This window comes from Prauserella endophytica (assembly GCF_005146945.1).
Classification (GTDB): domain Bacteria; phylum Actinomycetota; class Actinomycetes; order Mycobacteriales; family Pseudonocardiaceae; genus Prauserella_A; species Prauserella_A endophytica.
In genome coordinates, this window is record NZ_SWMS01000008.1 from 57672 (window position 1) to 168857 (window position 111186).

The following is a 111186-nucleotide window of genomic DNA, read 5'->3' on the forward strand; positions in this document are numbered from 1 at the left end:
GCCGATGAAGCGGCTGCGGGGCCTGCACGACGGCTCCGCGGCCGCCACCGGCGAGGTCAAGGTCGACGCCGACGCCGCCCCCGAGGTGCGCGTCGAGACCGTCGCCCGCGACGACGAGCGCCTCGGCGAGGCAGGCGTGCCCAGCGACCGCATCGCGGCGCAGGCGTACTCGGAGTTCGAGTCCGCCACGCTCGTGACGGTGCCGAAGGAGACGGTGGCCTCCAAGCCGAGCCTGATCCGGCTGACCGGTCCCGGCGATGGCAAGACCGCCTACGGCCACGTCCAGGTGCGGGCGGAGGCGTTCGCGCAGGCCACGATCGTGCTCGACCACGTCGGCTCCGGCACCTACGCCGACAACGTGGAGTTCGTGATCGGCGACGGTGCGCAGCTCACCGTGCTGAGCGTGCAGGACTGGGCCGACGACGCGGTGCACGTCTCCGAGCAGCACCTGCGGCTCGGCCGGGACGCGCGGCTCAAGCACGTCGTGGTGACGCTGGGCGGCGACCTGGTGCGCGTGAGCCCCACGGCCACGTTCGCGGGTCCCGGCGGCGACGTCGAGATGCTCGGCTTGCACTTCGCCGACGCGGGCCAGCACCAGGAGCACCGGCTCTTCGTGGACCACGCGGTGCCGCACTGCAAGTCGAACGTGCTCTACAAGGGCGCACTGCAGGGCGACGACGCACACACCGTGTGGATCGGCGACGTGCTCATCCGCGCGGCCGCCGAGGGCACAGAGACGTTCGAGCTGAACCGCAACCTGGTGCTCACCCAGGGCGCGCGCGCCGACTCGGTGCCGAACCTGGAGATCGAGACCGGCGAGATCGCCGGTGCCGGTCACGCGAGCGCGACGGGAAGGTTCGACGACGAGCAGTTGTTCTACCTGCAGTCGCGGGGCATCGCGGAGGAGCAGGCGCGCAGGCTGGTCGTGCGCGGGTTCTTCCACGAGATCCTGATGAAGATCGACGTTCCCGAGGTGCGCGAGCGCCTCGAGGCCGCGATCGAGGCCGAGCTGCAGGCCGTCGGCGCTTGACCCACCCCCGAACTGACGAGAGAAAACGAGAAGCATGAGCTCACTGGAGATCAAGGATCTGCACGCCGAGGTCGTGACCGACGAGGGCAACAAGGAGATCCTCAAGGGCGTCAACCTGACGATCCGCTCGGGCGAGACCCACGCGATCATGGGCCCGAACGGTTCCGGCAAGTCGACCCTGTCGTACGCGATCGCCGGCCACCCGAAGTACGAGGTGACCTCCGGCGAGGTGCTGCTGGACGGCGAGAACGTGCTCGACATGAGCGTCGACGAGCGCGCCCGCGCCGGCCTCTTTCTTGCGATGCAGTACCCGGTGGAGGTGCCCGGCGTCTCGATGTCGAACTTCCTCCGCTCCGCCGCGACCGCGGTGCGCGGCGAGGCCCCGAAGCTGCGGCACTGGGTCAAGGAGGTCAAGGAGGAGATGGGCAAGCTCGACATCTCTTCCGAGTTCGCCGAGCGCAGCGTCAACGAGGGCTTTTCCGGCGGTGAGAAGAAGCGTCACGAGATCCTGCAGCTGGCGCTGCTCAAGCCGAAGATCGCCATCCTCGACGAGACCGACTCCGGCCTCGACGTCGACGCGCTGCGCGTGGTGTCCGACGCGGTCAACGAGTACAAGGCCAACAACGAGGTCGGCGTCATGCTGATCACTCACTACACCCGGATCCTCAAGCACATCCACCCGGACTTCGTGCACGTGTTCGCCGGTGGCCGGATCGTCGAGTCGGGCGGCAAGGAGCTCGCCGACGCGCTGGAGGAGAGCGGCTACGTGAAGTACATCGGCAAGGCCGAGCCCGCCAAGGTGTGATCCTCACGTTCCCGACTGGCCCCAGAGAGGAGTTGGCGCGATGACCACCACCACGGCCAACACCACGCCTTTGGACGTCGCCGCCGTGCGCGCCGACTTCCCGATCCTGTCCCGCACGGTTCGTGACGGGAAACCGTTGGTGTACCTGGACTCCGGGGCCACGTCGCAGCGGCCGGTGCAGGTGCTCGACGCGGAGCGGCGGTTCCTGGAGACGTGCAACGCCGCCGTTCACCGTGGCGCGCACCAGCTCGCGGAGGAGGCGACCGACGCCTACGAGGGCGCCCGCGCGAAGATCGCCGACTTCGTCGGCGCGACGCCGGGCGAGCTCGTGTTCACCAAGAACGCCACCGAGGGCATCAATCTGGTCGCCTACGCGATGAGCAACGCCGCGACGGCGGATGACGGGGCCGAACGGTTCGTCGTCGGTCCGGGTGACGAGATCGTGGTCACCGAGATGGAGCACCACGCGAACCTCGTGCCGTGGCAGCAGCTGTGCCAGCGCACCGGGGCGACGTTGCGCTGGTTCCCCGTCACGGCGGAGGGCAGGCTCGACCTCTCGGGCATCGACGAGCTGATCACCGAGCGCACGAAGGTCGTCGCCTTCGCGCATCAGTCCAATGTGCTCGGCACGGTCAACCCGGTGGACGCGCTGGTGCGCAAGGCCCGCGAGGTCGGTGCGCTGGTGCTGCTGGACGCCTGCCAGTCCGTGCCGCACTTCCCGGTGAACTTCCGAGAGCTGGACGTCGACTTCGCGGTGTTCTCCGGGCACAAGATGCTGGCGCCGTCGGGCATCGGCGTGCTCTACGGGCGCCGGGAGCTGCTCGAGGCGATGCCGCCGTTCCTCACGGGCGGGTCGATGATCGAGCTGGTGCGCATGGAGGGCTCCACGTTCGCGCCGCCGCCGCAGAAGTTCGAGGCGGGCGTGCCGATGACCTCTCAGGCGGTGGGGCTCGGCGCGGCGGTCGACTACCTGAACGCGATCGGCATGGACCGGGTCGCCGCGCACGAGCACCAGCTCGTCGAGCGGGCGCTGAACGGGCTCAAGGAGATCCCCGGCGTGCGGATCATCGGCCCACCGGACACGGTGGACCGGGGCGCGACGGTGGCGTTCGTGGTCGACGGCGTGCACCCGCACGACGCCGGCCAGGTGCTCGACAGCCTGGGCATCGCGGTGCGGGTGGGGCACCACTGCGCGTGGCCGCTACACCGCTCGTGCGGCATCCCCGCCACGGTCCGCGCCACGTTCTACCTCTACAACGAACTGTCCGAAGTGGATGCCCTGGTGAACGGTGTCCGTGAGGCGCAGCGTTTCTTCGGGGTGGCGTAAGTGAACCTTGAGGGCATGTACCAGGAGATCATCCTGGACCACTACAAGAACCCGCACGGCCGCGGCCTGCGGGAGCCGTACGACGCCGAGTCGTTCCAGGTCAACCCGACCTGCGGCGACGAGGTGACGTTGCGGCTCAAGGTGACCGACGGCAAGGTCGCCGACGTCTCCTACGAGGGGCAGGGCTGTTCCATCAGCCAGGCGTCGACGTCGGTGCTCACCGATCTGGTCACCGGCCACACGATCGACGAGGCTCTGTCCACGATGGACGCTTTCGTCGAACTGATGCAGGGGCGTGGCAGTGTCGAGCCGGACGAGGACGTGCTCGAGGACGGCGTCGCGTTCGCCGGTGTCGCGAAGTACCCTGCGAGAGTGAAGTGCGCGTTGCTCGGCTGGATGGCGTTCAAGGACGCACTGGCCCGGACGTCGAACGAGGTGGAAGCATGACCGAGACGCCCGAACACCGCGAGGGCCGGACCGCTGCGGATCTGCCGGAGCAGACCCAGCCTTCTGCCGCCGAGGTGGCCAGGATCGAGGACATCGAGGAGGCCATGCGCGACGTGGTCGACCCCGAGCTCGGCATCAACGTCGTCGACCTGGGCCTCGTCTACGACATCCGCGTGGAGCCGGACAACACGGCCACCATCGACATGACGCTGACCTCCGCGGCGTGCCCGCTGACCGACGTGATCGAGGACCAGACCGCGTCCGTGCTCACCGGTCCCAGCCTGGTGAAGGACTTCCGGATCAACTGGGTCTGGATGCCGCCGTGGGGCCCGGAGAAGATCACCGAGGACGGCCGCGAGCAACTGCGAGCCCTGGGCTTCACGGTCTGACCGACCGCGAGTCCCCCGCTCCTGACCGCGAGTTCCGCGCTCGGGACCGCGAGTTCCGCGTTCGGGACCGCCCGAGCGGGCAACTCGCGAGCTGGAGCGGGGGACTCGCGAGCTGGAGCGGGGGACTCGCGAGCCGGAACGCGCAACTCGGCCTCGGGAACGCGCAACTCGGCGTCCTGGGCGGGGGACTCGCGGTCGGGAGTGCACGACTCGCGTGTTACGGCACGCTCGCCACCGGCTCCGGTTTCGGTTCCGGCTCTCGGGCGGGGAGTCTCGCCGACAGGGCCCAGCCGGTGCCCTCGGGTCCCACGCGCAGCGTTCCGCCGAGCAGCTCGACGCGTTCACGCATGCCGATCAGACCGTGGCCCGAGTGCTGGGCGGAGACGGTGCCGGATGGGCCACCCTCGCCGTCGTCGGCGATGTCCAGCCGCACGCCGTCGCGGGCGAGCTCGGCGGTCAGCCACACCCGGGCGGAGGAGCCAGCGTGCTTGGCGACGTTGGCCAGCCCTTCCTGCACCAGGCGCAGCACCGCGAGCGCCTTCACGGCGTCGAGCCCCGCGAGCGCGGGGTCCACCGTGGCGTCGATGCGCAGTCCCACCTGACGGCACCGGTCGATCACCGCGGCGACGGCGGCGGGCAGCTCCGCGGGATCCACGAGGTCTCCGCCCGCCGTGTCCGTCGCCTCGGGGTCACGCAGGACCGCGACGAGCCGCCGCAGATCCGTGAGCGCGCCGGAGCCGGTGGCGTGGACGTCGTCGAGGACCTGCCGCATCTGCTCGTCGCTCTCACCGAGCAGATGCCGCGCGACCCCTGTCCGCAGCACGATCGACGCCACGTGGTGGGCGACGAGGTCGTGCAGCTCGCGGGCGATCGCGGTCCGCTCGGCGACGCGCACCATCTGCGACTCCGTGCGGCGCAGGCGTTCCTGCTCCGCCGCACGCTCCTCAGCGTGCCTCGCGCGCGCGTTCATCCCGCCGATGTAGGCGCCCAGCACGAGCGGCCCCACCACCACGACGGCCGTCTGGAACACGATCTCGGCCGGGGAGCGCAGCGGGTTGGTCAGCCCGATGAGGAAGTACACGGCCGACAGCACCGTGGCCCCGGCCGGCAGCACCCAGCCGGTCCGCCGCATGGCCAGCTCCAGCAGGGCGAAGCTCGCCAGCACCTTGAGGGGAATCATGTTGTCGATGCCGAGGAGCTCGCCGGTGGCGAGCATGGCCGCCTGCGCGAGCGCGCTGGCCAGCGGGCTGCGCGGCGAGAACCAGGCCGCGGCGAGGGCACCGGACAGCAGCGCCCAGCCGGAGGGGTCCGGCAGTTTGTCGGGCGGGGCGAGCAGCAGCAGGTACCCCACGGCGATCGCGGCCAGCAGCGAGACCCGCACCGGGGTGAGCTTGCGGTCGAAGAGTCGTTCGATGAGCGAGGCGAGCATCGGCGGGTCCCGGTTTTCTCGTTGGGCGGCGCACACAGGCTAACCGTGAGGGCCGCCTTGTGGATCTCCCGCTGAGGAGGGAGGCGCGTTCTCTCAGCTTTTGCGAGGATCGCCTGGTGATACGGCGGATCCTCGGCCCGGTGACGAGCCGCTCGACGTACCGCCGGTGGGTGTTCCTGGTCCTCGGCGGGGCGTTGTCGGCCCCGTACGTGCTGTTCGGCGCGGTGGTGGTGCCCTCGGTCCTGCCGCTGTCGACCGACGACCTGGCGAGCGCGTTCCTCCTCGGCGGGGCCGGGGCGCTGGTGGTGCTCGCCGCGACGTCGCTGCTGCCGCCGGTGCGCGCGCTGGAACTGGCCGCCATCCGTGAGCTGCTGGACGATCCGGTGCCCGAGGCGGCCTCCGGACCCGTGAGCGGGCGAGCCCGCGTGCGAGCGGGTGCGATGTTCGTGGCGCACGTGCTGGTGGGCGCGCTGATCAGCCTGGCGAGCCTGATGCTGCCCGCGTTCCTCGGGCTCGCGTTCGCCGCGCCGTTCACCGGGAGCTTCGGTGCTGGCACCGACGGGCCGCTGCTGGTGCCCCGCGGCTGGGCGAGCGCGTGGCTGCCGGCGGCCTTCCTGCTCGCGATGCTGCTGCTCTTCCACGCCGTCGCGGGCGCGGGCGCGCTGCTCACCCGCGCGGCCGTGGCCTGGCTCGGGCCGTCCGCCGCCGAGCGCGTGGCCCTGCTCGAACGACGCACCGAGCGGCTGGCCGAGCGCAACCGGCTCGCCCGCGAACTGCACGACTCCGTCGGGCACGCCCTCAGCGTCGTGTCGCTGCAGGCGGGGGCAGCGCGGCGCACGCTGCGCCGCGACCCGGACACGGCGGAGCGGGCGCTCGAGGCGATCGAGGAGTCCGCCCGCGCCGCGCTCGACGACCTCGACCACGTGCTCGGCCTCCTACGGGAGGAGCGGGCGGGACGGGCGCCGCAGGCCGGGCTCGCCGAGCTGCCCGCCCTGCTGTCGGCGACGAGGGCGGCGGGGGTCGAGGTGGACAGCGAGGTGCGCGCCGAGGCCGCCGCGGTCGCGCCGGTGGTGTCGCGCGAGGCGTACCGGATCCTGCAGGAGTGCCTTACGAACGTTCTGCGGCACGCGGGCAAGGTGCCGGTCACACTCAGGGTGGCCGAGGCCGACGGCGGGCTCGAGCTCACCGTGCGCAACCCCGTCGGCGCCGCGCGCGACTCGGCGCGCAACGGTGGCGGCAGCGGGCTGCGCGGCATCGCGGAGCGGGTCGACGTGCTCGGCGGGCGGTTGCGCGCTGGGAGACAGGGACGAGACTGGGAGGTCGCCGTGTGGCTGCCTGCCGGGGGACGAGGGGGCGAGTGAGTGGACGACAACCGCATCGGGGTGCTGCTCGTGGACGACGAGCAGCTCGTTCGCACGGGACTGCGGGCCATCCTGGAGTCCGAGCCGGACCTGGCGGTGGTCGGCGAGGCCGCCGACGGCGCGGAGGTGCCCGGGCTGGTGGCGCGGCACCGGCCGGACGTGGTGCTGATGGACGTGCGGATGCCGTCGGTGGACGGGATCAGGGCGACCGAGCACCTGCTGTCCACAGCGGACCGTCCGCCGAAGATCGTGGTGGTGACGACGTTCGAGAACGACGACTACGTCTACGACGCGCTGCGGGCGGGCGCGAGCGGTTTCCTGCTCAAGCGCGCGCGGCCGGAGGAGATCCTGTCGGCGGTGCGCACCGTAGTCGCCGGTGACTCGCTGCTGTTCCCGGCAGCGATCCGCAGGCTCGCGGCCAGGAACGCGCGGGGTGCGGGGCGGGACGGTCTGCGCGGGGCGAACCTCACCGAACGTGAGTCCGAGGTGCTGCGCCTCATGGCGTCCGGTTTGTCCAATGTGGAGATCGCGGAGCGGTTGTTCCTCGGGTTGCAGACCGTGAAGACCCACGTCGGCAACGTGCTCGCCAAGCTCGGCGCCCGCGACCGCACCCAGGCCGTGATCGAGGCCTACGAGTCCGGGTTCGTCTCGCCGAGCGACGGCGTCCGCCGGTCTTGATCGCTCCCGTACGGTTATGCGCATGGAAGCAGAGCCGGACCCCCGGGCACGGCGCCGGGACGAGCCCGCCGAGGCAGGCGGGTTCGCCGACCTGATCAGCAGCCCGTTCCGGCTCGACCGGGACCGGATCGCCGCGTCGCCGTTCTTCGCCCGCCTCGGCGGCGTCACGCAGGTCGTGAGCGCGGGCGGGTCGGGCCTGCTGCACAACCGGCTCACCCACAGCCTCAAGGTCGCGCAGGTCGCGAGGGCGATCGCCGAGCGCATCACCGCGCACGGTGACACGGGCGGGATCGTCGCCAAGCTGGGCGGCTGCGACCCCGATGTCGCCGAGGCCGCCGCGCTGGGCCACGACCTCGGGCACCCGCCGTTCGGCCACCTCGGGGAGCAGGTGCTCGACCGCATCGCGCGGCACCGCTACGGCCTGCCCGACGGGTTCGAGGGCAACGCGCAGACGTTCCGGATCGTCACCAAGACCGAGGTGGGCGGGCCAACGCCGCAGGGGCTGAACCTGACGGCCGCGGTGCGGGCCGCGCTGCTGAAGTACCCGTGGGCGCGCCTGCACTACCCGGACCCGCACCCCGCCGACCTGAGCACCCCGCCGAGGGGAGCCGCGGAGCCGGACGACGCGCCGGGCACGGGCTCGGCGAAGTTCTCCGCGTACTCCACCGAGCTGGACGACCTCGAGCACTCGCGCACGCCGTTCTCGGGGCGCGTGGAGCGCTGGCAGCAGACGGTGGAGGCCTCGGTGATGGACCTCGCCGATGACATCGCCTACGCCATCCACGACATCCAGGACTTCCACCGCATCGGGGTGCTCCAGCACGCCGCCGTCGCCACCGAGCTGGGCCAGTGGCTCTCGCGCGCGGGCGAGCTGGCCGAGCTGCCCTCGGCCGCGCTGCGCGACGAGCACCGCAACCCCGGCCGGTCACTGGAGTACGTGCGGCGCCGGATGCACGCCAAGGACGCGTGGGTGGTGGACGACGACGCGTTCGCGCACGCCGTGGCGCGGGTGCGGGCCGAGCTGGTTGACGACCTGCTCGCGATCCCGTTCGACGGCTCGATCGAGGCCGAGCAGGCGATGGCGACGTTCTCCGCGCGCTGGACGGCCCGGCTCGTGGAGGGCGTGCTCGTCACCCCGTCGCCGCCCACCCGCACGGGGCACGTGACCCTGCGGCCAGCACAGTGGCACGAGGTGCAGGTGCTGAAGTTCGTGCACCGGCGGTTCGTGCTGCAACGGCCCGATCTCGCCCTGCACCAGCGCGGGCAGGCCAGCATGCTCACCAACCTGGTCGACGCGCTCGACGCGTGGCTCACCGACCGCGACGAGGCGCGCCGCCTGCCGCGCAGGCTGCACGACCTGGTCGCGCTCGCGCACCTGGAGTACACGGCGCTGGCCGAGCGGTCACCGGAGCTGCTCGTGGGCGCGACGGGCGAGCCCGTGCGCGGCAGCGACGCCGTGCGGGCCCTCGCGCGCGGGCGTGCTGTGGTGGACTTCGTGGCGTCGCTGACCGACCGGCAGGCGGCGAGCATGCTCGACGCGATCTCGGGGCACGCCACGCAGCCGTGGTCGGAGTCGTTCGTCCTGTGAGCGCGCGGCAGGTGCGGGGCGGCGGCAGGGCCGTCGAGGTGGAGCCCGCGCGGCTCGCCGGGTGGTTCGAGCGCTTCGCCGCCCGCAACGACGGCGTCGTGAGCACCCGGCTCGGCTCCGGCGAGGTGGTGGTGACCGGCGGCAACGGCACCACCGCGACCGTGGCGGTGCCGTTCCCGCCGCTTCCGGCCGAGGGCGAGCGGGAGGGGCTCGCGGTGGGGCCGCTCGTCGACCACGTGCGCGCGCCCCGGCGGCTCGGGCTGCTGCTCGTGCGGCTCGGAGGGCACAGCGTGGGCGTCGCCGAGCAGGGCAAGGTGCTCGTGTCGCGCACCGACCGGCATCTCGTGCACGGCCGCAGCGCCGCGGGCGGCTGGTCGCAGCAGCGGTTCGCCCGCCGTCGCGAGGGGCAGGCGCGGCAGGCGTTGCGTTCGGCCGCCGACGACGCCGGGGCGGTGCTGCTGCCGAGGTTGTCCGAACTGGACGCGGTGGTGCTCGGCGGGGACCGCAGGGCGCTGGACGAGCTGCGGGCCGATCGCCGGCTCGAGCCGCTGTTCGCGCTGGCCGTCCCCCGGGTGCTCGACATCGGCGAGCCGCGCCGCTCGGTGCTTGACGACGCGGCCGTGCGTGCGCTCGCGGTGGAGATCGTCCTGCGGTGAGGCCGGTCACCGCCGGGGAAAATCGCTCGACCCCGGCCCGTACACTGGCAGTCGTGGTCGTTCGCCTGGAGTAGCCGTCCCGCCCTGCGCGGGTATCGCACGCTGTCCAGTTCCGCTTCCAGGTCACGGAGATTCCCTTGATCACGGCCACCGGCCTCGAACTGCGCGCGGGTTCGCGCGTGCTCCTCGCCGACACCACCCTGCGTATCCAGCCCGGCGACCGCATCGGTCTCGTCGGCCGCAACGGCGCGGGCAAGACCACGACCCTCAAGGTTCTCGCCGGTGAGGGCGAGCCCTACTCGGGCATCGTCCAGCACGGCGCCGAGCTCGGCTACCTGCCGCAGGACCCGCGCGAGGGCGATCTGTCGGTCACCGCGAAGGACCGCGTGCTCTCCGCGCGTGGCCTCGACACGCTCGTGCGCGACATGGAGAAGGCGCAGACCGCCATGTCGGAGCTGGTCGACGACAACGAGCGCGACAGGGCGGTGCGCCGCTACGGCAGGCTCGAGGAGCGGTTCGCCGCGCTGGGCGGGTACGCGGCCGAGAGCGAGGCCGCGCGGATCTGCGCGAACCTCGGCCTGGAGGAGCGGGTCCTGGGGCAGCCGCTGCGGACGCTGTCCGGTGGCCAGCGCAGGCGCGTGGAGCTGTCCCGCATCCTGTTCGCGGCCTCCGAGGCGGGCGCCGGGGGCAAATCGGGCACGATCCTGTTGCTCGACGAGCCGACCAACCACCTCGACGCCGACTCGATCAGCTGGCTGCGCGGCTTCCTCAAGTCCCACGACGGCGGTCTCGTGGTGATCAGCCACGACGTCGAGCTGCTCGACGAGGTCGTCAACAAGGTCTGGTTCCTCGACGCGACGCGCGGGGAGCTGGACAACTACAACATGAACTGGAAGCGGTACCTCGAGGCGCGGGCCACCGACGAGAAGCGCCGCCGCCGCGAGCGGGCCAACGCCGAGAAGAAGGCGGCCGCGCTGCAACAGCAGGCCGCCAAGCTGGGCGCCAAGGCCACCAAGGCCGTGGCGGCGAAGAACATGGCGCGCCGGGCTGAGCAGATGCTCGCGAACCTGGACGACGAGCGCCAGGCCGACAAGGTCGCGCGTATCAAGTTCCCCGCACCGGCCCCGTGCGGGAAGACCCCGCTCACGGCGGAGGACCTTTCGAAGTCGTACGGCTCGCTGGAGATCTTCACCGGCGTGGACCTCGCGATCGACCGCGGCTCGAAGGTGGTCGTGCTCGGGCTCAACGGCGCGGGCAAGACCACGCTGCTGCGCCTGCTCGGCGGCATGGAGACGCCTGACACCGGCCGTGTCGTCGCGGGCCACGGGCTGCGGCTCGGCTACTACGCGCAGGAGCACGAGACGCTCGACCACGACGCGACCGTGTGGGAGAACACCCGGCACCTCGCGCCCGACACGGGTGCACAGGAGCTGCGGAACCTGCTCGGCTCGTTTCTGTTCTCCGGTGAGCAGCTCGACCAGCCCGCGGGCACGCTGTCGGGTGGCGAGAAGACCCGGCTGGCGCTGGCCGGGCTGGTGTCGAGCGCGGCGAACGTGCTGCTGCTCGACGAGCCCACCAACAACCTGGACCCGGCGAGCCGCGAGCAGGTGCTCGACGCGCTGCGCAGCTACACCGGTGCGGTGGTGCTCGTGACCCACGACCCGGGCGCCGTGGAGGCGCTGGAACCCGAACGCGTGATCCTGTTGCCGGATGGCACGGAGGATCATTGGTCGGCCGATTATCTCGAACTCGTGCAGCTCGCCTGAGTTGACTCGACGCCAAATACGCGGCCAAGTCGTTAGTTGATGTTCGACAAACACTGAATCGGCCCAATATCTTCGCGGTTTCGGAAGGTTTTTGGCCCGTCGTCTGGCATTCCGCCGCTCAGTGTTCGATCATTGCGGCGGCAGGGGTCGAATGTGGCCCGAAACACCATACGGGTGGAAGGTGGATCGACGTGGCAGACCTGAAGAAGGGTGCGCGCATCACCGGAAACACACGCGACAAGTTGGCCGCTGACCTGAAGAAGAAATACGAGAAGGGGGCGAGCATTCGCTCGCTGGCGGAGTCAACCGGACGTTCCTACGGTTTCGTGCACCGGGTCCTCTCGGAATCCGGCGTGCAGCTCCGCGGCCGCGGCGGCGCCACTCGCGTCAAGAAGAAGTAAGGGGAGCCGACTCCGGCGTGGTGCCTGAGCCCGGCGTCGCGGCGACGCGGGAGGCCGACCCCTGGCTCGGGAAGCACAACATCGCGCCAAGCAGGACAACCGGATACACCAGATAACCGAATCGGGTGGCCGGCGTGAGCATCGTGAAGGTGCCCAGGCCGACCGCGATGCGAAGCAGTGCATCCGCACCGGCGACGGGCGGTCGCCGGATGAGCCACCACATGATCGCCAGTGCCGCGGCAGCCAGCAGCACGAACGCGAGCACCTTGCCGACCGGGCCGGTTCCGGCGATGAGGTGCCCCGGCAGCGGGCTCGCGGCTGGTGAGGTGACCGCTCCGAGCCCGGCCGGGAACCGGATCACGTGCTCGGCGAACGCGTCCGGATGCACGAGGTACACCGGCACGTTCACCACCGCGCACACGGCGAGCAGCACCAGCACGAAGCGGGCCAGCGCGCGACGGCCGAGCCGCGCGAGCACGAGCACCCCCAGCACGACCGCGGCGGGCAGCACGATGAGCTTCGCGCTCGTGACGAGCGCCAGCACGGTGCCCGACAGTGCGGGCCGGTCCGTCGCGGCCAGCGCGGCACCCAGCACGAGCAGTCCGACGATCGCGAGGTCGGGGCCTGCCGTGGCGAAGGTCAGCGCGGTGAGCGGGAACACCGCGACGAGCTGCGCCGCGCGGACCGGGATCCCCGGCCTGCCCAGCAGGCGCCACGCACCCCACGCGCAGAGCACCGCCGTGAGGGCGAAGTACAGGCGCGCGTCCGTGAGCACGTCGGTGACCGGCGTGCCTCCCGCGAGCGCCCTCGGCAGGCCGAACACCGTCATCACCGGGCCGTACGGCGTGTAGTCGTTCACCGCGGGCGGGCGGCCGAGCGCGGTGACGTCGGTGTAGGGCGTGCCGCCCGCGAGGAGCAGGCTCGCCGACCGTTCGATGACCCACACCTCGGGCTGCGCGCTCCACGACCACGGGGTGTCGAGCCAGTCGACACCGGTGAGTCTGCGCACGAGCAGGAACACCAGCGGCGCGAGCATGCCCACCACCGCGACAGCGCCGACGCCGACCCAGCGCGACCGCCAGCGGCCGCCCTGGCGGCCAGGAGTGAGGCGCAGCCAGCACGTGTGCGCGAGCGCGAGCGCGTAGCCGGCGATGGCGAAGTTCGCCCAGATCCGGAAGCCGTAGTGCTTGTCGGCCAGTGCGAGCGCGACGGCGTAGCCCGCGGCGACGAGGTAGAGGACGAGGTCCAGTCCCAGCGGCCGCTCTTCCCAGCTCCGCCGCAGCCACTGCTGAACCCGGTGACTCCCCATGGCAGCAGGTTAGGCGATGCGCGGAGACTGTCGGACCTCACGGGCAGAATTGGTGCGCGGGATCGGGAAGGATCGCGTGGTACCTGGTGTTGTCCAGGACATATCGGAAGTGGATCTCGAGTAATGTCGAGGTATTGCGCGCTCAGGGGCGAGCGGGGAGGGGCCGGTGGGACATGGACAACACGTGGACGTTGCTGAGCGGCGCGATGAGATCGGCGGACGCGCCGAGCGGTCTGCGCAGGGGGACGGTACGGAGGGTCGCGCGCTTCGCCCGCCCGCACTGGGCACGCCTGGGGGTCTTCCTCGCCCTGACCGTGGTCTCCGCGGTGCTCGCGGTGAGCACACCACTGCTCGCGGGCCGTGTCGTCGACGCGATCGTCGGCGGGGGAGCGGCCGCCACGGTGATCTGGCTGGCCGTCGCGATCGCCGGACTCGCCATCGCCGACGCCGGGCTCGGGCTCGCCGAGCGCTGGCAGTCGGCGCGCATCGGTGAGGGACTGATCTTCGACCTGCGCCGGGCCGTGTTCGAGCACGTCCAGCGCATGCCGATCGCGTTCTTCACCCGCACCCGCACCGGCGCGCTGGTGAGCAGGCTGAACAACGACGTCATCGGGGCGCAGCGCACCTTCACGGCGACACTGTCCGGCCTGGTCACCAACGTGATCCAGCTCCTGTTGTCACTGGCCGTGATGGTCACGCTGTCCTGGCAGGTCACGTTGCTGGCGCTGGTGCTCCTGCCGGTGTTCGTGCTGCCCGCGCGGCGCATCGGCAGGCGGATGGCCGACCTGCAGCGCGAGTCGTCCGAGCTCAACGCGTCCATGACCACGCAGATGACGGAGCGGTTCTCGGCGCCGGGGGCCACGCTCGTGAAGCTGTTCGGCAGGCCGCACGCCGAGGCCGCCGAGTTCGGTTCCCGTGCGGGCCGTGTCCGCGACATCGGTGTGCGGACGGCGATGCTCACGCGCTGGTTCATGACGAGCCTTACGCTGGTCTCGGCGCTGGCGCAGGCGCTGGTCTACGGCCTCGGCGGCTGGCTCGCGCTGCGCGGCGACCTCGCGCCAGGCACCGTCGTCGCGCTGGCCCTGCTGCTGACTAGGCTGTACTCGCCGCTGACCGCGCTCGCCAACGTGCGGGTGGACGTGATGACCGCCCTCGTGTCGTTCGAGCGGGTCTTCGAGGTGCTCGACCTCGACCCGATGATCAAGGAGAAGCCGGACGCGCGGGCCGTTCCGCCCGGGGGCGTCTCGGTGGAGCTCGACGAGGTGCGCTTCGCCTACCCCTCCGCCGACCGCTACTCGCTGGCCTCGCTGGAGGAGGTGTCCACACTGGACAACCGTGGTGGCGAGGAGGTGCTGCACGGCGTGAGCCTGAGGGCGGAGCCGGGCCAGATGGTGGCCCTCGTGGGCTCCTCCGGCGCGGGCAAGTCCACCATCGCGTCGCTGGTGCCGCGGCTCTATGACGCCGACTCCGGTTCGGTGCGGCTGTCCGGTGTGGACGTGCGCGACCTCACGTTCGCGTCGCTGCGCGAGACGGTGGGCGTGGTGACGCAGGACGGCCACCTGTTCCACGACACCATCCGCGCCAACCTCGCCTACGCGGCCCCGGACGCCTCGGACGCCGAGATCTGGCACGCACTCGACCGCGCGCGGCTGGCCGATCTGGTGCGCTCGCTGCCGGACGGGCTCGACACGATCATCGGCGAGCGCGGCTACCGGCTCTCCGGAGGGGAGCGCCAGCGGCTCACCATCGCGCGGCTGCTGCTCGCGCAGCCGAGGGTCGTGGTGCTCGACGAGGCGACCGCGCATCTCGACTCGGAGTCAGAGGCGGCGGTCGGCGAGGCGCTCACCGACGCGCTCGACGGGCGCACCGCGATCGTGATCGCCCACCGGCTGTCCACCATCCGGGCCGCCGACCGCATCATGGTGGTGGAGGCGGGCCGGGTCGTCGAGCAGGGCACCCACGAGCAGCTGCTCGCCGCCGGAGGACGCTACGCGGAGCTGTACCACACGCAGTTCCGGCAGGAGACGCCCACAGCGGCGTGAGGAGGTCGTGGGTGATCGACGACGAACCGGCGATGGCCGTCCGGCGCTCGCCGGTTCCCGCCCGCGCGGTGGCGCTCGTGCTGCACGGTGGGGCCGAGCACGGCGCCGGCGCCGTGCGGCCGTGGGGGCTCGCCTACCTGCGGATGGTGCCCTTCGCCCGCGCGCTGCGCGCGGCGGGCGCGCGGCACGGGCTGGAGGTGCGGCTGCTGCGCAACCGCCTGCGTGGGTGGAACGAGCCCGCGCTCGACCCGGTGCGCGACGCCCGCTGGGCGCTGGAGCGCGTCCACGCCGAGAGCCCCGGCCTGCCGGTGGTGCTGGTGGGCCACTCGATGGGCGGCCGGGTGGCCCTGCGCGTCGCCGACGACCCGGCCGTGACCGGGGTGTGCGCGCTCGCGCCGTGGACCCCGCAGGACGAGCCCGTGGAGTCCGTGCGTGATCGCACGGTCGTGCTCGCGCACGGCACGCGCGACGCCGTGACCAGCCCGGAGGCCTCGCACACCTACGCCAGGCGGGCCCAGGCGACCGCGCGCAGCCTCGCGCGCTTCGAGGTGGCGGAGGAGGGGCACGCGATGGTGCGAAGGCCGGCGTTGTGGCAGCGGCTCGTGGTGGGTTTCACCGCCGACGTGCTGGGATTCCCGGCGGGGGACGGCCTGCCCGCCTCTGCCTGGGACCGGCCCGTGGACGCGCGCCTGCGTATACCCCTCTAGCGGCCGTCCGCGGCGTGTCGCGCACAACCCGTCCGGGGGACCATGCGTCCATGGATCGGGGGAATGAGGTTTAGTAGGGCCCGCACGGACGCGGCACGACACCGATCGGGAGACGGCGATGACGTACGGCGGACACTACGGCGGACAGCAGCCACCCGGCGGCAACCGCCGGCCGCCCCGCGGTCCCAGGGAGCACCAGAGCGCCCAGATGCTGCCCGTGCCGGGCAGCGACCGGGCCCGTCAGGGGCCGCCGCCCCGCCCTCGGCACCAGCCGACGCGCGTGGCGCCGGTGCCCGGCCACCAGCCGCCGCACCAGCCGCCCCCGGGCGGCGAACGGCCGAGGCCGCCGCGTCCGCCGCGGCGCAGGCGCTGGACGTTCGGCCGGGTGCTGATGGCGCTGGTGCTGGTGTTCGTGCTGTTCATCGGCGCCGTGTGGCTCTACCTCGAGTTCTCCATCAACCGCATCGACGCCCTGCCCGACTACGAGGGCAGGCCGGCCGCGGCGTCGGGCACGAACTGGCTCATCGTCGGCTCCGACTCGCGGGCGGGCCTCGATGCCGACCAGCAGGCGCAGCTCGTCACCGGTGACACCGGCGGTCAGCGCACCGACACGATCATGATCGCCCACATCCCGGACAACGACACCGCGCCGACGCTGCTGAGCCTGCCGCGCGACTCGCAGGTCGAGATCCCCGGCCACGGCACCAACAAGATCAACGCGGCGTTCTCGTTCGGTGGTGCGCCACTGCTCGCGCAGACGGTCGAGCAGGCCACCGGGCTGCGAATCGACCACTACGCCGAGATCGGCTTCGGTGGGTTCGCCAACCTCGTCGACGCCATGGGCGGGGTCGAGATGGACATCCCCGCGGAGATGCGCGACACCAAGACCGGCATCGTCATCCCCGCGGGCAAGCAGACCCTCGACGGCGCGCAGGCGCTTGGCTTCGTGCGCATGCGGTACAGCTCGGCGACGCCGAGGTCGGACCTCGACCGCGTGGCCAACCAGCGGCAGTTCATCGGCGCGATGGCGAGCCAGATGGCGAGCCCGTCGACACTGCTGAACCCGTTCGACGTGTTCCCGCTGCTCGCGGAGGCGCCGGACGCGCTGACCATGGACACCGGCGACCATCTGCACAACCTGCTCGGCCTGGCGTGGGCGATGCGCGGGATCTCCGGCGGCGGCGTGGTGACCACCACCATGCCCACCACGGACAGCTCGGCGCAGTACTGGGACGAGGAGAAGTCGCAGGTTCTCTTCGACGCGTTCCGCAACGACACCCCGGTCCCAGACAGCGTGATCGTCAACTAGCCGCTTGATCGGCCCCCAAGGCCACCTTTGTTGCGTTGAACGCAACAAAGGTGGCCTTGGGGGCCGTCGGTGATCGAGGTCGAGCTCGGCGGCTGAGGGAGACCCACGTCACGTCCGGCGACGTCACAGGAGAGCCGGGCTACCTCGTCTCGGGGGTTGTAGCCAACGACGACCCTGGAGGAACACCATGGACGCGCGACTGAACTTCTTCACCAGCCCCACCGCGGGCAAGGTCCTCAAGCAGTTCATGTCGGTGGGCAAGACGCTCAGGGAATCGGCCCTGCCTGCCGCTACGCAGGAGCTGGTGTCGCTGCGCGTGAGCCAGATCAACGGCTGCGCCGTCTGCCTCGACATGCACACCAAGGAGGCCGCCGCCGCGGGTGAGACGCCCGTGCGGCTGGGCCTGGTCGCGGCGTGGCGCGAGGCCACGGTCTTCACCGAGGCCGAGCGGGCCGCGCTGGAGCTGGCGGAGGAGGGGACCAGGGTCGCGGACGGTGCGGGCGGCGTCAGCGACGAGGTGTGGGAGCGCGCCGCCAAGCACTACGACGACGAGCAGCTCACCGCACTGGTGCTCCTGGTGGGCTTCATGAACACGGCCAACCGCATGAACATCATCACCCAGCAGCCCGCTGGCGACTACGTTCCGGGCCAGCTTCACTGAACGGCACCGCCGAAGGGAGGAGATCCGGGTGAGCAAGGTCGAGGAGTTCGAGGATCTGCGGCCGCTGCTGTTCTCGATCGCGTACCGCATCCTGGGCAGTGTCAGCGAGGCCGAGGACGCGGTGCAGGAGACGTGGCTGCGGTTCGACGCCTCGGCGACCCGGCCCGAGTCGGTCAAGGCGTTCCTGTCGGCCACGGTCACCCGGATCTCGATCGACGTGCTGCGCTCCGCGCGGGTGCGGCGGGAGGCCTACGTCGGCCCGTGGTTCCCCGAGCCGCTGCTCGACGACCCCTACCAGGACCCGGGCCGGGCGGCGGAGCTGGCCGACTCGGTGTCGATGGCGGCGCTGTTGCTGCTGGAGCGGCTCAGCCCGCTGGAGCGGGCGGTCTTCGTGCTGCGGGAGGTGTTCGCGTTCGGTTTCGGCGACATCGCCACTGCGGTGGGACGGTCGGAGGCGGCCTGCCGGCAGCTGCTGGTGCGGGCGCGGCGGCACATGGATGCCGGACGCCCCCGGTTCGAGGCGGACCGGAAGGAACGGCGGGAGCTGGCGACGCGGTTCTTCGACGCGCTGGCGGGCGGTGACGTGGACGCGCTGCGCAGTCTGCTGGCCGCCGACGTACAGCTGGTCGGGGACGGCGGCGGCAAGGCCCCGCAGCTGGCCAGGGCCGTCGTGGGCGCGGACAAGGTGGCCAGGTTGCTGGGCGGGGTGTTCCCCTGGCTGTTCCAGGTCGACGTGTCATTCGAGCCGCACGAGGTCAACGGCCAGCCCGGCGCGATCTTCCGCGACCGCGGAGGGCGGATCCTCCACACCCTGGTCCTCGACGTGCTCGACGGGCGGATCCAGACCATCCGCTCGGTGATCAACCCGGACAAGCTCGGGCACCTCGGCCCGGTCGCCGACGCCTGGGCCGTCGACCGCGAGGTGAGGCAGGCCCGCGGCCCGCAGGCCTGACCGCCCCGCTCAGCACGCCGGCGTGGCAGGCTCGTCCGCGCCGGTGTCGAGGTAGGCGGCGCAGACGTGGTGGCCCGGCCCGAGGCGGTTCCAGGCGCTGGTCCCGCTCGGTGATCACGTGGCCGATGGCGGTGCCGCGAACCAGCCCTTCGCGCGTGGCGAAGACAGGGCAGTGCCGGTGTACCGGACGCCGCTGTCGTCGGCATCCACAGTGGACATATCGGCCGACCAGCCGAGTGGGAGAGCGGGTTCGGCAGCCGGGGCAGGGCACCGGCGCGGTCTCCACAAGGGACGTACAGGGCAGTTGCAAACAGGCTGCTCGGGCCATTCCGGTCGGGTACGCATCGCCGCGCAGCCTGCTGGTGAGCGGACGGTTCCCGCCACAGGGCGAGTGCGCTCGCGAAGAAGCGGCGGGAGCGGTCGTGCGGGCCGAGCGAGCGGTGCGGCTCGCCGAGGCTTTGGTGGGCGTACCCCGCGCGGTCACGCGCGACCAGCTCCCCGGCCGCCTCGGGCCAGGTAGGCCGGTGGGTGAACGCTGGGGCGTGAGGCTTGACCGCGGCACGCCGCCATCGCGGCGATCGCCAGCGGCCATCCGAGACCCGGTTCCCTGGGGGTGGCCTCGAATGGCCTGCTGCCGTGCCGGCCGCGCCGCTCAGCGGGAGCGCAGGACCTCGAGCGCCTTGTCGGCGTGCACGGCCATGCGCAGCTCGCTCTTGATCACGGCGAGCACCCTGCGGTCGGTGTCGATCACGAACGTGTGGCGCCTGGTCAGCAGCGGGCCGAACCTGCGCCGGACTCCGAACCGCGTCGCCACGGCGCCGTCGGCGTCGGAGAGCAGCGGGAAGTCGAAGTCGTGCCTGTTGGTGAACTCGAGCTGCTTGTCGACCGGGTCGGGGCTGATCCCGATCCGGTGCGCGCCGGCGTCGGTGAACTCGGCGGCGAGGTCGCGGAACTGGCAGCTCTCGGCGGTGCAACCCGGCGTCATGGCCGCCGGGTAGAAGAACAGCACCACGGGACCGGTCTCCAGGAACTCCGAGAGAGTGCGTGGCTTGCCGTTCTCGTCGGGCAGCGTGAAGTCCGGCGCGAGATCTCCCTGCTTCATGGTCACGAGCCTACGGGCCGGGGACCGCGCTGCTCGATGAGCGAGGTGATCTCGTCGGCGTTCGCCGCGCGGCCGAACAGCTCGCCGCGCCCGGCGACGATGCCGAGCTCCCGCAGCCTGTGCGCGTGCTCGACGGTGTGCACGCCCTCGGCGCCGATGCGCTTGACGCCCAGCGCCGCTGCCCGCTCGAGCAGCGCGGTGAGGTGCTTGCGGGCGGTGTCGGCCTCGGGGCCCTCCACCGCGAGCGCGTCGACGAGCGGTCCGGCCAGGATGAGGAAGCCGACCGGCAGCTGATGCCTGTGGATCAGCTCCAGGTCGGCGCCCGCCGACACGGCGAGCGTGATCTTGACGTCCAGGTCGGCCAGCACGGCCAGTGCCTCCAGCACCTCCCCGCGCGGATCGGACAGCGCGGCGGCGTCGGTGCAGATGCGCAGCTTGTGCGGCGGCAGGCCGGTCGACTCCAGCTGGTCCCTGATGATGCCGACGAGGTTCGGGTCGATCGCGAACCGCAGCGGCAGGCGGACGCAGAGGTCGGGCGTGGCGGGGAAGGCGGCGTGCCAGGCGGCCGCGTCCGCCATCGACCGGGTGAGCAGCCACCGGCCGAGGCCCGGCGTCATGCCGGTGGTGTCGGCGAGCGGGAAGAACTCGTCGGGCCCGAGCACGCCGTGCTCGGGGTGGTTCCAGCGCAGAACCGCGTTGACGACGGCGATCTCGTCGCTGCCGTCGAGCTTGACGGTCGGCTGGTACTCCAGCTCGAACTCGCCGTTCTCCAGCGCGCCGCCGATCACGGCGCCGATGCCGTACCGGCGCCGGTCGCGGCTGTCGAGCTCCTCCTCGAAGAGCATCCACTGCGCGCGCCCGTTCTCCTTCGCGCGGTGCAGCGTGATCTCGGCGGCGCGGTGCAGGTCCTCCTGCGTGCGGCCGTGGGCGTCCTGCACGACGATCCTGACGCTGACGCTGACCCCGATGCCCTTGCCGTCCACGTAGACCGGCTCCGCGAGCTCGGCCATCGCCTCCTCGACGAGGTCGATCACGGCGGCGCTCGTGAGCGCGCCGCGCATCAGCACGGCGAAGCCGTCGCCGGAGAGGCGGGCGAGGAACACGCCGGGGCCCGTGAACGTGGCCTCGAGCTTGCGGGCGACGTGGCGCAGCACCTCGTCACCGGCGCCGGGACCGAGGCCGTCGTTGACGACCTTGAAGCCGTCGACGTCGAGATAGACGAGCGCGATCTGGTCGTCGTCGGGCGTGGCCAGCGTGGCCTCGAGCTTGTTGACGAAGCTGCGGTGGTTGGGCAGGCCGGTGAGCGGGTCCTGCACGTTCTGCTTGCGCAGCGCCTCGCGCAGCAGGCTCAGCTCGCTGACGTCCTCGACCAGCAGCACGGGGTAGATCGTGCCGGGGGTGTCGCCGGGCAGGCCCGCGATGGTGACTTGTGTCCGCAGTGGACCGTCCTCGGCGTGCTCCAGCTCCACGGGCTCACGGTGCCGGGACTTGCGCAGCGAGCGCAGGTCCTCCAGCCCGGCGAGCACCGCCTCGGTGTCCTTGGGCGTGGCGCAGAGGTCGGTGACCGGCTTGCCTGCGAGGTCCTCGGGCCGGTGGCCCAGCAGGTGGGTGAGCGCGGGGTTGGCGTCGAGGACCTTGCCCTCCTGGTCGGCCAGCAGCACCCCGACGGGTGTGGTCGAGTACAGGTCGGCGAAGCGCTGGATCGCCGCTTCCTTGGCGGTGTCGGCCTGTGCGTAGGCTTCCTCGGCCACCGACATGAGGATGCGTTCGAGCTCGCCGGCGGACAGGGCTACCCCGTTCGTGTCGGCAAGTTGTGCCGCCCAGCGGCGGGCGATGTCCACCAACCCTGGTGTGCCACCAGGCTTCGGCACCTTGCACCTCTCCACACAAGCGTCGAAGGCCAGCTCGGTGCCGGTGTGGGCTGGCGCGCAGCGCACCCGGGCCCCGAGTCGGCCGAGAGCCTTGCAACAGCATCATGCGGCCAGCGGTGTGTCTACCGGCTGTCCGAGTGGTTCTCTTGGCTAAATGATCACTCTTCGTAGTCAGATGCGCTGGAGGTCGATGGGCAGTCCGTCGACCGGCACGGGCAGCGAGACGTAGTCCCAGCGGACCTGGTAGCCGCGCGGGACGCTCCACCGGTACCGGCGCAGCATCTCGTGCAGCAGCGCCTTGACCTCGTAGGTCCCGAAGTGCAGGCCGATGCACTTGTGGGCGCCGCCGCCGAAGGGCATCCACGCGAAGCGGTGGGACTTGTCCTCCCTGCGCTCGGCGTTGAACCGCTCGGGGTCGAACGTGTGCGGGTCGGTCCAATGGTTCGGGTCGAAGTGATTGACGCTGGGCGATACCCCGACGAGCGTGCCCTCGGGCAGGTAGTAGCCGAGCACCTCGGTGTCCTTGACCGTCTTGCGCGACATGCTCGGCACCGGGGCGACGAGCCGCAGAGCCTCCTTGATCACCAGGTCCAGTGTGTCCAGCCGGTCGAGCGCCTCGGTGCCGGGCAGCTCGTCGCCGAGCGCGAGCGACTCCTCGCGGGCCCGCTCCTGCCACTCCGGGTGCTTGGCGAGGTAGTACGCGGCGGCCGTGCTCGTGATCGTTGACGTGTCGTGCGCCGCCATCATGAGGAAGATCATGTGGTTGATCACGTCGGCGTCGGTGAAGCGCTCGCCGTCGTCGGTTGTGGCGTGGCAGAGCGCGGAGAACAGGTCGGTGCCCTCGCCCGCCCGCTTGGCCGGCAGGTTGCTCGCGAAGTAACGCTCCAGCAACCGCCTGCCCCTGAGTCCCGCGCGCCAGCGGCCGCCGGGCACGGGCCGGCGGACCACGGCCGTCGCGGCGCGCACGCACGCGACGAACGCGCGGTTGATCTTGAGTGCGTCGGCGCCGCTGGGCATGTCCATGAACACGCGGGTGGCGACGTCGAGGGTCAGTTGCTTGAGCGACCAGTAGAGGCGGGGGTTCGGGGTGCTCGCCCACGAGGCGACGCCCTCGCGCAGGGTGGGACCCATGCTCTCGACGTAGCCGACGAGACGGTCGCGGGTGAAGGCCTCCTGCATGATCCGCCGGTGGGTGTGGTGCTCGCCGAAGTCGAGCAGCATCAGGCCGCGGTTGAAGAAGCGCTCGATGAAGAAGCGCCAGCCCTCCTGGCTGAACGCCTTGTCCTTGTTGACGAGCGCGACCTGCGTGGCGTCCGGGCCGGTGAGCGACACGATGCGCCTGCCGAACGCGCCCGACCACCACACGGGCCCGTAGCGCTCGTAGCGCTGCAGGCCGTAGGGCACGCCGTAGCGCATCATGCGGACGGTGTGCCCGAGCAGCGGTGGCCCTGGGTCGCCGGGAATGGCCTTGAGCCCGCTGCCTGCGGGCGGGGCGGCGAACTCGCTCGACGGCCACTGCCTGCGCAGCACGCGGTTGTCGACCGCGCGGGGCAGTGGCACGGCTGTGAGCGGCGGGATCCGCTCGCGAAGCGTCTCGGTCATCCTGTCGACGGCTGTCACCATGGCGACCATCTCCTCGTTGAGCCGGTTCCACGGTCCCGCACTATTGGCATCCTGACAAGAGCGTTCCGCCGGTCGGGTGCCAGCGCTTGCTCAGGTCTCGTCGTCCAGCAGCGGGCGCAGGACCTCGACGAGCTCGGTCGCGTCGTCCGCGGCACCGCACTCCAGCTCGATCTCCCGGCCGGAGGGGCCGCGCATCGTGAGGGTGACCCTGTCCAGCGCATGGTGGCGGGAGAGCCAGGTGAGCAGGGAGGTCACGAACGCGCTCGCCGTGTCACCGCAGAGCACGACCACGACGGCATCCGGAACGCCGCCCGGCTCGCCGTCCCAGTCCGGCTGCTCGCGCAGCGACACGCAGCCGTGGAACTCGTCCTCGGCACTCATCCAGAAGGCGAGTGACCGCAGTTGCTCAGGGGAATCGGCAACACTGACGGCAACTGTTGCGGACGACACGGAAAGCTCCCCCGCGGGTGGTGGGAAAGGCGCAGGCTAACAGCGCCCCAGCGGGTGCCACCAGCACAGCGGGCCGCGTCTTTTTCAGGTCCTACCCGGCGGCCCCGACACGAAAGTCGGCGAGGTTCACCTTGCGGGTGCGCCTGCGGTACTCGTGCGTGCGCCCTGGCCAGTTGGACACCACGCGGCCGTGCTCGTTGCGGTACCAGCTGCTGCAGCGGGTCCACACCGATTGCGCCAGCCGCGTCTGCACCTCCGTGTCCCACTCCTGCTCGGCCACGGGGCGCACGTCGAGGTAGCGGCCGGGATGCTCGGTCAGGATGCGCACCGCGTCGCGGACATACCGTGCCTGGCTCTCCAGCATGTAGATGATCGAGCCGCCGCCGAGGTTGGTGTTGGGCCCGTAGATGAGGAACATGTTGGGAAAACCCGGCACGGTGATGCCCAGGTGCGCGCGGGCGCCCTCGCTCCAGACTTCGGACAGGACCCGGTCGTCCAGCCCGCTGACCTTCATCGGCGCGAGCAGCTCCAGCGCTGCGAAGCCGGTGCCGTAGATGATCACGTCCACCTCGTGCTCTACGCCGTCGGCCGTGCGCACGCCCCGCGGCGTCACCTCGATCACCTTCTCGGTCACGAGATCCACATTGGACTTGGTCAGCGCGGGGAGGTAGTCGTTGCTGAACAGCACGCGCTTGCAGCCGAGCGCGTAGTCGGGCGTGAGCTTGCGGCGCAGCTCGGGATCGGCGATCTTCTCGCGCAGGTGCTTGGTCGTCTGGCGCTCGAACAGCGGCGTGAAGAACCGCCATTTCGACAGGCACTGCTGTGCGAACTCCGCGTACAGCCAGAAGCTCAGCCGGTCCAGCGTCTGCAGAATCGGCAGGGCCCGGAAGGCCCGGTGGTGCCAGGGTTTGTAGGGGTGGTCGCGTTTGGGCAGGATGTACTGCGCCGAGCGCTGGAACACCGTGAGGTGGGCGGCGGCGGGCTGGATCTCTGGCACGAACTGGATCGCGCTCGCCCCGGTGCCGATCACGGCGATCCGCTTGCCGGCCAGCTCGGCGTCGTGGTCCCACTCGGCTGAGTGGAACGAGGTGCCCTGGAAGTCGTCGATGCCGGGGATCGGCGGGAAGGCGGGACGCGAGAGCTGCCCGGTGGCCGGGACGAACGCCCGTGCGACGTACTCCTCTCCCGGCGCGGTGCGCACGTGCCACTCGCCGGTGCTCCGGTCGAACTCGGCGGAGGTCACCTCCTGGCCGAAGCGGATGTGCTGCAGCACGCCGAACCGGCGCGCGGTGCGCTCGAGGTAGGCGTGGATGTCGGGCTGGGCGGCGTAGCGCCGGGGCCACCGCGGGTTGCGCGCGTAGGAGTAGGAGTACAGCGGCGACGGGACGTCGCAGCCGGAGCCGGGGTAGGTGTTCTCCCGCCAGACCCCGCCCAGGTCCTCGGCCTTCTCCAGTACGACGAAGTCGTGGAACCCGGAGCGGCGCAGCTCGATCGCCGTGGCGACACCGCCGAACCCGGCCCCGACGATCAGCGCGGTCGTGCGGGTGGTGGTCATGCGGGGAAGAGTAGGGCGGGCGTCCGGCCGGCCCCAGCGGAAGCGGGGACAAGTTGTTGATATTTTCGGACACATGATCGGGTGGGACTTCCCGCGCGGGGTGACGAGCGCGGCGCTGCTGGCCGAGTTCGCGGGCGAGCTCGGCGTGCCCCGCGGCGAGGTGCTGCGCGGCACCGGCCTCGACGAGACGATCATCCACGACCCGCTCGCCCAGGTCGAGGCGCACCAGGAGCTGGCGGTGGTGCGCAACCTCATCCGGCGCTGTCCCGGCCGCGACGTCGCGTTGCTCGGCCTTGCCGCGGGGCAGCGCTACCACGCCACGTCGTACGGGATCTGGGGCTACGCCGTCACGAGCAGCCGCACGGTGCGCGACGCGGTGGAGCTCGCCCTGCGCTACATCGAGCTGACCTACGTGTTCTGCGTGCCCGAGCTGCGGGTCGACGGTGAGTCCGCGCATCTGCACTGCCGCGACGACGACGTGCCCGCCGACGTCCGGTCGTTCCTGCTGGCCAGGGACATCGCCGCGATCTTCACCCTCGTGAAGGAACAGGTCGGCGCGCCGTTGCGGGCCCACCGGGTCGCGCTCCGGCTGGCGGAACCGCCCGACGCCGGGCCGTACCGCGCGCTGCTGGGCTTGGAGCCGGAGTTCGGGCACGACCACACGCGTGTGTCGTTCGGCCGGGCGCTGCTCGACCAGCCGATGCCGCAGGCCAACGAGCACACGGCGGCGCTGTGCGAGCGCCAGTGCAGGGAGCTACTCGCCCGCCGCCGCGCGCGCACGGGTGTCGCCCGGCTGGTGCGTGACCGGTTGCTCGCCGTCGACGGACTGCGGGCCGACATGGAGCAGGTGGCCGCCGCGCTCGCGATGACCGTGCGCACGCTGCGGCGCAAACTCGCCGCCGAGGGCACGACGTACCGCGCGCTACTCGACGAGGTGCGCGAGGCCTACGCCGAGGAGCTGCTGGCGACGCAGGTACTGTCGGTGGAGCAGATCGCCTACCGGCTCGGCTACAGCGAGGCGTCGAGCTTCATCCACGCGTTCACCCGCTGGAAGGGTGTGAGCCCCAGGGAGTTCAGGCGCCGAAACGGATCCGGAAGTCGCCCAGGTGCGCACTCACCAGCGGACGGCGGCCCGCCAGGTAGCCCAGCGGGCCGTTCGGATTGATGTTCCAGCCCGCCGAGGCCGCGTGCGGGCGGCCCTTCGAGCGGACGTCGCTCACGAGCGCCCTGCCGCCGACCTCCTGGGCGATCCCGAAGTTCGCGGGCAGGCGCACGGGAGGGCCCGGCCTCGGCGAGAACGCCGCCGTGGCGATCCAGTCGCCGCCGGTGCTCGCCGACGCGGTGAACCCCCTGCCGTAGGAGAACTCCAGCGTCGCCAGGTCCTTCGGGATGCCCCACAGCTCCCGGCCGCCCCTGAGCGACACCTCGCTGTCGACCCAGATCTCGGTGATGCTGCCCGTGGCCCGCAGTCCGTTGCGAACGGCCACAGTGGACAGCAGCTCGCGATAGGAAAGCTCGCCGGGTGGCTGGTAGTCGATCCACGCGGTGAACACCACGGTCCTGCCCGCGACCGTGATCGGGTCGACAACGCCGGGCACCCGGGGCAGGTCGGCCAGCGGCACCGCCCACACCGAAAGGTAGGCGTTGCCCGCGAGGTTCCACGGCTCGGGCGGGTACTCCGGCATGTCAGTTCTCCTGGCGCCAGGGCAGGAAGTCCGGTTGGTCCGCCCCGGCGCGCAGACGGAACTCCGGTGGCCGTTTCTGCAGGAAGGACAGTACGCCCTCGACGGCGTCGGGGTTACTGGTGATGCTGCCGATGAGCTTGGAGTCGAGCTCGTGCACCGGCAGCGGTGAGTCCATTCCGGACATCCGGTACAGCAGCTGCCGGGTGACCGCGACCGAGACCGGTGCGGTGCTGGCGACGAGCTCGGCCGCGAGCGCGTACGCCGCGTCGAGCAGCTCGCCCGGCTCGTGCAGGCTGTGCACCAGCCCCGCGGTGTGCGCCTCCTCGGCGCCGAACACCCGGCCGCTGACCATCCAGTCGACGGCCCGGCCGAGGCCGACGAGCCGGGGCAGGTACCACGCCGACGCGCCCTCGGGGTAGATGCCCCTGCGGGTGAAGACGAACCCGAAGCGGGCGTCGGTAGCGGCGAGCCGGTAGTCGGCGGAGAGCGTGATGGTGATGCCGCCGCCGATCGCGGCGCCGTGGATCGCCGCGATCACTGGCTTGTCCATCGCGAAGATCCGTTTCGAGCAGCGGCCCGCAGGCTCCTGCCACTCCGGTCCCGGCCCGGTCTCGGCGTCGAAGTCGAAGCCGCCCTGCGACAGGTCGGCGCCGACGCAGAAGTCCTTGCCCTCGCCGGTGAGCACGACGACGCGCACCTCCTCGTCGGCGTCGGCCCGGTCGAGCGCGGCGGCCAGCTCGTCGGCCATGCGCACGGTGTAGCCGTTGCGCGCCTGCGGCCGGTTCAGTGCGACCGTGGCGATCCGGTCGGCGACCCGGTACGTGATCTCGGTGTACTCGCTGTCGTCACCCACGAAGGTCTCCTGGCGTCGTCGTTGAGACGACCGTATTGCACGCCGACCTTACTGGCAACTTGCCAACAAGAAAACAATCACGCGTGCTTGATTTCCGCTCCGGCCGGTGCCACTCTGGCCGCAGACAGCTCGAGGAGGTGCTGCGTGGCGGATCTCGAGGCGATCCTTGCCGACCTGGACGCGGAGAGCCGGGAAGTGGACGGACTCGTCGCCGGGTTGCCGGAGCCGGACTGGGCAAGGCCGACGCCGGCCGAGGGGTGGACGATCGCGCACCAGATCGCCCACCTGCACTGGACGGACCAGCGGGCGTTGCTCGCCGCCCGCGAGCCGGACGACTTCGGCGAGGAGCTGAAGCGGGCGCTCGCGGCAGGTGAAACCTACGTCGACGAGGGTGCCGCGGAGCTCGCCACCACCCCGCCCGGCGAGCTGCTGGAGCGCTGGCGGCGCGGCAGGGCCGAGTTGCACGCGGCGCTCGCCGCCGTGCCACCGGGGGAGAAACTGCCGTGGTACGGCCCGCCCATGAGCGCCCCGTCGATGGCGACCGGGCGGATGATGGAGACCTGGGCGCACGGACAGGACGTCGCCGACGCTCTTGGCGTCGAGCGCGCGCCAACGGCCCGCCTGTGGCACATCGCCAGGTTCGGCGTGCGGACGCGGGACTTCGCGTTCGCGCTGCACTCGCTCGCCGCGCCGACGGAGGAGTTCCGCGTCGAGCTGACCGCGCCGGACGGGAGCCTGTGGACGTTCGGCCCCGAGGACGCCGCGCAGCGCGTCGCCGGCAGCGCCCTCGGCTTCTGCTTGATCGTCACCCAGCGGCGACATCCGGCCGACACCGACGTGCGCGCCGAGGGCGAGTCCGCTCAGGAGTGGCTCGGACTGGCGCAGGCGTTCGCGGGCCCGCCGGGGAAAGGCCGGGAACCGGGGCAGTTCGCATGATCCGGATCGGCAACGCGTCGGGCTTCTACGGCGACCGCTTCTCCGCGGTACGCGAGATGCTCACCGGCGGGCCCCTCGATGTGCTCACCGGCGACTACCTCGCCGAGCTGACCATGCTGATCCTCGGGCGCGACCGCCTCAAGGACCCGGCGCGTGGCTACGCCAAGACGTTCCTGCGCCAGCTGGAGGAGAACCTGGGGCTGGCCAAGGACAACGGCGTCAGGATCGTCACCAACGCGGGCGGGCTCAACCCCGCCGGGCTCGCCGACGCGGTGCGGGAGCTGGCCGGGCGGCTCGGCATCGACGTCCGGGTCGCCCACGTCGAGGGTGACGACCTGCTACCGAGGGCGGGTGAACTGGGCTTCGGGGAGCCGTTGACGGCGAACGCCTACCTCGGTGCATGGGGCATCGCCGAATGCCTGAAGGCGGGTGCGGACGTGGTGGTTACGGGCCGGGTCACCGACGCGTCGGTGATCGTCGGCCCCGCCGCGGCGCACCACGGCTGGGCCCGCGACGACTACGACGCCCTCGCGGGGGCCGTCGCGGCCGGGCACGTGATCGAGTGCGGTGCGCAGGCCACCGGCGGCAACTACGCGTTCTTCACCGAGCACTCGGTCGGCGTGCCGGGGTTCCCGATCGCCGAGATCCACGCCGACGGCTCCAGCGTGATCACGAAGCACGAGGGCACGGGCGGCGTGGTCACCACGGGCACGGTCACCGCGCAGCTGCTGTACGAGATCGCCGGTGGCCGCTACGCCGGTCCCGACGTGACCGCGCGGTTCGACTCCCTGGAACTGAGCCAGGAAGGTCCCGGCCGCGTGCGCGTCAGCGGCGTGCGCGGCGAGCCGCCACCGCCGACGCTCAAGGTCTGCCTCAACCGGCTCGGCGGGTTTCGCAACGAGGTGACGTTCGTGCTCACCGGCCTGGACGTCGAGGCCAAGGCGGCGCTCGTGCGCGAGCAGCTGGAGACCGCGCTGAAGGAACGGCCGCCGCGCGAGGTGCGCTGGACGCTGGGCCGCACCGACCACGAGGACGCCGACACCGAGGAGGCGGCGAGCGCGCTGCTGCACTGTGCGGTCAGGGACCCCGATCCGAAGGTCGCCGGGCGGGCGTTCAGCGGCGCCGCCATCGAGCTGGCGCTCGCGAGCTACCCCGGCTTCCACGTCACCGCGCCGCCTGGAGACGCATCGCCCTACGGCGTCTACACCGACGCGTATGTGGACGCGCGCGAGGTGCCGCACGTCGCCGTGCTCCCTGACGGCACCAGGGTGGACATCGCCCCGGCGGAGCGGACCCTCGAACTGTCCCCTGTGGACGATCCCGGGCTGCCGGAGCCGTTGCCGGAAGGGCCCGTGCGCCGCGCCCCGCTCGGCCTGGTCGCGGGCGCGCGCAGCGGCGACAAGGGCGGCAACGCGAACGTCGGCGTGTGGGTGCGCTCGGAACGCGAATGGCGCTGGCTGGCCCACACCCTGACCGTCGGGGAGCTGCGGCGGCTGCTGCCCGAGGCCGCCGGCCTGCCGGTGCAGCGCTACCTGCTGCCCAACCTCCACGCCGTGAACTTCGTGATCGAGGGTCTGCTCGGCGAGGGCGTCGCGGCGCAGGCGCGCTTCGACCCGCAGGCCAAGGCGCTCGGCGAGTGGCTGCGGAGCCGCCATGTCGACATCCCGGAGGAGCTGCTGTGACCGACCCCTTCGCGACCCCGGAGCGAGTGGCCCTGCGCAAGACGGTGCGCCGCTTCATGGAGGCCGAGGTGCTGCCCCACCTCGCCGAGTGGGAACGCGCCGGTGAACTGCCGAGGGACCTGCACCGCAAGGCGGGCGAGCTCGGCCTGCTCGGCATCGCCTTCCCGGAGAGCGTGGGCGGCGAGGGCGGCGACTATCTCGACGCCCTCACGGTCACCGAGGAGATCCACTACGCCGGCGGCTCGGGCGGGCTCATCGCCGCGCTGTTCACGTGCGGCATCGCGGTTCCTCACCTCGCGGCGGCAGGGGATCCCGCGCAGATCGACAAGTGGGTCCGGCCGACGCTGAAGGGAGAGCTGATCGGCTCCCTCGCGGTCACCGAGCCGGACGGCGGGTCCGACGTCGCCGGGGTGCGCACCACCGCGGCGCGCGAGGGAGACCACTACGTCGTCAACGGCGCCAAGACGTTCATCACCTCGGGCTGCCGGGCCGACTTCGTCACCACCGTGGTGCGCACGGGCGAGCCGGGCGCGCACGGGCTGTCGCTGCTGGTCGTCGAGCGCGGTACGCCCGGCTTCACGGTGACCCGCAAGCTGGAGAAGATGGGCTGGCACTGCTCCGACACCGCCGAGCTGTCCTACGTGGACGTCAAGGTGCCCGTCGCGAACCTGGTGGGCGCCGAGAACAGCGGCTTCGCGCAGGTCGCCACCCAGTTCGTGACCGAGCGGCTCTCGCTCGCGGTGCAGGCCTACGCCACGGCGCAGCGGGCGCTGGACCTGACGCTGGAGTGGTGCCGGCTGCGGGAGACGTTCGGCAGGCCGCTGATCTCGCGGCAGCTCGTTCAGCACAAGCTCGTCGACATGGCGCGCAAGGTCGACGTCGCGCGCACCTACGTCCGGCACGTGGCTCAGCGGCACGTGGCGGGCGAGGAGGTGATCGCCGAGGCGTGCTTCGCCAAGAACACGGCGGTCGAGACGGGTGAGTGGGTGGTCAACGAGGCGGTGCAGCTGCACGGTGGGCTCGGTTACCTGAGCGAGTCCGAGGTGGAGCGGCACTACCGCGACATGCGGATCCTCGGCATCGGCGGCGGCACCAACGAGATACTGGCCGGGCTCGCGGCGAAGCGATTGGGGTACACGGCGTGACGGCACTGCGGTCCACACTGGACACCTCCGGCGCGGAGTTCGCCGGATACCGCGACGCGATGCTCGCCAAGCTGGCCGAGCTGGAAGCCGAGCACGCCAAGGCCATCGAGGGCGGCGGTGAGAAGTACACCGCACGCCACCACAAGCGCGGCAAGCTGCTCGTGCGCGAGCGCATCGAGCTGCTGCTCGACGAGGACTCACCGTTCCTGGAGCTGTCCCCGCTGGCGGGCTGGGGCAGCGACTTCAAGGTCGGCGCGAGCGTGGTCACCGGCATCGGCGTGGTCGAGGGCGTCGAGTGCGTGATCATCGGCAACGATCCCACGGTGCGCGGCGGCGCGAGCAACCCGTGGACCGTGCGCAAGATCTTCCGCGCCTCCGACATCGCGCTGGAGAACCGGCTGCCGGTGATCAACCTCGTGGAGTCGGGTGGCGCCGACCTGCCGACGCAGAAGGAGATCTTCATTCCCGGCGGCAGGCTGTTCCGCGACCTCACTCGGCTTTCGGCCGCCGGGATCCCCACGATCGCGCTCGTCTTCGGCAACTCGACCGCTGGCGGCGCCTACGTGCCCGGCATGTCCGACCACGTCGTGATGATCGAGGAACGGTCGAAGGTTTTCCTCGGCGGGCCACCCCTGGTGAAGATGGCCACCGGCGAGGAGTCGGACGACGAGTCGCTCGGCGGGGCGGCGATGCACGCCCGCAGCTCGGGCCTCGCCGACTACCTCGCCCGCGACGAGCCCGACGCCATCCGTATCGGGCGGCGCATCGTGGCGCGGCTCAACTGGCGCAAGCGCGGCCCGGCACCAGGCCCGGTGACCGCGCCCCGCTACGACGAGGAGGAGCTGCTGGGTGTCGTGCCCGACGGGCTGAAGGTGCCGTTCGACCCGAGGGACGTGCTCGCCCGCGTGGTCGACGGCTCCGAGTTCGACGAGTTCAAACCGTTGTACGGCAACAGTCTCGTCACCGGCTGGGCGCGCGTGCACGGCTACCCGGTGGGCGTGCTCGCCAACGCGCGCGGGATCCTGTTCAGCGAGGAGTCGCAGAAGGCGGCGCAGTTCATCCAGCTCGCCAACCAGACCGACACGCCGCTGCTGTTCCTGCACAACACCACCGGCTACATGGTGGGCAAGGACTACGAGCAGGGCGGAATCATCAAGCACGGCGCGATGATGATCAACGCGGTGTCCAACAGCAAGGTGCCGCACATCTCGCTGCTCATCGGCGCCTCTTACGGCGCGGGGCACTACGGCATGTGCGGGCGGGCCTACGATCCCCGGTTCCTCTTCGCGTGGCCCAGCGCGAAGTCGGCGGTGATGGGCCCGCAGCAGCTCGCCGGGGTGCTCTCCATCGTGGCCAGGGCTGCGAGCGAGGCGCGTGGGCAGGCCTACGACGAGGAGGGCGACGCCGCGATGCGCGCCGCGGTCGAGGCGCAGGTGGAGGCCGAGTCGCTGCCGATGTTCCTCTCCGGCCGCCTCTACGACGACGGCGTGATCGACCCGAGGGACACGCGGACCGTGCTGGGCCTGTGCCTCTCGGCCATCCACAACAACCCCGTCCAGGGTGCCCGGTTCGACGGCACCGGCTTCGGCGTCTTCCGGATGTGAGCTGATGATCGAGAACGTGCTGGTCGCCAACCGGGGCGAGATCGCCCTGCGGATCTTCCGCTCGTGCCGCGACGCCGGGATCGGCACCGTCGCCGTCTACTCCGACGCCGACGCGGCCGCGCCCCACGTCGCCGCCGCCGACGCCGCGATCCGCCTGCCCGGCGACGCGCCCTCGGACACCTACCTGCGCGGCGACCTCGTGGTGAGGGCCGCGCTCGACGCCGGGGCCGACGCCGTGCACCCCGGATACGGTTTCCTGGCCGAGAACGCCGCGTTCGCGCGTGCGGTGACCGAGGCCGGACTGGTGTGGATCGGACCGCCACCGGAGGCCATCGAGACGATGGGCTCCAAAGTGGAGTCCAAGCGGCTCATGGCCGCCGCGGGCGTGCCGGTGCTGGCCGAGCTGCACCCCTCGGAGGTCACCGAAGCCGACCTGCCGGTGCTCGTCAAGGCGTCGGCCGGGGGCGGCGGACGGGGCATGCGTGTGGTGCGAGAGCTCGCCGGCCTCGACGACGCCGTGCGTGGCGCGAGCGCGGAGGCGGCCTCCGCGTTCGGCGACCCGACAGTCTTCTGCGAGCGGTACCTCGAGACCGGGCGGCACATCGAGGTGCAGGTCATGGCCGACAAGCACGGTAGCGTGTGGACGGTCGGCGAGCGCGAGTGCTCGATCCAGCGGCGGCACCAGAAGGTGGTGGAGGAGGCGCCGTCCCCGCTCGTGGACGCCGCGATGCGGGAGCGCCTCTTCGACGCCGCGGCGAAGGCCGCGAAGGCCGTCGGCTACGTCGGCGCGGGAACCGTCGAGTTCCTCGCACTGCCCAGCGGGACACCCGCACCCGAGCAGGACGACGCGCGATTCTTCTTCCTGGAGATGAACACCCGCCTGCAGGTGGAGCACCCGGTCACCGAGTGCACCACGGGGCTCGACCTGGTGGACCTCCAGCTGCGGATCGCCGAGGGCGCACGGCTGGACCCGGAACCTCCACAATGGAACGGACACGCGATCGAGGTCCGGCTCTACGCCGAGGATCCCGCCGCGGACTGGCAGCCGCAGAGTGGAGTGCTGCACGCCTTCGACGTGCCCGGTGTGGTCACCGAGTTCTCCGTCCCCGGCCGCCACGGCATCCGGCTCGACAGCGGTGTCGCCGACGGCTCGGTGGTTGGCGTGCACTACGACCCGATGCTCGCGAAGGTCATCGCCTACGGTCCCGACCGGGCAACGGCCGCCCGCGCCCTCGCGGGTGCGCTGGCGCGGGCGCGGATCCACGGCCTGCGCACCAACCGCGACCTGCTCGTCAACGTGCTGCGGCATCCCGCGTTCCTGGCGGGGGAGACCGACACCGCGTTCTTCGACCGGCACGGGCTGCCCACGCTCGCGGCGCCCCTTGCGGACGGCGAGGCCGTACGGCTTTCGGCGCTGGCGGCGGCGCTCGCCGACGCCGCGGCGAACCGCGAGCGTGCGACGGTGCTGGGCGGACTGCCCAGCGGCTGGCGCAACGTCGGGGGGCTGCCGCAGCGCAAGACCTACACCGTGGCCGGGGAGGAGCACGAGGTGCGCTACACCCTCGGCCGCGACGGCCTGCGCGCCGAGGGCTTCGAGGGTGTGGTGCTCGCCGAGGCCGCGCCGGAGCGCGTGGTGCTGGAGACCGGCGGCGTGCGGCGGGTGTTCAGCGTCGCCCGGTATCCGGGGCTGGTCGCGGTGGACTCGCCGCTGGGCTCCGTGAGCCTCACGCCGGTGCCCCGGTTCACCGACCCGGACGCCGAGGTCGCCGCGGGCTCGCTGCTCGCCCCGATGCCCGGCACGGTCGTGCGGATCGCGGTCGAAAAGGGGGAGACGGTGCGGGCGGGCACGCCGCTGCTGTGGCTGGAGGCCATGAAGATGGAGCACCGCGTCGCCGCGCCCACGGACGGCGTGGTGACGGAACTGCCCGTGGTGGTCGGCCAGCAGGTCGAGCCCGGCACGGTGCTCGCGGTCGTGAACACGGAGGAGTGAGGCATGGAGTTCGTCGAGCCGGTCGAGCGGCAGGAGCTGCGCAAGGCCGTCGCTGACCTGGCGCGCAGCTACGGTCACGAGTACTACGCGGAGAAGGCGCGAGGCGGTGGGCACACCACCGAGCTGTGGGACGAGGCGGGCAGGCTCGGCTACCTCGGCGTGTCCGTGCCCGAGGAGTACGGCGGCGGAGGCGCGGGTATCGGCGACCTCGCCGCCGTGTGTGAGGAGTTCTGCGCCGCCGGTACGCCGATGCTGCTCATGGTGGTGTCGCCCGCGATCTGCGCGACGGTGATCGCCCGCTACGGCACCGACGAGCAGAAGAAGCAGTGGCTGCCCGGCTTCGCGAACGGTAGCGTGCGCATGGCCTTCGGCATCACCGAGCCCGACGCCGGGTCGAACTCGCACCGGATCACCACCACCGCACGGCGCGACGGCTCCGACTGGATCCTCAGTGGACGGAAGGTGTTCATCTCCGGTGTCGACGAGGCCGACGCCGTGCTGATCGTCGGCCGCACGGAGGACGCGAAGACGGGACGGCTCAAGCCCGCGCTCTACATCGTGCCCACCGACACGCCGGGCTTCGAGTACAAGCAGATCCCGATGGACCTCGTCTCGGCCGACAAGCAGTTCGGCCTGTTCCTCGACGACGTGCGGCTGCCCGCCGAGGCGCTGGTCGGCTCCGAGGACGCGGCCATCGCGCAGCTGTTCGCCGGGCTCAATCCCGAGCGCATCATGGGCGCGTCGTTCTCGGTGGGCATCGCAAGGTATGCGCTCGCCAAGGGCGTGGCCTACGCGAAGGAGCGCAGCGTCTTCGGCGTGCCGATCGGCTCACACCAGGGTCTCGCGCACCCGCTCGCGCAGGTGAAGATCGAGCTGGAGCTGGCCAAGCTCATGACGCAGAAGGCCGCGGCGCTCTACGACTCGGGTGACGACTTCGGGGCGGGCGAGGCCGCCAACATGGCCAAGTACGCGGGCGCGGAGGTGGCCATCAGGGCCGTCGACCAGGCCGTGCAGGTGCACGGCGGCAACGGGCTGGCGACCGAGTACGGCCTCGGCACTCTGCTCGGTGCCGTGCGCGTCGGCCGGATCGCCCCGGTGAGCCGCGAGATGGTGCTGAACTTCGTCGCCCAGCACAGCCTCGGCCTGCCCAAGTCCTACTGAAACGGAGACCACAGCCATGACACTGGCGGGAAAGACGCTGATCATGTCCGGCGGCAGCCGCGGCATCGGCGAGGCCATCGCTGTGCGCGCCGCGCGCGACGGCGCGAACGTCGCGCTGATCGCCAAGACCACCGAGCCACACCCGAAGCTGCCCGGCACCATCTACACGGCGGCCAGGGCGATCGAGGAGGCAGGTGGCAAGGCGCTGCCGATCGTCGGTGACGTGCGCGACGAGGACGCCGTCGCAGCGGCCGTGGCGAAGACCGCCGAGCAGTTCGGCGGCATCGACATCGTCGTCAACAACGCGAGCGCGATCGACCTGACGCCCTCGGAGCACATCCCGATGAAGCGCTACGACCTGATGCAGGACATCAACGCGCGCGGGTCGTTCGTGCTGTCGCGCACCGCCATCCCGCACCTGCGCCAATCGGCCAACCCGCACATCCTCACCCTCTCGCCGCCCATCCGGCTCGAGGAGAAGTGGTTCCAGGCCGGGCACCTGGCGTACAGCATCGCGAAGTACTCGATGAGCCTCGTGACCGTCGGCCTCGCCGCGGAGCTGAAGGAGGACGGCATCGCGGCGAACTCGCTGTGGCCGAGGACGACGATCGACACGGCCGCGATCCGCAACGTCGTCGGCGCCGAGCTGGCCAACCGGTCGCGGACGGCGGAGATCATGGCGGACGCGGCGTACGCGGTGCTGACCAAGCCGAGCCGGGAGGTCACCGGGCGGTTCCTCATCGACGACGAGGTGCTGGCCGCCGAGGGCGTCACGGACCTGTCGAAGTACCGGATCGGGGAGCGGGAAGAGGATCTCCAGCTCGACTTCTGGGTTGATCCGGCTTGACCCGCGACACTCCTGTCCTGCGGGAGCCGAGGCAGGAGCGCAGCCGGACCACGCGGCGGCGGCTGATCGACGCCGCCGTCGAGTGCCTGGCCGAGCTCGGCTGGCACGGCACCACCATGTCCGTCGTTGCCGAGCGCGCGGGCGTCTCGCGCGGCGCGGCCCAGCACCACTTCCCGACGCGGGAGGACCTGGTGGTCGCCGCGGTCGACTATCTCGCCGACGAGCAGATCGACGAACTGCGCGAGCGCGCGGCGGCGCTGCCTGCGGGCCCGTCGCGCGCGCTGCCCGTGGCGGGGATGCTGCTGGACCTCTACACCGGCGAGAAGTTCCGCGCGGCACTGCACCTCTGGGTCGCCGCGTCCACCGACGAGGCGCTCCGCGCGGTGCTGGTGCCGCTGCAGGCGAAGGTCGGCCGCGAGGCGCACCGGGTGGCCGTGGAGCTGCTGGGCGCGGACGAGTCGCGGGTGGGTGTGCGGGAGACGGTGCAGGCGACGCTGGACCTCGCGCGCGGCCTCGGGCTGGCGAACCTGCTCGCCGACGACACCGCGCGCAGGCGGCAGATCACGCGGCAGTGGGCGAAGATGCTGGAGCCGGTGGCCGGTGCCGGCCGTCCGCAGTGAAGGCCACCATGCCTGCGTTCAACGCAGGCATGGTGGCCTTCACTGCAGAGGGGTCTCGGAGGGCGGCTCGGTGCCGATGTCCTCGAACCACAGGTCGGGGCGGCGCTCGATGAACCGGGTCATCATCGCGACGCACTCGGGGTCCTCGAGCAGGGTGATGCCGACGCCGTGCTCGGCGAGCCAGTCGTGCCCGCCGGAGAACGTCTTCGCCTCGCCGATCACGACGTGGGAGATGCCGAACTGGCGCACCAGGCCGCTGCAGTACCAGCAGGGCGACAGCGTCGTGACCATGACCGTGTCGCGGTAGTGGGGGCGGCGCCCTGCCGCGCGGAAGGCGCTGGTCTCCGCGTGCATCGAGGGGTCGTCGTCCTGGACGCGCCGGTTGTGTCCCCGCCCGAGCAGCTCGCCGGTGACGGTGAACAGGGCGGCGCCGATGGGCACCCCGCCCTCGGCCTCGCCCGTGCGGGCCTCCTCCCGTGCCACGGCGAGCAGGGCGGCGGGGTCGAACGCGGTCATGATCTCCACTCTCGGGCAGCGCGCCTGCCGTCGGCAAGCATTCTCGGGTTCGCAGCGGGCGGTGGCGGGGCAGGTGAGCGAGCGCTTAGTATGTCGCCGTGGCCGACGTAGTCCTGGTGACGCGGTCAGCTCCGCGCGGCACCGAGCATGCGCAACGCGAGCTGGCCGTACTCCTTGCCGAGCACCTCCGGCGTCTTGCGCGAACGGTCGGAGTACCAGCGCGCCACGTCGATGCCGAGCGACAGCAGGGCGCGCGCCGCCGTGCCGGGATCGGCGACCGTGAAGGCCCCCTCCTCGACGCCCCTGGCCACGAGGTCGCGCACGATGCGCTCGATGTCGCGGCGCAGGTTCGCCACGATCTCGTACTCCCGCTCGGGCAGGGCGCCCAGTTCGTACTGCACGACCCTGGCCACCGTGTGCCGCCGCGCGTGCCACGCCACGAACCGCTCGACGATCTCGCGCATGGCCTCCACCGGCGAGTCGGTGCTCTCGGCGGCCTCCTGCACCACGGCGAGCGCCTGCTCGTGCCCGCTGCGGCTGATCGCGAAGAGCAGCGCGGCCTTGGAGGGAAAGTGCACGTACAGCGCGGCGGGGCTCATGCCCGCGCTGCCCGCGATGTCGCGCGTGGTGGTGGCGTGGTAGCCGCGCTGGGCGAACGACTCGACGCCGGCCAGCATCAGCCTGCGTGCTGTTTCCGGTTGGACATCCGGCCACAACTCGGCCGACAACGACATCGTCATGCAGGGATTGTAAGCGAGCGCTTAGCGCGGATTGGAGAACGGCACCGGTGAACTCGCTGAAGGATCGCGTCGCCATTGTGACAGGGGCGAGCAGGGGCATCGGCCTCGGCATCGCCAAGGAGCTGGTCGAGCGCGGTGCGAAGGTGTGCATCACGGCACGCAATCCCGATCCGCTCGCCGAGGCGGTGGAGGAGCTGGGCGGCGCCGCCGTCGCCATCGGCGTGCCCGGCAAGGCCGACGACCCGGCGCACCAGGACGACGCCATCGCCAGGACGATCGAGACGTTCGGCGGCCTCGACTTCCTCGTCAACAACACCGGCATCAACCCGATCTACGGGCCGATCCTCGACGTCGACACCGACGCCGCGGCCAAGCTGTTCGGCGTCAACGTGCTCTCGCCGCTGGCCTGGACCCGCAAGGCCCGTGACGCGTGGATGGGCGAGCACGGCGGGTCGGTCGTCAACGTCGCCTCGATCGCCGGGCTGCGCACCTCACCCGGCATCGGCATGTACGGCGTCACCAAGGCCGCGCTCATCCGGCTCACCATGGAGCTCGCGGGCGAGCTGGCGCCCCGCATCAGGGTCAACGCCGTCGCGCCCGCGATCGTGAAGACCAAGTTCGCCACCGCCCTGTACGAGAACCGCGAGGAGGAGGTGGCCTCGGCCTACCCGATGAAGCGGCTCGGGGTGCCCGCCGACATCGCGGGCGCCGTCGGCTTCCTGCTCTCGGACCAGGCGAGCTGGCTGACCGGCCAGACGCTCGTGCTCGACGGCGGCGTGACGCTGGGCGGCGGCCTGTGAGCGTGGAACTCGACGGCGCCGGGGTGGTGATCACCGGCGGTGGCGGCGGCATCGGCGCCGCGCTCGCCAGGAAGCTGGCGGGGCAGGGCTCCCGGCTCGTACTCGCCGACCTCGACGGCGACGCCGTGCGCGCGGTGGCGGAGGAGGTCGGCGGCACGGCCGTGGTGGGCGACGCGGCGAGCGAGGAGGGCGTGCGGCGGCTCGTGGCTGAGGCGCGCGCCGCGCTCGGCGAGGTGGACCTCTTCTGCGCCAACGCTGGCGTGGCCGTCCACGGCGGGCCGGAGACCCCCGAGGACGGCTGGGCGCTGTCGTGGGAGGTCAACGTGATGGCGCACGTGCGCGCCGCGCGGGAGCTGCTGCCGGGATGGCTGGAGCGGGGACGAGGGCACTTCCTCGCGACCGTCTCGGCGGCCGGGCTGCTCACCAGCCTCGGCTCGGCGCCGTACTCGGTCACCAAGCACGGCGCGCTCGCGTTCGCCGAGTGGCTGTCGGTGACCTACCGGCACCGCGGCATCACGGTGCAGGCGATCTGCCCGCAGGGAGTGCGCACGAAGATGCTCGCCGACACCGGCAAGGAGGGCGAGTTCATCATGGGCGCGTCCGCGATCGAGCCGGAGGACGTGGCCGACACCTGCCTGGAGGGCCTTCGCGACGGGCGGTTCCTGATCCTGCCGCACCCCGAGATCGCCGACTACTACGCCGCGCGAGCCACCCAGAACGAACGCTGGCTCGGCGGTATGAACAAGCTGCAGCGCAAGGTGGAGCAGGCGGTCCAGCCCTGATCCCGGGTGGAGCCCTAGGGTGTCGGCATGGCTACCGAGCACGTCATCGTCGCGACCACCACGGACTCCGAGGACGCCGCGCACGCGCTCGCGGCGGCGGCCGTCGAGACGAGGACCGGCGCGTGCGCGCAGATCGTCGGGCCCATCACGAGCGTCTACCGCTGGGAGGGCGCCGTGGAGACCGCCAGTGAGTGGCGGGTCGAGGTGAAGACGGCCGCCGACCGCGCCGGCGCACTCGTCGAGGAGCTGAAGGCGCGGCACACCTACGACGTGCCCGAGGTGATCGTTACCCCGATCACCGGCGGGCACACCGGCTACCTCGACTGGCTGGTCACGGAGACCCGCGCCTGACCACCCGCGCCTAGCCACCCGGCAGTGAAGGCCACCTTGCCTGCGTTCAACGCAGGCAAGGTGGCCTTCACTGCGGTCGGGTCTAGCCGGGGAGGTCCACCAGGGTCGCCAGGGTGGAGCGGTGCCTGCCCGCGGTGCCCAGGGCGATCTGGTCGGCCTTGGCGCGCTTGAGGTACAGATGTGCGGGGTGCTCCCACGTCATGCCGATGCCGCCGTGCAGCTGCACGCACTCCTCGGCCGCGTGCACCGCGACCGTCGAGCAGTACGACTGGGCGACCGCCACGGCCACGCCGGTGTCGTCGCTGCCGGAGGCGAGCGCGTCGGCCGCGTAGCGCGCCGCCGCCCGCGCGGCCACCAGCTCCAGCCACACGTCCGCGAGCCGGTGCTTGAGAGCCTGGAACGAGCCGACCGGGCGGCCGAACTGGTACCGGCCCCCGACGTAGGCGACGGTCGTCTCCAGGCACCACTCCGCGACGCCGAGCTGCTCGGACGCGAGCAAACCCGCGCCGGTCAGCAGCGCGCGCTCCAGCGCGGCGGGAGCTCCGTTCGCTCCGGCGAGCAACGTCGCCTCCGCGTCCGTGAACGTCACGTCGGCGATCCGGCGCGTGAGGTCCAGCGGCACCGGTTCGGTCACGGAAGCCGCCGCGGCCGCCACCGCGTAGAGCCCCGGCCCGTCCGGTCCGCTCGCCGGTACCACGAACACGTCGGCCGCGGAGCCGTCGGCCACCGACCGCACGGTGCCCGTCAGCCGTCCGTCGGCGTCGGCGGCGACGGCCGAAGGGAACGCGGTGCCCGGCGCGGTGGAGAGTGGCACCGCCAGCGCACCCGTGGCCTCGCCGGAGGCCAGCCTGCGCAGCAGCGCCGCGACCGGCTCGTGAGTGGTGTCGGCGCCCAGCAGCGCGGCCGTGGCGAGCACGGCGCTGCCGAGGAACGGCACCGGCGCGACGCTGCGACCCAGCTCCTCCAGCACCAGCGCGGTCTCCCGCGCCGACGCGCCCTGGCCGCCGAGTTCCTCCGGCACCGGCAGCCCGGCCAGGCCCAGCTCCACGGACAGCGTGCGCCACAGCTTCGCGTCGTAGGGTTCCGCGCTCTCGACCCTGGCCAGCAGCGCGGAAGGCTCGCAGCGGTCGGTGAGCAGGTCGCGCACGCTCGCGCGCAGGTCGGTCTCGACGTCGGAGTACAGCAGGTCCGGGTTGCTCATCGGGGCAGGTCCTTCCAGGCGACGTCCTTGTCGGCGCGAGGTTCCGACGGCAGTCCGAGCACCCGCTCGGCGATGATGTTGCGCAGGATCTCCGAGGTGCCGCCCTCGATGGAGTTGCCCTTCGCGCGCAGGTAGCGGTACCCGGCTTCGCGGCCGGTGAAGTCGACGAGCTCGGGCCTGCGCATCGTCCAGTCGTCGTAGCGCAGCCCCTCGTCGCCGAGCAGCTCCACCTCCAGCCCGGACAGCGCCTGAGACAGCCGCGCGAACGCGAGCTTCATCCCGGAGCCCTCCGGGCCCGGCGAGCCGACCGCGAGCTGCTGGCGCAGCCGCATCCCGGCGAGCCGGAACGCCTCCGTCTCCACCCACAGCGTCAGCAGCCGGTCGTGCAGCTCCGCAGTGCGCAGCTCGGGCCGCTCCCGCCACGTCGCCGCGACCTTGCCGAGCATCCCGCCCTCGCGTGGCATCGCGTTGCCGCCGATGGCCACCCGCTCGTTCATCAGCGTCGTCTGCGCCACCCGCCAGCCCTCGCCGACGGCGCCGAGCCGGTGCGCGTCGGGGATCCGCACGTCGGTGAGGAACACCTCGTTGAACTCGGCCTCGCCGGTGATCTGGCGCAGCGGGCGCACCTCCACGCCCGGATGCGTCATATCGCACACGAAGTAGGTCATGCCCGCGTGCTTGGGGACATCGGGATCGGTGCGGGTCACCAGGATCGCCCACCGCGCGGTGTGGGCGCTGGAGGTCCACACCTTCTGCCCGTTCACCACCCACTCGTCACCATCGCGCACGGCGCGCGTGCCGAGCGCGGCGAGGTCCGATCCGGCACCCGGTTCGGAGAAGAGCTGGCACCACACCTCCTCGCCGGTCCACAGTGGACGCAGGAAGCGGCGCTTCAGCTCGTCGGAGCCGTAGCGCAGCACCGTGGGCGCGGCCATGCCGAGCCCGATGCCGATGCGGCGCGGGTTGTTGTCCGGCGCGCCCGCCGCGGCCAGCTCGGCGTCCACGACGGACTGCAGTTCGCGGGGCGCGTTGAGCCCGCCGAGTCCCTCGGGGTAGTGCACCCACGCCAGTCCGGCGTCGAACCGGGCGCGCAGGAACTCCAGCCGGTCCGTGGTCGCGGGGTCGTGTGCGGCGAGCAGCGCGGCGACGCGCTCCCGGAGTTCCTTGGCGTCTACAGCGGACTCACTCATCACAGGTACCTCTTCAGCTCGCGGCGGGCGAGTGAGCGTTTGTGGACTTCGTCGGGTCCGTCGGCCAGGCGGAGCATGCGGGCGGCTGCCCAGAGTTCGGCGAGGGGGAAGTCCTGTGAGACGCCGCCGGCGCCGTGGGTTTGGATGGCTTTGTCGAGGATCCATTCGACGGAGGTGGGGGTGGCGATCTTGATGGCCTGGATCTCGGTGTGGGCGCCTTTGTTGCCCTTGGTGTCCATGAGCCAGGCGGTCTTGAGCACGAGCAGTCGTAGCTGTTCCACGCGTACGCGTGCCTCGGCGATCCATTCCTGGATCACGCCTTGCTGGGCGAGGGTTTTGCCGAAGGCTTCGCGGGCGGTGGCTCTGCGGCACATCAGTTCGATGGCGCGTTCGGCCATGCCGATCAGGCGCATGCAGTGGTGGATGCGGCCGGGGCCGAGGCGGGCCTGGGCGATGGCGAAGCCGCTGCCTTCTTCGGCGATCAGGTTGTCGGCGGGTACGCGGGCGTTGTCGAAGACGACCTCGGCGTGGCCGCCGTGGTCGCCGTCGGTGTAGCCGAACACGTGCATGCCGCGTTTGATGTGCACGCCGGGGGTGTCCCTGGGCACCAGGATCATGCTCTGCTGCCGGTGTGGTTCGGCGTCGGGGTCGGTTTTGCCCATCACGATGAAGATCCGGCAGTTCGGGTTCATCGCGCCGGAGATGTACCATTTGCGCCCGTTGATCACGTAGTCGGTGCCGTCGCGGCGGATGCGGGTGGCGATGTTGCGCGCGTCGGAGGAGGCGACGTCGGGTTCGGTCATCGCGAACGCCGAGCGGATCTCCCCGTCCAGCAACGGTTGCAGCCACTGTTCGCGTTGCTTTTCGTTGCCGAACATGGCGAGCACTTCCATGTTGCCGGTGTCCGGGGCGGCGCAGTTGAGCGCGGTCGGGGCGAGCGAGGGGCTGCGGCCGGTGATCTCGGCCAGCGGCGCGTACTGCAGGTTGGTCAGCCCCGCGCCGTGTTCCCCGGGCAGGAAGAAGTTCCACAGCCCGCGCTTGCGTGCCTCGGCCTTGAGCTCCTCGACCACCGGCACGCTGGTCCACGGGTTCTCGCGTTCGGCGAGCTGCTCGTGGAACACCGGCTCGGCGGGGTAGACGTGCTCGTCCATGAACGCCAGCAGCTTCTCCCGCAGCTCTTCCGTCGTGGCGTCGAACGTGAAGTCCATCAGTCCTCCTTCAGAATGGCGTTGCCGTGCGCCACGAGCGGGGGCACGCCGTCGCCGATCGCCTCGAAGCCGGCGCCGACCGTCTTGCCCTGGCTGAACCGGTAGTAGATGCCCTCCAGGATCACCGCCAGCTTGAAGAACGCGAAGCCGATGTACCAGTTGAGCGTGGAGACGTCGCGTCCCGAGCCCTCGGCGTAGCGGGCGATCACCTCGTCGGTGCCGGGATAGCCGGGCGCGGCGCTGACGTTGCTCACGAAGCTCAGGTCCAGCGTGCTGCGCTCGGCGTAGGCCACCAGCAGGCCGAGGTCGGTCAGCGGGTCGCCGAGGGTCGACATCTCCCAGTCGAGCACGGCCTTGATCTCGTCGTCGGCGCCCACGAGCACGTTGTCGAGCCGGTAGTCGCCGTGCACGATCGCGGGCGGCGGCGAGACCGGGATCCGCGCGGCGAGCCGGTCGTGCAGCTCCTCGATGCCGGGCAGGTCGCGGCTTCGCGAGGCGTCGAGCTGCTTCTTCCAGCGGCGCAGCTGGCGCTCGAGGAAGCCTTCCGGCCTGCCGAAGTCGCCGAGGCCGACGCTGTCGGGCTCCACGGCGTGCAGGTCGACGAGGGTGTCGATCAGCCGGTCGGCGATCGCGCGGGTGCGCTCGGGCCCGAGCGCGGTGAGCTCCTCGGCGCTGCGGTACGGCGTGCCCTCGACGAACTCCATCACGTAGAACCGCGCGCCGAGCACCGACTCGTCCTCGCACAGCAACACCGTCGGCGGCACGGGAACGTTCGTCGGGCCGAGCGCGCTCAGCACGCGGTGCTCGCGCTTCATGTCGTGCGCGGTGGGCAGCACGTGGCCCAGTGGCGGCCTGCGCACCACCCACCGGCCGGTGCCGTCGGTGACGATGTAGGTGAGGTTGGACCGGCCGCCCTCCACGACCGTGGCCGACAGCGGCCCCGAGACGAGGCCGGGGCGCTCGCGGTCGAGGTGGGCACGCAGCCGCGCCAGGTCGAGCCCGGGCGGGTTCTCGTCGCTCATCTGACCTCCTTGTCAACGGTGCGACTGGTCGCGGGCACCGCCCGCGGGGTCACGCGACCAGGATCGCCACGGTCTCCGCGACGCAGGCGGGCTTGGCCTCGCCGTCGATCTCGATCGTCCAGCGCACGATGGCCTGCTTGCCCTGTGCCGTGTCGGTGACCTGGGCGAGCTCGGCGCCCGCCCTGATCTTGGAGCCGACCTTGACGGGCTGTGGGAAGCGGACCTTGTTGACGCCGTAGTTGATGCCCATACGCAGGCCGTCGACGCGGTAGACCTCCTTGCCCAGCATGGGGATCAGCGAGAGCGTGAGGTAGCCGTGGGCGATCGGGGCGCCGAACGGGCCCTGCGCGGCGCGTTCGGGGTCGACGTGGATCCACTGGTGGTCGCCCGTGGCGTCGGCGAACAGGTTCACCTGCTCCTGGGTGACGGTGTGCCAGTCGCTGTGGCCGAGGTGCTCGCCCACGGCGGCGGCGAAGTCGTCGAGGCTGGGGAAGACGCGCACCTCGGTCACGCCTTCGGCCCGCCCGCCACGTAGATGACCTGGCCCGACACGAACCCGGCGCCCTCGCTGACGAGGAAGGACACGACGTTGGCGATGTCCTCGGGCTGGCCGACCCTGCGCACCGGGATCTCCTGGGCGGCGGCCTTCTTGAAGTCCTCGAACGACATCCCGATGCGCTCGGCGGTCGCGGCCGTCATGTCGGTGGCGATGAAGCCGGGGGCGATGGCGTTGACGGTGACGCCGAACTTGCCGAGCTCGATCGCGAGCGTCTTGGTGAAGCCCTGCAGGCCGGCCTTCGCGGTGGAGTAGTTGGCCTGGCCGCGGTTGCCGAGCGCCGAGGTCGAGGAGAGGTTGACGATGCGGCCCCAGCCCTGCTCGGTCTGGTGCTTCTGGACGGCCCTGCTCATCAGGAACGAGCCGCGCAGGTGGACGCCCATGACCGAGTCCCAGTCGGTCTCGCTCATCTTGAACAGCAGGTTGTCGCGGGTGATGCCGGCGTTGTTGATCAGCACCGTCGGGGCGCCCAGCTGCTCGGCCACGGCCGCGACGGCGGCCTCCACCTGCTCGGCGTCGCTCACGTCGAGACCCACGCCGATCGCCCTGCCGCCGTCGGCGACGATGGCCTCGGCTCCCGCCTTGGCTCCGGCCTCGTCCAGGTCGAGCAGGCCGACGGCGAAGCCGTCACCGGCGAGCTTGCGGGCGATGGCCGCGCCGATGCCGCGGCCCGCCCCGGTGACGATCGCGACACGGGAAGGGGACTCGGTCACGTGGTTCCTCCTCAGTGAGTAAGCGTGCGCTTAGGAAGGTACCAGGGGACCGGCCGTGGCGGCAGCGGGCGCGCGCACGCGGATCAGGCCGGGCACGAGCGCGGCGATGGCGAGTACCTCGTTGAGGGCCAGGAACCGTTCGACGAGTCCGAGCGGGATCGCCCGCCACCAGGGCTCGCCGCCCGCCAGCATCACCAGCACCGCGCCGATGATGAGCCCGAACCACGCCAGCGACGTCACGCCGAGCACGCGGGCGAGCAGGCGGAGGTTGGGGGAGTGCGGGTAGGCCGCGCGGGCGGCGGCGAGTACCGCGAGCGGCAGGCACACGAACGCGACGACGCTCGCGTAGCGGTGGATGGTGCCCCCGAGGCTCGGCCCGATCGACCAGTCCGTCTTCGGGAACGCGACGATCACGAGCAGGCCCAGCGCCCAGGCCGAGCCGAAGATCGTCGTCGCGGAGAGGGCACGCACGCGGCCGTGCCGGACGAGGGCAAGGAACACCGCCGCGGACCCGGCCGCGACGAGCAGCACGGCGAGGTCGAACAGGAGCTTGCCGGGCCCGAGCGCGTACTCGCTGATGGTGCGGCGCACGGGGTCCACGTCGGCGCTGGTGACGGGCAGCAGGTGTAGCAGGCCCATCAGGAGGCTGCCGAGTGTGAGCGCCGCGAGACCCGTCGCCGGGAGCGCGGCGCTGGTGCGGGCCGGTGCGTCGTCCGCCATGAAACCCCCTCCGTGTCCCGGTTCCGTTCCATTCAGCCACGAAGGGTGTGAGCGCGATGTCAGGTGACGACGCGGCGCAGTATGGTCCTGAACACGTCACGGTCCACTGTGGAGGGTTCAACGGCGAGCCACGCGCCGATCTCGCGCACGAACCGCTCCGGCGTCATCGGCGCGGCGACGGCGTCGGCTCCGGGGTCGGTGGTCAGCTCACCGTCACGGCTGGGGTAGAGCACCAGCGCGCCGCGCACCTCCACGTCCGGCAGCAGCGCCTCGAACTCGGCGACGCTCTCGGCGAGCCTGCTGCCGCCGCCTCGGAAGCGCTGCCCGTTGCGGTACAGCACCCCGTCGGCGGTCTCGTAGTGCCCCGGCAGCCAGCGCTTCGACTCGACGAGCACGAGCCTGCGCCCGCACAGCACCGCGTGGTCGACGTCGGCGAACACCGAATCCGGCCAGGCGAGGCCGTGGAAGACCCGCACGCCCGGCAGCCGCGTGAGGTAGCGGGCGAGGAGGTCGGCGGTGAGGCGCTCGGCCACCTGGTCGTCGTCCTGGCCGGGGGTGCCGAACACGGCGCGGCCGCCGAACTCGGTGCGGAACGCCCGCACGGAACGCAGGGCCGACAGGTGCCGCCGGACGAGCACGTACGACGCGCCGAGTGCCGCCGCGACCAGGAGCAGCCACATCACGAGCGCCGGGGTGGCGAAGGTGACGCCCAGCGGCAGGGGCAGCGCGAGCACGACCACGGCGCCGAGCGCGATGGCGGCGGGGGCGTGGCCAGGTGAGCCTGGATAGTGCACGCGAGTGATGGCGTCCACCGTGTGCCACCACGGGATCGTCGCCGGGTCGACGCGCGGGGCGGCCGGGGTGAACGCGGGGTCCTCGCCGAAGCGGCGGGGACGGGTGCGCGGCGCCGGCCGGGTCCGGGTGGCCGTCGCCGTCGTGGCGGGGGCGGGCGGTTCGTGCCGCTCCGGGTCGCCCGCGTCGTACTCGGCGCGGCGGACCGGATCGCCGAGGGTCTCGTACGCCTCGCGCAGCAGGCGGAAGGTCCCGGCGGTGCCACCCGTGTCGGGGTGCATCGAGCGGGCCAGCGTCCGGTACGCCGACTTGATCTCCGCCGGGGTGGCATCGGGCCGCACGCCAAGGAGCTCGTAGTAGTCGACGTCAGGCATCCGGCACCTCCTCGCGAGCGCTCACCCTATGGCGTGCCCGCGCCGGGGCGAGCACCGCCCGCCCGGCACGTCCGGGTGGATCGGTTGTGTGCTAAGGGAAGTCGGGAACGCACGACTCGCGGGTGGTTAGGCTTGGGGGCGTGTTGACGTCCGGAAGGACCGTGGTGCTCGACGGCGGGCTCGCCACCGAACTCGAGGCGCGCGGGCACGATCTCTCGGACGCGCTGTGGTCGGCGCGGTTGCTCGCCGACGACCCGGAGGAGATCGTCGCCGCGCACGTCGCGTTCTACCGCGCCGGGGCCGAGGTCGCCACGACCGCGAGCTACCAGGCGAGCTTTCCCGGGTTCGCCGCGCGCGGCATCGACCGCGCCGAGGCCGCGGCGCTGCTGCGGCGCAGTGTCGAGCTGGCGCGCAGGGCACGGGACGCCGTCGCGGGCGACGGGCGTCCGCGCTGGGTCGCCGCCTCGGCGGGACCCTACGGCGCGCTGCTCTCCGACGGCTCCGAGTACCGCGGCCGGTACGGACTGACCCAGCGTGAGCTGGTCGCCTTCCACCGGCCCCGGCTGGAGGTGCTCGCCGAGGCGGAGCCGGACGTGCTCGCGCTGGAGACGGTTCCCGACGTCGACGAGGCCGCGGCCGAGCTGGCCGCGCTCGAAGCCCTGGACATGCCGGGCGTGCCGGTGTGGCTGTCGTACACGGTCGCGGACGGGCGGACCCGCGCCGGGCAGAGCCTGGAGGAGGCGTTCGCGGTGGCCGCCGGGAACGCGCAGGTGCTCGCCGTGGGCGTCAACTGCTGCTCGCCCGCCGAGGTCGCCGACGCCGTCGCGATCGCGGCGGAGGTCTCCGGCAAGCCGGTGATCGTCTACCCGAACAGCGGGGAGGGCTGGGACGCGGAGGGGCGTCGCTGGGCGGGAGCGCCCACTTTCTCCCCCGATGAGGTGAACCGGTGGGTCGATGGCGGCGCCGCCCTCGTGGGTGGTTGCTGCCGCGTCCGGCCTGGTGACATCGCTGATTTGGCGCGTGCGCTGCGCGTAACCTGATCGAGCCTTTCGGTAATTCCGAAAGGCGACCTCGCCGCGCGCGTGTGACCCTCGAATTCCGGGTAATCCGAACCACCAGAAAAAAGTGTGGTCTGCGCACCACGAACGCGTGTGACGGGCACCGTCCACACGCACGGCCCGCTGTGCCTGATCAGCTCGAACGGCGACGCGGGCCGGCCGGCCACGGAAAGGATGGAAACCGGATGAACATCACGGAATCATTCAACGATGCGCTGCGGGCGGTGATTACCTTCCTCCCGAAGTTCGTCGTGTTCCTGGTGATCCTGGTCATCGGTTGGCTTGTTGCGAAAGCCCTTCGCAAACTCGTCGATGTCGTGCTGGAGCGGCTTCACTTCGACCGCGCCGTGGAGCGTGGCGGCATCAAGCGCGCGCTCGCCCGGTCCAAGTACGACGCCAGTGGCCTGATCGCCGCGCTGGTCTACTACGCGGTGCTGCTGATCGCGTTGCAGATGGCGTTCGGCGTGTTCGGGCCCAACCCGATCAGCGCCATGCTGGCCGGCATCGTGGCGTGGCTGCCGAGGGCGATCGTCGCGATCGTCATCGTCGTGGTGGCCGCCGCCATCGCCAACGCGGTGCGTGACCTGGTGGGCAGCGCGCTCGGCGGCCTGAACTACGGCAACTTCGTGGCCAGGCTGACGCAGGTCTTCATCATCGCGCTCGGCGTGATCGCCGCGCTGAACCAGATCGGGGTCGCGACTGCTGTCACCACCCCGGTGCTCGTCGCCGTGCTGGCGACCGTGGGCGGCATCCTCGTCGTCGGCCTCGGTGGCGGCATGGTCCGCCCGATGCAGCAGCGCTGGGAACGCTGGCTGAACCGCGCCGAGGAGGAGATGCCGAACGCGAGGTCGCAGGCCCAGGCCTACCAGCGGGGCCGCGAGGACGCCATCCGTGCCAGGACGGGCGAGGCGGCCCAGCCCACGATGCAGTCGCCGCAGACCGAGCCCATCCAGACGGGCACGCCGCGGGGCGGCGCCACGCCGCCTCCGGCCACACCGCCCACGACGCCGCCTCCGGCACCGCCGCGCGGCGACTACCCGTGACGCCGCGCTGACCCGACCGAACCCAACCGCAGTGAAGGCCACCTTGCCTGCGTTCAACGCAGGCAAGGTGGCCTTCACTGCGGTTGGCGAGCTGGGTGCGGTCAGAAGAAGAGCAGGGGGTCTACGTCGCCGCCCGTGACCGCGACCGTGCCCGCCGCGGCCAGCAGGCACACGGCGACCAGCCGCAGGGTCACCCAGTCGGAGTCCCAGCCGTCCCGCAGCGGTGGGTGCCAGCCGGCCTCGGTGGCCGCGTCCTGGATGCCCCGTGCGTAACCGGCCAGCTCGACAGCACTGACCCGGCCGCCGCTGAGCGTCAGGATGTCGCGAACGGCGGCGGCGTGCTGGTCGACGCTGGCGAGCAGTCCCGGCGCCAGACCACCGACGGCGAGCCCGACACGGCTCAGCCGGTCGGCGAGCGCGGAGAGCTCCCGCTTCGCGGCAGACTCGTGCCACGCGTTCAGCAACCAACCCATGGAGGGAGAGCTTAGGTCCCCTATTCGGGTGCGAGAAGAGGCCCCAGCGGCCCGAGGTCGATGTTGAGATCCTCCGGTTCGAGCCCGAAATGATCTCGGAGCTCACCCATCTTCTCCTCGAGCCGCATGAGGGTCAGGCCGATGCGTTCCACCTGCTCATCGCTCAGTTTTCCGTCCTCGACGCGGCGCAGCGCCTGCCGTTCCATCAGCTGCCGCAGCAGCTCGACGATCGTCAGCACGAGGCTCACGAGACCCTTCTCGACGGTCTCCGGGTCGGCGTCGATGTGCTCGGTCAGCTCGTGTCTGTGGGCGTTCTCACTCACCGGAGAGGCTCCGTTCCAGCGTGCTGGCCGACGTGATCAGCGCGCGCAGGGACACGTGCACGAGGTCTACCTCCGCGATCGACAGCGTCACCTCGCCCGAGAGCACCACCCCGCCGGCGAGGACGCGGTCCAGCAGGTCGACCAGCGCGATCCGGCGTTCCGGCGCGGCGGCCTCCAGCTCGCCGGTCATCGCGCCGCCTCCTCGGCGCCCTGCTCGACGCCGGCGAAGGAGTACGCGGGCCACGGCCCGGTCAGCTCGAGCCGCACGCCCTCCACCTCGCCGCCCAGCCGTTCGACGGCGGCGGCCAGCTCGTCGGCCTTCGCGTCGTCCACGAGATAGGCGCCGTTGAGCACGTTCCAGCCCTTCCGGCCCGACAGCTTCGGGTCCTGCGGCGGGTGCCTGCGGGCGGCGGTGGCCAGAGCCGCGAGCTCACGGTGCAGCCGGTCGGCGTGCGCGGACGCGTTCCGCTCGGCCTTCTCCCTCGCCGAGAGCTGCGCCTTCCGGCGCAGCAGGTAGGCGGTCCCGGCTCCGCCCTTGCTGCCCTGGCCGCCCTGGCCGCCGGGCTCCGCGGGAGCGTCCGCGGCAGCCAGGGCGTCCGGGTCGGCGTAGGCCTTCACCCCCCACTCGGTGCGGCCGGTCAGCAGGGCCAGCGCGCTCTCGAGGTCGGGGCGGCGCCGGATGAGCAGTTCACGGACGCGGTCGTCGCCGAGGCACACGGTCGCCAGCCGCAGCGGCACCGCGGCCGGTGCGGCGCCGCCCACGGTGGTGACCACGGCGTCGTGGGCCCGCGCCGTGGCGGCGAGCCAGTCCAGGTCCTCCAGGTTGCGCTTCAACGGCTCCGCGCCGAACTCGGCGAGGTCCACGGCACTCACCACGGCGACGAGCCCCGCGTCCTCCACCACGTGCACCGGCGCCCCGGCAACCCCCCGCAGCCCGGTGAGCGCGTCCGTGTCGAGCTCGCGGGCGATCGCGTAGAGCCAGCGCCCGGATGTGTCCGCCATCGTCGTTCACACCTTCCATCAGCGCGCCAGCGCCTCAGCGCCGCTCGTCGCGGGCGGGTTCCTCCTCCTCGGCGAGCTCGCCGTTCACCACGTCCACCGGCTCGTCCTCGTCGCTCGCCCCCTCGACCTGCCTCGGCTCGTCCCGGCCCGACTCGAGCCGCGCGATCCGCTCGCGCAGCTCCTGGTTCTCCCGCTCGAGCTCCCTGGTGCCGTTGCTGCCGGTGAGCCACGGATCGTTCTCCCACCAGTTGATGCCGACCTCCTTCGCCGTCTCCAGCGAGGCGACGACGAGCCGCAGCTTGATGGTCAGCAGCTCGATGTCAAGCAGGTTGACCTGGATGTCACCCGCGATCACGAGGCCCTTGTCGAGCACCCGCTCGAGGATGTCGCCGAGGTTGGCGGGCTGGTGGCCTCCGGATGCCTGCGAGGACCCGAGCGCGGAGGACGCCGGCTGTCCGATCTCGGTCATGCCATCCCGTTCCCCGAGTCGCCCCTGCCGCGGTTGAAACGGCGGGTTCTTCGGTAGGCGAGCAACTCGCCCCCGAGGTCCAAGTCCACTTCGTACAGTGCGAGGAGGTCGGAGGTGGAGGGGATCCTCCGTTCCTCCACGACCTCGACCTCCACGCGCCAGCCGTCGTCGGTGGGCTCCACCGACGTGACGCCCACGATCTCGCGGCCCGTCAGCTTGCCGATGTGCTCCAGCGCGACCTCGGCGGCCTCCGGAGCGGGCAGTTCGGACGCGCCCTGCTTGCCTGCCACTGCCATCACTCCTTCACGGCGCCCGGTGACTCCGGCTCACCGGTCATGCGGTCGAGAGCCTCCTGCTGCACTCTCGCCTCCTCGCCCGACGAGATCTCGCCCGCCTCCCTGGCCTCCTCGGCGGCCTCGAGGTCCCGGCGCACCGACGCCGGATCGCGCATCTCGGTCTCGACACGCTCCTGGATCACCCTGCCGAGGGAGATCACACCGCGGACCGGGGCCAGCGGCAGGCCGAGGATGAACGAGACCACACCCATGTCCTCACTCCTGCGGTTGCTTCGTCACGACGAAGTCGTACGCGGCGAGCGGGCCGAGCAGTCGCATGTGGACCCTGCCCTCCCATGCGTTCGCCAGCTCGCCGACGACCTTCTCGAGGTCGCTCTGCCGGGCGACCTCGGCGAGGCACGCGACGTAGACGGCGTCGCGCTCGTGCGTGGGCTCCCGCACGTTCACGGTGACGCCCAGCTCGCCGAGCTTCTCGACGGCCTTGCGGGTGTCGACCTCGCGTTTGGCGGCGATCGCGTTGTTGATCAGCTCGCCGAGCGCGATGCGGTCGTTCCGGGCGGCGTCCTCCGGCTTCTCCTTGACGGCCTCGCGCAGGCGCGCGGCGTCCTCGCTCTCCTGGAGGATCTCCTTGAGGACGGCCTGCTCGTCGTAGCGGCCCTTGACCACGTACTCCGCCTTGCCGTCCAGCTCGCGCAGCGCGGAGGCGAACTCGTCGTGGTGTTCGGCGAGCAGTTCACTCGTCACGGCATCCTCATCGGAGACCACGGCACCGAAACGCAGCGGCAGCACGGGCGCCACGCCGGCGGTGGCGTCGAGGACCTGCGCGTGTGCGGTGAGGTCCTCGGGTTTGCCGATCGGCTTGTCGGGGCTGATGTGGCTCACCAGCGCAGCGATGTCGCCATGCCGCACCACCGCGATCTCGCTCGGCGGGTCGCCGATGCCCCGCGCCTCGGGGTCGCTCTCCACATCGGCGGGCACGATGCCGTAGATGTAGGCGACGGTGTCGCGCTCGTTGCCCTCGCTCGCCTGGGTGTCGGCGGTGTCAGCCATGTCAGTCCTCGTCCTTTCGCCTGCGGCCACGGTTCACCGGCTCCCGATCGCCCTCGTCGGCGGGCTCGGCGAGGAAGTCCTTGAGCTTGTCACCCGCGGCTTCGAGCGCGCCCTTGGTCCTCGACTTGGCCCCGCCCTCGTTCATGTCCTGGATGAGGTCGGGCAGGCCCTTCTGCTCGTTGTCGGAGATGTCGAGCCGGTTCACTGCCTCGGCAAACCGCAGATAGGTGTCCACGCTGGCCACGACGATCCGCGCGTCGATGGTCAGCAGCTCGATGCCGACGAGCGAGACGCGCACGTAGGCATCGATCACCAATCCCTTGTCCAGGATCGTGTCGATGACGTCGGCGAGGCTGGAGGACGAGGGCCGGTCGAACCCTCCTCCTCCGCCGCCTGCCGGCTGGACAGCTGTGGTCACGAACGACCTCCTCGGGTCTTGCGCGTCGTGTTCCCCGACGCCGTGCGCCGGCGACGGGGCCGGGACTCCTCCCGGTCGTTGCCTTCCGTTGTTCTTTCCTCGGGCGGGTTCTCCGCGTTCTCGTCCTCCGCGTTCTCGTCCTCTGCGGACTCTTCTTCGGGCTCTTCCTCGGACTCTTCCTCGGACTGTTCGTCGACGACCTCGCCCTGCCGGATCTCCCCGCGCCAGCCCTCGACTTCCTCGGGGTGCAGCAGCGCGTGCGCCATGACGTGGCGCTGGAAGTGCTTGAGCTCCAACCGGGCCCTGCGGCCCTGTGCGCGCCAGAGGTTGCCGGTCTTCTCGAAGAAGCCCTGCGGGTGGTACTCGAGCACGAGCACGATCCGCGTCAGCTGGGGGCCGAGTTCGTGGAACGTCACCGCGCCGTCGACGTAGCCCTTCTCGCCCTTGGAGCGCCATACGATGCGCTCGTTCGGCACCTGCTCCTCGATGGTCGACTCCCACGTGCGGTGGGAGAGGAAGATCTGCGCCTTCCACTCGAGCTTCTCGTCGGAGACCTGTTCGACCCGCTCGACCTTCTTCATGAAGCGCGGGTAGTCCGTGAACCGCGTCCACTGGTTGTAGGCGAGGTCGATGGGCACGCCGACGTCGATCGACTCGACGATGTTGGTGACCTTGACCTTGTCGCCAGTGCCGCCACCACCGCCGCCGGGTGTGAGCCCACCGACCGCGTCCTTGACCTTGTCCTTCACGCGGCTGAACCCGGCGCTCATCGCGGCCGACGTCGGCGACTTGCCCTCGGCTAGCTTCGAGGCGCCGGTCAGCGCGGCCTTGAGACCACCGCTGCCGCCGCTCTCGGCGTAGTGGTTGAGCCGCTCCGCTGTCGCGGACACACGGTCGGTCACCGACGACGCCGCCCGCTCCGCCATGGTCGTTGCGAGCTGTCCCATCGCCTGCTTGAGCAGCTCCGAGGGGGTCAGTGCGCTGCCGGCCTGTTTCGCGGTGTCACCCGCCGTCTTCGCCGCGCCCTCGCCGGTGTTCTTCGCCGCGCTGCCCGCGGCCTTTGCGGCCTTCGACGCCGTCCTCGTGGCCACTGCCCTCACCTCCCGGTACGCCGCACGGGCGCCCGGCCACGGGCCGGCGTAGCGCGGGTACGGGTGGTCCTGCCCTGCGAGGACCGGCTCGCCGCCGACCGGGTCTGCGCGGCGCGCCTGCGCCGGGGCGGTTCCGGTTCCTCTTCCTCCTCGGGCTCAGGCTCTTCGGATTCCTCCGATTCCTCGGTGTCCTCCAGCTCGCCGGTGTCCTCGGCCTCCTCGTCCTCGCCTGGCTCCTCCTCGGTCTCCGCCTCCTCGGCGTCGATGTAGTCCTCGTCCTCGGCTGCTCCGGCTTCGTCGCGCTTGCCGGTCCCTGGTGCGCGGACGCCCTGCAGCCGGTCGTTGAGCGAGTCGATCCGGCTGCTCGCCGCCGCCATCGCCGCCGACCTGGCCGCGTCGACGAGGTCGCCGCGCACGCTGTCGGTGATCTTGCTCAGCTCGGGCGATGCGGCGAGCCGCTTGACCCCCTGCTGCAGCAGCTCGCGGGGCGCTCCGCCCAGCTTTCCGGTCGCCCCCGCCGCGGCGATCATCAGCGCCAGCCGCATCTTGCGAGTGCGCCCAAGGAGGTACCCCGCGCCGACTGCCGCGGCTACCTGTGCCCCGCCTTTCATGATCGATCTCCTTCGATCAACGGTGGTTTGCTAACTGCCGAGCCTTGCCCACGGACGAGTTACCACCATTGGGTGACGACGAAACGCTGTGGCGCCGCTCGGAGGCGAATTACTCCAGGTGGCGCAGCATGTGCCGGGTCCTCGCCGGGGCACGGCGACACACACGCTCTAATCTGTCCGCGTGACAGGGGAGGCGCCGTTGAGTGACGAAGAGGGACGCGTGGTCGGCGGCCGCTACCGCCTCCAGAGCCGCATCGGCAGCGGCGCCATGGGGGTCGTGTGGCGGGCCGTGGACGAGCGTCTCGATCGCACGGTGGCGGTCAAGCAGCTCCTGCTCCCACCCGGGCTGAACGAGGCCGAGACCGAGAAGGCCCGGCAGCGCGCGTTCCGGGAGGGTCGCATCGCCGCGCGACTGCAGCACCCCAACGCCATCTCGCTGTACAACGTCGCCGACGAGGACGGCCGGCCGCTGCTGGTGATGGAGTACCTGCCCTCGCGCAGCCTCTCCGCGGTGCTCGACGAGCGGGGCGTGCTGCCGCCGGTCGAGGTGGCCCGCATCGGCGCGCAGGTCGCCTCGGCGCTGACCGCCGCGCACACGGCGGGCGTCATCCACCGGGACGTCAAGCCCGGCAACATCCTGCTCGGCGACGACGGCACCACCAAGATCACCGACTTCGGCATCTCCCGCGCCGCAGGGGACATCACGGTCACCAGCACGGGCCTGCTCGCCGGGACACCCGCGTTCCTCTCTCCCGAGGCGGCGCGCGGCAGCGAACCCGGGCCCGCCTCCGACGTCTTCTCCCTCGGCGCGACGCTCTACGCCGCGGTCGAGGGCCGGCCCCCGTTCGGCAACACCGAGAACGAGATCGCGCTGCTGCACACGGTCGCGACCGGGCAGACCATCCCGCCGCGCCAGGCGGGCCCGCTCACCGCCCAGCTGCAGGCGATGCTGAGCACCGAGCCCTCGGCGCGGCCGACGATGGCCTGGGTCGCCGAGGCGCTGCAGGCCGTCGCCGACGGCAAGCAGCCACCCGTCGCCGACCCGCCGACACTGCCCGCGACGGCTCCCGCGCCGCCTCCGCGCAGGCCGGCGACCCGGCTCGACCTCCACCCGGCTTCGCCGCTGCCCCCGCCTCCGACGTCCCCGCCGCCGCAGGCCGCGGTCTCGCGGATGCCGCAGGGCCAGGCGCCGCCCCCGCAGTCCTCGCAGGGCAGGCGCATCGCGCTGACGGCGCTGGCCGTGCTGGCCGCGGCGGCGCTCGGGATACTCGCGGCCGAGCTGCTGGTGAACGCCACGAACAGCGCGGGTGCCTCGGCGGGTGCGGGCGCCGCGACCACCACCGCCGCGACCACGACCGCCGCGGCCGCCACCACCGCCGTCTCGTCGAGTCTCTCGAGCCCCGCACCGACCTCCGAGACGGCCGACCCGGAAGAGCTGGTCGACGCCGTCGAGGACTACTACGCGGCACTGCCCGACGACACCGACGCGGGCTGGGCCGCGCTGGGGCCGGGCCTGCGTGAGCAGGGCAGGGACGAGTACGAGGAGTTCTGGGACGAGATCAAGAGGGTCGAGGTGGTCAGCGGCCCTCGGGCGCTGAACGAGGAGACCGTGCAGGTGGCGCTGGAGTTCACCGTGGACGGCGGTGACGTGTACCGCGAGGTGCACCGGCTCGGCATGGTGACCGAGGGCGGCGACGTGCTGATCGACTCCGACGAGCTCGTCTCCTCGCGCAAGATCGAGAACGGGGGCAAGGGAGACAAGAAACGCCGGGGCGAACGGGACTCGGACGACGACGGCTGAGCGTGATCGACCGGGGTAGTGATCATCGAACCCGGTCTGGTGAGGTAGTTTTGGCCAGCTCACCTCTTCTGCCGCACCAGTAGATCAGTCGGGGAAACCGTGTCTCAGGAGAACAGTTCGACCGAACCGCAGCCGGACGACGAGACCCGCCAGGAGGCGGAGACCACCGAGCCGACCGCACCCGGGTCCGGGGAATCCACCGAACCCACCGAGCCCACGGAGCCCACCGAGGCAGCGGAGTCCGCGAAGGCCACCGAGCCCACCGAGCTCACGGAGGCAGCGGAGCTCACCGAGGCAGCGGAGTCCGCGGAGCCCACGGAGTCCGCAGTGGACTCCGGCCCCGACCGGCGGAAGCTGCGGAAGGCCGGTGTCATCGCGGGTGCCGTGGTCGGCGGGCTGGCACTGCTCTACGGCCTCGACCTGCTGGTGACCCAGGGCGACGTGGCCAGGGGCACGGTTGTCGCCGGTGTCGACGTAGGCGGCATGAGCACCGAGGACGCCGAGCAGCTGCTGCGCACCGAGCTGGAACCCCGGCTCACCGGGCCGGTCGAGCTGGCCGCCGCGGGAACGTCGCACACCCTCGACCCGGCCGCCGTCGGCCTGCGCGTCGACTGGGCCGCCACCGTAGCGGAGGCCGCGCGGCAGCCGCTGAACCCGTTCACCAGGATCGCGTCGTTCTTCTCCAGCGACGACATCGGCGTGGTCTCCGAGGCCGACCCCCGCCGCTTCGACGCCGAGGTGGAGCGACTGCGGGCCGCGGTCGACCGCGACGCCGCCGAGGGCACGGTCCGCTTCGAGGGACTCACTCCCGTGGCGCAGGACCCGGAGGAGGGGGTGAAGCTCGACGTCGCCGAGGCCGGCTCCCGGATCCTGCGGTACTGGCCGGCCGAGGGCACGCTGTCGCTGCCCGTGTCCACCCTCCCGGTGCGCAGCACCCCCGAGACCGTGCGCGCGGCGCTGGAGCAGATCGCCACCCCGGCGGTGTCCGGGCCCGTCACCGTGCACGGCGAGGGAAGGGACGCGGTGCTGCAGCCGGAGGCGATCGCGGCGGCGCTGAAGTTCACCGCGCGCGAGGACGGTTCGCTCGCCCCGCGCATCGACCGCAAAGCCGTCCTCGACGCCGTCGGCGCCGAGCTCGCACCCACCGAACAGCGCGGCCGCGACGCCCGGTTCGTCTTCGCGGGCGGCTCCGTGCGCATCGAGCCGTCCGCGCACGGCCGCGGCATCGACTGGGACAAGACGCTGGCGGGCCTGCCCGACGTGCTGAAGCAGCGCGGCGAGCGCGCGATCACAGCGACGTACGCGGCGCAGCCCGCGGCGCTGACCACCGAGGAGGCGCAGCGGCTCGGCATCAAGGAGGTCATCGGCGAGTTCACCACCGAGGGCTTCGCCTACGACTCGGGCATCAACATCCGCACCGTTGCCGAGAAGGTCGACGGCGCGGTCGTGAAACCGGGGGAGACGTTCAGCCTCAACGGGTTCACCGGTCCCCGCGGACTCGAACAGGGCTACGTCGCCGCCGGCGTGATCTCCAACGGCGTGCCGGGCCGCGCGGTCGGCGGCGGCATCTCGCAGTTCGCGACCACGCTCTACAACGCCGCGTACTTCGCCGGGATGAAGGACACCGAGCACAAGGAGCACAGCTACTACATCAGCCGATACCCGGAGGGCCGCGAGGCCACGGTGTACCAGAACCCGGACGGCTCCAGCGTCATCGACCTGAAGTTCACCAACGACTCGGAGACCGGCGTGGTGATCCAGACGATCTGGACGGAGTCGGACATCACCGTGCGGCTGTGGGGCACCAAGCGCTACGACGTGGAGTCCGTGACCGGCGAGCGCTTCGGCTACACGTCGCCGCCGGTGCAGGTGGAGCCGATCGAGACCTGCTCGCCGAGCAGCGGCGCCAGCGGCTTCAGCGTGACCGACACCCGGATCCTCCGCGACGTAGCCACGGGCGAGGTGGTCCGGCGCGAGCCGCGCACGGTCGTCTACAACCCGCAGCCCGCCATCGTGTGCGAGGAACCCGAACCGGAGCCGGAACCCGAGCCCACCCCGCGGCCGTCCCCCGAGCCGGCGGACGGCGGGCAGGGCGAGAGCGAGCAGCCACCGTCCACACCGGACGCCACGGACGGGGTGAACCCCGAGGGCGCTCAGGGCTCCACGCAGTAGACGGTGAACGCCGAGCGGATCACCGGCTGCGCCACGTTGCGCACCCGGACGCCGCCGGGCGTCACGCCGCGCTCGCAGCCGGCGTGGGCGTGGCCGTGCACCGCGAGGTGTGTTCCGCTGGCGTCCACGGCCTCGCCGAGCTGGTAGGCGCCAAGGAACGGGTAGATCTCCAGCGGTTCGCCGTGCAGGGTGTCCGGCACGGGCGAGTAGTGCATGAGCGCGACCCGGATGTCGCACGACAGCGATTCCAGCGCGGACTGGAGCTTGCCTGCGATCTCGATGGTGTGCCCGACGAACGCCTTCATCTCCGGCTCTCCGAACGCGCTCGCGCAGCGGCCCTCGAATCCGCCGCCGAAGCCCTTCACCCCGGCCACGCCGAGGCGGTGCCCGTCGATGGGCAGCACCACGCCGTCGCCCTCCAGCACCTGAATGCCGCCCTCGGTGAGCACCTCGGTGACCTCGGGCACGGCGTCGCCGTGGTGGTCGTGGTTGCCGAGCACGGCGAGCACCGGGACGCCGACGTCCTGGAACTCGGTGGCGACCACGCGCGCCTCCTCCGGAGTGCCGTGCCGGGTCAGGTCGCCCGCGAGCAGCAGGACGTCCGCGTGCTCGGGCAGGTGCTCCAGCGCGGGCCGAAGCCTGCCCTGTGCGTCCGGGCCGAGGTGCACGTCGCCGACGGCCGCGATGCGGATCATCGGAGCACCTCCGGCTCGCCGGGCTCGCCCGCCTCGACCACGTCGACGTCGTTGTGGACGGTCAGCGTGGGTTCCTTCTCGTGTGCCACGCGGTCCAGTTCCTCCTTGCAATGCTGGGACGCCACGGACCCGCAGAGGTACACGTGCTCGCCCTTCACGGTCACCTGGATACCGAGCTCCGCGGTGCGCGGGTCCTCCGCGAGCGCTCTGCGGATCCTCGCCGCGACGTACTCGGGTGCCTCGCCGTTACCCGGGTTCAGCATCGGACGCTCCTTTCACGCCGAGATCGGTGAGCAGGCCGAGACAGGCCCGCGCGTACGGCGAACCGGCGGTCTCGCGCTCCACCCGCGCCCAGTCGACCTGCTCGCGCAGCGCCCTCGCGATCGGCAGCAGCGGTGTGAGGTCGCAGCGGTGCGGGCCGAGCACGAGCAGCTTGTCGACCATCACGTCGGTGGCGGGCAGCACCGGCGCCGAGGTGGCGCCGACCCGGATCTCGTCGCAGCTGTCGAGCAGCTCGGGCGTCACCGCGCGCTGGTTGGGCCTGAAGATGAGGTCCACGAGGCAGTCGCCGTCGTACACCTTGGTGAGCCAGTCCTCCGGTGGGTCCGCGGCGCGCATGCCCTCCGCGATGAGCGCCTTGCGCGCGACACCGGCGTCCTGCTCGGTGACGAAGATGTCCACGTCGTGATCGGAGGCGGGGCCGCCACGCGCGTACACCGCGCAGCCTCCGGCGAGCGCGAACCGCAGCCCGCCCGCCTTGAGCGTGTTCACCACCCTCGTGATGGTGCGCAGCAGCTGTTCCTGGTCGACCTCCATCGTGTTCGGTTACCCGCTCGGCTCGTGGGTATGCGCCGTGTGGAGGTGATGCGGTGATGGCACAACCGAACCCGATCCAGATGCAGAAGTACCTGGCCGGAGTGGACTACCCGTGCTCGAGGGACGACCTCGTCGAGCACGCCAGGAGCAAGGGCGCGGACGACGACGTGCTGGAGCACCTGCGCTCCCTGCCCGAGCGCACCTACGACGGTCCGAACGCGGTGAGCGCGGAGTACTCCAAGACCTGAGAGACCCGACGGCGACCTCCACGCGGCGGGGCGGGGCCACGTTTATGGCGGACGGTTGCGGCCCATCCTCGCCGCAGGAGGTGTGCCATGACCGATCTCGCCGTTGAACTCGACCTGCCCTCGGCCGGACCCGACGAGCCGAACGCCATCCGCATCGACAGCCCGCTCGACGGCGGGCTCGTCGGCAGGGTCGCCAAGGCGAGCAGGCAGGACGTCACCGACGCGGTCGCCGCGGCGCGGGCGGCACGGGTGGCGTGGGCGGGAACCCCCGCCGCGGAACGGGGAGCCGCGCTGCGCTCGGCGGCTGCCGCGATCCGCGACCGGGCCGACGACCTCGCGCGGGTGAACGAGGCCGAGACCGGCCGTCCCGCCGAGGACGCGAAGGAGGGCGTGCTCGCGGGGGCGGGCACGCTGGAGCAGTACGCCGAGCTTGGACCCGTGCACAGGGGGCGCAGCCTGCTCGGCGATCCCGGCGCGACCGACCTGATGGTGCCCGAGCCGAGGGGCGTGGCTGTGGTGCTGACGCCGTGGAACGACCCGGTGGCCGTGGCGTGCGGCCTGGTCGGCGCCGCGCTGGCGACCGGCAACACGGTGGTGCACAAGCCGAGCGAGCGCTGTCCCCACACGGGCCTGTTGCTCGGCGAGCTGATCACGCCGTACCTGCCCGAGGGCGTGCTGACGTGCCTGGCGGGCGACGGCGAGGTCGGCGCGTGGCTCGCCGGCAGTGAGGGCGTCGACCTCATCGCGCACGTCGGCAGCACGGAGGCCGGGCGGGCCATCGCCGGCGCGGCCGCGCGGACGGGCGCGAAGGTGCTGCTGGAGAACGGGGGCAACGACCCGTTGCTCGTCGACGGCGACGTGGACCCCGCGTGGGCGGCGGAGCAGGCCGCGACCGGCGCGTTCGCCAACAGCGGCCAGATCTGCGTCGCGGTGGAGCGGGTCTACGTGCACCGCGCGATCGCCGAGCCGTTCGTCGATGCCCTGACGGGCGAGGCCGAGCGGCTCGGCCTGCTGCCGCTCGTGGACCTGCCGCACCGGGAGAAGGTGCACGGGCAGGTCGCCGACGCGGTCGCCGCGGGGGCACGGCTGTGCGCGGGCGGCGTGGTTCCCGAGGGGCCCGGGGCGCGGTACCCGGCCACGGTGCTGGCCGACTGCGCGCCGGACCTGGCGATCATGCGGGAGGAGACGTTCGGGCCGGTGGCGCCCGTGTGTGTCGTCGACGACTTCGACCAGGGGCTTCGGATGGCGTGCGCGGACCGGTACGGCCTCGCGGCGACGGTGCTGACCCGCTCGATGGAGCACGCGCAGCGTGCGTGGCGCGCCCTGCCGGTGGGCACGGTGAAGGTCAACGCCGTGTTCGGCGGCGCCCCTGGCGGCGCGGCCCAGCCGAGGGGCGCCAGCGGCCAGGGCTTCGGCTACGGCCCGGAGCTCCTCGACGAGATGACCACCACCAAGGTGGTCCACGTCGAACCCGCCCCGGCTCCTGAGTGAGCCCCATGCAGTGCCCCATGCAGTGAAGGCCACCATCACTGCGTTGAACGCAGGCAAGGTGGCCTTCACTGCAGTCGGGTCAGCCCACTCAGTCGGGTCAGCCCACTGCTGCCGTGGGCAGAGTGGTCAGCGGGCGAAGAGGCCCACCAGGTTGCCCTTCGCGAGGGTGTGCCCGTCCACGGCGGCGTGGACGTCCTCCGCGCTCGCGCCCTCGCCGAGTCCCAGCGGGCGGTCGACGGCGTAGAGCCGGAAGAAGTACCGGTGCGCCTCGTCACCGACCGGCGGCTGCGGGCCGCCCCAGCCCAGCTCGCCGAAGCCGTTGCGCCCCGGCGTCGCCCCGGAAGGCAGGCGCCCCTCGTCGGCGCCGGTGCAGTCGGGAGCGAGCCCGGTGACGACCCAGTGGGTGAACGTCCCGCCCGGCGCGTCCGGGTCCTCGCACACCAGCGCCAGCTCCTCCGTCCCATCCGGCGCCCGCGTCCACTCCAGCGGCGGTGAGACGTTGTCGCGGTGGTGGGCGTAGCGGTCGGGGATCAGCGTGTGGTCGGTGAACGCCGCGCTGCGTAGCTCCAGCTCGCCCTCGCCTGGCCCGGGCGGGTTGCCCTCGGCGTCGATGGCCGGGTCGCCCCGGCTGGTGCCCCGGGTGCCCTTCGGGCCCGCCGCGCGGTCGGGGTCGCCGTGTGGTCGTGCGGGGTGCTCCCGCCGCAGCTCCTCGTTCGCGGCGCGGTCCGCGCGCTGGTCGTTCACTCCGCTGTCCTCGTACTCGGAGCGCAGCCGAGCACGTTTGACGTCGTAGCCGTGGCTTCCCGGATCCGGCATGGCTCCTCCTTTCCCGATCAACCACAGGAATTGCCGGCACCGGGGGCGGCAAACCTCGGCAAACCTCAGCGCACCACCAGTGTGGTGTCCCCGCGCCGGGGCACCAGCTCGCCGATCACCGGTGCGCCGGGGATCTCGCCCGCGAGCAGCAGGCCGCCGGATGTCTGCGCGTCGGCCAGCAGCAACGCGGTCTCCTCGTCCACGCCGAGCTCGGTGTGCGGGCGGACCCAGTCGAGGTTGCGGCGGCTGCCACCCGGCACGAACCCCGCGCGCAGCGCCTCGCGCGCACCGTCCACGAAGGGCACCGCGGCCGCGTCGACCACCGCGGTGACACCGCTGGCCCGCGCCAGTTTGTGCAGGTGGCCCAGCAACCCGAAGCCGGTCACGTCGGTCGCGCACCTGATCCCCGCGGCCACGGCCGTTTCCGCCGCGGTGTCGTTGAGCGTGGTCATCACCTCGATCGCCTGCTCGAAGCGCTCCGCGGTCGCCTTGTGCCGTGCGTTCAGCATCCCGAGCCCGAGCGGCTTCGTCAGCGACAGCGGCAGCCCCGCGCGGCCGGAGTCGTTGCGCAGCAAGCGATCCGGGTCGCCGACACCGGTGACCGCGAGGCCGTACTTTGGTTCCGGGTCGTCCACGCTGTGACCGCCGGCGAGGTGGCAGCCCGCGCTGGCGCACACCTCCTTGCCACCGCGCAGCGCCTCGGCCGCCAGCTCGAACGGCAAGGTCTCGCGCGGCCAGCACAGCAGGTTCACCGCCACCACCGGCTGCCCGCCCATCGCGTAGACGTCCGACAGCGCGTTCGCCGCCGCGATCCGGCCCCAGTCATAGGGATCGTCCACGACGGGCGTGAAGAAGTCGGTGGTGGCGATCAGCGCCTTCCCGTCCTCGATCCGGACCGCCGCGGCGTCGTCGCCGTCGTCGAGGCCGACGAGCAGTTCCCCGTGCGGCTCGGCGGGCCCGCCGCCGGTCAGGCCGCGCACCACCTCTTCCAGCTCGCCGGGCGGGATCTTGCAGGCACAGCCGCCGCCGTGTGCGTACTGCGTGAGTCGGTAAGCCATGCCACCCATCCTCGCGCTGCGAACGCCGACGCGCCTTGCGAAGATGGCGGCATGTCCCAGGGAGGCGCTTCCGGCCTGGTGACCGGCGCGGTCTTCAAAACCGTGGAACGGCAGGCACTGTCGTTGGCGGGTTCGATTCCCGTTCGCCTCCGCCGAGGCGAGGGGGCGCCGCCATGACCGACCCGCGGCGGCGCATCCCGCGCACCGACACGCTGCTCGCCGAGCCGAGGCTCGCGAAGGCGGTGGCCGAGCTTGGTCCCGCGCTGGTGAAGGCGGCCGTCGTCGCCGCGCAGAACCGCGCCCGCGCCGGGGAGATCGCCCCGGAGGACGTCGCCGAGGAGGCCGTCGCCGCCCTGCCCGCCACGGCGTCGTCGCTGCGGCCCGTGCTCAACGCCACCGGGATCGTGGTACACACCAACCTCGGCCGCGCACCGCTGTCCGCGGCGGCGCTCGACGCCGTGCGCGCCGCGGGTGGCGGCACCGACGTCGAGTTCGACCTCCGCACCGGGCAGCGTGCCCGGCGGGGCCGCGGCGCGCTGGCCGCGCTCGCCGAGGCCGTTCCCGACGCGGGCGCCGTGCACGTGGTCAACAACAACGCCGCCGCGCTGCTGCTCTGCGCACTCGCACTGGCGCAGGACGGGGAGATCGTCGTCAGCAGGGGTGAGCTCGTCGAGATCGGCGACGGCTTCCGGATTCCGGAACTGCTGGCGTCGACCGGGGCCCGGCTGCGCGAGGTCGGCACCACGAACCGCACCACGGCGCGCGACTACGCCGAGGCCATCGGCCCGCGGACGGGGTTCGTGCTGAAGGTGCACCCGTCCAACTTCCGCGTCAGCGGGTTCACCGCCGAGGCCCGGATCGGCGAGCTCGCCGGACTCGGCGTGCCGGTGGTCGCCGACATCGGGTCCGGGCTGCTGCGCCCCGATCCGCTCCTGCCGGGCGAGCCGGACGCCACCACGGTGCTGCGCGCCGGTGCCGCGCTCGTCACCGGCAGCGGTGACAAGCTGCTCGGTGGCCCGCAGGCGGGACTGCTGCTCGGGGAGCACGACCTCGTCGAGCGCCTGCGCCGCCATCCCGCCGCGCGGGCGCTGCGGGTCGACAAGCTGACCCTGGCGGCGCTGGAAGCGACCCTGCGCGGTCCGGTCCCGCCCGTGCGTGCCGCGCTCGACGCCGACCCCGAACGTTTGCGGGAGCGCGCGGAGCGCCTCGCCGCCGAACTCCGCGACCTCGGTGCCGACGCCGTGGCGGTGGAATCGCGGGCGGCGGTGGGCGGCGGCGGGGCGCCGGGCGTGGAACTGCCGAGCGCCGCGGTGAGCCTGCCCGAGTCGTACGCGCGCCGCCTCCGGCTCGGCGACCCGGCCGTCGCCGGGCGGGTCGAGCGCGGCCGGTGCCTGCTCGACCTGCGAACGGTCGCGCCCGCCGACGACCGGTCCCTGCGGGAGGCCGTGGCGCGATGCACGTCCTAGCCACCGCGGGGCACGTCGACCACGGCAAGTCGACCCTCGTGCGCGCGCTCACCGGAATGGAGCCCGACCGGCTCGCCGAGGAGCGGCGCCGCGGACTCACCATCGACCTCGGCTTCGCCTGGACCGAGCTCGACGGCGAGGTGCTGGCGTTCGTGGACGTGCCGGGCCACGAACGGTTCGTGCCCAACATGCTCGCCGGGGCCGGGCCGGTCGCCGCGGCGGTGTTCGTGGTCGCCGCCGACGAGGGCTGGCAGGCGCAGTCGGGCGAGCACCTCGCCGCACTAGACGCGTTCGGGGTGCGCCACGGCCTGCTGGTGGTCACCAAGGCCGACCGCGCGGATCCCGCGCCGGTGCTGGCCTCGGCCAGGGACCGCATCGCGACGACGACGCTGGGCGAGGTGCCCGCCGTCGCGGTCAGCGGCCACACCGGCGAGGGGTTGCCGGTGCTGCGCGAGGAACTGCTCGCGCTCGTCCGCCGCCTGCCCGCGCCCGAGCGAACCGGCGACGTGCGCCTGTGGGTCGACCGCGCGTTCACGGTGCGCGGCGCCGGAACCGTCGTCACCGGCACCCTCGGCGCCGGAACCCTTCGTGGCGGCGACGAGCTGACGCTCGCCGGAACGGGCGAGCGTGTCGTGGTGCGCGGCCTGCAGTCGCTCGGCGAGGCCCGCGAGGAGGTGCCCGCGGTGGCGCGGGTCGCGGCGAACCTGCGGGGTGTCGGCCGCGACCGGGTGCGGCGCGGTGACGCGCTCATCACGCCGGGAGCGTGGGAGAACACCCGGGAGCTCGATGTGCGGCTGCGTGGCGACAAGGCCGCCGATCTCCATCGCGAGTTGGTGCTCCATGTCGGCGCCGCGGCGGTGCCGTGCCGCGTCCGTCCACTGGGGACGGACACGGCACGGCTCACGCTCGCGAGCCCGCTGCCGTTGCGGGCCGGAGACACCGGTCTGCTGCGCGATCCCGGCGAGCACCGGGTCCCCGCGGGGGCCGAGGTGCTGGACCCCGCACCGCCCGCCCTGCGCCGCCGGGGCGCGGCGAGCGCGCGGGCGCACGAGCTGGAGCGCGGCGACCTCGCCGCCGCCCACGTGCGCCGCCACGGCGCGGTGCCGTTGGCGCGGCTGCGGGCGCTCGGCTGGGAGCACGCCGGCGTGACGGTGGGTGAGTGGGCCGTCGACGCGGACCTGCTCGCCGCTCTGCCCGCGCGGGCGGCCGAGGCCGTCGAGGCGTTCACCACCGCCGAACCGCTCGCGGCCGGGATGCCTGTCGACGCGCTGCGGCGGGCGCTGGGGGTGCCCCCGGCTCTGCTGCCCACCGCGCTGGAGGGTGCCGGGCTGACCGTCCACGATGGGCTCGTCGCGCGCCCGGGGCGCGCGGGCACACTGCCGGAGAACGTCGAACGCGCAGTCGCCGGGATCCTGCGCGGCCTCGCCGAGGAGCCGTTCCGCGCACCCGAAGCCGACGACCTCGCCGCGCTCGGCCTTGGCGCGAGGGAACTGGCCGCCGCCGAACGCGCGGGGAAACTGTTGCGGCTCACCGAGACGGTCGTGCTCGCGCCCGGCGCGCTCCGGCACGCGGAGCGGGTGCTGAGCGGGCTCGCCGAGCCGTTCACGGTGAGCGAGGCCCGCCGCGCCCTGGGCACCACGCGGCGGGTGGCCGTGCCGCTGCTGGAACGCCTCGACGCCGAGGGCGTCACGGTGCGGGACGCCGAAGGCGCCCGCCGCCTGCGCGGCATTGCCTGACCCGCTGCAGTGAAGGCCACCATGCCTGCGTTCAACGCAGTGAAGGTGGCCTTCACTGCAGCTGGCTAGACGTGGTCGCGGGGGATCCTGGTGTCCCAGTTGCGGGACACCACGCGTTGCCCGCCCTCGTAGCCGTCGAGCCGCGCGTGCACGTGGAACTCCGTGGGCGTGCACGTGAGTGTGGTCGACGTCGTGGTCTCCACGTCCCAGTCGCCGCGCGCGAACCGCATCGTCCAGTCGACGCTGCCGCGCACGGAGCCGAAGTCGTCACGCACCCACTCGTACTTCTCGTAGGCGTTGCGGTGCACGTCGAGCCCGATGTCCTCGAACCGGACCACGCCGAGGTCCTTCACCACCTCCAGCGCCGAGTGGTAGTCCACGAGATCCCGCGACACCGTCCACCGCCCGTCGCCGGGGCGCACGCGCGTGGTGGTGATCGGCGGCGCGCCCTCCGGCTCGCCGAAGGGCGTGGGCACGGGCTCGTCCTGCCTCGGCGGGCGCACCGGCAGCTCCAGCGTGCTGCTGCCCGCGAACACGCTCAGCCGCACCGGTTCCGGCGGTGGCCACGCGAGCGGCCAGTACGACGTGGAGATCGCGAGCCGGATCCGGTGCCCCGCGGGGAAGGCCTGCGCCACACCGTTGAGCGGCACCCGCACCCGGTAGCGCTCGCCGGGCACCAGCGGCTCCGGGCGGTCGTGCCCGTGGCGGTGTGCCAGGTTGAGCAGGCCGTAGCTCACGCGTGTGGCCCTGCCGTCCGGTGCCACGTCGGACAGCCGCACGGCCACCATCGCGCACTCCCGGTCGGCGGCCAGCTCCAGTTCCGCCACCGGCGCGCCGAGGATCTCGTGGCGTTCGCGCAGCGGCTCGCTGTCGAAGACGAGCGACCCGCCGTCCTCCTCGCGCTGGTCGTAGGGCAGGTCGGGCGGGGCGTTGTAGGAGCACCACTTTCCCGCGAACTGGCCGACCGACAGCGGCGACTCCACGCTCAGCTCGCGTTCCGGCTCGGCGGCGCCGTCGGCGGAGATCCGGTGGGGCAGCAGCGTGAGCCGCTGCGCGTCCACGTGCGGCGACGGCCAGCTCGGCTCGCCGATCCAGCGGCCGGGCCGTTCCTCGTAGGCCGTGGACGGCCGCACGCTCTCCTGCATCCAGATCCGCAGCATCGGCTCGTCCAGCACACCGTTGTCCTCGCCCTTGAGCCAGTGGTCCCACCAGCGCACCAGCTCCTGCAGAAAGCCGATCGCCGGGCCTGGCTCGCCGAGGTGCGGGTACCTGTGCGACCACGGTCCGATGAGGCCCTGCCTCGGCACGTCGAGCTCGGCGAGCAGCCGGAAGACGGAGTTCGAGTAGCCGTCGGCCCAGCCGCTGACGGCCAGCACGGGGCAGCCGACCGCCCGGTAGTCCTCGCACACCGACGCGTGCCGCCAGTAGTCGTCCCTGCGCTGGTGGCGCAACCACTCGATGAGCCAGGGTTCGTTGTGCTCGAGGCGGTCGAGCCACATCTCGCGCCAGCGCTCGCCCACCACCGCCGGGTCCGGCGGGCACGAGTTGTACGCGAACATCGTCGACGCCCACGACAGGTTGTCCGAGAGCAGGCAGCCGCCCATGTAGTGCACGTCGTCGGCGTAGCGGTCGTCGCTCGAGCTGAGCGTCGCGACGGCCCCGAGGCCGGGTGGGCGCCGCGCGGCGATCTGCAGCGCGTTGAACCCGCCCCACGAGATGCCCATCATGCCGGTGTTGCCGTCACACCACGGCTGTTCGGCAAGCCACGCCAGCACCTCCTCACCGTCGGCGAGCTCCTGCTCCAGGTACTCGTCGGCGAGGATGCCGTCGGAGTCGCCGCTGCCGCGCAGGTCCACGCGCACGGCGGCGTAGCCGTGCCCGGCGAGATAGGGGTGGTGCACCGAGTCGCGCTGCGCGGTGAGGTCGCGCCTGCGGTACGGGATGAACTCCAGGATCGCCGGAACCGGTTGGTCGTCCGCCGACACCGGGCGCCAGATCCGGGCCGACAGCCGCGCGCCGTCGGACATCGGGATCCAGACGCAGTCGTCCTCGCGCACCTCGTACGGCAGTGAGGTCACCGTCCGCAACAAAGCCTCCTAGTCGTCGGCTCGCTCCTCGATCTCGAACGGCAGCGCCTTAACACACCGTTCGTACTTCGCGGTCAGCTCCGCCTGGTCGTCGGCTCCGATGTGGAGGTCGGCCAGCTCGTAGCTGTAGCTGTCGGCCGCGTACTGCTCGGACAGCCGCGCTCCCTTCTCGGTCGTCACGTCGATCGAGACGCCCGGCACCTCGCGCTCGATCCGCTCGACCTCCTCCGGTGTCGGCACGCGGCGCACGACGCCGTCGGTGAACCGGCGCAGGAAACACTTGGCGGCCATCGCGTACCGGCCCTCGCGCCGCGGCATCCGCGGGTCGCGGCCGAGCGCGAGGCTCACCATGCAGTGCAGGTTGGACACACCGTCCACGTGCTCGAACAGCCGGGCGTGCGACTGGGACAGCCGTGGGTTGATCTCCAGCACCCACACGCGGTCGCCGTCCTCCTCCACGAAGAACTCGATGTCGAACGTGGTCGCGGTCAGGCCCAGCCGCTTGCAGAGCCGCTTCGAGATGTCCGACACGCGCTCCTGCACCGTGGCGGGCAGCGCCGAGGGGTACTGGTAGCGCAGGAAGCTCGAACTGTCCGGATAGGACACCGAGTCGACCACACCGTACACGTGCGGCTCGCCGTCTACGCTGTAGCCCTCGACGGTGATCTGCGCGCCGCCGACCGCCTCCTCGGCCAGGCACGCCCGCGCGCCGGCCTCGGCGATTTCCGGCGGCAGGGCCAGCCTGGCGAGGACGGCCTCGAACGGACCGGATACGTCGTCGATGCCCTCCCGGATCGCCCGCACGGCGTCGGCGAGCGCGGCACCACCGTCCACTTCGAACGCGAGCTTGGACGAGGCGGACTTCACCGGCTTGAGCCACACCGGGTATCGCAGCCCTTCTGGGAGGGCGGATTCGCCGTCGAGGTCGACGAGCCCGAATCCGGGGTACTCGTCGATCACCGCGCGCTGTTCGAGCCTGCTCCAGTACTTGTGCTCGCACTTGGCGATGGACTCCAGGCTCGGGCACGGTAGCCCTCTCGGCTCGCACAGCGCCGGAACCAGGGAGGTGACCGGGAAGTCCCAGTACCCCGTGATCGCGTGCACCGGCCCGTCGAACGCGTCGAGCTCCCGGTCGGCCCTGGCGAGCAGCCGGTCGTAGTCGGTATCGCCGATCCGCATGGCGTCCACGTCCAGCAGGCCGTGGAACCGGTAGTTCTCCGCGCCGGGCAGCCGTTCGAGCACCTCGCGGTTCGCGTCGTCGAGTCCGAGGACGAAGATGTTCTCGGGCACGCTCGGTCCTTTCTGGGAAACCCTGATTCGTGGTCCCAGGATGACCATTGGCCGAGGTGTTAAACCGGCGTCACCGCACGCCCCGAGGCCGGAACTGGATGCTGATGCGCGGGCCCACCGGCTTGCTCGTCTTGGGGACGGCGTGCTCCCACGTGCGCTGGCACGAGCCGCCCATGACGATCAGGTCGCCGTGCCCCAGCCCGTAGCGCACCGTGCCGCCTGGCCCGTTCCTCGGCCGCAGCAGCAGTGCCCTCGGCGCGCCCACCGACAGGATCGCCACCATCGTGTCCTCGGTGCTGCCCCTGCCGATCGTGTCGCCGTGCCACGCGACGCTGTCCCGGCCGTCGCGGTAGTAGCACAGCCCCGCGGTGCGGAACGGCTCACCGAGCTCGGCGCCGTAGTGCTCGGTCAGCAGCTTCCGCGCCCGCGTGAGCACCGGGTCCGGCAGCTCGTCGTCCTCGCCGTAGAAGCTGAGCAGGCGCGGCACGTCCACGGTGCGGTCGTACATCCGCCTGCGCTCCGCGTGCCACGGCACCCGCGTGACCAGCCGGTCGAACAACGCGTCGGCCCCCGTCAGCCAACCCGGCAGGACGTCGACCCACGCGCCCGAGCCCAGCTCCGTGCGCCGCACGTCGTGGAGCGGGCCGAGCGAGGTGGCATCGCTGGCGCCGAACAGGGAACCCTGGAGTGCGACATCCATGCCGGTGAGCCTACCGGTGATCGAACAAGTGTTCTACCCCAAGTGGAGCGGAAAGCGGGGATTCGCATGGCGACCGTGGAGCTGACCAGCGACAACTTCGAGGAGGTCGTGGGAAGGGACGGCATCGTGCTGGTCGACTTCTGGGCCTCGTGGTGCGGGCCGTGCCGTCAGTTCGCGCCCGTGTACGAGCAGGCCGCGGACCGGCATGCCGACATCGTGTTCGGCACCGTCGACACCGAGGCGCAGACCTCGATCGCGCAGGCGTTCGGCATCTCGTCGATCCCGACGCTGATGGCCGTCCGCGACGGCGTGCTGCTGTACGCCCAGCCGGGCGCGCTGCCCGAGCACGCGCTGGAGCAGCTGATCGGCAAGGTGCGCGACCTGGACATGGACGAGGTCCGCAGGGAACTCGACAAGCAGGCCGAGGACAAGCAGGCCTGAGAGCTGCGCCATCGCTGACAGCCCTTGCAGTGAAGGCCACCTTCACTGCGCTGAACGCAGTGAAGGTGGCCTTCACTGCATGACGGGCGTCAGAGCTGGACCAGGTCGAGGGCTTGGGTGAGCGAGTCGGCGGGGCTGCCCGCGGTGATGATCGTGTAGGCACCCGGCCACGGGTTGACGTGCGACTCCGCCTGCGCGCACTTCTCCGAGCCCGATCCGCCCCTGCGCGCCGTCATGGTCTTCGGCGCCCAGCAGCACAGCCGCACGAGCTTGCTGTGGGTGTCCCTGGCGAGGTCGGTAGCCGCCATGCGGTGGTCCGGCGCCATCCATGACGCGTCGAGCACCACGGACGTGCCCATGCCGAGCCGGGTCGCCGCGCGCCGGAGCAGCTCGGGGTAGGACCGCTCGGCGTGCTCCTGGTCGCGCAGGCTCAGCACCGGCGCGTGCAGGTGGTCGCCCAGCGCGCAGCTGAGGGTCGACTTGCCCGAGCCCGGCAGCCCGCCCACCAGGATCAGCCGCACGGTCGCCTGCCGCAGGTGCCGCAGCGCGCGCTCGGCGTGGCCGCCTGCCAGCGCGTGCCAGGCGAGGAAATGGTGGCGCAGCGTGTCGGGAGCCGGGTCGCCGGTGTGCTCGGTGTACTCGTCGAGCAGCAGTGCCCCGTCCTCGGCCCGGCCCTCCGCCTCCAACCCGGCGGCGACGCCCGCGGCCTCGTCGAGCCCGTCGACCCAGCCGCCGCGGGAGTCCGCGATCACCCTGCCCCGCTCGGCCCGGTCGGCGAACAGCGGCTCGCGCCCGGCCAGGAACTCACTGGCGAGGCGCTGGATCTCGCCCGGATGACGGGCTCTGCCCACGGCACGCCAGCGCTCGCGCATCGCCTCCCACCTGCTCTCGCGGCCGCGGTCGGCGACGGCATGGCACTGCGCGAGCGCTCGGGCCCGCTCGCGGACGGTGGAACGCGGTCCGTTGACCACGTTCCCAGTGTGCGACCCGAAGGGCCCGTGGGGGAAGACCCGACCGTTCACGCAGCCGGTGAAGCCGCCATCCGGAACCGCCCGCCAGGTCGACAAGCCTCCTACACTTGGACCATGCATCGACCTCGACCGGTGACCGAGGTGCCCGACGTGGTCGGGTTCGGGGCGCAGGACGCGTGCTCGATCGTGCGGCGTGCCGGTCTGGTCCCCGTCGGGCCCGACGACGGCGCCGAGCCGACGACGGGTGTGGTCACGGCGCAGCGTCCCGTGGGCACCGCCGGTGCCGAGGAGGGCGCCCACGTGGTGCTGTGGACCCATCCCGGTCGCGAGACCGAGAGCGAGCTCGTGCCGCCGACGCCGGTGGAGGCGGGCGAGCTGGACCCCGTCTGAGCCCCGGTCGGAGGTCGTTCAGCCGAGGTCGAGCCGCGCGAGCACGGGCCGGTGGTCCGAGCCGGGCGCGTCGCGCCGGTCTGCCGGGTCGTCGGTCACCGAGTCACCGCCCTCGCCGGTGAGCACCGCGCTCACCGAGCCGACGAGCCGGTGGCTGACGAGGACGTGGTCGATCAGCTCCCGGCGACCCTGGTAGGTCCTGGAGAAGCGGTGTTTCTCCTCGATCAGCGGGGCGAGGTTCCACAGCCGTGCGCCGTCGCCCCGGTCGGAGCGGCCGAACCCAGGCGTGTGCAACTCCGAGCCGGGCGGTCCCTGTAGCAATGTCGTGGTGGCCGCGTACTGCTCGTCGTTGAGGTCGCCCAGCACCGCCAGCGCCCGCTGTTGCCCCTCGCCGTCGAGCAAACGCGTCGCGAACCCGCGGACGGTCGCCGCCTCCGCGGCCCTGCGGCCAAGCGCGTAGACGGCGAACCTGGCACGCTCGTCCTCGTCCCTCGGCGAGAACCGGCCGCCGGGGAAGGTCAGCAGCTTCGATTTGAGGTGGCACGACACCAGCGTCACGTCCAGCCCGCCCGCGCGGACGACAGCCTTCAGCGCCGGCCTGCCCATGCGGCCCGTCGTGCGCCCGTCGTCGTCCACCTGCACGGCGGCGAGCTTCTCGGGAAACCGCGCGACCTCCTCGCGGTCGGTCAGCGGCAGCCGCGAGAGGAACCCGACCCGGATGCCGCGCGCGTCGGGCTCGGCGAGCTCGATCTCCCAGTCACCGCCCACGCGGGCGGCTAGCTCACGCAGTGCTTCCGGATCGCCGACCTCCTGCACCGCCAGGACGTCCGGCTCAATGCTCCGGATCGTGTCCGCGAGCGCCGCGAGCTTGGCCTCGTAAGCGTCTTGTGTTCTCGGCCCGGCTTCTCCACCGGGCTTGAAGAGGTTCTCCAGGTTCCACGTGCCGATCGCGATCATCACGACCTCCGTTCACCGGCGCCCCCCGAGACGACAGTGACGTGCTCACTGTCGTCTCGGCGGCGCCGGGCGGCAAGGGCCTTCCTTCCTTGTTCACGCACTCGTCGCCGGGGTGATGTTCTGGTTGAAGCGGAACACGTTCGCGGGATCGTGGACGGTCTTGAGCGCCGCGAGCCGCTCGTGGTCGCCGGGGTCGTAGCCCGTGCGCGCGTCGGTCACCGTGCCGTACACGAAGTTCAGCGACCGGCCGAGCGTCGTGGGCGCCAGCGCGGCGAGCACGCGTGCGTGCGCGGCGCGGGCCGTTGCGGCGTCCACCTCCCCGTCGAGGCCGGAGAGCACGCGCACGAGGAACCCGGCGTCGCGGTGCCCGACCGCGCTGTCGACGCCGCCTTGCCGCAGCGCGCCGCCGAGGTGCCGGAGGTCGACCACGCACGGCACGGGTGAGTCCGGCCCGGCGAGGTCGACGATCGCGCGCAGCGCCGCCGCGTCGAGCCCGTGCACGAACGCGTTGTCGCCCAGATACGAGTGCGGATCGGCGGGGTCGTTGTAGATCGAGGGCGAGGCGGAGTACGGCAGCTCGCCGAGGTCGTCGCGCAGGCGCGGCGCCACGGCCCGCAACGGAGCCACCAGCGCCTCGCCTTCACTCACGCCGCCGAGGTGGGCGATGCGCACGTGCACGAGATACTTGCCCCGCAACGGTTCAGGCACCTCCGGCGCGTCCGGCACGGGCACCATGCCGACGGACGACGTCAGCTCGTCGGGCACTGTCGCCGTCCAGTTCCGGTACGCCTCCAGCACTTCGCCTGCGTGGGTGCCGTCGAAGAGGAGCCCGCCGCCGTAGAGCCGCGCCACCGGCACCAGGCCGAGCTCGAGCCCCGTCACGACGCCGAAGTTGCCGCCGCCCCCGCGAAGCGCCCAGAACAGGTCAGGGTCCTCCTCGGCGCTCACCTCGCGGACCTCGCCGTCGGCGGTGACCAGCTCGACGCGGCGCACGTGGTCGGCGGCGTAGCCGTAGCGGCGCGCGAGCGGGCCGAGGCCTCCGCCGAGGGTGTAGGACACCGCGCCGACGTCGGGCGAGGAACCGCTCAGCGGAGCCAGCCCGTGCTCACCGGCGGCGTCGAGCACCCGTCGCCAGCGCACCCCGGCGCCGAGCCACACCGTGCGTTCCGCCGGGTCGACGCGCACGGTGTCCATGCGCCGCGTGCTGATCAGCACCGCGTCCTCGGTGGCGGGTGCGACGAGTCCGTGGCCGGTGGCCTGCACCGCCACGCCGAGCCCGTTGGCGGTCGCGTACCGCACCACCGCGCGCACGTCGGCCGTGTCGAGGGCCTCCACGATCGCGGCGGGCCGATGGGTCAGCCCGAGCTGGAAGCCGGAGCGCGCGTCGGCGTAACCCTCCCCGCCCTCGCCGCCTTCGTCGTCGGGAAGGTGGAGCGGGCCGCGGAGGTGGTGGGCGAGGTCCTCGAGGTGGGTCGCGGAAGCGGTCATGAAGCCAGCCTGCGGCCGGGCGCACCAGAAGTCCAACAGCTGGTTCTGCTCGTAGCTATCATGCTCGGTTATGGAGCTGAGACAGCTGCGGTACTTCGTCACCGTGGTCGACGAGAGCGGCTTCACGCGTGCCGCGGAGAAGCTGCACGTCGCCCAGCCGGGCGTGAGCGCCCAGATCCGGCAGCTCGAACGCGAGCTGGGACAGCCGCTGCTGGACCGCTCGGGCCGCTCGGTGCGGCTCACGCAGGCCGGCTCTGCCGTGCTGCCGTACGCGCGGGCCGCGCTCACCGCCGTCGAGGGCGCGCGGTGCGCCGTGGACGAGCTGACCGGGCTGCTGCGCGGCAGCGTCGCGATGGGCATGCTGCCCTCGTGCGCGCCGCTCGGCGTCGCGGACCTGCTGGCCGGCTTCCACGAACGGCACCCCGGCGTGGAGGTGTCACTCACCGAGTCGGACGCGGGCACGCTCCTCGACGGCGTGCGCGAGGGGCGGCTCGACGCGGCGCTCGTCGCGTTCGGCGGCGGCGCCCCCGAGGGCATCGCCACCCAGACGGTGCTCGACGAGCACCTGGTCGCGGCCGTCCGGTGCGGCGACCCGCTGGCCGGGCGCGACACGGTGCCCCTGCGGGCGCTCGCGGAGCGCCATCTGATCAGCCTCCCGCCCGGCGGCGGAATGCGCGCGATCCTCGACCACGCGTGCACGGCCGAGGGCATCACACCGCGGATCGCGTTCGAGGCGGGCGATCCCGGCGTGCTGGCCGACCTGGCGAGCCGGGGACTCGGCGTGGCGATCGTGCCCGAGTCCACCGCCCGTGACCGCGCCGACCTGTGCGGAGTGCCGATCGTGCGGCCCCGGCTGCGCGGGACGGTAGCGCTGGCCTGGCGTGCGGCCGGGCCCAGCGGACCCGCGGCGCGGGCGTTCCTCGACCATGCGCGGAGCTCGCTCGCCGCGTTCGCCGTCGCCCCGTCGTGATAGGACGGACGCGTGGCAGGGGAGATCCGTTGGTCGACGCTCGAGGCGACGCTGGAGCGCATCACCTTCGCCAACGAGGAGACCGGCTACACGGTCGCGCGCGTCGACCCAGGCCGGGGCGGCGACCTGGTCACCGTCGTCGGCTCGCTGCTGGGCGCGCAACCCGGTGAGGCGCTGCGGATGCGCGGTCGCTGGGCTTCGCATCCACAGTACGGCAAGCAGTTCCACGTCGAGGACTACCGCACGGTACTGCCCGCCACCGTCCAGGGCATCCGGCGCTACCTCGGGTCCGGGCTGGTCAAGGGCATCGGCCCCAAGCTCGCCGACAAGATCGTCGGGCACTTCGGCGTCGACGCGCTGGACGTGATCGAGCGGGAGCCGGAACGACTGATCGAGGTGCCCGGCCTCGGCCCCAAGCGCACCGGGCTGATCGCCCGCGCGTGGGAGGAGCAGAAGGCCATCAAGGAAGTGATGGTCTTCCTGCAGGGCATCGGGGTGTCCACGTCGCTGGCCGTGCGGATCTACAAGCAGTACGCCGACACCGCGATCGACGTGGTGCGCACCGAGCCCTACCGCCTCGCCTCCGACGTGTGGGGCATCGGCTTCAAGACCGCCGACACCATCGCCAAGGCCGTCGGCATTCCGCACGACAGTCCACAACGGATCAAGGCGGGGCTGCAGTTCACCCTGTCCGAGGCCACCGGCTCCGGCCATTGCTACCTGCCCGACCAGCAGCTGATCGCCGAGACGATCAAGATCCTCTCCGTGGATGCCGGACTCGTCATCGACTGCCTCGCCGAGCTCGTGGCCGAGGAGGGCGTGGTCCGCGAGGAGCTGCCCGGCGACGACGGCGGCACCGAGGCGGCGATCTACCTGCTTCCGTTCCACCGGGCCGAGGTGGCGCTCTCGGCCCAGCTGCTGCGGCTGCTGCGCACCTCCGCCGACCGGCTGCCCGCGTTCGCGGACGTGGACTGGAGCAAGGCGCTGGCGTGGCTGCACCGCGCCACCGGCGCCGAGCTGGCACCCGAGCAGGAGGCCGCCGTGCGGCTCGCGCTGACCGAGAAGGTCGCGGTGCTCACCGGCGGGCCCGGCTGCGGCAAGAGCTTCACGGTGCGCTCGATCGTCGCGCTGGCGGCCGCGAAGCAGGCCAAGGTCGTGATGGCTGCGCCCACCGGGCGCGCGGCTAAGCGGCTCACCGAGCTCACCGGGCACGAGGCCGCGACCGTGCACCGGCTGCTGGAACTGAAACCTGGCGGCGACGCGGCCTACGACCGGGACCGGCCGCTGGAGGCCGACCTCGTCGTGGTGGACGAGGCGTCGATGCTCGACCTGCTGCTGGCCAACAAGCTCGCCAAGGCCATCGCACGCGGCACCCACCTGCTGCTCGTCGGCGACGCCGACCAGCTGCCCTCGGTGGGCGCCGGCGAGGTGCTGCGCGACCTGCTCGCCGAGGGCACCCCCGTGCCGCACGTGCGGCTCACGCGGATCTTCCGGCAGGCGAGCAAGTCCGGCGTGGTGACCAACGCCCACCGCATCAACGCCGGCGACTACCCGCTCACCCATGGCCTGCCCGACTTCTTCCACTTCAACGTCGACGACCCGGAGGAGGCCGCGCGGCTCACCGTCGACGTCGTCGCGCGGCGGATCCCGGCGAAGTTCGGCCTGGATGCGCGCCGCGACGTGCAGGTGCTCGCGCCCATGCACCGGGGCCCGGCAGGCGCCGGCGCCCTCAACGCCGGGCTGCAGGAGGCGCTCACCCCCGCGCGGCCGGGCCTGCCGGAACGCCGCTTCGGGGGCCGCGTCTTCCGGCCCGGCGACAAGGTCACGCAGCTGCGCAACAACTACGACAAGGGCGCGAACGGCGTGTTCAACGGCACGCAGGGCGTGGTGATCGCGCTGGACTCCGACGAGCAGAAGCTCACCGTGCGCACCGACGACGGCGAGGACGTCGACTACGAGTTCGCCGAGCTGGACGAGCTGGCCCACGCCTACGCCGTCAGCATCCACCGCTCGCAGGGCAGCGAGTACCCGTGCGTCGTGGTGCCCGTGACCACGAGCGCGTGGATGATGCTGCAGCGCAACCTGCTCTACACGGCCGTCACCAGGGCGAAGAAGCTGGTGGTGCTGATCGGGTCGAAGCGGGCCATCGGGCAGGCCGTGCGCACGGTCGGCGCCGGGCGCAGGCACACCGCGCTGGCCCATCGCCTGTGTGCCTGACGCGCCCAGGCAGAATGGCGGCCGTGGCAGCCAAGCGCAGTGCGGGAATCCTGCTCTACCGCCGCACTGGCGGCGATCCCGAGGTGCTGCTCGGGCACATGGGCGGGCCGTTCTGGGCGCGCAAGGACGCCGGTGCGTGGACCGTGCCGAAGGGCGAGTACGCCGACGACGAGGAGCCGGTCGCCGCGGCGCGCCGGGAGTTCCTCGAGGAGCTGGGGCTGCCCGCGCCCGACGGTGAGCTCGCGCCGCTCGGAGAGATCCGGCAGTCGGGCGGCAAGGTGGTCACCGTGTGGGCGCTGGAGGGCGATGTCGATCCATCGGCCGTCGTGCCGGGCACGTTCGAGCTGGAATGGCCGCCGCGCTCGGGCCGGATGAGGGAGTTCCCCGAGCTGGACCGTGTCGCGTGGTTCCCGCTCGCGGAGGCGGGGGAGAAGCTCGTCAAGGGCCAGCGCGTGTTCCTCGACCGCCTGGCGAACCTGTTCTAGCGTTGGGCCCCTGCAGTGAAGGCCACCATGCCTGCGTTCAACGCAGTGAAGGTGGCCTTCACTGCAGGGCGGCTCCTGGGTCAGGTTTCGTAGCGCGGGCGGCCGTAGGTCTGCTCCAGCTCGCGGATGCAGTCGTCGACGATGGCGTGCATGGCCGGGTCGTCGCTCATGCGGGTCACCGTGTCGAAATACCAGTTCGCCAGCCACATCCCCGCCGCCGTGCCCGCCTCGGCGAAGACGTGCCGGATCACCTGGACGGCGTGGTGGGAGTCGCGCCTGCGGGTGGTGGTGAGCAGCTCCGTCGCCTGGTAGCCGAGGTACGCGTCCCTGTCCAAGATCGGCAGGTTGGCTTCCATGGCACGGCTCCCTCACGGTGGGCGGACACACGGCGGCAGACGAGTACCCGGCCGGGTGAGGCGGCAAACCGCTCGGGTGGGTGTTTTCTCCCGGGCCTCGCGGGTACGCATCCGATCATGACGACGATGCCGGAGAAGACGGAGACCCCGAGCCGCGTGTGTGTGACGGGGCGCCGTCGCCGGCGAATCCTGTTGGGCGGTGGGCGATCCGTCCGCGTCCTCGCGTCGTACCCGGTGTGCAGGGAGATCGGTTTGCACAGCCTCGCCTCGGCGATCGAGTTCGAATGTGCGCGCTGTCACACCTCGTGCGAGGCCACGCTCGTCGGGGTGCTGCACCGGTTGCTGGTGTGCCCTGCGTGCTACTCCGCCCTCGGCGCCCGGCGCCGGTCGCAGGGGACGCGAATTGAGGGCTTTCGGCCCTGCCGTGCCACGCCGCCCGGGGTCAAGCTGTATGCGTTCGCCCGTTAGGGCCGCGGTGAAATGGGTGGATCAAAAGGGGTCCGTCCGCGGCAGGTACCGACCGGTGGCGGGGAAATCGCCGGCTGGTACCGGGGGCGTGCAGCCAGGTGACGGTGTCGTTTCCTGGTATCCGCACGGCCCCAAGTGGAGGTGCGGGCAGCCGGCTAAATGGGGTGTTGGCTGCCCGCACCACTATTTCCCTGTTTCCGGGCGCGGAGCCCTCCGGTGGGCGGCCATCCGCACCGGCGCGTTGACCGCGCCGTAACCCGCGTAGCCGCGCAGACGCTGGACGACCTCGAAGAACACGCGCCCGCCCAGGACCTCGGCGGCGCTCGCGATGGCGTCCTCGCTGAGGAAAGCCCCGTGCTGCGGTGACGGCGCGCGCGTGGCCCACTCGCCCCGGCGCTGGCGTGCGACGTCGGGCGCGGTCCGCACCCGCTTCGCCTCGTCGGTCACCGCCCGGCTGCGCACCAGCCCGAACGGCGCGGCGAACTCCGTCGTCGGCTCGGGATCGAGTTCCAGCACGGAGCGGTACAACAGGGCGGCGGCTAGGGTGAGCAGACACTCACTCCAGGGGGAGGGCCGATGGGCACGCGCGAGGACATCATCGCGGCCGCGGCGCGGATCATGCGCGACGAGGGCTACGCCCGCGCGACGACCAAGGAGATCGCGCGAGCGGCCGGCTACTCGGAAGCCGCGCTGTACAAGCACTTCCACGACAAGACCGAGATCTTCCTGACCGTGCTCATCGAGCGCCTGCCCGGGCTGGTGCCGCTGCTCGCGGGCCTGCCGGAGCGGGTTGGCGAGCGCGCCGTGCGCGACAATCTCGTCGACGTCGCGCGGACCGCGATCGAGTTCTACGCCGAGAGCTTCCCGGTCTCGGCGTCGGTGTTCTCCTCGCGGCAGCTGCTCGCCGCGCACCGGGAACGGCTTCGCGAGGTGGCTCCCGGCGCCGGGCCCGGCAGGCCCCTGACGGAGCTGGCCGCCTACCTGCGCGCGGAGCGCGACAGCGGCCGGGTCCCTGCCGCCGTCGACCCGGACGCCGCTGCGGCTCTGTTGCTCGGCGCCTGTTTCCAGCAGGCGTTCCTGCTCGCCTTCGCGGACGAGCGGCCGGAAGGGGACTCGCTGGACGCTCTGGCCGGGGAACTGGTGGGCACTCTCGTCGCGGGATGGTGACCCGGGCCTTGTCACCCTTGTCCCCAGGCCGCGCAGGGCGTTACGTTCGCTTGGTTAGGTGAAACAAGCGTTGTAAAAACCGGGGAACTGATGCCGTCAGCGCCCCGATCGGCACGTGAAGCTCCTCCTCCATCCCTGAGCCCGTCAGCCCTGGCGCGAAAGGGGGTTCTGCTTCGGCGGCTGGCCGTCGCCGTCGGCGCCGTGGGCGGGGAACCACAGCACGAACGTGCTTCCCGCGCCGAGCCCGGAGAACACGGCGACCCGGCCGCCGTGCGACTCCACGATCTGGCGCACGATCGCCAGACCGAGGCCGGTGTGCCGATCCCGCCGCCCGCCGGGCCGGTCCTGCTCGCCGCGCCAGAACCGGTCGAACACGCGCGCCTGGTCCCGGCTGGCGATGCCAGGGCCGTGGTCGGCGACCGCGAGCCACAGCCACGCGCCCGCCCGGCCGCAGCCGACCGTGATCTCGCCGTCGGCGGGGGAGAGGCGCACCGCGTTGGACAGCAGGTTGCCCGCCGCCCTGCGCAGCGCGTCGTGGTCGCCGATCACGGTGAGCCCGTCGCGCAGCACGTAGGACAGCCGCAGGCCGCGCTCGCTCGCGAGCACGGCGAACTCCTCACCCGCCTCGCGGGCGACGGCGGCAAGGTCCACGTCGGTGTCGGCGAGCGCGTCGGTGTCCCGCCGCGCCGTCGCGAGCAGGTCCTCCACGAGGCGGGACATGCGCTCGGCGGCGCGGTCGATCGCCCGCACCGCGCGGGCACGTTCCTCCTCGGTCGCCTCCGGCGTCTTCAGCGACGCGTCCAGGTGCGCGCGCATGATCGCCAGCGGGCTGCGCAGCTCGTGGGACGCGTCGTCGATCAGCTGTCGCTGCGCGGAGAACGCGGCGTCGAGCCGGTCGAGCATCGAGTCGATCGTGTCGGAAAGCTCCCGAAGCTCGTCGCGCGGTCCCTCCAGTCGGATCCGCCGAGACAGGTCACTGGCCTGGATCTCCTGCGCCGTGTGGGCGATCGAGCGCGCGGGCCGCAGCGCACGGCCGGAGAGCACCCAGCCGATGCCGAGGCTCAGCACGAACAGCCCGCCGACGGCGGCCGCCGAGTAGTTCCGCATCGCCTCGAGCGTCCGCAGGTTCACCTCCGACTCGATCTCCTCGACGGCGGCGACCTCCATCGTGCCCACCTGCACCTCGCTGCCGTCGGCCTTGCGCTTGACCAGTTCGGCCTCGTAGCGCTCGGTGATCGGCTTGGGGTCGGTGCTGCGTTCCACGGCGACGTAGATCGCCAGCAGGCCCGCTCCCGCGAGCACGAAGAGCAGGGTCGAGTACAGCACCGTCAACCGGAACCGGATCGAGCGCGGGAAGGCGGGCAACTGCGGCATCAGGACTCCTTCAGGCGGTACCCCCGGCCCACGATCGTCTCGATGATCGAGTGCTCGTCACCGTTGCCGATCTTGCGCCGCAGCGTGCCGACGGTGACTCGCACGGTGTGGGTGAAAGGGTCGATGTTCTCGTCCCACACGTGTTCCAGCAGTTCCTCCGTGGACACGACGTGACCGGGCCGGGTCATGAGGTACTCGAGCACCGCGAACTCCTTGGGGGACAGGGAAAGGGTGCGCTCGCCACGCCACGCGCGGTGCCGCGCGGTGTCGATGCGCAGCTCGCCGACGCTGAGCACGGCGGTGACCCCGCGCGTCTCCCTGCGCAGCAGCGCCCGCACCCTGGCGAGCAGCTCGTCGAGCGCGAACGGCTTCACCACGTAGTCGTCGGCCCCGTCGTCGAGACCCCGCACGCGGTCGGCGAGCGCACCGCGCGCGGTGAGCATGAGCACGCGCAGGTCGCCGCCGCCGGCCACGGGCAGCGCGCCGTCGCGGATCGCCCGGCACAGCGAGAAACCGTCGCCGTCGGGCAGCGCGAGGTCGAGCAGAAGCAGGTCGTAGGCGTTGACCGGGAGCCGTTCGGTGGCCTGGGCGACGGTCGCGGCGTGGTCCACCGCGTACCCGGCGCGCTGCAACCCGAGCACCACGGCCTCGGCCAGGTCCTCCTCGTCCTCCACGAGCAGCAGCCGCATCGCCGCTCACCCGCCCGCGATCAGGCGCTCGGCGACGTCGGCCGCCCGGTCGACGGGGATGGCGAAGCCGATGCCGATGCTGCCGCCGCCGTCGTCGGTCGCGATCGCCGTGTTCACGCCGATCACCTCGCCGCGCGCGTTGACGAGCGGGCCGCCGGAGTTGCCGGGGTTGATCGAGGCGTCGGTCTGCACGGCGGTCTGGGACGTGCCGCCGAGGCGGACCTCCCGCTCGACGGCGCTGACGATCCCGGAGGTGACCGTTCCGGACAGCCCGAGCGGGGAGCCCACCGCGAGCACCCGCTCGCCCACCTGGACGTCGGCGGAGCGGCCGAGCGGCAGCGCCCGCAGTGCCGCGCTGGGTTCGATCCGCAGCACGGCGATGTCGTTGCGCGGGTCGCGGCCCACCACGTCGGCGCGCACCCGCCTGCCGTCGGAGCCGATGACGCTCACCGAGCTCGCGCCCGACACGATGTGGTCGTTGGTGAGCACGTGCACGCGGTCGTCGAGCACGAAGCCCGAACCCCCGGCCACCCCGCCGCCGGTTGGCGCCGAGATGGAGACCACGCCCGCGCGAACGCGCTCGGCGACGCCGACCAGCCCGGCCGTGGAGTCGGGGGTCGGTTCGGCGCGCGGGAACGTCACCTCGCCGTCGTCCGGGGCCGCCGCGCGCCCGGCGAGCGCTCCCGTGCCGGCCGAGAGCGCGGCCACGAGCAGCCCCGCGCCGAGCAGCCGGGGCCATCGGCTGCTCGTGCGCTCCGGTGCCGGGGGCGGCGGGGCGAACGGCCGCGGCGGCTCGGGCGGGGGTGGCGGTTGTTCCGGCGGGGGCAGGAACCGCGGCCCGCGCGGTTGGCCGAGTCCGGTCGGTCGCAGGGTCACTGTGTGCTCCTCATGGGATCCGGGAGAACCAGAGCATCGACGTGCCGGCCGTGGCGAGCGCGGCGAGCAGGCCGAAGCCGATGAACCGGCTGGAGGCGTCGCGTTCCTCGGTGCGGTAGCCCACCGACGAGCCGATGTCGCCGTAGACGTCGCGCAGCTCGGTGGCCGTGGCCGCCTCGTGGTAGGAGCCGCCGGTCTGCTCGGCGACCATGCGCAGGGTCTCGCCGTCGACCGGGACGTCCTGCCACTGCCCGCTGATCTCCACCTCGCCGTCCTCGGTGCCCACCGAGATCGTGTCGACGGGGATGTCGGCGGCCCCGGCGTCGGCGGCCATGTCCTCGGGCGAGCGGCCCGCGGTGTTGGCGCCGTCGGAGAGCAGCACGATCCTGGCGGGCGGCGGCTCCGTCAAGGCCTGCGCGTCGAGGCCGCGCACGGCGTCCAGTGACGCCGCGATGGCCTCGCCGATGGCCGTGCCCGCCGTGCCGGTGGCGCCGACGTCGAGCCGGTCGAGCCCGGCGTGGAGCGCGTCGCGGTCGGTGACAGGCGGCACCAGCACCGTGGCGTTTCCCGCGAAGGCGACGAGCCCGACGTTGAACTCCTCGGGCAGCCCGTTCACGAACTCCGCCGCCGCGTCGCGGGCCGCGGCGAGCCGGTCGGGCGGGACGTCGGCGGCCCGCATGGACAGCGACACGTCCACCGCCACGAGCACGGTCGCCCGCTCCCTCGGCACCCGCACCTCGTCCACTGGCTGCGCGAAGCCGACCACGAGCAGCCCCAGCATCGCCAGGAACAGACCGGCGGGGACGTGGCGGCGCCAGCCGGGGCGCGCGGGAGCGACCCGTTCGAGCAGCGGCAGGTTGGTGAACCGCATCGCATAGCGGCTGCGGCGGCGTTGCAGCAGCACGTAGGCGACGAGCAGGGCCGCCACACCGAGCAGCAGCCAGAGCCGTTCCGGTGACAGGAAGCTCATGCCGCACCCGCTCTGCCCCTGGCGGCGAGCGCGAGCCGCCGGTGCGCGAGCACATGCCTGCCGAGATCGGCCACCCAGTCGCGGTCGGTGCGCAGCGCCACGTGCGCCACGCCCGCGCGGCGCAGCGTGTCCCGCACGCGGTGGCGCTGCGCGGCGGCGGCCTCGGCGAAGCGTTCCCGCAGCCGCCTGCTGCCGGTGGGGATCTCCGCGCGGCGGCCCGTCTCCGGGTCGACGACGGTCAGCAGGCCGACGTCGGGCAGCTCCAGCTCGCGTGGGTCGGTGACCTCCACGGCGAGCACCTGATGCCGCAGGCCGAGCCTGCGCAGCGGGACACCCCAGTCGCCGTCGTCGAGGAAGTCCGACACCACGACGACGAGCCCGCGCCTGCGCAGTGAGCGGTCGAGTCCCCGCAGCGCGCTCGCCAGCGCGACCGCGCCCTCGGTGGCCCTCGGCGCGGCGAGCATCGCGTTCAGCACCGCGAGCAGGTGGGTCCGGCCCGCACGGGGCGGGAACCGCCGCACCCCGTGCGGGCCGAGCAGGTCGGCGCCGAGCCGGTTGCCCGCACCGGCGGTGAGGAAGCCGACCGCGCCGACGGCGGCCACGGCCAGCTCGCGTTTCTCCAGCTCGACGGTGCCGAAGTCCATGCTCGCGGTGGCGTCGGCGAGCACGTGCACCGACAGCTCGCGCTCGGCGACGGTGTCGCGCACGTGCGGGGTGCCCGTTCGTGCCGTCACCGCCCAGTCGATGCGGCGGACCTCGTCCTCGCCTGGCCGGTACTCCCTGCTGCCCGCCGGTTCGGTGCCCGCGCCGGGCAGGAACCCGGAGTGCTGCCCGCGCAGCAGGCCGTCGAGGCGCCGTGTGACGGTGAGCTCCAGCCGCCGCAGGCGGTGGTGCGGGACGAGCCCGCCGACCGGGGGACTCATGCGACCTCCGCCTGTGCCGGTGCCACCTGCGGCACGGGAAGGGTGGTGACGATCCGCCGCACCACGTCCTCGGCGGCGACGCCGTCGGCGAGCGCGTCGAACGACAGCACCAGCCGATGGGCGAGCACGTCCACAGCGAGCTCCTGGATGTCGCCGGGCAGCACGTAGTCGCGGCCGCGGAGCAGCGCGAGCGCCCTCGCCGCGGCGACGAGCCCGAGTGTGGCCCGCGGGCTGGCCCCGAAGGCCAGCACCGGGGCCAGCTCCGGCAGCCCCGCCTGCTCCGGCTTGCGGGTGGCCATCACCAGCCGCACGACGTACTCGGCGAGCGCGTGGTGCACGTAGACGTCGCGTGCCTGTTCCTGCAGCCGCAGCACGGTCTCCGGGTCGAGCACGCGCCTCGCCACCGGCCTGCGGGTGCCCATCCGGTAGAGGATGCCGAGCTCGTCGAGCTCGCTCGGGTAGTCGACGAACACCTTCATCAGGAACCGGTCCCGCTGCGCCTCCGGCAGCGCGTAGACGCCCTCGGACTCCACCGGGTTCTGGGTGGCGAGCACGAGGAACGGCTCGGGAACGGGATGGCTGGCTTCGCCGATGGACACCTGCCGGTCGGCCATCGACTCGAGCAGCGCCGACTGTACGCGCGCAGGCGCCCGGTTGATCTCGTCGGCGACCACGACGTTGGCCATGATCGGCCCCAGCTCGACGTCGAAACGCTCCTTCGAGGCGCGGTAGATCCGCGTGCCCACGATGTCCGAGGGCACCAGGTCGGGCGTGAACTGGATGCGCGAGAACGTGCCGCCCGCGGCCTTCGCGAGCGTCTGCGCGGCCAGGGTCTTCGCCACGCCCGGCATGCCCTCGAGCAGGCAGTGGCCGTCGGCGAGCAGCGCGATGACGAGCCGCTCCACCAGACGGTCCTGCCCGACGATCATCCGTTTCACCTCGAACAGCGTCTGTTCGAGCTGGTCGCTCACAGTTCCTGCTCCGGCGAGGACTGCCCGCTGCCGGACGGGCAGTCCTCGCCGTCGTCCGGCTGCGATTCCTGCACGATCCGCACGGTCGGCTCCTCCGCGGAGCCCGGCGTGTCGGCCAGCGCGACACCGCCCGCGATCGCCGCCGCCGAGGCTCCCGCGATCGCGAGCCCGGCGAGTGTCCTGATTCGCATGGTGATTTCCCCTTTCGCGTTTTCCTGCGCGAGGAGTCCATCCGAACAGAACGGGGCGAAAGGCACCGTAAGCAAAGCGAGTGTGAAATCGCCCGTGAATCAGTAGCGCGTGCCTTCGGGCGCAGGAAGCGCGTCCAGTTCCGCGAGATCGGTCTCGGTCAGCGTAAGTTCGGCCGCGGCCGCGTTCTCCTCGAGCCGCGAACGCCTGCGGGTGCCCGGAATGGGCACCACGTGCTCACCCTGCGCGAGGGCCCAGGCCAGAGCGACCTGTGCCGCCGTCGCGCCGTACCGGGCGGCCACGGCCTCGACCCGCTCCACGATGGCGAGGTTGGCGCGGAGGTTCTCCTCCTGGAAACGCGGCAGTTTGGCGCGGAAATCGTCGTGCGCGAACGCGGCTTCGCGGAACCGGCCGGTCAGGAAACCGCGGCCCAGCGGGGAGAACGGCACGAACGCGGCGTCGTTGCGGACGCACCACGGCAGCGTGGTGGCGAGATGCTCGCGGGTCCACAGCGACAGTTCCGACTGCACGGCCCTGATCGGGTGCACCGCCTGGGCGCGGTCGAGCTGCTCGACGGTGAACTCCGAGACGCCGAGCGCGAGCACCTTGCCCTGCGCGACCATCTCCGCCATTGCGCCGATGCTGTCCTCCACCGGCACCTCGGGGTCGGGGCGGTGCAGGTAGTACAGGTCGACGTGGTCGAAGCCGAGCCGCCGCAGCGAGCCGTCGATGGCCTGGCGCAGATGTTCGGGCCGCCCGTCCTGCGCCGGCATCGCCGGCGCACCGTCTTCGGTGAGCCGGACGACGTTGCCGCCCTTCGTGGCGAGCACGACGTCGTCACGCCTGCCCTTGAGCGCCGCCCCGACCACTTCCTCGTTGGTGAACGGCCCGTACATGTCGGCCGTGTCGACGAAATTCAGGCCGAGCTCCAGTGCCCTGCCGATCACCTCGTCCGGGCTCTCGGCGTCGGTCGTGCCGCCGTACGCCCACGTCATGCCCATGCAACCGAGGCCGATCGCCCCCACCTCGGGACCGTCCTGCCACAGCCGTCGCGTTCGCTTCAACATGGCGGCGACGCTAGGACCTTGAGCGCGCTCCAGCGCAAGCCCTGGTCTGGCGTGCTCATACGGCGGACGCGGATCGCGGACGAGCCCTGGTCCACAGTAGAGCGTCTCGTATAACGACCTATACGGCTCGGCTTTATTGAGCCGACGGTGGTCCGTGCCGCTCCGCCGGCTTCCACACGCCCGGGTCGGGCGAGGACGGCGGTGGCGGTCCCATCGGCGCGGGGAAGCCGTAGCGCGGTGTCACCGGCTCGGCTCGCGTCTTCGGTATGCGCAGGGCGAGGACCGTGCCCGCGATGGCGAGCACGAGCGCGCCCGCCAGCAGCCACGTGCCGAGTCCGATGCTCGTGCTCGTGTCCACCTGGAAGGGGCCCCGGCCGTTCTCGGTGGAGCGGAACGTGTCGATCCAGCTCAGCACCTGCATGAACACGACCCAGCCCGCGCCGGTGAGGAAGGCCGCGCCGATGGCGGCGACCAGCCCGGCGGCGCGGCGCGAGACCGCCAGCAGTGTCAGCACCGCGGCCCCGGCCAGTAACCCGGCGGCGACGGAGAGCGGCAGTCCGTTCGAGGGCACCCCGCCCTCCTGCTGCGGGGCGTCGGTGTCCACGCCCCACGCCGTGATCGACAGCTCGAAGCCTGCCTGGCCCGGCGACGAGATCCGGCCGGTGAACAGCGGCTGGAACGACGCGAACGCCGTGAGTCCCGCGGCGAGCACGAGCAACACGGCGGCGACGAGACCGAGCGAGCCACGCGGCTGCCCGCCCGTGCCCGGCCTGGCTCCCGTCGGGTCGGGCACGGGCGGTCGCGGGCTGGACATCGGTCCATGGTCCCACCGCGACCGCCCAGGCAATACCCCCGAACGCGAGGAGAACGCCTGCCGAACCCCGGGCTCAGGCGGTCAGGCGCTGACCCGTCTCCGGGTTGAACGTGTGCGCGGCGTCCGGATCGCGCAGCGTGACCCGGATGGTGTCGCCGAACGACGGCGTGTTCTGGGTCTCCGTCCGGACGATGAAGCGCTCGTGCGTCCCGCCGACGGCGACCTGGCCGTAGACGTAGGCGTCCGAGCCGAGCACCTCGACCAGCTCCACCTTCAGCTCCAGCGCGGGCTCACCGGCGTCCGCGGGGCGCAGGCCTTCCGGCCGGATGCCGACGGTCACCTCGCTCAGTTCGCTCGCCTCCCGGCCGCTCAGCAGGTCGCGCGCGATCGGCACGGTCAGGCCGTCGAGCTTCGCGCCCTCCGCGGTGAGCGGCACGGTGGTCAGGTTCATCGCGGGGGAGCCGATGAAACCGGCGACGAACACGTTGCCGGGCCGGTCGTACAGCGCGCGGGGCGTGTCGCACTGCTGCAGCACGCCGTTCTTCAGCACCGCGACCCGGTGGCCCATGGTCATGGCCTCGATCTGGTCGTGGGTCACGTACACCGTGGTGGTGCCCAGCCTGCTCTGCAGCGCGGTGATGTTGGCGCGCGTCTCAACGCGCAGCTTGGCGTCCAGATTGGACAGTGGCTCGTCCATGAGGAACACGGCGGGCTCGCGGACGATCGCGCGGCCCATCGCCACGCGCTGCCGCTGGCCGCCGGAGAGCGCCTTCGGCTTGCGGTCGAGGTAGTCGGTGAGGTCGAGCAGGCGCGCCGCCTCCTTGACGCGCTCGGCGATCTCGGCCTTGCTGATGCGCTTGATCTTCAGCGCGAAGCCCATGTTCTCCGCGACGGTCATGTGCGGGTACAGCGCGTAGGACTGGAACACCATCGCGATGTCGCGGTTCTTCGGCGACACCTCGGTGACGTCGCGGCCGCCGATGGTGATGGCGCCCTCGTCGACGTCCTCCAGGCCCGCGAGCATGCGCAGCGCGGTGGACTTGCCCGAGCCCGACGGGCCGACGAGCACCAGGAACTCGCCGTCGGCGATGTCGAGGGACAACCTGTCGACGGCCCGGACCGGTGGGTTGCCGGAGAAGATGCGGGACGCTTCGCGGAAGGACACATCAGCCATGCGCACTGTCTAGCCGATCGTGGTTCGCGACCGCTAGAGTTCGATAGTCTAGTAGACGAACTAATTATCCAAGGAGCCGCAGGTGGAGCGCGACGCGCCGGTACGCCCGGTCCAGCAGCACCGGCACAACCTCGCGCTGGTCACCCGGCTGGCGGCGCGCCTCGGCCCGGTGTCGAGGGCGCGGCTGGCACAGGAGAGCGGGCTGACGAAGTCCACGGTCACCCAGCTGACGGGCGAGCTGCTCGACGGAGGGTTGCTGCGCGAGATCGGCACCGGCCGCTCCGGCGGCCCGGGCCGCCCCGCCAACCTGCTCGTGCTCAACTCGCTGGGGCCGGCCGGGATCGGCCTGCAGATCGAAGCCGACCACGTCGCGGGCTGTCTGCTCGACCTCACCGGCCGCGTCCGCGACCGCGCGCTGCGCCGCGCCGACGACCTGCGCGGCGACCCGCTCCGCGCGGTCAAGGCTGCCGAGCCGGTGCTGCGGCGGCTGCTGAACACCGCCAACAGCACCGACAACGTCGTCGCCGGGGTCGCGGTAGGCCTGCCGGGGCGCATCAGGGACGCGACGGTGGTCCGCGCCGAAAGCCTGGGCTGGACGGAGACGAACCTGCCGTGGCTGCTCGGCGACCGGCTCACGGCCCTGGGCGCAGGCGGCATCCCGGTGACGGTCGCGGGCAGCCACCAGCTCGCGGCCCGCGCCGAGCGCTGGTTCGACGGCGAGGACGGCGACGTGCTGGTCTACGTGGGCGGGGAGGACGGCCTCGGCGCGGGCGTCCTCGTCGGCGGCGAGGTGCACGCGGGGGCTCGCGGAGCCGCGGGCGAGCTGGGCCACGTGCGCGTCGGCGGGGCGGAGGAGCCGTGTGTGTGCGGCGGGCGCGGCTGCCTCGACACGGTGGCGGGGCAGAGCGCGCTGCTACTGGCCGCCGGGCTGGACGGCCCGGCGAGGTCGCGGCTGGCGGGTGGGGAGAGCGGGCTCGCGAGGCTGGTCCGCTCCGGCGAGCCGAGGGCGCTGTCGGCGACCCGCCGGGCGGCCGCCGCGCTCGGTGAGGTCCTCGGCGGGCTGGTGCCCGCGCTCGACCCGGAGGTGGTGGTGCTGGGCGGGCACTTCCCGGCACTGGGCGAGGACTTCCTCGGCGCGGTGGAGGCGGCGCTGCGCGCCCGCTGTCCCGGCAGCGCGACCCGCGTGCGTGCCTCCCGCCTTCCCCCCGACGTGGTGGCCAGGGCCGCCGCCACCACGGTCACCGATGCCCTCATCGAGAACCCCGCCGCCTGGTTCGCCGAGTAGCCCGGACCGCAGTGAAGGCCACCATGCCTGCGCCCGCCCGTCTCCCACCACCACCCAGACGGAGACGCTGCGCGCCGCTGAGTCTGATTCCACGCAGTGAAGGTGGCCTTCACTGCGGTCGGCGGGCTGCCAGGGTGGGGGCGTCTCGGGGGAGTGAGCGGGAATCGGCCAGCACTGTCACGTTCAACCTTGCCCGTCAGATACCGATGGTGATGAGTTTCGTCTCGAGGAACTCGTCGAGGCCCTGCCTGCCGCCCTCCCGGCCGAGCCCGCTGTGCTTCACCCCGCCGAAGGGTGCCTCTGGCGCGGAGAGCCTGGTGTCGTTGACGCCGACCATTCCCGCCTCGATCCCCTCCGCGACCCGGAACGCGCGGCCGAGATCACGTGTGTACACATAGGACGCCAAGCCGTAGGGCGTCGCGTTGGCCGCCGCTACGACCTCGTCCTCACCGGAGAAGGTCAGCAGACCCGCCACGGGGCCGAAGGTCTCCTCGGTGGCGATGAGCATGGAAGAATCCACATGGGACAACACCGTGGGTTCGTAGAAGGCGCCGCCGTCGTACTCTCCGCCGGTGAGCCGCCGTCCGCCTGTCTCGAGCCGCGCGCCGCGATCCAGCGCGTCGGCGACGTGCCGTTCGACCTTCGCGAGCGCCGCGTGGTCGACGAGTGGGCCGACTTGCGTTTCCGGCGCGAGGCCGTTGCCGACGTGGAGCGAGCGGACCGACCGCGTCAACCGCGCCGTGACGGCCTCCGCGACGGATTCGTGCACGAAAACGCGGTTCGGTGACACGCAGGTCTGCCCGGCGTTGCGGAACTTCACGGCCGCGAGCGCCGCGACCGCTAGGTCGAGGTCGGCGTCGTCGAAGATGACGAACGGCGCGTTGCCGCCGAGTTCGAGCGACAGTTTCTTCACCGTCCCCGCGGCCTGGCGCATCAGCAGCATGCCCGTGGCCGTGGATCCCGTGAAGCTCACCGCGCGGACGCGGTCGTCGCCGAGCAGCACACCGCCGATCGACGCGGGGTCGCCGGTGACGACGTTGACGGCGCCAGGTGGTAGCCCGGCCTCGGTGAAGGCCTCGGCGACCGCGAGCGCGCTCAGCGGGGTCTGCTCGGCAGGCTTGACCACCACCGCGCAGGCCGCGGCGAGTGCGGCGCCCGCCTTGCGAGCCACCATGGACACCGGCACGTTCCACGGCGTGATCGCGGCGGCGACGCCGATGGGCTGGCGCACGGTGAGCAGGCGGCGGTCGGGCAGTGGGTCGGGGATCCACTCGCCGTAGACGCGCCTGGCCTCTTCGGCGTACCAGTCGAGAAGTTCGGCGGCGGCAAGCACCTCGGCCCGTGCGGCGCCGATCGGTTTCCCCTGCTCCGAGGTGATCAGGCGAGCGATGTCGGCGGCGCGTGCCCGCAGCACGCCGCCCGTCCGGCGCAGCGCGGCGGCGCGTTCGGTCACCGGTGTAGCGCGCCAGCCGGGGAACGCGGCGGCGGCCGCGGCCACAGCGTGTTCCGCGTCGCGCTCGTCACCCAGCGGCACCTCGCCCACCGGTTCCCCGGTGGCGGGATTGGCTCGGGTGTACGTCTTACCGCTTGCCGCCTCCACCCATTCGCCCGCGATCAGCATCCTCGCCGCCACCGCAACTCCTCCTTCAGTTCATTCGAGTCACTATATGACTATTGACGTCAGATTATGAAGAGTCAATGCTTGTCATCCTCCACCGAGAGGAGTCGACATGGCACAAGAGCCAACCGCGGCGGCGAGCGGCCGCCTGGGGCGAGCGGAACTGCGGGTGGTGTCGGAACCGGGGATCACCGTGCGCGTCCGCGCGGTGCTCCCCGACATCGTGACCGGCAGGCCGGTGGTGCTCGTGCACGGCGCACGGGCGGATGGGATCGCGGCGTTCGACCTGCCGGTGCCGGGCGGATCGCTCGCCGAGGACCTGGCCGGTGCCGGCCATGCCGTCTACGTGCTGGACGTGCGCGGGTTCGGCGCGTCGACCCGCCCGGCGGCGATGACGGGGCCGCCCGGCGATTCGCCACCGCTGGTGCGAGCGTCCGAGGCCGCCACCGACATCGCCGCGGTCGCGGGGGAGGTCGCCGCGCGGCATGGAACGCCGGTGGCACTGCTCGGCTGGGCTACGGGCAGCGTGTGGGCCGGACTCGTGGCGGTCCAGCACCCCGCACTGGTGTCACATCTGGTACTCCACAACACGCTGTACGGAGGCACGGACGGGCATCCCACGATGGGCCGCGGTTCCCGCCTCGACGATCCCGGCCGGCCCGGCCGGTTCGCGGCGGAAGCGGTCGGCGGCTACCGGCTCAGCACCGGCGCCGATCTGCTCGGCGGCTGGGACCGGACCATTCCCGCGGCCGATCCGGATGGCTGGCGTGATCCGGCGATCGCCGAGGCCTACGTCAGTGCGGCGCTGGCGGGCGATCCGACGAGCCACACCCGGCGCCCGCCGAGCAGCCGGTCCCCGGCCGGGCCGCTCGCGGACGCCTTCCTGCTCGCCACGGGCGGCTCGCTGTGGAACGCCTCCGAGCTGCGGTGCCACGTGCTGGCGAGCCGGGCCGCGCACGACTTCCTCTCCCGGCCGGAGGATCTCGCGGCCCTGGTACGCGACCTGCGCAACGCACGGTCGGTCGAGGTCCTCGAGCTGCCCCAGGGCACCCATTTCGTGCACCTGGAGCGCCCTGAGCGCGGCCGCGCCGCGTTCGTCGCCGCCGTCCTGACCCTGCTGGCCGCGCCATGAAGCCCCACGTCGCGTTTCTCGACACCTACGACACCGAGGTGCGCGCCGTCATCACCACCGCGATGCCCCGTGGGTGGCGGGTGACGTTCCCGGACGAGGCGGACCGCTCGGTCGCGGACGTCTGGTTCGCCGGCTGGACGCCCATCCGGGCAGGTGACATCGCGGCCGCGCCCCGGCTACGGCTCATCCAGAAGCTGGGTGCGGGCGTGGACAACATCGACGTCGCGGCGGCGGAGCGGCACGGCGTCGCGGTGGCGCGGCTCGCCGGGGGAAACGCCGGAGCCGTCGCCGAGCATGCCGTGCTGCTGATGCTCGCCACCTTGCGCGGGCTGATCGAGTTCGACGGCGCGACCAGGGCGGGGCAGTGGCGCAAGGAGCGGGCGCGCGCCGTCACCCGTGGGCTCGCGGGCAAGCAGGTCGGTCTCGTCGGTTTCGGCGCGATCGGGCGGGAGGTGGCGCGCAGGCTTGCCGGTTTCGGCACGACCGTGTGCTACTACGACCCCCGTCGCCCGGGGGCCGAGGTGGAGGCGGAGCTGCGGACGCGGTACCGCCATCTCGACGAGCTTCTTGCCACGAGCGATGTCGTGTCCCTGCACGTGCCGCTCAAACCCGACACGCGGCACCTGCTCGACGGTCCGCGGATCGCGCGGATGAAATCCGGTGCGGTACTCGTCAACACCGCGCGTGGTGGTGTGGTCGACGAGCGCGCCCTCGCGGATGCCCTTCACCGGGGCAGGCTCGCCGGCGCGGGTGTCGACACGTTCGAACCCGAGCCGCCCGCGCCGGATTCGCCGCTGTTGAGCGCTCCGCGTGTCGTCGTCACTCCCCACCAGGCAGGCGCGATCGCCGACAACGTGGTACCGATGCTCCGCCGCGCGGTCGGCAATGTCGCGTCCTTTCTGGACAGTGGCGCCGTGCCCTGCGAAGACGCGGTGTCGATGTGTTGACCAGTACACCACAGCATGGTTCACTAGTTCACACAATGGTTTCCTAAACCATTATATGAATGGAGGAGCGAGTGAGTATCTCTCCGGCCCGAGTCAGGACGTCGCTCGACGAGACAGGGGAAATGCTTGAGCGGCTAGGGTTGCCCGCCGGAAACCGGTACGACCTTCCCGGCTCGCCGCACCGGTTCCCGGACGGTGCGCACTACCGCCGCGAGATTCCCGGCCTGCAGACACCCGAGTCGCTGAAGGCCGCGCTCGAGGAGACCGCCCGCATCGGGCTGACCCTCCACCGCGCCACACACACCATGGGGATCTTCCGCAACACCGACCGCGAGCTGCGCGAGATGGTGGCCATCGCCAAGGAATGGCAGGTCGAGCTGATCATGTCGGTGGGCCCCCGCGCGACCTACGACATCTCCGCGGCCGCCCGTTCCGTTGAGGGTTCCCGGATCGCGTACCGGCTGCGTGGCGGTGACCAGCTCGCGCGCGCGATCGAGGACGTCAAGCGTGCCGTCGGCTTCGGCGTGCGCGGCATCATGGTCTACGACGAGGGCCTGCTGTGCGTTGTCGACGAGTTGCGCAAGGCCGGTGAGCTGCCCGCGAACCTGCACATCAAGGTCAGCGGCCACTGTGGACACGGCAACCCCGCCTCGGTCCGGTTGCTGGAGCGGCTGGGCGCCGACACCATCAACCCGGTTCGCGACCTGGACGCGCCGATGTGGGCCGCGCTGCGGCAGGCCACGACGCTGCCCATGGACATGTCCACAGAGAGCCCCCAGTCCTCCGGTGGCTTCCTGCGTGACTACGACGTCGCCGAGATCGTCCGCGTGGCCGCGCCCATCCATTGCAAGTCCGGTGGCTTCGAGCAGGCGACGCACGCGTTCCAGTCGACCGCCGAGGACGCGAAGCGCTACGCCACCCGGGTCGAGCTGGTCAACCGAATGATCGAGACCTACTTCCCCGAGGCGGTCTGCTCCAAGCAGGGCCCGGCCGACCTGGCGATTCCGGAGTGACCGGCAGTGGACGGACAGCGCGCACTCGCCGGCATGCGGGTCGCCGACTTCACCAGGGTGGTCGCAGGCCCCTACGCGACGATGCTGCTCGGCGATCTCGGTGCTGACGTCGTCAAGGTGGAGCGGCCCGGTACCGGCGACGACTGCCGGGGGTGGGGGCCACCGTTCAAGGACGGGGAGAGCACCTACTTCCTCGCGGTGAATCGCAACAAGCGCAGCGTCGAGCTGGACCTGAAGAGCGAGGAGGGGCGCAGGCTCGCCCGTGAGCTCGTCGCGTCCAGCGATGTCGTGGTGGAAAGTTTCCGCCCCGGCACTATGCGACGGCTGGGGCTGGACTACGAAACGGTGCGTGAGCTGCGGCCGGACGTCGTCTACTGCTCGATCTCCGGCTTCGGCACCGACGGTCCGTACCGGGAGCGGGCGGGGTACGACGTCATGGTGGCGGCGCACGGCGGCCTGATGTCCATCACCGGAACACCGGGCGGCGAGCCGGTCCGCACGGGGGTGGCGCTCGTGGACGTCACCACCGGACTGTTCGCCGCCCAGGGCATCCTGGCCGCCTTGCTGCACCGGCAGCGCACCGGAGAGGGGCAGCACGTGGAGGTGTCGTTGCTCAGCGCGCAGCTGGCGGCGCTCATCAACGCGGCGAGCGCCTACCTGGTGGCCGGGCACGTCACGGGTCCGCAGGGCAGCGGGCACGACTCGATCGTTCCGTACCAGGCGTTCCGTGCCAGGGACGGCTACGTCGTGGTGGGTGCCGCCAACGACCGGCTGTTTCGGCTCCTGGCCGAGACGATCGGGTGCCCCGAGCTGGCCGGCGACCCCCGGTTCCGGACGAACGCCGACCGGGTCGCGCACCGGGACGAGCTCGTGGCGCTGCTACAGGACCGTCTGTCCACAGAAGACGCCACGTACTGGGAGGACGTGCTCTGGCGCGCGGGCGTGGCTGTCGCCCGTGTCCGGACGCTCGACGAGGTCTTCGATGACCAGGAGGTGGCCGCGTCGGGGCAGGTGGTCACCGTCGACCACCCCCGGCTGGGTGCGGTTCCGCTCGTCGGTCCCGCCGTACGGCTGTCCCGGACGCCGGCGGCGGTGACGCTGCCGCCGCCACTGCTCGGCGAGCACACCACCGAGGTGCTCGCCGAACTGAAGCTGGGCACCAACCGAGCTCGGTGAAAACGTGTCAGCATCATCCGACTGATCACGTGGCAGGTCTTGAGGGCAAAGGAGCCTCTCATGAATCGAGGCCGGGTGGCGTGGCGCTGGCTGCTGCGGCGGCTCGGGGCCACCGTACTGACCCTGCTCATTGTCTCGGTCATCGTATTCGCTTTCACCCAGGCGTTGCCGGGTGATCCGGCACTCGTCCACGCCGGGGCCGACGCGTCCCCGGAACGGGTCGAGCAGGTACGGGAGGAGCTCGGTCTCGACCGGCCTTTGCCCGTCCAGTACCTGAGCTACATCGGGGACGTGGTGACCGGCGACTTCGGAGTGTCGGCGAGGGACGGCAGGCCGGTGCTGGACCTGATCGCGGAGCGGTTACCGGCCACGCTGGAACTCGCGATACTGAGCCTGCTGGTGGCGGTGCTCATCGCGGTCCCCGCGGGGATCTTCGCGGCGAAGGGCAGCGGCAGGCTGTCCGGGGTGCTGACCTCGGCGCTGACGCTGACCGGTTTGTCCGTACCGGCGTTCTGGTTCGCGATCATGCTGATCTACGTCTTCGCGGTTCAGCTCCAGTGGTTCAACGCCGGTGGGTACGTGCCGTTGACCGTTGACTGGCAGGCGAACCTCGCGTTGATGGCGTTGCCCGTCGTGGCGACGGGGTTCCGGCGCTCCGCGGAGATCGCCCGGTTCGTGCGCTCCGCGGTACTCGACGTGTCCACGGCGGACTACGTCCGCGTGGCCGAGGCGAAGGGACTGACGGGGCGGCGGATCATGCGCAGGCACATCCTGCCGAACTCGATGATCCCCGTGGTCACGGTCACCGGTCTGCAGATGGCGGAGATGCTCGGTGGTCTCGTTCTCACCGAGACCGTGTTCGGGATCCCAGGTATCGGCAGGCTCATCGTGGACAGCATCTTCGCGCGGGACTTCGTCGTCGTGCAGGGCTGCCTGCTGACGGCGGCGGTCCTGGTCGTGGTGGTCAACACGCTGGTCGATCTGCTCTACACCCGTCTCGATCCCCGGATCACGCTGGAGGCCGCCGGTGTCTAGCACAGTCAACCTCGGTGCCGCCGCGGTGGCGCGTCCGCGCCGGGCGGGGCTGGCGCGCCGCCTGCTGCGCAACCCCTCGGTCGTCATCGGCGGGCTCGTGGTCCTGCTGCTCGTCGCCGGGGCGGCGCTCGCGCCGCTGGTGGCGGTGGCGCCCGACGCGGTCGACGCCACCGCGGCCGGCCAGGGTCCGTCGGCGGCGCACCCGTTCGGCACCGATCCCCTCGGCCGGGACCTGTTCTCCCGGATCCTGCACGGCGCGCGGGTCTCCCTGTTCGCCGGGCTGATCGCGGTGGCGCTGAGCGCGCTCATCGGGATCCCGGTGGGCGCGGTGGCCGCGTACGCGCAGTCCCGGCTGGTCAGGGGCGGCATCCTGCGCGTCGTCGACGCGCTGCAGGCGTTCCCGTTTCTCATCCTCGCGCTCGCGGCGGCAGCGGTGCTCGGGCCGGGCACGGTCAACGCCGCCGTGGCCATCGGTATCGCCTTCGTCCCGCATTTCGTGCGGATCGCCCGTGCGCAGGTGCTGAGTCAGCTGGGCATGGAATACGTCGAGGCCGCCCGCGTGCTGCGGCTGCCCTCGGGACGCATCGTGATCCGGCACATCCTGCCGAACGCGGTGAGCCCGCTGCTCGTGCAGGCCAGCCTGGCCTGCGGGGTGGCCATCGTGACGGAGGCGGGTCTGAGTTTCCTCGGGCTCGGAACGCAGCCGCCGACGCCGAGCTGGGGCGCCGAGCTCCGCGCGGCGCAGGGCTACCTGCTGACGGACATCAACTACGCCTTCTGGCCTGGCCTGGCCATTTCACTGGCCGTGCTCGGCTTCAACCTGCTCGGCGACGGGCTCCGCGACGTCTTCGACCCGCGGCGTCGCTCGGCCTGACCGCCCGGACGGACAAGGAGAAGTGCCATGCGATCGAGAATTGCGCGCCCGGCCTTCGCGGCTCTCGCCGCGGCCGCGCTGCTGGCGGTGACAGGCTGCCAGGTGGACGTCGACACCGCGGGCGGCCCCCCGTCCGGGGACGACAGCACGCTGACCGTCGCGATCGACCGGTCCATCGACTCGCTCGACCCGCACGAGTCCGGGTCTTCGGGCGACCGGCACGTGCTGGCCAACATCTTCGACCGGCTGGTGGAAACCGATGTGGACGGTGGCTTCGTACCAGGGCTCGCGACCTCGTGGGAGGTGTCCGCGGACGAGCTCTCCTACACGTTCCGTCTGCGGGAGGGCGTCACCTTCCACAACGGCGAGGCGTTCGACGCCGACGCCGTGGCCGCGAACATCGAACGGATGCGCGAGCTCGCGCGCTCGGACGAGATCGCCACCATCTCGTCGGTGGACGTCGTCGATCCACTGACGGTCCGGTTCCGGCTGAGCGAGCCGTTCGGCGGGCTGCTGGCGACACTGGCCGACCGGGCCGGGATGATGGTCGCGCCCGAGGCGGCGCGGGACCGGGCGGCGTTCGCGGCACATCCCGTGGGCACCGGGCCGTTCGAGTTCGCCTCGCAGACCACGGGCGACAGCGTCACGCTCACGCGCAACGAGGACTACTGGACGCCCGGCACGCCCACGGTCGACCGGGTCGTTTTCCGGATCATCCCGGACACCGACGCCAAGGTCGCCCGGCTACTGGCCGGTGAGCTCGACCTCGTCGACACCGTAAGCCCTCAGTCGGTTCCGCGGATCGAGAACAACGACTCGCTCCGGCTGTCCACAAGGGAGCTGACGTTCAACATCCGGGTCTACTTCAACAGCGGCCGGGCACCGTTCGACGACGTGCGCCTGCGGCGCGCGGTAGCGGCCGCCATCGACCGCACCGAGGCGGCCAGGGTGGCCAACGGCGAGTACGCCGTGCCCGCACCCGGTCCGTTCCCCGGAGTCGGCCAGGTGCCGCAGGCCGATCCGGACACCGCCCGGCGCCTCGCCGCCGAGGCCGGCGTAGCCCCGCGCTTCTCGATGCTGGTCAACGCCGACGACCCCGCGCAGTCCCGGCTGGCGCAGACGTTGCAGAGTCAGCTCGCCCAGGCCGGCATCACGATGGAGATCGACGCCAGGGAGTACGGGGCGATGCTGTCCCAGTACCGGTCTCTCGACTACGACGCGATCCTGCTGACCAACAGCGGCCTGCCCACGCTCGGGGAGAGCTACTACCGCAACTTCCACCCTGACGGCAGCGCCTACGAGTCCGGCTTCGCCGACGAGACCGTGCACGAGCACCTCGCGGCCTTGCGGGCGAACTCGGACGAGGCACGCGGGCCCGAGCTGGAACGCCGGCTCGCCGACGACTTCGCCCGCGAAGTGCCGCAGGTGACGCTGTTCTTCTTCACCGATCTCAAGGCGGTCAGCCAGCGAGTGCAGGGCTTCCAGCACTATGCCGACGGCGTGCTGCGCCTGGCGAAGGTGGGGCGGGCATGAGCGTGGTCGATTCCAGGGCGGCCGGTGGGCCGCGGTCGGCGCAGGGGGACGGCGGACCGGTGCTGCGGGTCAGGGACCTGCGGGTCGGCTTCACCGGGAACGGGGCCGAGGTAGTGGCCGCCGACGGGCTCGATTTCGAGGTCCGCCCCGGGGAGACACTCGGCATCGTCGGCGAGTCCGGCTCCGGCAAGAGCGCCACGGTCGCGGCCGTCATGGGGTTGCTTCCGGGCACCGCCAGCGTGCGGGCCGGGGAGATCAGCCTGCTCGGCGAGGACCTGCTGCGCGTGAGCCCGCGACGGCTGCGCCAGCTGCGCGGCAACGACGTGGCGATGGTGTTCCAGGACCCCATGACCTCACTGGACCCGGTGATGACCATCGGCGACCAGATCGGGGAGGCGATCACCGCACACCAGCACGACCTGTCGAAGGCGCGGGTCCGTGAGCGGGCGGCGGAGCTGTTGTCCCTGGTCGGGGTGTCGAGTCCCGAGCGCCGTCTCGACCAGTACCCGCACGAGTTCTCCGGCGGGATGCGCCAGCGCGTCGTCATCGCGATGGCCATCGCGAACGACCCGCGCCTGCTGATCGCCGACGAGCCGACGACCGCGCTCGACGTGACCGTGCAGGCGCAAGTCCTGGAGGCGCTGCGGGCCGCGCGGGACGCGACCGGTGCCGCGACGATCCTCATCACGCACGACCTCGGCGTGGTCGCGGAGATGGCCGACCGGCTCGTGGTGATGTACGCGGGCCGGATCGTGGAGCACGGACCTGTGCGGGAGGTGCTGCGCGATCCGCGGCACCCATATACCCGGGGCCTGCTCGACGGGCTGCCCCGCCTGGACCGGCGCGTCGCGCGGCTGCGGCCGATCCCAGGTCAGCCGCCTGACCTGGCGGCGATCCCGGGCGCCTGCGCGTTCCATGAGCGTTGTGCGCTGTCGCAGGACCGGGCGCGGTGCCGGGAGGAGCGCCCTGCGCTGCGGGTGACGGCGACCGGCCGCGAGTCGGCCTGCCACTTCGCGGAGGAGGTCGCCGGCGCGGGGGCCGAGCCGGACGAGCCCCGCACGGCCGGCACGCCGGGGCCGGTCGTGCTGGAGGTGCGCGACCTCGTCAAGCGGTTCCCCGATCGCCGCAGCGGCCGCGGCGAGGTCAGTGCCGTGGACGGCGTCTCCTTCGCGCTGCGGGCAGGCGAGACACTCGGCGTGGTCGGTGAGTCCGGCTGCGGCAAGTCGACGGTCGGCAGGGCGATCGTCCGCTTGCTCGAGCCCAGCGGCGGCCGGATCGTCTTCCACGGAACCGACCTCACGGCCGCGAACAGGCGAGCACTGCGTGCCGCGGCCAGGGGCCTGCAACTGGTGTTCCAGGACCCCTTCGCGTCTCTGAACCCGCGCATGACGGTGCGTCAGGTGCTCGCCGAGCCGCTCAGGGTCCACCGGCTGGTGACCGGCGACCGGATCGCCGCGCGCGTCACCGAACTCATGGATCTGGTCCGGCTGAATCCCGAGCACGCCGACCGTTATCCGCACGAGTTCTCCGGCGGGCAGCGGCAGCGGGTCGCCGTCGCGCGGGCACTCGCGATGGAACCGTCCGTACTGGTGCTGGACGAACCGGTGTCGGCCCTCGACGTGTCCATCCAGGCACAGGTGCTCAACATGCTCGACCGCGTTCAGCGGGAACTGGGGCTCGCGTACGTGTTCATCTCCCACGACCTCAGCGTGGTGCGGCACCTGTGCGACCGGATCGCCGTCATGTACCTCGGCCGCATCGTGGAGCTCGCTGACAACGGCGAGCTCTACGAACGGCCCGCACATCCGTACACGCAGGCACTGCTGTCGGCGGTGCCGGTGCCCGATCCGGATCAGGCCCGGCGGCGCGACCGGATCATCCTGCGCGGCGCGCCCCCGAGTCCGGCCGACCCGCCGTCCGGCTGCCGGTTCCGGACCCGCTGCTGGCGCGCCGAGCAGCGGTGCGCCGACGAGACCCCGCCGCTCGTGCCGCACGGCACCGTGGCCCACCCCGTGGCGTGCCACTTCGCCGATGGTGGCGCGCCGGCGTTCGTCCCGACCGACGACGTAGCCGAGAAAGGGAACCTGTGATGCTGCGACCGGAAGACTTCACCGACGTCCGCTATGAGAGCGCGAGCGGGCTCGCCTGGATCACGATCGACCGTCCGGAACGACTCAACTCGTTCCGCGGCCGGACGCTGGACGAGCTCGTCGCGGCGTTCAAGCTGGCCTGGGCGGACCGGTCGGTCGGCGTGGTCGCCTTGACCGGCGCGGGTGAGAAGGCGTTCTGCGCGGGCGGTGACCAGAAGCAGCGCGCGGAGTCCGGCGACTACGGGCCGAGCGAGACGGGTCTTTTCGAACTGGAGACGCTGCAGCGGCTGATCCGGGACATCCCTAAGCCGGTGATCGCCGCCGTCAACGGTGTCGCCGTTGGTGGCGGCCATGTGCTGCACGTGCTCTGCGACCTGAGCATCGCGGCCGAGCATGCCACGTTCGGCCAGGCCGGTCCCCGGGTCGGCTCGTTCGACGCTGGCTTCGGCACCACGCTGCTCGCCAGGGCAGTGGGGGAGAAACGGGCGAGGGAGCTGTGGCTGCTCTGCCGGCGTTATGACGCCGAGACCGCCTACCGGTGGGGTCTCGTGAACGCGGTGGTCCCCGGGGACCGGCTGCGCGCGGAGGTTCGCAGCTGGGCGGACGAGATCCTCGCGCTCAGCCCGACCGCGCTCGGGTACGTCAAGCACGCGTTCAACGCCGACACCGGGGGCGTCACGGCGCTGTCGTCGCTGTCGTTCGACACACTGCACCTGTTCGAGGGCACGGACGAAGCACGGGAGGGCCTGGCAGGCCTGCTGGCCAAGAGGGCGCCTGACTTCGGGCGCTACCGGACGTGAGCTCGCGCCCACAGCGGGCCCTATGATGGGCGCACGAACGAAGGGGGTGCCCTGGTCAAGGTCAAGACGGGCGAGACGATGCGCTCGGCGAGCCGACTGTTGCAGGTGCTCAGCGCCTTCACGCTCGACGCGCCGGCGAAGACGATCGCCGAGATCAGCCGGGAACTGGAACTCTCGGCCAGTACCGTGCGCCGGCTGATGCTGACGCTGGAGGAACACGGCTTCGTCCGCGTGGACGCCGAGTCCGGACGGTACCGGCTGCATCACGAGGTCGTCCGGCTCGGCGCCGTCGCGGCACAGACCTCGAGCTTGATCGACGTGGCCGGTCCCGTGATGGAGCGGCTGCGCGACAAGACCGAGGAGACGACGCAGCTCGCCGTGCGCAGTGGCGTCGACGTGGTGTTCGTCGGCACCCGGGACGGTCCTCTCGGCCTGCGGATCTTCCACCCGGTCGGGTGGCGGCATCCGACCTACCTCGGCAGCGCTCCGGGCAAGGTGCTGCTCGCCTCGCTCCCCGATGACGAGTTGACCGAGTTGCTTCCCGAGGGCCCCTGGCCCGGCCACACCAGCCGGACGGTGGTTTCACCCGAAGCGTTCATCGACAGCCTCGGACCCGTGCGCGAACGGGGCTACGCGATCAACGACGGCGAGACGGAGCAGGGCGTGTGGGCGGTGGCGGCGCCGATCCGTGACCACACGGGCGCCGTCGTCGCGGCGCTGAACCTGCCGTGCCCGGCCGCGCGGGTGCCGGCGTCACGACGGATGGAGCTGATCACCGTGACGGTGGAAGCGGCCGACGAGATCTCGGCAGCGCTCCGGTTCCGCCCCGAGTCCTAGAACAGGGAAACGGTCCGGGTCGCCGCGCGGAGTGAGCCGGTGGCCAGCAGGTTCTCGGTGAGCAGCCGGTCCCGTTCGTCGAACTCCGCGGCGACGCGGGCGACCTCGTCGGCGTGCCCGCCGGGAACCGCCAGCACGCCGTCCGGGCCGGCCACCACGAAATCGCCGGGGTGGACGGTCACACCCGCGCACATGACGGGCACGTTCAGCGCCACCGAACGGAACCGGCCCGCCGGGCCGCGCAGGGCGACGCCACGGGCGAAGGCGGGAAAGCCATGGCCGGCGATCTCGTCCGTGTCGCGGACGGCACCGTCGACGACGGCGCCGGCGAGCCCCCGGTGCACGGCCGCCGCCGTGAGGGTTCCGCCCCAGAACGCGATGCCGGTGTCGCCCCCGGCGGCGAGCACGAGGACGCTGCCCGGCGCCGCGGTGTCGACCGCCTCGAACGTGTGCTCGGGTTGTCTCCGCTCGGTCGCGCGTTCGTAGACGACCGTGACGGCGGGTCCCGCGATCCGGGCGGCGACGTGGGAGCGGAGCCCGGGTGCGAGCACGCCGGGCAGGCCGAGGTGGTCGAGCGCGTCGGCGATCGCGGCGGGGGTCGCTGCCGCGAGGGCCCGGCCGGGGTCGGTGTTCACAGTCCCCACCGTCCTTTCTGTTGTGCTCCGTCCACGGCGAGGTGGGCGCCGTTGACGAACGCGGCACGGGGCGACACCAGGAAGGCGACGACCGAGGCGACCTCGTCGGCCGTGCACAGCCTGCCTGGTGGCAGGGAGCCGAGTGTGTCGCGTTCGACCTGCTGCTCGGAGACGCCGCGCAGGGTGGCCACCCGTGCGGTGAGCAGGCCCCAGCGTCCGGTGTCGACTGGTCCGGGGTGGACGGTGTTGATCCGGACTCCCCGTGTGCCGTACTCGGCCGCCAGCGACCGGGCCAGGCTCAGCACCGCCGCGTTCACGCTACCGGCGAGCACCTCCCACGGCGCGGCCTGCAGACCGGCGTTGCCACCGACCAGCACCGCGGCGCCTCCGTGGGTGGCCAGGGCCGGCAGCACGGCACGACACAGCGTGGCGTGCGCCAGCAGTTTGGAACGCAGTGCGAGCACCCAGTCCTCTTCGTCCACATCAGACAACCGGCCGGCGGGTGCGGCGCCCGTGCAGGCCACCGCGGCGTCGATCCGGCCGTGGGTGCGCAGCGTCCAGTCGACGACCGCGGCGCACTGGTCCGGGTCGGCCATGTCGGCGGTGCGCGGGTGGACGGACGGCCCCAGCTCCGCCGCGGTAGCGGCCAGTCGCCGCCGGTCCCGCGCGGCGACGACGACCGTGGTGCCCTCGTCGGCGAGTCGCGCGGCCACGGCGGCACCGATTCCAGCGCTGCCACCCGAGACGAGTGCGACGCGGCCGTGCAGTCCGAGGTCCATGTGGGTCAGCTCCCGGTGGTGGTGCGCTCCAGCAGGATCTCCTTGTGGCCGTCCAGCGGGCGCAGGCTTCCGGGCGGCACGAGGCGGACTTCGGCGCGCACGCCGAGCCTGCGGTGCAGCCGGTCGGCGATCTCGCGAGTCAGCGCCGCGTGCTGCGGCGAGGGCAGGCCCTCGGCATGCTCGACGCGAACCGGCAGCGGCTGGTCCGTGGTATGACCGGGGAATCCGGCGATGATCCGCACCGCGCCGGTCACGCGCGGCAGTAGCCCGCCGACGACGTCCTTGACGGCGGCGGGGAACACGTTGATCCCGCGGACGATGAGCATGTCGTCGGCCCGCCCGAGCACCACGATGCGGAAGCCGGTCCGGCCGCACGGACATTCGGTGCCGGCCACCTCGACGAGGTCGCCGCTGCGGTAGCGCAACAGTGGGCTCGCGTGCCTGCGCAGCGCCGTGTAGACGAGTTCGCCGCGGCTGCCCTGTTCGATGCGCTGGGCGCGGCCGGTCGCCGGATCGACGAGCTCGACGTGGAGCGCGTTCTGCGAGCACAGGTGCATCCCGCCGCCCGCGTCGCACTCGGCCCAGTAGGTGGATCCGAAGTCGGCGCCGCCCATCAGGTCGCGGACCTCGGCGTTCCACAGCTCGCGGAGCCGCTGCCGTACCGAGGGAATCCCGGCCCCCGGCTCACCACCGAGCGACAGCAGCCGGATCGGCAGCGCGGTCGCGGGCTTGCCGAGCACGGCCGGCGCGGATTCGGCGAGGTGACGGGCGAGTGACGGGGTGCCGACGAGCGCGGTCGGCCGCAGCTGGTCGATGGCCAGCAGCAGGCGCTCGGTGCCCGCCTCCGCGCCGATCGGCAGCACGGTGCAGCCGGCGTGCTGCAGCTGCTGGACGATCGGCAGCCCGCCGACGAACCCACGGGACATCGCGAACGCCTGTAGTACCACCTCGCCTCGCCGGATACCGTTGGTCCGGAAGACTCGGGCACCCATCTCGTTCCAGACGTCCCGATCGCCGGCCGTCAGCGCGAGGTAGACCGGTGCACCGGTCGTACCGGAGGTCGCGTGCACCTGCACGATCTCGCTGGGCCGGACGGCGAGATGGGCGCCGAGCGGCGGCTGGTCGGCGAGCGAACGGCGGAGCTCGGCCTTGGTGGTGAACGGAACCGCCTCGAGCGCGTCGAGCCCGGTGAGGTCGGCGCGGCCGATGCCGGCCTCACCGAGTTTCCGGCGGTAGAAGGCGGAATGGGCCAGTACGTGGTCCAGCTGCGGTCCGAGCAGGTCCTCGTGCCGCTGCCGCACCCGTGCCCACGGCAGGTACTCCCAGTCAGCCGTTGACATGGGGCAGGACCTCCTCAACGAGGCGACGCAGCTGCTCCTCCTGGTCGTGGGAGCACAGCCGGAGGGCGATGTGCTGCACACCGGTGCCGCGGTAGCGGCGCAGGTCCTCGATGCACTCCTCGGGCGTGCCCGCGGTGGTCCACGCCGCCGTGCGGCCGGGGCTGAACGTCGTCGCGTAGTACTCATCGAGGTACCGCCGTGCCCGGTCGAGCGAGTCCTGTTTGCTCGTTCCGATGTGGATGTTGTGGTAGAGGCAGTTGCCCAATCGCTCCGGATCGCGGCCGGCGTCGGCCGCGAGCTTGCCGATCGTCTGCCAGCCGACGGCGAAATCCTCCGGGGTGGTGCTGTGGGTCATCCAGCCGTCGGCGATCCGCGCCACGCGTTCCAGCCCCCGTCCCGCCGGCCTGCCCGGGGCGCCGGCGGCGGCACCGGAGTCCGGAGTGGACAACCGAGTGGCGTTGGTGGTCAGCCAGATGGGCGGCGGATCCTGCAGCGGTCGCGGTCGCAGACTGAGCCCGGAGAACTGGTGGAACTCACCGGTGAACGGCTCGCCATCGGTCGTCCACAGGTGCCGCAGCACGGCGATGTTCTCCAGCATGCGGCGGCGGCGCTGTGCCGCGGGCACGCCGAGCGCCTCGCTCTCGGCCTGCCATTCCGGCCCTTTGCCGCCGCCGACGCAGGCGATGAGCACCGTCCGGCCACCCGCGAGGTGGTCCAGGCTCGCCCATTCGTACGCGAGGGTCAACGGGTCGCGCAGTGCGAAGCTGCCCATGCACGCAGGGCCGATCAGCACGTGGCTCGTCCGTGCCGCGAGAGCGGCGAGCAGCGTGACGGCGTCCAGCCGGGGGTTCACGTAAAGCGAGTCGCCCACCCAGACGGAGTCGATGCGACCGGATTCGTCGGCCTGCTCCGCCAGGCGCAGGAGGTCGGCAGCCGTGCCGTGCCCCAGAACGACGTTGCGGTTGGCCAGAGTGAGCCCGAACCGAAGGTGCTCCACACTACCTCCACGGCAAGTGTCATTATCTGACTTTTGAAGTCACAGTATGGCTGCTACAGTCCCGTGTGTAAACCACCCGGGCGGAGGCGAGATGGCCGGAGTTCCCCGAACGTCCGCCGTGGAACGTGCCACGGACGGACGACTGTCCAAAGTGATGACTCTCGACAGCGCGCTGGCCGGCATCGGTGCGGACACGCTGATCGCGGTGGGCGGATTGTGGTACCACAACCGGCCCGCCGCGGCGATCCGTGCGTTGCTGCGCGGTGGCGTCTCCGGGCTGCGCCTGCTCACCTCGCCACCGTCCAGCTTCGACACCGACCTGCTCATCGGGGCCGGAGCCGTGCGCACGCTGTACACGGCGCACGTCTCTTTCGAACACCTCGGGCTCGCACCCCGGTTCCGCCGCGCCGCCGAACGCGCCGAGCTGGAGATCATCGAGTGCGACGAGGCCACTGTGCTGGGCGGGCTCATGGCCACGCTCGAGGGCCTCCCGGACCACCCGGTGCCGTCGCTCGTCGCCACCGACCTCCTGCGTACCTCGACCCAGGTGCGGACCGGCACGGACGGGCCGCGGGCGCCAGCGCTCAGGCCCGACGTCGCGGTGCTGCACGCCCAGGAGGCCGACCGGTTCGGCAATGTCCGGCATCTCGGGGCGGCGTTCTGCGACCCCGTGTTCGCCAAGGCGTCCGCGCGCGTCGTGGTCACCGTCGACCGGCTGGTCGGCAACGACGTGGTGCGCGCGGAGCCGTGGCGAACGACCATTCCGGGCTATCTCGTCGACGCGGTCGTGCCGCTGCCCTACGGGGCGCACCCGTGCTCCAGCCACGGGCTGTACTGCCACGACGAGGAGCACCTGCGGCACTACCTCGCGGCGGCGGGGGCGCCGGACGGGGACGGAGGGGACGCGTTCGCGCGCTACCTGAGGGAGTTCGTGCACCTGGACCACGCCACCTATCTCGACCGGATCGGCGGGACCGCGCGG

The 111186-nt window shown here is 72.0% G+C and carries 112 protein-coding genes and 1 tRNA gene (2 of these 113 running past the window's edge); 55 read left to right on the top strand and 58 right to left on the bottom strand.

All coding sequences use genetic code 11. The features are described 5' to 3' along the window. The 5 genes in view from sufD to FCN18_RS16175 are tightly spaced (at most 40 nt apart) and all read left to right on the top strand, a layout consistent with a single transcriptional unit that may run on beyond the window. Positions 1-1030: the 3' portion of a Fe-S cluster assembly protein SufD gene (gene sufD / locus FCN18_RS16155; RefSeq protein ID WP_112274394.1), read on the top strand. The gene continues 146 nt to the left of window position 1, outside the view; only the last 1030 of its 1176 coding nucleotides appear in the window; its start codon lies beyond the left edge, outside the window; it ends in the stop codon at positions 1028-1030. A 34-nt stretch (positions 1031-1064) separates the two neighbouring features. Further along, on the top strand, positions 1065-1835 hold the full coding sequence (sufC, locus tag FCN18_RS16160) for a Fe-S cluster assembly ATPase SufC (protein WP_112274392.1): 771 nt from the start codon (positions 1065-1067) through the stop codon (positions 1833-1835). 40 nt (positions 1836-1875) lie between these two features. Beyond that, positions 1876-3162, top strand: coding sequence for a cysteine desulfurase (locus FCN18_RS16165; protein ID WP_113643059.1), 1287 nt, complete (start codon positions 1876-1878; stop codon positions 3160-3162). Further along, positions 3163-3609: a Fe-S cluster assembly sulfur transfer protein SufU gene (sufU, locus tag FCN18_RS16170; protein ID WP_112274388.1), complete on the top strand. Its 447-nt coding sequence runs from the start codon at positions 3163-3165 to the stop codon at positions 3607-3609. Next, a complete protein-coding gene (locus FCN18_RS16175) occupies positions 3606-3998 on the top strand; it encodes a metal-sulfur cluster assembly factor (RefSeq protein ID WP_110339409.1) in 393 nt (130 codons plus the stop codon). Before sufU ends, FCN18_RS16175 begins: the two co-directional genes overlap by 4 nt. Before the next feature lie 217 nt (positions 3999-4215). On the opposite strand, the gene FCN18_RS16180 is transcribed toward FCN18_RS16175, so the two are convergent. Next, the gene (locus tag FCN18_RS16180; protein WP_137095503.1) at positions 4216-5427 is read right to left on the bottom strand and encodes a sensor histidine kinase; all 1212 of its coding nucleotides are present in this window, start codon (positions 5425-5427) and stop codon (positions 4216-4218) included. A 116-nt stretch (positions 5428-5543) separates the two neighbouring features. Between FCN18_RS16180 and FCN18_RS16185 the strand changes: the two genes are divergently transcribed. The 6 genes from FCN18_RS16185 (at position 5544) to FCN18_RS16210 (ending at position 11877) form a co-directional block, all read left to right on the top strand. After that, positions 5544-6788 carry a sensor histidine kinase gene (locus FCN18_RS16185; RefSeq protein WP_137095504.1) on the top strand — a complete coding sequence of 415 codons (1245 nt, stop codon included), beginning with the start codon at positions 5544-5546 and terminating at the stop codon, positions 6786-6788. Then, positions 6789-7466 (top strand): response regulator transcription factor, encoded by a 678-nt coding sequence (locus FCN18_RS16190; RefSeq protein WP_170200562.1) that lies wholly within the window; start codon positions 6789-6791, stop codon positions 7464-7466. It abuts the gene before it with no gap. A gap of 22 nt (positions 7467-7488) precedes the next feature. Next, entirely contained in the window at positions 7489-9054 is a 1566-nt protein-coding gene (locus tag FCN18_RS16195) for a deoxyguanosinetriphosphate triphosphohydrolase family protein (RefSeq protein ID WP_112274382.1), read from the top strand. Further along, positions 9051-9710, top strand: coding sequence for an acVLRF1 family peptidyl-tRNA hydrolase (locus FCN18_RS16200; protein WP_113643056.1), 660 nt, complete (start codon positions 9051-9053; stop codon positions 9708-9710). Before FCN18_RS16195 ends, FCN18_RS16200 begins: the two co-directional genes overlap by 4 nt. A gap of 137 nt (positions 9711-9847) precedes the next feature. Next, positions 9848-11476 (top strand): ABC-F family ATP-binding cassette domain-containing protein, encoded by a 1629-nt coding sequence (locus FCN18_RS16205; RefSeq protein ID WP_112274378.1) that lies wholly within the window; start codon positions 9848-9850, stop codon positions 11474-11476. Between the two features lie 191 nt (positions 11477-11667). Next, complete coding sequence (locus FCN18_RS16210; RefSeq protein ID WP_110339417.1) at positions 11668-11877, top strand: helix-turn-helix domain-containing protein; 210 nt, start codon at positions 11668-11670, stop codon at positions 11875-11877. On the opposite strand, the gene FCN18_RS16215 is transcribed toward FCN18_RS16210, so the two are convergent. Beyond that, the gene (locus FCN18_RS16215) at positions 11864-13186 is read right to left on the bottom strand and encodes a glycosyltransferase 87 family protein (protein ID WP_137095505.1); all 1323 of its coding nucleotides are present in this window, start codon (positions 13184-13186) and stop codon (positions 11864-11866) included. The two genes, FCN18_RS16210 and FCN18_RS16215, sit on opposite strands and share 14 nt — an antisense overlap. 173 nt (positions 13187-13359) lie before the next feature. On the opposite strand from FCN18_RS16215, the gene FCN18_RS16220 reads away from it, so the two are divergent. The 5 genes from FCN18_RS16220 to FCN18_RS16240 all read left to right on the top strand — a co-directional run bounded on the left by FCN18_RS16220 (position 13360) and on the right by FCN18_RS16240 (position 18857). Further along, a complete protein-coding gene (locus FCN18_RS16220) occupies positions 13360-15228 on the top strand; it encodes an ABC transporter ATP-binding protein (protein WP_113643054.1) in 1869 nt (622 codons plus the stop codon). Positions 15229-15260: 32 nt separating this feature from the next. Further along, on the top strand, positions 15261-15935 hold the full coding sequence (locus FCN18_RS16225) for an alpha/beta hydrolase (RefSeq protein WP_112274853.1): 675 nt from the start codon (positions 15261-15263) through the stop codon (positions 15933-15935). A 118-nt stretch (positions 15936-16053) separates the two neighbouring features. Beyond that, a complete protein-coding gene (locus FCN18_RS16230) occupies positions 16054-17244 on the top strand; it encodes an LCP family protein (protein WP_137095506.1) in 1191 nt (396 codons plus the stop codon). Between the two features lie 187 nt (positions 17245-17431). Continuing rightward, positions 17432-17905, top strand: coding sequence for a carboxymuconolactone decarboxylase family protein (locus FCN18_RS16235; protein WP_113643052.1), 474 nt, complete (start codon positions 17432-17434; stop codon positions 17903-17905). A 28-nt stretch (positions 17906-17933) separates the two neighbouring features. Continuing rightward, positions 17934-18857 (top strand): RNA polymerase sigma-70 factor, encoded by a 924-nt coding sequence (locus FCN18_RS16240; protein ID WP_112274368.1) that lies wholly within the window; start codon positions 17934-17936, stop codon positions 18855-18857. A 652-nt stretch (positions 18858-19509) separates the two neighbouring features. Here FCN18_RS16240 and FCN18_RS16245 read toward each other — a convergent pair. From FCN18_RS16245 to FCN18_RS16265, 5 genes are all read right to left on the bottom strand, one after another. After that, the gene (locus FCN18_RS16245; RefSeq protein ID WP_112274366.1) at positions 19510-19959 is read right to left on the bottom strand and encodes a peroxiredoxin; all 450 of its coding nucleotides are present in this window, start codon (positions 19957-19959) and stop codon (positions 19510-19512) included. A gap of 2 nt (positions 19960-19961) precedes the next feature. Then, positions 19962-21830 carry a diguanylate cyclase domain-containing protein gene (locus FCN18_RS16250; RefSeq protein ID WP_137095507.1) on the bottom strand — a complete coding sequence of 623 codons (1869 nt, stop codon included), beginning with the start codon at positions 21828-21830 and terminating at the stop codon, positions 19962-19964. A 171-nt stretch (positions 21831-22001) separates the two neighbouring features. Then, positions 22002-23453 carry a cytochrome P450 gene (locus FCN18_RS16255; protein WP_137095508.1) on the bottom strand — a complete coding sequence of 484 codons (1452 nt, stop codon included), beginning with the start codon at positions 23451-23453 and terminating at the stop codon, positions 22002-22004. Between the two features lie 90 nt (positions 23454-23543). Next, a complete protein-coding gene (locus FCN18_RS16260; RefSeq protein ID WP_228713991.1) occupies positions 23544-23903 on the bottom strand; it encodes an effector-associated constant component EACC1 in 360 nt (119 codons plus the stop codon). 91 nt (positions 23904-23994) lie between these two features. Continuing rightward, complete coding sequence (locus tag FCN18_RS16265) at positions 23995-25458, bottom strand: flavin-containing monooxygenase (protein ID WP_112274360.1); 1464 nt, start codon at positions 25456-25458, stop codon at positions 23995-23997. A 73-nt stretch (positions 25459-25531) separates the two neighbouring features. Here FCN18_RS16265 and FCN18_RS16270 point away from each other — a divergent pair, with 73 nt between their 5' ends. Then, a complete protein-coding gene (locus tag FCN18_RS16270; RefSeq protein ID WP_113643048.1) occupies positions 25532-26623 on the top strand; it encodes an AraC family transcriptional regulator in 1092 nt (363 codons plus the stop codon). On the opposite strand, the gene FCN18_RS16275 is transcribed toward FCN18_RS16270, so the two are convergent. Both FCN18_RS16275 and FCN18_RS16280 read right to left on the bottom strand, forming a co-directional pair. Beyond that, complete coding sequence (locus FCN18_RS16275) at positions 26532-27143, bottom strand: acetoacetate decarboxylase family protein (protein WP_137095510.1); 612 nt, start codon at positions 27141-27143, stop codon at positions 26532-26534. The two genes, FCN18_RS16270 and FCN18_RS16275, sit on opposite strands and share 92 nt — an antisense overlap. A gap of 1 nt (position 27144) precedes the next feature. Next, positions 27145-27996: an enoyl-CoA hydratase-related protein gene (locus tag FCN18_RS16280; RefSeq protein WP_113643046.1), complete on the bottom strand. Its 852-nt coding sequence runs from the start codon at positions 27994-27996 to the stop codon at positions 27145-27147. A gap of 144 nt (positions 27997-28140) precedes the next feature. On the opposite strand from FCN18_RS16280, the gene FCN18_RS16285 reads away from it, so the two are divergent. The 8 genes from FCN18_RS16285 to FCN18_RS16320 are packed head-to-tail and all read left to right on the top strand — an operon-like array spanning position 28141 to position 37981. Beyond that, a complete protein-coding gene (locus FCN18_RS16285; RefSeq protein WP_112274351.1) occupies positions 28141-28932 on the top strand; it encodes a TIGR03084 family metal-binding protein in 792 nt (263 codons plus the stop codon). Further along, entirely contained in the window at positions 28929-30614 is a 1686-nt protein-coding gene (locus tag FCN18_RS16290) for an acyclic terpene utilization AtuA family protein (protein WP_113643044.1), read from the top strand. Before FCN18_RS16285 ends, FCN18_RS16290 begins: the two co-directional genes overlap by 4 nt. Then, positions 30611-31759, top strand: coding sequence for an acyl-CoA dehydrogenase family protein (locus FCN18_RS16295; RefSeq protein ID WP_137095511.1), 1149 nt, complete (start codon positions 30611-30613; stop codon positions 31757-31759). Before FCN18_RS16290 ends, FCN18_RS16295 begins: the two co-directional genes overlap by 4 nt. Further along, positions 31756-33363, top strand: a complete 1608-nt coding sequence (locus FCN18_RS16300) for an acyl-CoA carboxylase subunit beta (protein ID WP_112274345.1) — start codon at positions 31756-31758, stop codon at positions 33361-33363. Before FCN18_RS16295 ends, FCN18_RS16300 begins: the two co-directional genes overlap by 4 nt. Before the next feature lie 4 nt (positions 33364-33367). Next, complete coding sequence (locus FCN18_RS16305) at positions 33368-35353, top strand: ATP-binding protein (protein ID WP_137095512.1); 1986 nt, start codon at positions 33368-33370, stop codon at positions 35351-35353. A 3-nt stretch (positions 35354-35356) separates the two neighbouring features. Continuing rightward, positions 35357-36514: an acyl-CoA dehydrogenase family protein gene (locus tag FCN18_RS16310; protein WP_112274342.1), complete on the top strand. Its 1158-nt coding sequence runs from the start codon at positions 35357-35359 to the stop codon at positions 36512-36514. Positions 36515-36530: 16 nt separating this feature from the next. Further along, positions 36531-37361: an SDR family oxidoreductase gene (locus FCN18_RS16315; protein WP_112274340.1), complete on the top strand. Its 831-nt coding sequence runs from the start codon at positions 36531-36533 to the stop codon at positions 37359-37361. After that, entirely contained in the window at positions 37358-37981 is a 624-nt protein-coding gene (locus tag FCN18_RS16320) for a TetR/AcrR family transcriptional regulator (RefSeq protein ID WP_112274338.1), read from the top strand. The genes FCN18_RS16315 and FCN18_RS16320 overlap by 4 nt, the downstream gene beginning before the upstream one ends. Positions 37982-38020: 39 nt before the next feature. Here the strand turns inward: FCN18_RS16320 and FCN18_RS16325 are convergent, their stop codons facing one another. Together FCN18_RS16325 and FCN18_RS16330 are read right to left on the bottom strand one after the other, a co-directional pair. Next, entirely contained in the window at positions 38021-38497 is a 477-nt protein-coding gene (locus FCN18_RS16325) for a nucleoside deaminase (protein ID WP_113643085.1), read from the bottom strand. A gap of 125 nt (positions 38498-38622) precedes the next feature. Next, positions 38623-39237, bottom strand: a complete 615-nt coding sequence (locus tag FCN18_RS16330; protein ID WP_112274336.1) for a TetR/AcrR family transcriptional regulator — start codon at positions 39235-39237, stop codon at positions 38623-38625. A 47-nt stretch (positions 39238-39284) separates the two neighbouring features. Here FCN18_RS16330 and FCN18_RS16335 point away from each other — a divergent pair, with 47 nt between their 5' ends. The 3 genes from FCN18_RS16335 to cutA are packed head-to-tail and all read left to right on the top strand — an operon-like array spanning position 39285 to position 41170. Continuing rightward, positions 39285-40037: an SDR family oxidoreductase gene (locus FCN18_RS16335; RefSeq protein ID WP_112274335.1), complete on the top strand. Its 753-nt coding sequence runs from the start codon at positions 39285-39287 to the stop codon at positions 40035-40037. Beyond that, positions 40034-40819: an SDR family oxidoreductase gene (locus FCN18_RS16340; RefSeq protein WP_112274334.1), complete on the top strand. Its 786-nt coding sequence runs from the start codon at positions 40034-40036 to the stop codon at positions 40817-40819. Before FCN18_RS16335 ends, FCN18_RS16340 begins: the two co-directional genes overlap by 4 nt. A 27-nt stretch (positions 40820-40846) precedes the next feature. Beyond that, complete coding sequence (gene cutA / locus FCN18_RS16345; protein WP_112274333.1) at positions 40847-41170, top strand: divalent-cation tolerance protein CutA; 324 nt, start codon at positions 40847-40849, stop codon at positions 41168-41170. An 82-nt stretch (positions 41171-41252) separates the two neighbouring features. On the opposite strand, the gene FCN18_RS16350 is transcribed toward cutA, so the two are convergent. Genes FCN18_RS16350 through FCN18_RS16385 form a run of 8 tightly spaced genes read right to left on the bottom strand, consistent with a single transcriptional unit; the run spans position 41253 to position 48946 of the window. After that, positions 41253-42371: an acyl-CoA dehydrogenase family protein gene (locus tag FCN18_RS16350; protein ID WP_137095513.1), complete on the bottom strand. Its 1119-nt coding sequence runs from the start codon at positions 42369-42371 to the stop codon at positions 41253-41255. After that, complete coding sequence (locus FCN18_RS16355) at positions 42368-43561, bottom strand: acyl-CoA dehydrogenase family protein (protein WP_112274331.1); 1194 nt, start codon at positions 43559-43561, stop codon at positions 42368-42370. The genes FCN18_RS16350 and FCN18_RS16355 overlap by 4 nt, the downstream gene beginning before the upstream one ends. Further along, positions 43561-44769, bottom strand: coding sequence for an acyl-CoA dehydrogenase family protein (locus FCN18_RS16360; protein ID WP_137095514.1), 1209 nt, complete (start codon positions 44767-44769; stop codon positions 43561-43563). The genes FCN18_RS16355 and FCN18_RS16360 overlap by 1 nt, the downstream gene beginning before the upstream one ends. Then, positions 44769-45791: a phosphotransferase family protein gene (locus FCN18_RS16365; RefSeq protein WP_137095515.1), complete on the bottom strand. Its 1023-nt coding sequence runs from the start codon at positions 45789-45791 to the stop codon at positions 44769-44771. The genes FCN18_RS16360 and FCN18_RS16365 overlap by 1 nt, the downstream gene beginning before the upstream one ends. Positions 45792-45840: 49 nt before the next feature. Next, entirely contained in the window at positions 45841-46302 is a 462-nt protein-coding gene (locus FCN18_RS16370; protein WP_112274328.1) for a MaoC family dehydratase, read from the bottom strand. Further along, the gene (gene fabG, locus FCN18_RS16375) at positions 46299-47060 is read right to left on the bottom strand and encodes a 3-oxoacyl-ACP reductase FabG (RefSeq protein WP_112274327.1); all 762 of its coding nucleotides are present in this window, start codon (positions 47058-47060) and stop codon (positions 46299-46301) included. The genes FCN18_RS16370 and fabG overlap by 4 nt, the downstream gene beginning before the upstream one ends. A 30-nt stretch (positions 47061-47090) precedes the next feature. Further along, the gene (locus FCN18_RS16380) at positions 47091-47780 is read right to left on the bottom strand and encodes a DUF998 domain-containing protein (protein ID WP_137095516.1); all 690 of its coding nucleotides are present in this window, start codon (positions 47778-47780) and stop codon (positions 47091-47093) included. A gap of 59 nt (positions 47781-47839) precedes the next feature. Continuing rightward, complete coding sequence (locus tag FCN18_RS16385; RefSeq protein ID WP_137095517.1) at positions 47840-48946, bottom strand: J domain-containing protein; 1107 nt, start codon at positions 48944-48946, stop codon at positions 47840-47842. 140 nt (positions 48947-49086) lie between these two features. On the opposite strand from FCN18_RS16385, the gene mmuM reads away from it, so the two are divergent. Further along, the gene (gene mmuM / locus FCN18_RS16390; protein ID WP_137095518.1) at positions 49087-49986 is read left to right on the top strand and encodes a homocysteine S-methyltransferase; all 900 of its coding nucleotides are present in this window, start codon (positions 49087-49089) and stop codon (positions 49984-49986) included. A gap of 203 nt (positions 49987-50189) precedes the next feature. Further along, on the top strand, positions 50190-51047 hold the full coding sequence (locus FCN18_RS16395) for a mechanosensitive ion channel family protein (protein WP_137095519.1): 858 nt from the start codon (positions 50190-50192) through the stop codon (positions 51045-51047). Between the two features lie 101 nt (positions 51048-51148). Here the strand turns inward: FCN18_RS16395 and FCN18_RS16400 are convergent, their stop codons facing one another. From FCN18_RS16400 to FCN18_RS39100, 11 genes are read right to left on the bottom strand one after another with little or no spacing between them, the layout of a single operon-like run. After that, complete coding sequence (locus tag FCN18_RS16400; RefSeq protein ID WP_112274317.1) at positions 51149-51520, bottom strand: DUF6401 family natural product biosynthesis protein; 372 nt, start codon at positions 51518-51520, stop codon at positions 51149-51151. Between the two features lie 20 nt (positions 51521-51540). Further along, entirely contained in the window at positions 51541-51843 is a 303-nt protein-coding gene (locus FCN18_RS16405; RefSeq protein ID WP_112274315.1) for a gas vesicle protein K, read from the bottom strand. Further along, positions 51836-52033, bottom strand: a complete 198-nt coding sequence (locus FCN18_RS16410; protein ID WP_112274313.1) for a gas vesicle protein — start codon at positions 52031-52033, stop codon at positions 51836-51838. The genes FCN18_RS16405 and FCN18_RS16410 overlap by 8 nt, the downstream gene beginning before the upstream one ends. Further along, positions 52030-52845, bottom strand: a complete 816-nt coding sequence (locus tag FCN18_RS16415) for a GvpL/GvpF family gas vesicle protein (protein ID WP_137095520.1) — start codon at positions 52843-52845, stop codon at positions 52030-52032. The genes FCN18_RS16410 and FCN18_RS16415 overlap by 4 nt, the downstream gene beginning before the upstream one ends. Positions 52846-52879: 34 nt before the next feature. Then, complete coding sequence (locus tag FCN18_RS16420; protein WP_137095521.1) at positions 52880-53314, bottom strand: gas vesicle protein; 435 nt, start codon at positions 53312-53314, stop codon at positions 52880-52882. Continuing rightward, positions 53311-53604: a gas vesicle protein GvpO gene (gene gvpO / locus FCN18_RS16425; RefSeq protein WP_369973601.1), complete on the bottom strand. Its 294-nt coding sequence runs from the start codon at positions 53602-53604 to the stop codon at positions 53311-53313. Before gvpO ends, FCN18_RS16420 begins: the two co-directional genes overlap by 4 nt. A 5-nt stretch (positions 53605-53609) precedes the next feature. Further along, positions 53610-53861, bottom strand: coding sequence for a gas vesicle protein GvpG (locus FCN18_RS16430; protein WP_137095522.1), 252 nt, complete (start codon positions 53859-53861; stop codon positions 53610-53612). A 4-nt stretch (positions 53862-53865) separates the two neighbouring features. After that, positions 53866-54660: a GvpL/GvpF family gas vesicle protein gene (locus FCN18_RS16435; protein ID WP_137095523.1), complete on the bottom strand. Its 795-nt coding sequence runs from the start codon at positions 54658-54660 to the stop codon at positions 53866-53868. A 1-nt stretch (position 54661) separates the two neighbouring features. Beyond that, positions 54662-55078, bottom strand: coding sequence for a gas vesicle protein GvpJ (gvpJ, locus tag FCN18_RS16440; RefSeq protein WP_113643023.1), 417 nt, complete (start codon positions 55076-55078; stop codon positions 54662-54664). Further along, positions 55075-56169, bottom strand: a complete 1095-nt coding sequence (locus FCN18_RS16445) for an SRPBCC family protein (RefSeq protein ID WP_170200563.1) — start codon at positions 56167-56169, stop codon at positions 55075-55077. The genes gvpJ and FCN18_RS16445 overlap by 4 nt, the downstream gene beginning before the upstream one ends. A gap of 5 nt (positions 56170-56174) precedes the next feature. Beyond that, positions 56175-56780, bottom strand: coding sequence for a hypothetical protein (locus tag FCN18_RS39100; protein ID WP_158303122.1), 606 nt, complete (start codon positions 56778-56780; stop codon positions 56175-56177). 199 nt (positions 56781-56979) lie between these two features. On the opposite strand from FCN18_RS39100, the gene FCN18_RS16455 reads away from it, so the two are divergent. Continuing rightward, positions 56980-58581, top strand: a complete 1602-nt coding sequence (locus FCN18_RS16455) for a serine/threonine-protein kinase (protein WP_137095524.1) — start codon at positions 56980-56982, stop codon at positions 58579-58581. A gap of 99 nt (positions 58582-58680) precedes the next feature. Further along, on the top strand, positions 58681-60753 hold the full coding sequence (locus tag FCN18_RS16460; RefSeq protein WP_228713993.1) for a VanW family protein: 2073 nt from the start codon (positions 58681-58683) through the stop codon (positions 60751-60753). On the opposite strand, the gene FCN18_RS16465 is transcribed toward FCN18_RS16460, so the two are convergent. From FCN18_RS16465 to FCN18_RS16475, 3 genes are read right to left on the bottom strand one after another with little or no spacing between them, the layout of a single operon-like run. After that, positions 60735-61448 carry a metallophosphoesterase family protein gene (locus tag FCN18_RS16465; RefSeq protein WP_112274294.1) on the bottom strand — a complete coding sequence of 238 codons (714 nt, stop codon included), beginning with the start codon at positions 61446-61448 and terminating at the stop codon, positions 60735-60737. The two genes, FCN18_RS16460 and FCN18_RS16465, sit on opposite strands and share 19 nt — an antisense overlap. After that, complete coding sequence (locus FCN18_RS16470) at positions 61445-61711, bottom strand: BON domain-containing protein (RefSeq protein ID WP_112274292.1); 267 nt, start codon at positions 61709-61711, stop codon at positions 61445-61447. Before FCN18_RS16470 ends, FCN18_RS16465 begins: the two co-directional genes overlap by 4 nt. Then, positions 61695-62264, bottom strand: coding sequence for a nucleotidyltransferase family protein (locus tag FCN18_RS16475; protein WP_112274290.1), 570 nt, complete (start codon positions 62262-62264; stop codon positions 61695-61697). The genes FCN18_RS16470 and FCN18_RS16475 overlap by 17 nt, the downstream gene beginning before the upstream one ends. A gap of 56 nt (positions 62265-62320) precedes the next feature. On the opposite strand from FCN18_RS16475, the gene FCN18_RS16480 reads away from it, so the two are divergent. Both FCN18_RS16480 and FCN18_RS16485 read left to right on the top strand, forming a co-directional pair. After that, positions 62321-62512: a DUF2795 domain-containing protein gene (locus FCN18_RS16480; RefSeq protein WP_110339494.1), complete on the top strand. Its 192-nt coding sequence runs from the start codon at positions 62321-62323 to the stop codon at positions 62510-62512. A gap of 87 nt (positions 62513-62599) precedes the next feature. Next, positions 62600-64003: an aldehyde dehydrogenase family protein gene (locus FCN18_RS16485; RefSeq protein ID WP_137095525.1), complete on the top strand. Its 1404-nt coding sequence runs from the start codon at positions 62600-62602 to the stop codon at positions 64001-64003. A gap of 126 nt (positions 64004-64129) precedes the next feature. On the opposite strand, the gene FCN18_RS16490 is transcribed toward FCN18_RS16485, so the two are convergent. Together FCN18_RS16490 and selD are read right to left on the bottom strand one after the other, a co-directional pair. Beyond that, positions 64130-64615, bottom strand: coding sequence for a YbhB/YbcL family Raf kinase inhibitor-like protein (locus FCN18_RS16490; protein WP_228714013.1), 486 nt, complete (start codon positions 64613-64615; stop codon positions 64130-64132). Between the two features lie 269 nt (positions 64616-64884). After that, positions 64885-65877: a selenide, water dikinase SelD gene (gene selD / locus FCN18_RS16495; protein ID WP_112274285.1), complete on the bottom strand. Its 993-nt coding sequence runs from the start codon at positions 65875-65877 to the stop codon at positions 64885-64887. A 60-nt stretch (positions 65878-65937) separates the two neighbouring features. Between selD and FCN18_RS16500 the strand changes: the two genes are divergently transcribed. From FCN18_RS16500 to selB, 3 genes are all read left to right on the top strand, one after another. After that, positions 65938-66029 (top strand) — tRNA-Sec (locus FCN18_RS16500). 21 nt (positions 66030-66050) lie between these two features. After that, entirely contained in the window at positions 66051-67343 is a 1293-nt protein-coding gene (gene selA / locus FCN18_RS16505) for an L-seryl-tRNA(Sec) selenium transferase (protein ID WP_137095527.1), read from the top strand. After that, positions 67331-69079 carry a selenocysteine-specific translation elongation factor gene (gene selB / locus FCN18_RS16510; protein ID WP_137095528.1) on the top strand — a complete coding sequence of 583 codons (1749 nt, stop codon included), beginning with the start codon at positions 67331-67333 and terminating at the stop codon, positions 69077-69079. Before selA ends, selB begins: the two co-directional genes overlap by 13 nt. A 65-nt stretch (positions 69080-69144) precedes the next feature. On the opposite strand, the gene FCN18_RS16515 is transcribed toward selB, so the two are convergent. From FCN18_RS16515 to FCN18_RS16525, 3 genes are all read right to left on the bottom strand, one after another. Continuing rightward, entirely contained in the window at positions 69145-71166 is a 2022-nt protein-coding gene (locus tag FCN18_RS16515) for a CocE/NonD family hydrolase (protein WP_137095529.1), read from the bottom strand. 9 nt (positions 71167-71175) lie between these two features. Further along, entirely contained in the window at positions 71176-72456 is a 1281-nt protein-coding gene (locus tag FCN18_RS16520; RefSeq protein WP_137095530.1) for an ATP-grasp domain-containing protein, read from the bottom strand. A 70-nt stretch (positions 72457-72526) separates the two neighbouring features. Then, positions 72527-73156 (bottom strand): alpha-ketoglutarate-dependent dioxygenase AlkB, encoded by a 630-nt coding sequence (locus FCN18_RS16525; RefSeq protein WP_137095531.1) that lies wholly within the window; start codon positions 73154-73156, stop codon positions 72527-72529. Positions 73157-73222: 66 nt separating this feature from the next. On the opposite strand from FCN18_RS16525, the gene FCN18_RS16530 reads away from it, so the two are divergent. Beyond that, on the top strand, positions 73223-73597 hold the full coding sequence (locus FCN18_RS16530; RefSeq protein ID WP_112274275.1) for a thioredoxin family protein: 375 nt from the start codon (positions 73223-73225) through the stop codon (positions 73595-73597). Positions 73598-73686: 89 nt separating this feature from the next. Here FCN18_RS16530 and FCN18_RS16535 read toward each other — a convergent pair whose 3' ends face one another. Next, positions 73687-74568, bottom strand: a complete 882-nt coding sequence (locus FCN18_RS16535) for an AAA family ATPase (RefSeq protein ID WP_137095532.1) — start codon at positions 74566-74568, stop codon at positions 73687-73689. A gap of 114 nt (positions 74569-74682) precedes the next feature. On the opposite strand from FCN18_RS16535, the gene FCN18_RS16540 reads away from it, so the two are divergent. Continuing rightward, a complete protein-coding gene (locus FCN18_RS16540; protein WP_112274271.1) occupies positions 74683-74958 on the top strand; it encodes a PASTA domain-containing protein in 276 nt (91 codons plus the stop codon). A gap of 18 nt (positions 74959-74976) precedes the next feature. Here the strand turns inward: FCN18_RS16540 and FCN18_RS16545 are convergent, their stop codons facing one another. Both FCN18_RS16545 and FCN18_RS16550 read right to left on the bottom strand, forming a co-directional pair. Next, complete coding sequence (locus tag FCN18_RS16545) at positions 74977-75915, bottom strand: endonuclease/exonuclease/phosphatase family protein (RefSeq protein WP_206077918.1); 939 nt, start codon at positions 75913-75915, stop codon at positions 74977-74979. A 93-nt stretch (positions 75916-76008) separates the two neighbouring features. Continuing rightward, positions 76009-77403: an FAD-binding oxidoreductase gene (locus tag FCN18_RS16550; protein WP_137095533.1), complete on the bottom strand. Its 1395-nt coding sequence runs from the start codon at positions 77401-77403 to the stop codon at positions 76009-76011. A 70-nt stretch (positions 77404-77473) separates the two neighbouring features. Between FCN18_RS16550 and FCN18_RS16555 the strand changes: the two genes are divergently transcribed. From FCN18_RS16555 to FCN18_RS16565, 3 genes are read left to right on the top strand one after another with little or no spacing between them, the layout of a single operon-like run. Then, a complete protein-coding gene (locus FCN18_RS16555; RefSeq protein ID WP_137095534.1) occupies positions 77474-78373 on the top strand; it encodes a LysR substrate-binding domain-containing protein in 900 nt (299 codons plus the stop codon). 12 nt (positions 78374-78385) lie between these two features. Continuing rightward, positions 78386-80590, top strand: coding sequence for an SF1B family DNA helicase RecD2 (gene recD2, locus FCN18_RS16560; protein ID WP_228713995.1), 2205 nt, complete (start codon positions 78386-78388; stop codon positions 80588-80590). Between the two features lie 23 nt (positions 80591-80613). After that, the gene (locus tag FCN18_RS16565) at positions 80614-81075 is read left to right on the top strand and encodes an NUDIX domain-containing protein (protein WP_113643032.1); all 462 of its coding nucleotides are present in this window, start codon (positions 80614-80616) and stop codon (positions 81073-81075) included. Between the two features lie 80 nt (positions 81076-81155). On the opposite strand, the gene FCN18_RS16570 is transcribed toward FCN18_RS16565, so the two are convergent. Together FCN18_RS16570 and FCN18_RS16580 are read right to left on the bottom strand one after the other, a co-directional pair. Then, positions 81156-81431, bottom strand: a complete 276-nt coding sequence (locus FCN18_RS16570; protein ID WP_112274267.1) for a hypothetical protein — start codon at positions 81429-81431, stop codon at positions 81156-81158. A 651-nt stretch (positions 81432-82082) separates the two neighbouring features. Next, the gene (locus FCN18_RS16580; RefSeq protein ID WP_137095535.1) at positions 82083-82415 is read right to left on the bottom strand and encodes a hypothetical protein; all 333 of its coding nucleotides are present in this window, start codon (positions 82413-82415) and stop codon (positions 82083-82085) included. A gap of 60 nt (positions 82416-82475) precedes the next feature. Between FCN18_RS16580 and FCN18_RS16585 the strand changes: the two genes are divergently transcribed. Beyond that, on the top strand, positions 82476-83066 hold the full coding sequence (locus FCN18_RS16585) for a TetR/AcrR family transcriptional regulator (protein ID WP_137095536.1): 591 nt from the start codon (positions 82476-82478) through the stop codon (positions 83064-83066). A 144-nt stretch (positions 83067-83210) separates the two neighbouring features. Here the strand turns inward: FCN18_RS16585 and FCN18_RS16590 are convergent, their stop codons facing one another. The 10 genes from FCN18_RS16590 to FCN18_RS16635 form a co-directional block, all read right to left on the bottom strand. After that, the gene (locus FCN18_RS16590; protein WP_137095537.1) at positions 83211-84440 is read right to left on the bottom strand and encodes a sensor histidine kinase; all 1230 of its coding nucleotides are present in this window, start codon (positions 84438-84440) and stop codon (positions 83211-83213) included. After that, positions 84440-85129 carry a response regulator transcription factor gene (locus tag FCN18_RS16595; RefSeq protein WP_112274259.1) on the bottom strand — a complete coding sequence of 230 codons (690 nt, stop codon included), beginning with the start codon at positions 85127-85129 and terminating at the stop codon, positions 84440-84442. Before FCN18_RS16595 ends, FCN18_RS16590 begins: the two co-directional genes overlap by 1 nt. A 6-nt stretch (positions 85130-85135) precedes the next feature. Then, positions 85136-86005: a S1C family serine protease gene (locus FCN18_RS16600; RefSeq protein ID WP_137095538.1), complete on the bottom strand. Its 870-nt coding sequence runs from the start codon at positions 86003-86005 to the stop codon at positions 85136-85138. A 10-nt stretch (positions 86006-86015) separates the two neighbouring features. Continuing rightward, on the bottom strand, positions 86016-86975 hold the full coding sequence (locus tag FCN18_RS16605; RefSeq protein ID WP_137095539.1) for a VWA domain-containing protein: 960 nt from the start codon (positions 86973-86975) through the stop codon (positions 86016-86018). Further along, the gene (locus FCN18_RS16610; protein ID WP_137095540.1) at positions 86972-87898 is read right to left on the bottom strand and encodes a DUF58 domain-containing protein; all 927 of its coding nucleotides are present in this window, start codon (positions 87896-87898) and stop codon (positions 86972-86974) included. The genes FCN18_RS16605 and FCN18_RS16610 overlap by 4 nt, the downstream gene beginning before the upstream one ends. After that, complete coding sequence (locus tag FCN18_RS16615) at positions 87895-88827, bottom strand: AAA family ATPase (RefSeq protein ID WP_112274836.1); 933 nt, start codon at positions 88825-88827, stop codon at positions 87895-87897. Before FCN18_RS16615 ends, FCN18_RS16610 begins: the two co-directional genes overlap by 4 nt. Before the next feature lie 38 nt (positions 88828-88865). Then, entirely contained in the window at positions 88866-89060 is a 195-nt protein-coding gene (locus tag FCN18_RS16620) for a hypothetical protein (protein ID WP_112274251.1), read from the bottom strand. A 99-nt stretch (positions 89061-89159) separates the two neighbouring features. Further along, positions 89160-90125 carry an aldo/keto reductase gene (locus FCN18_RS16625; protein WP_137095541.1) on the bottom strand — a complete coding sequence of 322 codons (966 nt, stop codon included), beginning with the start codon at positions 90123-90125 and terminating at the stop codon, positions 89160-89162. A 133-nt stretch (positions 90126-90258) separates the two neighbouring features. Then, on the bottom strand, positions 90259-90939 hold the full coding sequence (locus tag FCN18_RS16630; protein ID WP_137095542.1) for a hypothetical protein: 681 nt from the start codon (positions 90937-90939) through the stop codon (positions 90259-90261). 73 nt (positions 90940-91012) lie between these two features. Beyond that, a complete protein-coding gene (locus FCN18_RS16635) occupies positions 91013-92113 on the bottom strand; it encodes an ABC transporter ATP-binding protein (protein ID WP_112274245.1) in 1101 nt (366 codons plus the stop codon). A gap of 82 nt (positions 92114-92195) precedes the next feature. On the opposite strand from FCN18_RS16635, the gene FCN18_RS16640 reads away from it, so the two are divergent. Beyond that, positions 92196-93398, top strand: coding sequence for an ROK family protein (locus FCN18_RS16640; protein WP_137095543.1), 1203 nt, complete (start codon positions 92196-92198; stop codon positions 93396-93398). A gap of 196 nt (positions 93399-93594) precedes the next feature. Here FCN18_RS16640 and FCN18_RS16645 read toward each other — a convergent pair whose 3' ends face one another. Then, a complete protein-coding gene (locus FCN18_RS16645; protein ID WP_228713999.1) occupies positions 93595-95031 on the bottom strand; it encodes an NAD-dependent succinate-semialdehyde dehydrogenase in 1437 nt (478 codons plus the stop codon). A 97-nt stretch (positions 95032-95128) separates the two neighbouring features. Here FCN18_RS16645 and FCN18_RS16650 point away from each other — a divergent pair, with 97 nt between their 5' ends. The 10 genes from FCN18_RS16650 (at position 95129) to FCN18_RS16695 (ending at position 106453) form a co-directional block, all read left to right on the top strand. After that, complete coding sequence (locus FCN18_RS16650) at positions 95129-96148, top strand: alpha/beta hydrolase (RefSeq protein WP_137095544.1); 1020 nt, start codon at positions 95129-95131, stop codon at positions 96146-96148. Beyond that, a complete protein-coding gene (locus FCN18_RS16655; RefSeq protein WP_137095545.1) occupies positions 96145-97095 on the top strand; it encodes a 2-hydroxyacid dehydrogenase in 951 nt (316 codons plus the stop codon). The genes FCN18_RS16650 and FCN18_RS16655 overlap by 4 nt, the downstream gene beginning before the upstream one ends. Before the next feature lie 122 nt (positions 97096-97217). Next, complete coding sequence (locus tag FCN18_RS16660) at positions 97218-98108, top strand: hypothetical protein (RefSeq protein ID WP_199542991.1); 891 nt, start codon at positions 97218-97220, stop codon at positions 98106-98108. Positions 98109-98114: 6 nt separating this feature from the next. Further along, entirely contained in the window at positions 98115-99284 is a 1170-nt protein-coding gene (locus tag FCN18_RS16665) for a CaiB/BaiF CoA transferase family protein (RefSeq protein WP_228714001.1), read from the top strand. A 60-nt stretch (positions 99285-99344) separates the two neighbouring features. Next, positions 99345-100319, top strand: coding sequence for an ABC transporter permease (locus tag FCN18_RS16670; protein ID WP_112274233.1), 975 nt, complete (start codon positions 99345-99347; stop codon positions 100317-100319). After that, a complete protein-coding gene (locus FCN18_RS16675; protein WP_228714002.1) occupies positions 100312-101193 on the top strand; it encodes an ABC transporter permease in 882 nt (293 codons plus the stop codon). Before FCN18_RS16670 ends, FCN18_RS16675 begins: the two co-directional genes overlap by 8 nt. 27 nt (positions 101194-101220) lie before the next feature. Further along, a complete protein-coding gene (locus FCN18_RS16680; protein WP_137095546.1) occupies positions 101221-102726 on the top strand; it encodes an ABC transporter substrate-binding protein in 1506 nt (501 codons plus the stop codon). After that, on the top strand, positions 102723-104816 hold the full coding sequence (locus FCN18_RS16685) for an ABC transporter ATP-binding protein (RefSeq protein WP_137095547.1): 2094 nt from the start codon (positions 102723-102725) through the stop codon (positions 104814-104816). Before FCN18_RS16680 ends, FCN18_RS16685 begins: the two co-directional genes overlap by 4 nt. Next, on the top strand, positions 104816-105616 hold the full coding sequence (locus tag FCN18_RS16690) for an enoyl-CoA hydratase-related protein (RefSeq protein WP_112274227.1): 801 nt from the start codon (positions 104816-104818) through the stop codon (positions 105614-105616). Before FCN18_RS16685 ends, FCN18_RS16690 begins: the two co-directional genes overlap by 1 nt. A 78-nt stretch (positions 105617-105694) precedes the next feature. Next, positions 105695-106453 carry an IclR family transcriptional regulator gene (locus tag FCN18_RS16695; protein WP_199542988.1) on the top strand — a complete coding sequence of 253 codons (759 nt, stop codon included), beginning with the start codon at positions 105695-105697 and terminating at the stop codon, positions 106451-106453. Here FCN18_RS16695 and FCN18_RS16700 read toward each other — a convergent pair. The 4 genes from FCN18_RS16700 to FCN18_RS16715 are packed head-to-tail and all read right to left on the bottom strand — an operon-like array spanning position 106450 to position 110204. Next, on the bottom strand, positions 106450-107088 hold the full coding sequence (locus tag FCN18_RS16700) for an RraA family protein (protein ID WP_158303123.1): 639 nt from the start codon (positions 107086-107088) through the stop codon (positions 106450-106452). The two genes, FCN18_RS16695 and FCN18_RS16700, sit on opposite strands and share 4 nt — an antisense overlap. Continuing rightward, entirely contained in the window at positions 107085-107867 is a 783-nt protein-coding gene (locus FCN18_RS16705) for an SDR family oxidoreductase (protein WP_112274221.1), read from the bottom strand. Before FCN18_RS16705 ends, FCN18_RS16700 begins: the two co-directional genes overlap by 4 nt. 5 nt (positions 107868-107872) lie before the next feature. Next, the gene (locus tag FCN18_RS16710; protein ID WP_113642999.1) at positions 107873-109207 is read right to left on the bottom strand and encodes a phenylacetate--CoA ligase family protein; all 1335 of its coding nucleotides are present in this window, start codon (positions 109205-109207) and stop codon (positions 107873-107875) included. Then, entirely contained in the window at positions 109194-110204 is a 1011-nt protein-coding gene (locus tag FCN18_RS16715; protein ID WP_112274217.1) for an LLM class flavin-dependent oxidoreductase, read from the bottom strand. The genes FCN18_RS16710 and FCN18_RS16715 overlap by 14 nt, the downstream gene beginning before the upstream one ends. Positions 110205-110358: 154 nt before the next feature. On the opposite strand from FCN18_RS16715, the gene FCN18_RS16720 reads away from it, so the two are divergent. Next, a protein-coding gene (locus FCN18_RS16720; RefSeq protein ID WP_199542985.1) for a CoA transferase subunit A crosses the window boundary here: on the top strand, positions 110359-111186 show its 5' portion. It continues 30 nt past the right edge of the window; 828 of the gene's 858 nt are visible here — the first part of the coding sequence; the start codon lies at positions 110359-110361; the stop codon falls past the right edge of the window.

Excerpts from the sequence above, each read along its gene's own strand:
- sufC (WP_112274392.1), top strand. The coding sequence starts at position 1,065 with ATGAGCTCACTGGAGATCAAGGATCTGCACGCCGAGGTCGTGACCGAC.
- FCN18_RS16165 (WP_113643059.1), top strand. The coding sequence starts at position 1,876 with ATGACCACCACCACGGCCAACACCACGCCTTTGGACGTCGCCGCCGTG.
- FCN18_RS16175 (WP_110339409.1), top strand. The coding sequence starts at position 3,606 with ATGACCGAGACGCCCGAACACCGCGAGGGCCGGACCGCTGCGGATCTG.
- FCN18_RS16180 (WP_137095503.1), bottom strand. The coding sequence starts at position 5,427 with ATGCTCGCCTCGCTCATCGAACGACTCTTCGACCGCAAGCTCACCCCG.
- FCN18_RS16195 (WP_112274382.1), top strand. The coding sequence starts at position 7,489 with ATGGAAGCAGAGCCGGACCCCCGGGCACGGCGCCGGGACGAGCCCGCC.
- FCN18_RS16215 (WP_137095505.1), bottom strand. The coding sequence starts at position 13,186 with ATGGGGAGTCACCGGGTTCAGCAGTGGCTGCGGCGGAGCTGGGAAGAG.
- FCN18_RS16220 (WP_113643054.1), top strand. The coding sequence starts at position 13,360 with ATGGACAACACGTGGACGTTGCTGAGCGGCGCGATGAGATCGGCGGAC.
- FCN18_RS16225 (WP_112274853.1), top strand. The coding sequence starts at position 15,261 with ATGGCCGTCCGGCGCTCGCCGGTTCCCGCCCGCGCGGTGGCGCTCGTG.
- FCN18_RS16230 (WP_137095506.1), top strand. The coding sequence starts at position 16,054 with ATGACGTACGGCGGACACTACGGCGGACAGCAGCCACCCGGCGGCAAC.
- FCN18_RS16235 (WP_113643052.1), top strand. The coding sequence starts at position 17,432 with ATGGACGCGCGACTGAACTTCTTCACCAGCCCCACCGCGGGCAAGGTC.
- FCN18_RS16245 (WP_112274366.1), bottom strand. The coding sequence starts at position 19,959 with ATGAAGCAGGGAGATCTCGCGCCGGACTTCACGCTGCCCGACGAGAAC.
- FCN18_RS16255 (WP_137095508.1), bottom strand. The coding sequence starts at position 23,453 with ATGGTGACAGCCGTCGACAGGATGACCGAGACGCTTCGCGAGCGGATC.
- FCN18_RS16265 (WP_112274360.1), bottom strand. The coding sequence starts at position 25,458 with ATGACCACCACCCGCACGACCGCGCTGATCGTCGGGGCCGGGTTCGGC.
- FCN18_RS16270 (WP_113643048.1), top strand. The coding sequence starts at position 25,532 with ATGATCGGGTGGGACTTCCCGCGCGGGGTGACGAGCGCGGCGCTGCTG.
- FCN18_RS16275 (WP_137095510.1), bottom strand. The coding sequence starts at position 27,143 with ATGCCGGAGTACCCGCCCGAGCCGTGGAACCTCGCGGGCAACGCCTAC.
- FCN18_RS16290 (WP_113643044.1), top strand. The coding sequence starts at position 28,929 with ATGATCCGGATCGGCAACGCGTCGGGCTTCTACGGCGACCGCTTCTCC.
- FCN18_RS16305 (WP_137095512.1), top strand. The coding sequence starts at position 33,368 with ATGATCGAGAACGTGCTGGTCGCCAACCGGGGCGAGATCGCCCTGCGG.
- FCN18_RS16310 (WP_112274342.1), top strand. The coding sequence starts at position 35,357 with ATGGAGTTCGTCGAGCCGGTCGAGCGGCAGGAGCTGCGCAAGGCCGTC.
- FCN18_RS16315 (WP_112274340.1), top strand. The coding sequence starts at position 36,531 with ATGACACTGGCGGGAAAGACGCTGATCATGTCCGGCGGCAGCCGCGGC.
- FCN18_RS16325 (WP_113643085.1), bottom strand. The coding sequence starts at position 38,497 with ATGACCGCGTTCGACCCCGCCGCCCTGCTCGCCGTGGCACGGGAGGAG.
- FCN18_RS16330 (WP_112274336.1), bottom strand. The coding sequence starts at position 39,237 with ATGACGATGTCGTTGTCGGCCGAGTTGTGGCCGGATGTCCAACCGGAA.
- cutA (WP_112274333.1), top strand. The coding sequence starts at position 40,847 with ATGGCTACCGAGCACGTCATCGTCGCGACCACCACGGACTCCGAGGAC.
- FCN18_RS16350 (WP_137095513.1), bottom strand. The coding sequence starts at position 42,371 with ATGAGCAACCCGGACCTGCTGTACTCCGACGTCGAGACCGACCTGCGC.
- FCN18_RS16355 (WP_112274331.1), bottom strand. The coding sequence starts at position 43,561 with ATGAGTGAGTCCGCTGTAGACGCCAAGGAACTCCGGGAGCGCGTCGCC.
- FCN18_RS16360 (WP_137095514.1), bottom strand. The coding sequence starts at position 44,769 with ATGGACTTCACGTTCGACGCCACGACGGAAGAGCTGCGGGAGAAGCTG.
- FCN18_RS16365 (WP_137095515.1), bottom strand. The coding sequence starts at position 45,791 with ATGAGCGACGAGAACCCGCCCGGGCTCGACCTGGCGCGGCTGCGTGCC.
- FCN18_RS16380 (WP_137095516.1), bottom strand. The coding sequence starts at position 47,780 with ATGGCGGACGACGCACCGGCCCGCACCAGCGCCGCGCTCCCGGCGACG.
- FCN18_RS16385 (WP_137095517.1), bottom strand. The coding sequence starts at position 48,946 with ATGCCTGACGTCGACTACTACGAGCTCCTTGGCGTGCGGCCCGATGCC.
- FCN18_RS16395 (WP_137095519.1), top strand. The coding sequence starts at position 50,190 with ATGAACATCACGGAATCATTCAACGATGCGCTGCGGGCGGTGATTACC.
- FCN18_RS16400 (WP_112274317.1), bottom strand. The coding sequence starts at position 51,520 with ATGGGTTGGTTGCTGAACGCGTGGCACGAGTCTGCCGCGAAGCGGGAG.
- FCN18_RS16410 (WP_112274313.1), bottom strand. The coding sequence starts at position 52,033 with ATGACCGGCGAGCTGGAGGCCGCCGCGCCGGAACGCCGGATCGCGCTG.
- FCN18_RS16415 (WP_137095520.1), bottom strand. The coding sequence starts at position 52,845 with ATGGCGGACACATCCGGGCGCTGGCTCTACGCGATCGCCCGCGAGCTC.
- FCN18_RS16420 (WP_137095521.1), bottom strand. The coding sequence starts at position 53,314 with ATGACCGAGATCGGACAGCCGGCGTCCTCCGCGCTCGGGTCCTCGCAG.
- FCN18_RS16430 (WP_137095522.1), bottom strand. The coding sequence starts at position 53,861 with ATGGGTGTGGTCTCGTTCATCCTCGGCCTGCCGCTGGCCCCGGTCCGC.
- FCN18_RS16435 (WP_137095523.1), bottom strand. The coding sequence starts at position 54,660 with ATGGCTGACACCGCCGACACCCAGGCGAGCGAGGGCAACGAGCGCGAC.
- FCN18_RS39100 (WP_158303122.1), bottom strand. The coding sequence starts at position 56,780 with ATGAAAGGCGGGGCACAGGTAGCCGCGGCAGTCGGCGCGGGGTACCTC.
- FCN18_RS16465 (WP_112274294.1), bottom strand. The coding sequence starts at position 61,448 with ATGATCCGCATCGCGGCCGTCGGCGACGTGCACCTCGGCCCGGACGCA.
- FCN18_RS16470 (WP_112274292.1), bottom strand. The coding sequence starts at position 61,711 with ATGCTGAACCCGGGTAACGGCGAGGCACCCGAGTACGTCGCGGCGAGG.
- FCN18_RS16475 (WP_112274290.1), bottom strand. The coding sequence starts at position 62,264 with ATGGAGGTCGACCAGGAACAGCTGCTGCGCACCATCACGAGGGTGGTG.
- FCN18_RS16480 (WP_110339494.1), top strand. The coding sequence starts at position 62,321 with ATGGCACAACCGAACCCGATCCAGATGCAGAAGTACCTGGCCGGAGTG.
- FCN18_RS16485 (WP_137095525.1), top strand. The coding sequence starts at position 62,600 with ATGACCGATCTCGCCGTTGAACTCGACCTGCCCTCGGCCGGACCCGAC.
- selD (WP_112274285.1), bottom strand. The coding sequence starts at position 65,877 with ATGGCTTACCGACTCACGCAGTACGCACACGGCGGCGGCTGTGCCTGC.
- selA (WP_137095527.1), top strand. The coding sequence starts at position 66,051 with ATGACCGACCCGCGGCGGCGCATCCCGCGCACCGACACGCTGCTCGCC.
- selB (WP_137095528.1), top strand. The coding sequence starts at position 67,331 with ATGCACGTCCTAGCCACCGCGGGGCACGTCGACCACGGCAAGTCGACC.
- FCN18_RS16525 (WP_137095531.1), bottom strand. The coding sequence starts at position 73,156 with ATGGATGTCGCACTCCAGGGTTCCCTGTTCGGCGCCAGCGATGCCACC.
- FCN18_RS16530 (WP_112274275.1), top strand. The coding sequence starts at position 73,223 with ATGGCGACCGTGGAGCTGACCAGCGACAACTTCGAGGAGGTCGTGGGA.
- FCN18_RS16540 (WP_112274271.1), top strand. The coding sequence starts at position 74,683 with ATGCATCGACCTCGACCGGTGACCGAGGTGCCCGACGTGGTCGGGTTC.
- FCN18_RS16545 (WP_206077918.1), bottom strand. The coding sequence starts at position 75,915 with ATGATCGCGATCGGCACGTGGAACCTGGAGAACCTCTTCAAGCCCGGT.
- FCN18_RS16550 (WP_137095533.1), bottom strand. The coding sequence starts at position 77,403 with ATGACCGCTTCCGCGACCCACCTCGAGGACCTCGCCCACCACCTCCGC.
- FCN18_RS16555 (WP_137095534.1), top strand. The coding sequence starts at position 77,474 with ATGGAGCTGAGACAGCTGCGGTACTTCGTCACCGTGGTCGACGAGAGC.
- FCN18_RS16570 (WP_112274267.1), bottom strand. The coding sequence starts at position 81,431 with ATGGAAGCCAACCTGCCGATCTTGGACAGGGACGCGTACCTCGGCTAC.
- FCN18_RS16585 (WP_137095536.1), top strand. The coding sequence starts at position 82,476 with ATGGGCACGCGCGAGGACATCATCGCGGCCGCGGCGCGGATCATGCGC.
- FCN18_RS16590 (WP_137095537.1), bottom strand. The coding sequence starts at position 84,440 with ATGCCGCAGTTGCCCGCCTTCCCGCGCTCGATCCGGTTCCGGTTGACG.
- FCN18_RS16595 (WP_112274259.1), bottom strand. The coding sequence starts at position 85,129 with ATGCGGCTGCTGCTCGTGGAGGACGAGGAGGACCTGGCCGAGGCCGTG.
- FCN18_RS16605 (WP_137095539.1), bottom strand. The coding sequence starts at position 86,975 with ATGAGCTTCCTGTCACCGGAACGGCTCTGGCTGCTGCTCGGTGTGGCG.
- FCN18_RS16610 (WP_137095540.1), bottom strand. The coding sequence starts at position 87,898 with ATGAGTCCCCCGGTCGGCGGGCTCGTCCCGCACCACCGCCTGCGGCGG.
- FCN18_RS16615 (WP_112274836.1), bottom strand. The coding sequence starts at position 88,827 with ATGATCGTCGGGCAGGACCGTCTGGTGGAGCGGCTCGTCATCGCGCTG.
- FCN18_RS16620 (WP_112274251.1), bottom strand. The coding sequence starts at position 89,060 with ATGCGAATCAGGACACTCGCCGGGCTCGCGATCGCGGGAGCCTCGGCG.
- FCN18_RS16625 (WP_137095541.1), bottom strand. The coding sequence starts at position 90,125 with ATGTTGAAGCGAACGCGACGGCTGTGGCAGGACGGTCCCGAGGTGGGG.
- FCN18_RS16630 (WP_137095542.1), bottom strand. The coding sequence starts at position 90,939 with ATGTCCAGCCCGCGACCGCCCGTGCCCGACCCGACGGGAGCCAGGCCG.
- FCN18_RS16635 (WP_112274245.1), bottom strand. The coding sequence starts at position 92,113 with ATGGCTGATGTGTCCTTCCGCGAAGCGTCCCGCATCTTCTCCGGCAAC.
- FCN18_RS16650 (WP_137095544.1), top strand. The coding sequence starts at position 95,129 with ATGGCACAAGAGCCAACCGCGGCGGCGAGCGGCCGCCTGGGGCGAGCG.
- FCN18_RS16655 (WP_137095545.1), top strand. The coding sequence starts at position 96,145 with ATGAAGCCCCACGTCGCGTTTCTCGACACCTACGACACCGAGGTGCGC.
- FCN18_RS16660 (WP_199542991.1), top strand. The coding sequence starts at position 97,218 with ATGCTTGAGCGGCTAGGGTTGCCCGCCGGAAACCGGTACGACCTTCCC.
- FCN18_RS16670 (WP_112274233.1), top strand. The coding sequence starts at position 99,345 with ATGAATCGAGGCCGGGTGGCGTGGCGCTGGCTGCTGCGGCGGCTCGGG.
- FCN18_RS16680 (WP_137095546.1), top strand. The coding sequence starts at position 101,221 with ATGCGATCGAGAATTGCGCGCCCGGCCTTCGCGGCTCTCGCCGCGGCC.
- FCN18_RS16685 (WP_137095547.1), top strand. The coding sequence starts at position 102,723 with ATGAGCGTGGTCGATTCCAGGGCGGCCGGTGGGCCGCGGTCGGCGCAG.
- FCN18_RS16690 (WP_112274227.1), top strand. The coding sequence starts at position 104,816 with ATGCTGCGACCGGAAGACTTCACCGACGTCCGCTATGAGAGCGCGAGC.
- FCN18_RS16695 (WP_199542988.1), top strand. The coding sequence starts at position 105,695 with ATGCGCTCGGCGAGCCGACTGTTGCAGGTGCTCAGCGCCTTCACGCTC.
- FCN18_RS16705 (WP_112274221.1), bottom strand. The coding sequence starts at position 107,867 with ATGGACCTCGGACTGCACGGCCGCGTCGCACTCGTCTCGGGTGGCAGC.
- FCN18_RS16710 (WP_113642999.1), bottom strand. The coding sequence starts at position 109,207 with ATGTCAACGGCTGACTGGGAGTACCTGCCGTGGGCACGGGTGCGGCAG.